A 115343-nucleotide genomic window follows, 5' to 3' on the forward strand; every position below is an offset into this window, starting at 1 on the left:
CCAGGCGCTCGACTTCGCGGCGCATGCGTGGGAACCGCCAATGCAGAAAATACATGCCGCGCAGGTAGTGCACGATGGCATTGCCATAGCGCCACATCCCGAGCGTGCCGATAACAAAGATGAACAGATGATGGCTCGGGTCCAGATAAGCCGGGGCGATCATCTCCGACGCCAGCGCGATCAGCCCGGCCAGGCACGCCCAGGCGCAGAAGCTGGCGGCCGCGCGCAGGTAACCTGGGGCCTCGAAAGGTCGCTGTTGCGTTCGTTCCATGTAGCGTGTGCTCCTGTCTGCGGCCGCACCCACGGCGAACTGCCGGGGTGCGACCTGCATCGATTACCAGCAGATGCCTTGGCGTTGCTCGTCGCTGACGCCGTCCATGAACCCGACCAGGTCGATGACCTGTTTGCCGTCGATGTTCTGCAGGGCACTGGCAAAGCGCTCGTCGTTGTTGCCCAGGACGATCACATCGGCTTCGGCGATCACTTGCTCAAGGTCGTTCTGCAGCAACGAAGACACATGCGGGATGACCGACTCGATGTAGTCGCGGTTGGCACCGAACACCCGTGCGTACTCGACGTTGGCGTCGAAGATGCGCAGGTCGTAGCCCTTGCCGATCAATTTCTCGGCCAGGGTTACCAGCGGGCTTTCGCGCAGGTCATCGCTGCCGGCCTTGAACGCCAGGCCGAGCAGGGCGACTTTGCGTTTGCCGGTGCGCTCGACCAGGTCAAAGGCGATATCGACCTGATTGCGGTTGCTGGCCATCAGCGAGGCGAGCAGGGGGTGCTCGACATCCAGCTGGCCGGCGCGGTAGGTGAGGGCGCGCACGTCCTTGGGCAGGCACGAGCCGCCGAACGCAAAGCCTGGGCGCAGGTAATAGCGCGACAGGTTGAGCTTGTAGTCCTGGCAGACCACGTCCATCACTTCGCGGCCATCGACGCCGGAGGCTTTGGCGATGTTGCCAATTTCGTTGGCGAAGCTGACCTTGGTCGCGTGCCAGACGTTGCAGGTGTACTTGATCAGCTCGGCGACTTCCACCGACTTGCGGATCACCGGCGCATCCAGGCCCTGGTACAACGAAGCCAGCAAGTCGCCCGACTGGGTGTCGAGCTCGCCGATCACGGTCATGGCAGGGAAGTCGTAGTCCTTGATCGCGGTGCTTTCACGCAGGAACTCAGGGTTGACGGCAACGCCGAAATCGGTGCCGGCCTTCTTGCCCGAGTACTGCTCAAGGATCGGAATGACCACATTCTTGACGGTGCCCGGCAACACGGTGCTGCGCACCACGACCGTGTGGCGGCTTTGCTTGTCGCGCAGGACCGTACCGATTTCACGGCAGACGACTTCCATATAGACCAGATCGAGGTCGCCGTTCTTCTTGCTCGGCGTACCGACGCACAGAAGCGACAGGTCGGTGGCGAGTACCGCGGCCTGAACGTCGGTAGTTCCGCGCAGGCGGCCCTGATTGACGCCGTCTTGCAGCAGTTGCTCGAGGCCTGGCTCAACGATTGGCGACTTGCCCTGGTTGATCAGATCGATTTTCGCCTGGGAGACGTCCACTCCCAACACATGATGACCGCGCGCCGACAAGCAGCCCGCGCAGACTGCGCCCACATAGCCAAGGCCAAAGATGCTGATGTTCATAGATCCCTCTCCCAGGACACGGCAAGGCCGGCCGAGATGCTCAGTTCAAGAAGTTTTCAATTAGGCAGACGCGCAGAAACAAGCCGCGAGGAAGTGGCAATACAGGCTGTTTTTTTTGGTCTTTTTTCATCCTAAAGGGGTTGCTGTTAGAACCGCAAGCGTTGATCTGCGGCTTTGTGAAAATACTTTAATCGTCGCCTGTTAAAGTTTAAAAACCGTTTGAAAACAACGACTTAAAGTTTGATGTAAGTTCGGCGTCAAAAATCCGATCACGCTTGATTGGCAATAAAATGGCGTCGGTAAACTGTCGTCGATGTATTATTTTTCATCTTGTGGACTGCGCCTGGTGCCGCCTTGCGTCGAGCGGCTGTGCTAGGCATAGTTGCACCTGGTTACACCTCGGGTGCTGGAAGTGCCCGATCGCCCTTTACTGCACAGGAAGCATCCTTATGAAAGGAATCGGACCTAGGCTGCGCGAAGAGCGTGAACGTCTGGCACTTACCCAGCGCAGATTTGGTGAGATCGGGGGCGTCGAGCCCAATGCCCAGGGCAAATACGAGAGCGGCGAGCGCACTCCGCGGGTTGACTACCTCGCCGCGGTGGTCGCTTGCGGCGTTGACGCCAGATACGTGCTCAGTGGTGTCCGCACGCCACCTCCCATAACCAATCTCAGTGAAGACGAGACCCGCTTGCTGGGTACGTTTCGCAGCCTGTCCGCCAGCGATCAGGCTGCGCTGTGGTACCTCGCCGAGCGCTTGCTGGGTGACGCCAGCTAAAGCCTGACCAGATAGTCAGTTCAGATCGAGCAAAAGGCCTGGAATCGTGATGCGAAGGGCTAGGTCGACCCTGTAATTTTTTGTTATGGTGGCGGGATCCAATCGCCCCACTGACGAGGTGTCTGCTTGATTAGGGTCCTAGTGGTCGATGATCACGATCTGGTGCGTACCGGCATCACCCGCATGCTTGCCGATATCGACGGCTTGCAGGTGGTGGGTGAGGCGGATTCCGGTGAGACAGCCCTCAAGCTGGCCCGTGAGCTGAAACCCGATGTTGTCCTCATGGACGTCAAGATGCCTGGCATCGGCGGCCTCGAGGCGACCCGCAAGCTGCTGCGTAGCCATCCGGACACCAAAGTGGTGGCGGTCACCGTATGTGAGGAAGACCCGTTCCCGACGCGTCTGCTGCAGGCCGGCGCCGCTGGCTATTTGACCAAGGGTGCGGCGCTGGATGAAATGGTCCAGGCCATTCGCCTGGCATTTGCCGGCCAGCGCTATATCAGCCCGCAGATCGCCCAGCAGCTGGCGCTGAAGTCATTCCAGCCGCAGGGCTCGCCGTTCGACTCGCTGTCCGAGCGAGAAATCCAGATCGCTTTGATGATCGTCGGCTGCCAGAAAGTGCAGATCATCTCCGATAAGTTGTGTCTGTCCCCCAAGACCGTCAATACTTACCGCTATCGAATTTTCGAAAAACTTTCGGTCACCAGCGATGTCGAATTGACGTTACTGGCCGTACGCCACGGTATGGTCGACGCAAGCCTCTGAGTTTCCATGTCCCCAATTTTTGATGCCAGCGCATTCCTGGCGACCTGCAGTGGTCGGCCGGGTGTGTACCGTATGTTCGACGCCGAGGCGCGGCTGCTCTATGTGGGCAAGGCCAAGAACCTCAAGAAGCGTCTGGCCAGCTATTTCCGCAAGACCGGGCTGGCGCCCAAGACTGCCGCCCTGGTGGCGCGCATCGCCCAGGTCGAAACCACCATCACCGCCAACGAGACCGAGGCGCTGCTGCTTGAGCAGAACCTGATCAAGGAGTGGCGGCCGCCGTACAACATCCTGTTGCGCGACGATAAGTCTTACCCATATGTATTCCTGTCTGACGGCCAGTTCCCACGCCTGGGTATTCATCGCGGGGCGAAAAAGGCCAAAGGTCGTTATTTCGGCCCGTACCCAAGTGCTGGTGCCATCCGCGAAAGCCTGAGCCTGTTGCAGAAGGGCTTCATGGTCCGCCAGTGCGAAGACAGCTATTACGCGAACCGGACCCGGCCGTGCCTGCAATATCAGATCAAGCGCTGCAAAGGCCCCTGCGTGGACTTGGTCAGTCCAGAGGAATATGCCGAGGACGTGCGTCACTCGGTGATGTTCCTCGAAGGCCGCAGCCAGCAGTTGGGCAATGAGCTCAATGCCGAGATGGAACAGGCGGCGATGACCTTGAATTTCGAGAAGGCAGCCCAGCTGCGCGATCAGATCGCCTTGTTGCGCCGGGTGCAGGACCAGCAGTACATGGAAGGCGGTTCCGGTGAGGTCGACGTGGTTGCGGCCTTCATCAACCCGGGCGGCGCCTGTGTGCACCTGATCAGCGTACGCGGCGGGCGGGTGCTTGGCAGCAAGAATTTCTTCCCGCAGGTGGGCATCGAGGAGGACGTCAGTGAAGTCATGGCAGCGTTCCTCGCTCAGTATTACCTGGGCAATGCCGAACGCGAGATGCCCGGCGAGCTGATCGTCAACGTCGTCCACGAAGACTTCGCCGCTATCAGCGAAGCCGTGCAGACCTTGCGCGGGCGCGAGTTAGCCATTACCCATCGCGTGCGTGGCACCCGTGCCCGCTGGCAACAACTGGCCGTGACCAATGCCGAGCAGGCGTTGAACGCCCGGCTGGCCAACCGGCAACACATGGCCGCACGCTTTGAAGCCCTGGCCAGCGTGCTCGGCCTTGATGAAGTACCGCAGCGCCTTGAGTGCTACGACATCAGCCATTCCAGCGGTGAGGCCACTGTAGCCAGTTGCGTGGTGTTCGGCCCGGAAGGCCCGATCAAGTCCGACTATCGCCGTTTTAACATCGAAGGCATTACCGGCGGTGACGACTATGCCGCCATGCACCAGGCACTGATGCGCCGCTATGGCCGGATCCAGGCCGGCGAGGGCAAGTTGCCCGATGTGTTGCTGGTCGACGGCGGCAAGGGTCAATTGAACATGGCCCGCGACGTCATGCAGGAACTGGGCATCAGCGACCTGACCTTGCTCGGCGTAGCCAAGGGCGTGACCCGCAAGGCCGGCTTCGAGACCCTCTACCTCAATGACGTAGCCCATGAGTTCACCCTTAAGGGCGACTCTGCCGCGCTGCACTTGATCCAGCAGATCCGCGACGAAGCGCACCGTTTTGCTATCACCGGCCACCGTGCCCGGCGCGGCAAGGCCCGACGCACCTCCAGCCTGGAAGACGTCGCCGGCGTTGGCCCGAAGCGCCGCCGCGAGCTGCTGAAACATTTCGGCGGACTGCAGGAGCTCAATCGCGCCAGTATCGACGAGATCGCCAAAGCACCCGGAATCAGTAAAAAGCTTGCCGAGTCGATTTATGCCAGCCTGCATAGCGAGTAGAATGCCCAGTTCAACTCGCAGCCAGTCGTACCGATGAATATTCCAAATCTGCTCACCGTTCTACGCGTCCTGCTCATCCCGATCTTCATTCTGCTGTTCTATGTGCCCTATCACTGGAGCTACATGGCTGCCAGCACGGTGTTTGCCATCGCCGCTGCCACCGACTGGCTGGACGGCTATCTGGCCCGTCGTCTGCAGCAGAGCACTGCGCTCGGTGCCTTTCTCGACCCGGTCGCAGACAAGCTGATGGTCGCGGTTGCTCTGGTGCTGCTGGTACAGGTACACGCGAACTTCTGGCTGACCTTGCCTGCGGCGGTGATCATTGGCCGCGAGATCGTTGTTTCGGCGCTGCGTGAGTGGATGGCCGAGTTGGGGGCGAGGGCACATGTTGCCGTGTCCAATCTGGGCAAGTGGAAGACTGCGGCGCAGATGCTCTCCCTGGTGATCCTGCTGGCTAACCCGCCGGTCTTTGGCTTCTGGGTTGTGCTGGGCTATGGTCTGCTGCTGGTGGCTGCAGCGCTGACGTTGATCTCCATGATCAATTACCTGGTCGCCGCCTGGCCGCATCTGCGTGAAGGTTCGGAGCCGAAATAAAACTTTTTTGAATCAAGGGGTTGACGGCGTTTGGCAGATCGCTAGAATAGCGCCATCACCAAGCGGGAATAGCTCAGTTGGTAGAGCACGACCTTGCCAAGGTCGGGGTCGCGAGTTCGAGTCTCGTTTCCCGCTCCAGTTATAGATCTACAGAGTTCCATGGAAGTCTGTAGATCATTGAAATTAGACGCTTCGGCGTCTTTTTTCGTTTCAGTCTAAGCCACTCCGCCCCATGGGCATCCGGACTTTTTTTAGTCCAGAAATTAGTCCATGAAATCCGGACTCCCACCGTGGCGGTTTGTTGCTGAAGCGGAGCGTCGAGCGTTACGAGCATCTAGCCCTGAGTTTCATGCTCAGGAGCTCGTACATGGCACTCTCAGATGCAGCTGTCCCCAAAACCTTGCAGAGCAGAACACCTTCCATGCGATGTACGCGATGCGGCTTGAGCACCGCGGTCGTGTGCTGAAGCGGGGTCGGCAGAGCACGCTGGAGCATCGAGCGTATCTTCAACAACGACGTGCTGCCGGAACTTGGCAAGTCTTCAATATACGCCATCAACCCGGCCTCGGACCTTGATGTGGTGGCGGCGCCCAAGCCGCCTGTAACCAACAATCCCTTCCTGCGGCTACCTGAGCTGGCTGACCTGCAGAACGCCATTAACGGGTATGGCGTCGCGCTGCAGACCCGTCTCGGGCCTTGTTCCTTTCTGCGGTTTTTGCCTATTAAACCCTTTGCGGGTGCGCGGCACACCTAGCATTTCTGTCAGTTTTCAAAGTTTCAACCTGAGTGTCCAATGATGACAACTGACCGGCAGCCTCTTCGTTGCCGGTTGCGTATTCATCCAGTCGAAGGGACGCTCATGAACGTTCATGCTCTCGCGCATGCCAGGTTGGCGAACGACTTCAACTATCGGCCTCCCGAAGTGCCAGCCATCGTGAAGGACGATGACGGGCAGGAAAACCCTGAGGGCATCCTGTTGCGTTCTGCGCTGGACGATGACCTTGAGGTGATCGTACCCGAATGGGACTTTTCGGAGAATCCCAGGTACGCCGACCTGCTCGAAGTGGGGTGGCGTGCGGAAGGTGCTGCTTTCGTTGCGGTGAATAGCCAGGAGTTCTCGCCGCCCATCGCGCCCGGTGAAAAAACCATCACCGTTCCGCGTGAACATCTGGTTCAGGGCAACTTCACGCTCTCATACAGGATTACCCGGACCAATAACTCCACTGAATCATTGCCCAAGCGGATTACCGTCGACAGGACACCGCCAAATGAAAACCAGCGCCCGTCGGCAGTGCAGTTTCCCGATGAACTGGTCGGTTCCATCACCGATGAATACCTGACCCAGCACGGCAAGGTGGAAGTCAGAGTGTCAAGTTATCTTGGCATGCGGGAGTTCGATAAGGCGGTGTTCTTTTGGTCCGAAGTCGACCCATTGCCCGATGGGCACCCTGAGGCCGGTGAGTACAGGTTTTCCAAGGAGGAAATCGACAACCGGCGGTTGTTCCTGGCAATGGGTGAGGCGGGTATCCGCGCCAGCGGGGGAGGGATTCGCTATTTCTACTACCGTCTGTACGACCTGGCGGGTAATGAGAGCGCTTTATCCTATGCGTCTCCCATCCAAGTCAGCCTGGTGCCGGCGCCGGCCAACCTGCCGCCACCGCGCATTCCACTGTCGGCCCGTGGGCTGATCGACCGCGAGCATGCGCGCGAGGGGGCTGCCGGGGAGCGCGGGGTAACCGTCGAAATCGATGCTTACGACAATGCCGAGCCGTCCCATTTCATCGAAATCGACTGGGGCGGGCAGACGCTCAATGAGTTGCCCGTCGACCCGGCTGCATTTCCCCTGCAGGCCTACGTGCCTTGGCCGGCCCTGGTTGCCAATGGCCTGGGGCCGGACACCCTGCCGGTGACCTACCGGGTACGTTATGGCGGCAGTTATTCGAACCCCTCGCCCGAGGCTACAGCGCCCTTCGACTTCACGATTGCCGGGCAGGACCACGCATTGGCACCGGCATTGCTCAACCCTGAGCTGGTGAAGCTGGAAGTGCGCGGGGCGGTTTCCGACCTGCCCAACGAACTGACCGCACAGGACGCAGGCCAGGATGCCCGGGTGCTGTTGGCGCTGTTCGAAAACCCCCAGGATGGCGAGTTCCTGGAGATATTCTGGGGCGCGGTGGCCGAACCCGCCGATCGTTACGACGTGAAGGTAGGTGACGTAGGCGGCCAAGCGCTCGAGCTGTCGGTGCCCTGGCGAATCATCGAGCAGGACCAGAACAACACGAACTTGCCGGTGTACTACGTCACCGACAATCGGGTGAATCAACAACTTGCCCCCACCACGACGGTGCGGGTTGTCGTCGAGCCCATCACCGGTCTGCCGGGCCCGGATATCCCCCAGGCCGATGCTTCAGGCTACCTGAATTGCGGGACCATGCCGCCGATCTGGGAAGGTGTGACGATTCGGGTCGAAGGGAATAGCAACTTCGCCGAGGGCGATATTGTCGATGTCGCCTGGCTTGGGTATGAGGACCAGGGTGGCTTGAAGCCAATCCCGTCTACGGCCTTCACTGAGCGTAAATACCTGAGCAAGGAGCAAGCGGAAAACGGTTTCGAGGTGACCGTGCTGCCCTACGACGTGCATATCGAACCCATGGAAAAAGCAGCGTCGGCCGTTATCAGGTATGAACTGACCAAATTGGCAGGTGGCTACGGCAAATCACAAAGGGTGCTGTTCTATATCGATAGAACCCTGCCCAGCGGTGAAGTCTGCAAGCCTTGATTCAGGTGTTGTCAGGAGTACCGAATGTTGTAACACGCGGCTTACCCAGCTCGCGTGGGGTTTAGTAACGGCTGTTGCCAGGCCATTCTAATATTGATCGAGGATATCGACCATGAGTGCTAAAGGTAAAATTACCGCTGCGGAGGCGCGCTTGGCTGCGCGTAATTTTCGCTTGAGGATAGCGGCCGATCTTGATATGCCCGCATTCAACAGCGACAACCCGCTGTTGCCAGATACAGCAGATGATGCCCAAAACCAGCTGCCCAAGGCTTTGCGCGGTACCAACTTGAAAATCGATATACCGCAATTCGATCAAGGTGAGGATGGCCGGCGGGGGATCGTCACGCTTTTCTGGAACGGTCTGGCAAAGGCCGTGACACCACAGTTCACGACGCCGATAACCTTTCCTGTGGAAATGACGCTGCCCGCCTCGGAGACCGGTTCGCAGGGGCAGTATGAGCTGTCATACGTCGTCAATATCGTCGGCAACGAAACATCATCATTGCCGTTGGTTGTCAATATCGATACGACTCCGCCAAATAACAATCGGCCTGGTGAACAAGTGGGTTTGCCAGCTGAAGTAGAAACTGACGGCATCACCAGAGAATACCTCGATGCCCATGGCAGGGTAGTTGTGACGGTTCCAAATACTTATTCGGATGCCAAGATCGATGACGAGGTCATCCTCAAGTTCGGGACGTCGATCCCTCTGGCGAAGGAAATCGGGCGTTTCCCGCGCCCGAATTTAATCGATACTATTCAATTTGATCTGTTAGAAGAGCATATCACGCAGGAAGGGGACCATTCACTGTTCTACGTGCTCGCCGACCGCAAGGGAAACGAAGGGCCGAATTCCGCGTACAGAACCGTTCCCGTGATGCTAACCCCCGCGCCCACCGATCTCCTGCCGCCCCTGGTACCGCTCGCCGATGATGACCTCATCGACTATGCCGATGCCGTGCAGGGGGTGAGGGTGGCTATCCGCGCCTACACCAACTGGTACTCCAGCGACCGTGTAGTGGTGACCTTCGACGGCAGTGACCATGCGCCACAACCAATAGGCCAGGACGGCACACAGGTTACATTGCCCTATGCCCTGATCTATAACGGCGACTATGGGAGCAAGGATTCGCGGATTACCTACCGCATCGAGCGCAACGGCAAGGCTTTTGCTGAGCCTGTCGGCAAGGACTTTGAAGTCGACCTGCGCATGCCGGGTCCAGACCCGGAAGACCCACCGGAGGAGGTCCATCCGCAGCTGAATATCCTGACCGTCAAAGGTGCGGCATCGCCCGACAACGTATTGACTGAGGCCGACGCCGACCAGGACGTCAGCGCAACGGCCGCCATCTACCCGAACGTCGGGGATGATCAATACGCGCAGCTGTACTGGAATGGCGTGGAGGCTACGGGCGTGCGGGTGCCGCTGGACAGCACCTCCACCGAGATTGCCTTCACCATCCCGTGGGAGGTGGTCAGGGACGGTGGCAATGGTGCAGCCATTCCTGTCAGTTATCTGGTCGGTCATTCCTTGAACGAAAACGTCTATCACTCGGGGCCGCGTGAAGTAGATGTCTCCGGCATCCGGATCGTGCTGCCGGAACCAGCCTTCCTGAACCTCGACCCCACATTCGATGTATTGAACTGCCCGTCGTTGCGGGTGCACAGCGGCGCACTGCATGCCGAGATCAAGGTCCCGGGAGGTGACTCGCGGCTCGCGGGCAAGGAACTGACCTTCATCTATCAAGGGTGGAGTGACTCGTCAGGTACTATTCCGATACCAAGCACTGACCATAGTTTTACTTATACCCCCAATGACGATGAGGCGCGTGATGGTTTCACCGTGCTGTTGCCTTATGAGAGTGCTCTGAGGGAGACTCGCCAAGCGTGGGGCAGTATCCACTTCACCGTGGATATCGATGGTGCGCCTGGAGCCTCTTCGGAACGTCATCTTGTCGATGTCGAGGTTGAACGTCCAGGCGGTCTGGCATGTCAGATCCCTGTACGCCGCGAGAGCTGAAGCGTGAAGGGAGGTGCACTTTTGTTTCAGGATGGATAGGCATGGGAAAGGGGAGCCAGTGGCTCCCCTTTCCATTTCATCTGTACGAAAAGTTTTGGGTGGCGGGCTTGACCCGCGATGGAGTGCGAAGCGCTCCTATATCCGATATCAAAGCGTGTCAAAAGCACCGCATATTGAGCCTTTGCTGCCGCTTTGCGGCAGATCGCGGGGCAAAGTGAACTGGCCTAATGATTTTGTACACCTTCTTCGGGCGCTATGATGGCGCCCAATTGGAGGCAAAATCAGTGCGCAAGTCTTATTCGAAAGAACACAAAATCCAAGCTGCTGAAATGGTGCTGGACGGTGGCCAGTCAGTTCCTGAGGTATGCGAAATCCTCGGGATTGGCCGCACCGCCCTTCGCCGTTGGGTTGAGCAGGTAAGGCAGGAGAGAGAAGGTAAGGTTCCGGCTGGAGCCAAAGCCATCACTCCGGAGCAGCAACGCATTGAAGAACTGGAAGCACTGGTTCGTCAAAAGGACCGGGATATCGAAATCCTAAAAAAGGCCAGTGCTCTCCTGCTTCGGGACTCCAAAGATCGTTCTCGCTGATCAACGAGCTGAGTGAGCAATACAGTGTTGTCGACTGCTGTCGCGTGCTTGGGGTCAAGCGCAGCAGTTTCTATGCATGGCGCAAACGCCAAGGGCGTGAAAATCCTGACAGGGATGCTCTACGCTCGCGCGTAATCAACCATTTCACGGCGTCACGAAGCTCCGCAGGCTCACGCACATTGATGCAGGAATTGCGGCGTGAAGGCCGTGAGGTCGGGCGTTACAAAGTGCGTGCGCTTATGCGTGAAGCTGGCCTGAAATGCCGGCAACGCAGGCCGCACCGGTATCGCTCATCAGGCACGGAAGCACTGATTGCGGAAAACCAACTGAAGCGCAACTTCAAAGTTTCAACGATCAACGAGGTTTGGTGTGGCGATGTGACTTACATCCAGGTTGGCAGACGTTGGCTGTACTTGGCCGCAGTGATCGACTTGTACGCACGTCGAGTTGTGGGCTGGGCGTTTTCAATGACTGCCGATGCCAGGTTAGCCTGTGACGCGCTGCGCATGGCGTCTGAGTCCAGAGGCAAGCCTAAGGGCGTGATGTTTCATTCAGATCAAGGTTGTCAGTACACCAGCCATAAATTCAGGGCTGCGCTTGAAGAGTGCGGTTTGAAACAGAGCATGAGCCACCGTGGTCAATGCTGGGACAATGCCGCCATGGAGCGATTCTTCGGGGCATTGAAATCAGAATGGATGCCAGCAGGAGGCTATGAATCCGAAGCTGAAGCTAAAGCCGACATCATGGCTTACTTGGTGCGCTACAACCTCAAGCGCCTCCACAGCTACAACGGCTACGAGACCCCTGTAGCTATGGAGGAAAAGCTCAGGGCAGCGGCATGAACCTAAACCGGTGTCCAAAATTACTTGACCAGATCAAAGCTGCTCCCACAACGATGGGTGACCCTATTTTTCGTACAGGGGCCAGACAATCCTTTTCAGAAATCGTAACGCACCCCCACGTTGGCCCCGTACGGCTGCTCGATATGCTTGCCATTGGCGTATTCCAGGTCCAGGTGAACCTGCAGCCCTCCGGCCAGTTGCAGCGCCACGCCGGCACCCAGCTCACCGCGTGAGCCGGACAGATCGTTATTGAAGCGATTGTTGTTCACGTGCACGTCGTTACCCTTAGCGAACTCATGGGCCAGGGCCGCGCGCAGGTATGGCTGCAGCTTGCCGCCGCCCTGCAGGTCGAAGGTTCGCCCGCCTGTGACGCCAGCCTTGCCAAGCAGCGAGCGGGTGCGGTCACCGTCGGCTTGCAGGTCATTGCTCAGGCTGAAGTCCTTGCCCTGGATGACCACGGCTGACCACTGGGTGAAGGGTTCGACGAAGTAACCGTCGTCCAGCGCCAGGTGGCGGCCGAATTCGGCGGACACGCCCAGGCCCAGGTTGTCGTAGTCGCCCTTGGCATGGCTGCCGTCGTTGACCGCCACCTTGGCTTTGTTTTGGAAACGGTTGAACTTGGCCACACCGTCGAAGTAGTAACCGGACTCGGCATCCAACCAGGTGGTGTAGGCACCCAGGTAGTAGCTGTCGACACTGCCGGAGGTGCCTTCATCGAGGTCCAGGTCCGACTTGCTGTAACCGAGCATGCCGCCGGCCAGCCATTGGCCGTCACCCCAGGGCAGGCGGCCATCGGCGCCGAATGAAACGCCATGTTGGTTCTGCTGGTATCCGGTACCGCTGCCATCGGCGACGTTGTAGCGGTTGCCGTAGGTGCGCATCCACACGCCGGGCTTGCCGCCATTGAAGCGCAGCTCGCCCATGCGGCTGCGCAGCGAGGTGAGTTCGCCGTACCACACGGTGGGTGCGGTGTTGAACAGCGCCATTACCGAGCGAGTGCCCGGGCTGACGGTCCTTTTCTCCGGGTCGAGATACCATTCGGTGCCACCGCTGCCATCCTGGCGCGACTCCAGTCCATAGGCCCAGGCGCCTACGGCCACGGGGCGGTCGTTGTACAGGCTGAAGCTTGCATCGCCCTGGCCGGTCTGTACCAGGGTAAGTTGTTCAGGTGATAGCGGATCCTTGCCGGAATCGGCCACCAGCAGTTGGTGGCTGCCGGTAGCGTTGCCCGAAACCACCAAGGTATCGTGGGCATTGGTGGCGAAGTCGACGTTCATCGCGAACACGCCGCTGCCTGCCAGGCTCTGCAGGTCGAGCGTGAAGAACTGACTGCCGCTGCCCATGTTCACCGTGCCATCGCTCAAGGTCAGGCTACCGACCTGAGTATCTTCGGTCAGGGTGTAGCTGGATTGCCCGCCGATGCTCAATTGCTCGACATTGGCCAGGCGACCGGTGAAGTGCGACTGGTTATTCAGGTTCAAGTTTCCGTTGCCGCCGGCCTCCACCTCGAATGCGCCATTCCAGCGCGTCTGTTGAAGCGTGACGTCTGCGCTGCTGCCGGCCTCGACCCGTACGGCGCCCTCCAGGTCGACATTGTTCAACTCGACCTGTGCGGTCGAAGCTTCTCGCACCTGGAGCAGCGTGCCATCGGCACCGATCAGTCGCGTCCCGTTGCGTACTGTGATGCTTGCCTGAGCACCATCCTCCACCAGCAATGCCGCGCCAGAACGGCCTTCTACCGTGGTGCCGTCAAGCACTGCACTGCTGTTGCCGATGCCTTCCCCGTCGGAGGCCAGGCGCACGCCGCTGGCATCGCCGCTGATCGTGCCGCCAGTGGCTTCCAGGGCGCCGCCCAGCAGATTGACGCCTGTGCTGCCGACACCGGTGCCGTGTACCTGAGTGTTGACCAGGGTCAGGCGGCTGGCCCCTGTTACCTGGGCGCCGATCTGGCCGCCAGAAATCCTGCTGTTGTTGATAAACGCCTGGGAGCCTGTAGTGGCGCTTGTTTGACGGTTGACGGAAACACCCAAGGTGTCACTTTCAATCAGCGAACTATCGACGGTGGCGGAAGCATTGGTCACGGACAGGCCCGGAAAAATGCCGCCCTGCACGGTGCCGCCACTGATTTGCACATTTGAAGCGGATTGGATGAACAAGGATCGGGTGGTCGCACCGTCGACGATCAGGGTGCTGGCATTGCGCACCGTATAACCGTCGATAGGCGTCGTGTCGTCGATGGTCAACGAATTGCCGTTATCGACGATGGCCGCATGAACCGCAGGTGCACCCAGCAAAAGTGGAATTATCGCGGTATACAAGGGCTTGAGGTTGAATGCGCGATCCGCAAATGCTTCTTTCATGGCGAGCTCCATTGGCTAATAGAATTGCGCGGCATTTCAGCAGGAAGATGCTGATGCGGTATGTAGGAAAATTCAGCAATCCACCCTCTTGGTTAAATCAATTTATGTCCCTTGCGAGCGTTGGATTTTTGCTCTTCATGGTAAAGCAGCATTGATCAGTGGCCACCTGACAGTTTTACCAGTAGACGGTCACGATTAAATGTGGAAGCGCGCCAATCCACTAGTAATTCTGTCAGTTGGAAAAGTTTCGCGGAGGAGTTAACTATTAAATGGCTCGCTCGCTAACAGTTGCTTACTGATCATCATTTCCGATGAGGTACCTTCATGAACCGTTTTTCCGCCAGGCTTTTTCCGCCACTCCCCGACGGTCCTGTTCCACTCACGTTGCGGCCATTGCTGATTGCCGGGATGACCACCCCCGTGGTGTCGGCTGATGGCGGTATCAACATCACTACGATCGAGGAAGATCCCGAAGGTGTGTTGTCTGCCATCGACCCCTATCTGGACATGGCCGAGGGCGACCTGCTGACGGTCTACATCGAAGGGATGGCGCTTGATCCCATCAAGGTTGGGGAGCGCGATGTCGGCAAACGGGTGTTCTTCTACCTGCCTGTCGACTGGCCCAAGGTCGAGTGGGTGGAGGACGTGCACTTCGAGCTATTGCGCAACGGCGCTACGGTACCCGAACCCTCCGCACCACTGACATTGCGAGTGAAGCTGTACCGCCCGGGTGGTGTCGACAAGGAGCCGCACTTGCCCGGGCATTCGGAGTTGCCGCGCCCCGGGGTACCGCAGGATGTCATCGACAATGGCGTCACAGCCGAGTGGGCGGCCAAGGGCGTGCCGGTCACTATCGACGTCTACCCTGACCGTGCTGCGCAGGATGTGGTGGTGTTGAGCTGGGGCAGCGAAAGAGTGTCGCGGGTGATCAGCGAAGCCGAAGCAGCAGGTAGCGACCCGGTGGAGATTCTGCTCGGGCAGGAGGTGATCCTTGCCGCAGGCGACTCCGACGAGTTGCAACTGAGCCATTGGCCCCACGATGAAGTCTGGAACTTTGCCAGCGACCGCTCCCGACCCACCACGATCAAGGTCGAGGCGGGCGCGTGGCGGCTGGAGGCACCGATCATCAAAGAAGCGATCAATGGGACGATCGACCTGGTCCAGCTCGAAGCCAGCGATGTAACGGTATACATCCGCACCGATCAGGCCCCGATCGCTGAGGGCGACAGCATCGAGTTCATTTGGGTCGGTACACCGGCCACCGGCGAGCCGCTGATTCATCGTCAGACACTGCCGGTCGACAGCGTGCCGTCGCTACTCGAAGCCACGGTTCCCAACCGCCTGATGCGTAGTACGGCTCAAGGCTCAGGCGATGCATCCTATGTGCTGCGGCCGGCGGATGGCACGCCGCCGCAGTCGTCCAAGCGGGCGTTTGCCAGGGTCGAAGGCAACATCTACGAGCTGCCGGCGCCGATCGTACTGGAGGCCGTCGAGGATATGATCGACAGCTCTGCCGAGTCGGCCTGGGTGCTGGCCGGGCCTTATCCGCGCATGGCCAGCGGCGACGTGGTCGCCTTGGTGTGGCGCGGCAGGCGCGCGGACGGCACGCCTTACGTTTATGAAGATGAGAGGGTTGTCACCCAGGACAAGGTGGACGAGGCCTTGGAATTCTTTATCGAAGGTGAGCATATCCAGGCGCTCGCCGACGGTACGCTGGCGCTGTACTACCGAGTCACCAATGACCGTTCGACGGTCTATGACCTGCGGGAGTCCGATCGCAGTTACTACCGGGTGACCACGTTGCGTCAGACGTTGCCGGCACCTGAAGTGTGCGAGTCGGATGGCGAGGTGCTGGACCCGGAATGGATCGTCCCCAATGGCGCTACCCTGCATGTTGGCTACACCGGCCTGGTTGCGGGTGATGTCCTGACCTACTACTGGCGCAGCGTGTACCCCGCCGGTACGTCCAGTGACTGGCTGGAAATCACCCTGGGGCAACAGGGTCGGCCGGTGGACTTTCGTATTAGCCCTGCCGTGGTGGAAGTTTCGCGTACCACCGTGATCTTCGCCTATTACACGGTCAAACGCGCAGGTACCGAGCAGGTCGACATCTCGAACCACCTCGAACTCTATATCGGCACGCCCATTCCCTTGGCCATCACCGCAGCCGTCGACAACTATGGTGCCGTCGCCAATGGCGGCATCAGCGTCGACACCGCAGTCACCTTGAGCGGCACTGCCCGGGCAAAGTTCGGCGTCGACATGCTCGATGGCAATGCTGAGGTGGGGGCGGCGGGGGCCGATGCCGATGGTGTATGGAACTTCCCGATGACCGGGCTGGTACCACGGCTGTACGGCATCAAAGCCAGGGCCCAGTACGGCAGGCGCCTGGAGTCGGAGCCGTGGGCATTCACCGTGGTGGAGTACGTTGTACCCAGCATCACCCGCATCGAGGATTCGCGCCGCGAGTTGACCGAAGGGGCGACGACGGTCGACACGACCGTGGCCGTCTCCGGGGTTGCGAGCCCCGGCCTGCAAATCGACCTGCTTGAGGGCGAGACCTATCTGCAGAGTGTGGATGTCGACTCTGCGGGGTCCTGGAACATGACGTTCAGTGGCTTGACCATCCGCGGCTATGAGCTCAGAGCCAGGGCCACCTACGGTAACAAGGATCTGTCTGCGCCCCGCGCCTTTGAGGTCGTCGCCGAGCGGGCGCCGACCCTGGACAGCGTGCAAGACTCGCGTGGTGAACTGGCCGACGGCAAGACCACGGTCGACACGGAGATCGTGCTGGCGGGCACGGCCAGTACCGGGCAGCCGCTGCAGGTCCTGGAGGGCACCGTGCCCGTCGATACCGTGCGGGCCGATAACGCCGGTGACTGGACCTTGACCTTGCGAAACCTGCAGGTGAAAGGCTATGCCATCAAGGCCAGGGCACTCTATGGCAGCGGCCAGGAATCAGGCGTGCGGCGATTCACGGTGGTCGATTATATCTTCCCGACCATCGACAGTGTTGTGGACTCCAACGGGGATGTGCCCGACGGTGGCGCCACGGTCGATACCACGCTCACCCTGTCGGGCGAAGGGAGCGCCAATGAACAGGTTGAAATCTTCGATGGCAATGCCAGCCTTGGCAAGCGGACGGTCAGCCCGGCAGGTGTTTGGACAATAGAACTCGAGAATCTGCCGATCAAGGTCTATGGCGTCAGGGCCAAGGCTCTGTATGGCGAGGGTGAAGAATCGGCTGTCAGGACCTTCACCGTCTATGAGGAAATCAAGCCGAGCATCACCAGTGTCAGGGACAGCGACGGCGAGGTGGCACATGGCGGCACCACCGTGGATGGTCAGGTCAGCCTGGCCGGTAAGGCCAGCATCAATCAGAAGATCGAGCTGTTCGAGGGTGTCAGGTCCCTGGGTGAGCTGCCCGTCGATGCAAGCGGCAACTGGCACCATGACTTGCCAGGGCTTGAACGTCGCGCTTACAGCCTGACGGCAAAGGCATTGTATGGCGCTGGCCTGGTATCGGATGCCCGTACGTTCACGGTAGTGGAAGAAGTGGCACCGACGATCGTCTCGGTGCGGGATAGCCTGGGGGATGTTGGCAACAACGGCTTTACCTTCGACTCCAGTGTAACGGTCACAGGCAAGGCGAGTATCGGGCAGCGCGTCGAGCTGTTTGACGACGTCACGTCCAAAGGGCCGGCGGCTGCCGATGGCAGCGGCACCTGGAGCGCTGTGGTTTCTGCCCTGGGCATTGGTCCGCACCGTATCAAGGCTGTCGCGTTGTATGGCAGCAAGCTGGAGTCGAGCGTCCATAGCTTCGAAGTTCGTCAGGGTGCCACGCCGGTCATCACCCGTGTGGTCGATAGCAAGGGCACGTCGATTGTCAATGGTGGTCGCACTTATGAAACGGGGCTCACACTCCATGGCACTGCGCAAACCGGGCTGCAAGTGCAGGTGCTGGACAATGGCACGCCTCGGCCACCCGTGGCTGCACCAGGAGGCAACTGGCAGTCGGGGTTGTCGGGGCTTGTTGTCGGGCGTCATGCGTTCACAGCAAAAGGCCTTTATGGTAACGAGCCGGTTTCTGGAGAGTGGGTCGTTACAATCGAAAACAGGCCGCCGTTGACGATCGATACGAGCGCCATGGTTCTCAACGGCAAACTCTACGTGCGTGCTGACAATGGTGCGGGGCCCAGCTCACCACCTGCCAATACTTACCGGCAACGACAGGCCAGTGGCGGGGTGCCACCGTACAGCTACACATCCAATAATCCCGCAGTTGCGAGCGTCGATAACAGCGGGACCGTCAGGTCGCGTGGCAATGGCAGTGCTGTCATCACAGTGAAGGATCAGGCCGGCCAATCGGCGAGTTATAACGTGACGGTGCAGAATGTCATCCGTATGCACTTGATGGGGTCCGCTCAGTACATCGTCGGGTGGCAACAGCGCATTCCCATGGGTGCGTTGCGCGAGGTGTTCAATCAGTACAGAGCAGGCGGTGGGCTTGGCCAGATCGGCTGGCCGGGTGGAACTTACTGGGCGCAGGATCAGAGGCTGATCTGGAATCCATTTCCGAGACAACAAGCGGCGCACAAGGATATGAACGGTGGAGGAGAGGGTTGGTCCATGCAAGCGGGGCCGTTGTATCCGGGGATTAGGCTAGGTTAGTGCGTGTTGAAATGCGCTGACAAGTGTTGCTTATTCTCATAATAGGAGTCCTTGTGCTTTCTACTGTAACGGCATTGCGGGTTCAGGCCCGCAATGCCGTTTTCTTGTTCGGACCAGGCAATAAGCGAAAACTTCGTACTGCCTTGCCTATCATTTTTGCCAGTAGCGAGTTCACCTCGCACGGCGCTCAATAGCCCTTACCGATCCATCACCCAGTAAGGAGCTGCGCAATGTTGGATAACGATCAACCAGCAGGTGGTACCACCGCTCATTCGTCAGGTGTCAAGCCTTTGCTGCTTGACGAACTTTCTATTCCCGGCAATACCGGCTCTGTGCCCCCCGATGGTCAACTGGGTATCAACCTCGCCGCCGCCCACGAGAACTTCCCCACAAAAGGCCTTCAGTTGTACGTGCCGGCGTGGCCGCAGATGGGCCGCGGTGACCGGGTTCGAATCTTGTTCAACGATAAAGAAGTCGATAGCAAGACCGTAACGGAGGAGCTTGTCGACCAGGTCCAGACGCTCTTTGTCCCGCCTGTGCAAATGCAGACTGGCAGCGCCCTCCTGAGCTACGCAGTCAAGCGCCTGGGCCAGGTCGAGGAGCCTTCGGCAAAGACTGCGGTCTACATCAAGCTCGAACGCCCCGGTGGCCAGGACGAGGATGGCTCCAACCCTGGGCATTCCGAGCTCAAGTTCAGCCTGCCAGACGATGTAGTCAAGGACGGGGTCGACAAGGATCGCGCCAAGCAGGGGGTGGTGGTGACCATCGAGCCCTATCCGGTCATGGCCGAGCACGACCGGATTCGCCTGAGCTGGGGTGGGCAGTTTGTCTTCCATGAGGTGACCCAGGCCGAGGTGGAAAACCCCGAAGAGCATCCTGTTGAGATCCTGGTCGAGGAAGCGGTCATCCTCGCGGCGGGCGACTCGGATGACAAAGGCCTGGCGCTGGCCTATGAAGTCTATGATCTGGTTGATAACCGCTCCGAAGACTGGAGCGCCGAGCAGCGAGTGGTGGTCGACACCGGCAATGCACGCCTTGACGCTGGCATCGTGAAGGAAGCCAAGAGCAACGTCCTCGATCTGGAGGTGCTGGGGGATGCCGATGTGACCTTCCAAGTGGTGGCGTTTAAAGAGCCGTTTGTGGTGGGCGACACGATCGAGGCCAACCTGTCCGGCGAGACCGAGGACGGCCGCCCGGTGAGCGTCACCTACCTGTCCGAGCCTATCTCGAGCGTGCCTGGGATAGTTGAAATCCCCATCGCCAATGCGGATGTGCGCCAACTGGCCCAGACCCAGGCGAAATTCAGCTATGAACTGGTCAAGTCGGTGGCGGCGCGCCAGGCCATGAGCGCGCAGGCATTCAAGCGTTATGAGCAGCTGCGGGCCGAAGGGACTTACCAGTCCCGAGGCCAGTTCGTCACCATCATCGGCGAAGCGGTGCGCCTCGCCGCACCGGACGCAGTGGATGCCCAGCAGGGGGTGCTGGATCCGGCGTTGCCGGCAACCACCGTCGAAGTGCCTTGGGACGACAGCATGCAGGCAGGCGATGTGATCACGCTGATCTGGGAGGGGGAGAAGCCAGACAAGGACCCTTACTTCCCGGCGATCGACCCGCATGACATCAGCAACGGCGAGGTCCAGCGCAAGGAGCCGATTCCGTTCACGGTCGAGGGCAGGCACCTGAAAGCGATCGAAGGTGGCAAGTTGGTGCTGCTCTACAGGCTGGAGCGGGACGGGCAGTCGCCGCGTATGTCCGAGCGTACGATCATCTTCAGTGTTGGTGAGTCACGGGCCGAGCTGTTCGCGCCGACGGTGAACTACGCCGAAGACGGTGTGCTCGATCCGGATAAGGTACCGGCCGCAGGTACCAAGCTGGTTGTGCTGAAGTATGCACGCATCAAGGTGGGAGACGTTTTGCACTTCAGCTGGAAAGGCAAGGGTGAAGCCGCGTCGCTGGAAGACTCCATCACAATCACCAACTCCAACATAGGCCGCGGACAGTTCGAGCTGACCATCAGCAAGGCGCTGGTCAACGCCAATGATGGAAATGAAGTAGTCGCTTCCTACCGTGTGCAAAGGGTAGATGGAGAGGTCAGTTCTTCTGCGAAACTTTATCTGCAAGTTGGGGCTGTTCTCCCGGAGCTTCCGGAGCTTCCGGAGTTGGTCATTGAAGAGGCCACCGAAGAGAGAGTCATTGATCCCGTTCTTGTCACGGAAGGTGCAACGGTGATCATCGACGCCAGCGCCGAGTTGCAACCGCAGGACCAGGTGCGTATCGAAGTGGCGGGCACGCATCCGGACGACAAGACGCACACAGTGACCCAGGCAGGCGAGCAGCGGTTCAAGATTGACGCTGAAGTGATCAGGGGGAATGAGGACAGCACAATCACCGTGACCTATCACGTCCTGCGGGGGGGCACTGAGCCAGAACAGTCCTCTGATTCTGTTGATTTCACCGTGCTTGAAGTTGGCATGCCAGCGCTGCCGGATCCGCAAATTGAAGAGGCCACCGATGAGGGGATCATTGACCCCGCTCTTGTCACGGGAGGTGCAACGGTGTTCATCGCCGCCAGCGCTGAGTTGCAGCCGCAGGACCAGGTGCGTATTGAAGTGACGGGCACGCATCCGGACGACCAGACGCACACAGTGACCCAGGCAGGCGAGCAGCGGTTCAAGATTAACGCTGAAGTGATCAGGGGGAATGAGAACAGTACAATCACCGTGACCTATCACGTCCTGCGTGGGGGCACTAAGCCAGAACAGTCCTCTGATTCTGTTGAGTTCACCGTGCTTAAAATTGTCATGCCAGCGCTGCCGGATCCGCATATTGAAGAGGCCATCCGTGATAGGACTCGTTGGGTCATTGACCACGTTTTTTACCCGGAAGGTGTAACGGTGTTCATCGCCGCCAGCGCCGAGTTGCAACCGCAGGACAAGGTGCGTATCGAAGTGACGGGCGCGCATCCGGACGTCCAGACGCACCCAGTGACCAGGGCGGGCGAGCAGCGGTTCAAGATTGACGGTGAAGTGATCCGGGGTAATGTGGGTGGCAACATCACCGTGACCTATCACGTCCTGCGGGGGGGCACTGGGCCAGGACAGTCCTCTCGTTCTGTTGAGTTCCGGATTGCTTGAAATTGTCCAGCTGCCGGATCCGCGAGTCAGTGAGCTGGTGGATATCCAGGCGCTTTACACCAATGCCAATGGCTTTGTCGCGTTGCGGCGGGATGGCCGGGTGATCAGTTGGGGGTCAGCTCAGCGGGGGGGGTAACTCCGCGGTTCGCAATCGGCTCGATACCTTTGTAACGTATCATGCGACAAGTTCCAGCCGTGGCCGTGCATAGATGGCTCAGCAGCGGCAGAGCGTGATCGCTGCACGTTGAGTCAACGCAACGACACGCCTTGATTCTGCCAGGCCGAGGCGTGTTGTTGTGGCTTGTTCCCAAATGGCATAGCTTCTGGCTTAGGTTTTGTACGAAAAATAGGGTCACCCATCGTTGTGGGAGCGGGCTTGCCCCGTGATCTGCCGCAAGGCGGAGATTGGGCGAGAGTGAACGCTGGCCTATGTCGCTAATGAAACACGGGATGAAGTATCTGCGTTTCTACAGGTCTGTGTGATGCTGAGTTGCGCGAATGTTCGCATAGCTGACATCGCAGGGCATAACAAGTACTGGATCCAGATCCTCCGAACTCGACACGCCTTAATAGTCCGCCGTGGACTTCGCGCCAATTGAAGGTAAAGAGTTTACTAAAGCGCTGGGAGTAGATCATCTTTGTCGAGCGATTCAGGTAGGTTGGAAAGCTTCTTGATGTACAGAATTCGATAAGCTAGAAAAGGCGCAAAGATAAATGGAGTGATCACATACATCGCCAAGAGAGTGTGCGTTCCTTCAAAAAGAATTGTCGGGGTCGAAAGTCCATGGGTACACAAAGACAGCCGTTGCGACTATCATTGCCGTGAATAGCTTGGCCATGAAGACCGAGTCAGCGAGCCAAGGGTTGCGCAGGGTCAGCAATTTACCATCCATGCCGGAAAGCTGGCTGCGTATTTTTGGCACATGCCCAGAACTGGTATTTGCGTTGAACAGCCAGAGCGTAGCCATTTTGAATTTCCTCTATTTTTATTAGCGTGCTCACCAGTTTGCACTCGATCTTTAAGATGAGTGTCATCTGTGTCGTGGCGTAGTTCGGGATTTGTCACTGACAATTTCCATAAGAGCTTTCATGTTTACTAGATCAGCCAGCCTGAATCACCCTCAATTAGAGTTCCGCCATGGCTAGTCGTATCTCCCTCTCGTGCGGCCGGTTGGCCATCAATTATCGTGCAGTCAGCGCCGGTTTCAATTACCGCGCCGCAGCTTATCTTGTCCCCGGCACGTGCTACCGGGCGGCCATCGACCAAAGTAGCATCTGAGCCAGTTGTCACAGTGCCTTCGCCGTGGATAGGACAGCTATGTCGATGGCCGACAAGTACGATAGGTTTCATTTGCGCGCTCTCTTAGCTGCTTTGACAGGGGCTTGTTCAAACGCCTCTGCGGGAGGTGGTGCTGTACGTATATCAAAAACTCGACACATCACGTACCAGCATATGGCGAGTGAAAGGTTGTAGGGGAATAGAACAGCCCATATAGGAAGCAGCCATGTTTTCTTCCCTTGCATCTCACCTGGTTCACCGGTACGCCATGGAGCGTAATGCTGCCACGCTTGAGCCGGAGTCAGGCAAATCTCATGCAGAGGTCGGTACAGCCAGTTGGGTTCGCCAAATGGAGGTAGTTTATCTGGGCCATGATTCATAAACTGACGAAGGTACTCCCAAGCTTCAGCAACGTGCTTCACATCTGATTCAGTTGGATCATTGCTGTCGATCCAGAGCGCGTCTCTTTGGTTAAAGCTCCCATCTGTGCGACGCTGGGCGAAGGCAAGTGCATAGTGTGTGCTAAATGAAGCGCCACCAAACTCGGTGCGTCTTGAGACTCCGCCGCCAATTTTGTGCCAGTCCAATTTTATCAGTTTTTTTATGCGTTTGTAATAGATGCTCTGCGTATTCCTGTTGAGATAAATGGCAGAAAGGTTGCGTATGTAATATATCCGGTATGCCAGAAACGGCATGAGGACAAGTGGGGATAATGCATATCTTGCAATGGAAAATGGATTTGTAAGAAGCTCTCTGTATTCGTCATTTAGGATGTCTGGATAGATTAGTGCTGCAAGGCACAGTGTGAGGGCCAGATACAGTTTCGCCATGAATACTGAGTCTGTCACCCATGGGTTTCGTAGAACGAGGACGTCTCCATTTAAACTGACTGCTTGGGAGGTCAGCCTCGGTGGATGTGTCGAAGATGTTTCGCTGTTAAAAATCCAGGTCGTTGCCACTTCTCAGTCCCCTAGTGTAAGCGTGGTTGAGGACTCAGCATGTTCATCCAGTCCGACCTTAGGTAGATAGCTGATATTTAATTTGGCCAGTTTATTTTGGTGAATTTGTGTTTTGAAATGGAGTACTAAACCTTCGGGCACAAGGTGGCATCGAGGAATGGTGTAAGTCATTAGAGGCTCGTTGTCAGGTGTAAATAGATAAAGCTCTGCGGTCCAGCTGCTAACGCCAAGAACAAAGCCGCGAAGCAACACAGTAAATTCGACGGTGGCTTTGCTTTGCTCAACTTCGTTGTAAACTATTGCTGTCCAGTTAGGCGATGCCCATGTGTTATTGTCTGAAATTCTACTGTCTAGACCCTTCAGGCCGAAGCGCTCGGCATCATGTGAGGATAATAAGGCTGGCGAGTAGGAGGCGAGATGCCAAGATCTTATTTCCTCGGCTAGATTGTTGTAAGTGGGTAATTTTTTTTCAACATCTAGCGTTACGCCTTTTCTTATCTCGCCGTCATTGCGTCTGTTTCCAAAAACGCATCTGGCTGCCCAAAGCTCAATGGGATTGTGGATTCGTTCGGCTGATTTTGCATGAAGGTAGAGGCCGCCAGCTAAAATTGCTGCTCCGAGCAGAACGACGCCAGCTGCCGCCACCCCGAAGAATGGAATTATTACGGTTGGTCCCGCGATTGCTAAACTACCTTCCAGCATAAGTATCGACCCGATTGCAGTGCCGGCTCCACCGAAAAAAGTATATGTTGATGCTGTATGGTCACCATTTGAATCTTGCCTGATGGACTTCTGGTAGTCGGAATAAAAGCTGGTGATTATGGCTGGATACCCAGAGGCTCGAGCAAACAAGTTGCTTCCTAAAAACCTTGCGAGACCATTACCAAAAAGTAGGCCAGGAGCTGTATATCCAAATTTAAGCATCAGCGATTTGTAAACTGCTCTTGCGGTTGTCAATGTCGCTGCTGTGGTCGCTATCAGCCCAAGAATAGAACTGGCGAGCGCTGCTGTGTATTCAGGTGCATCATTTTTTTGAACGCTTTTGTAAGCGGAGTTAAGGCTGATTATGTTGAACAATAACATTCCGGAATTTAAGCCCGTGCTTACGCCGTTCAGAGCCAGCCCGGAAAACGTCGGCTTCAACCTATTTTCTACTGTCATTTCCAATGTCACCACCCGGTTGCCCGTGATGCGCAAATTCTTTACTTCTTCTACCTCAGCCATCCCACTTTTAAGATATCGCTCTACTTCCTGGCTGAATGGACTTTCCTTAAGGAACTGGTCGGTAATTTGATACCGGGCTGCTAGCAGTCCCAACGCTTTCTCAGCGTTAGCCTCGGACGCCGCCAGGAGCACCTGTTTGCGAAGGTTGTTACTGGCGTCCCAGCGGGTCTTGCCGTCCATGCGCTTGAGTACTGTGGTCATGACCGACTGTGCAGTCAGGTCAGTAATACTGGCCATCGCCGGGAAACGCCCTGCCAGTCCTTGGATTACATTGTCACTGCCCCCTAACAAGCTCCCGACAGAGTCAGCTTTGTCCTTGAACGGATTAAACGGCGCCAGCGCCACATACAGCGGGCTGTCATGTTGGTCGAGCCACTGTTCCAATCGCTTGAAGCGCCGATCTTCGTCCTCCGTGCCGAGCGCGGGTTGGCCCATGGGGTGGATCAGCAGGGCGAGGGACATCTCCAGGCCACGGGCGGAGGTGAGGTTATCGCGGTCGTAACTGGCCAGTGCTGCGGCGAGGCTGGTGGGGTCTTCAATGTGCTGTTTTTCAGCTGTGCCGAGCCAGATGTCGTGGTCGTTGCTGGCTTGCAGGGCTTGTTTGCGCAGCACGGTAATACGCTTTTCCAGCTCATCGCGCTCGGCCAGAAATTTATGGTACTTGTCCGTATCAATCCGCAAGCCGAGCCGTGCGCCGTGCTCCGAATAGGACTTGTGGGTCAGCGCGCGGTAGCGTGCTTCAGCGGGAGTTGGCCAGGGGCGGCCATCTGGCATGCTCAGCGCGCGCGCTGCTGCATCTATTGAGCGTCGAGGTTTTGCTGGATACATGCTGACCAGCGTCTTGTCGAGCAGCATCGCCACCAGGTTGCGGTGGTGGAAGTCGCGGCTCTGTGGGCTCAGGCGTTCGGTATCCAACCGAAAGCACTTGGGCACGCAGGCCTGCTCGGAATTCGGCTCAGGCTCATGGGGGTACAGTTGCTCGGACGGAATCAGGTCGCGCATTTGGTGCTGATAGGCCGAAACCGACAGGCTCAGGTCCAGGGCCATGCCTTCTGCGTCATTGAGCGCAACCACCGCCGGAATCTTCGGCTGGGTATATGGGTACTGGCGGAGCATTGCGCCGAGGGTGCCCATCGGCAGGGTTTCCTTTATCGGGTGGCTGCTCCAGGTCAACGACATGCGCCGGTCTTCGGGCTTGAAGTCTTCTACCCATTCCTTCAGCGCGCTGACGGGCAGTACGTGCGGCTGAGTCGAGGGCTGCTTGCTGCCGGCGACCAGTTCAGCGGTGTCCAGCAAACGCATATGCCGCTGGCGCAGGGCCGCAGATTGGCAGATGCGGGCGGTCATGGCGTTGGTCCATAGGTGCGGGCTGTAAGCGATCCAGACTTCTTTGCCGGCTTCGGCACTGGTGTCGGCCCAAACCCAGCCCAAGGTACGGCTGCCCATATAGCGGTTACGACGGTGGTAGCAATCGAGGCCGCGATAGCGCAGTTCCTGATAGTGGCCGTCGCCGTCGTATTCGTGGATGACCAGCTTTTCGCGTTTCGTCCCCTTCATGAACACATACACATAGCCCGGGCGCAGAGCACGCAGGGTGTAGGCGGAGTGCTGCAGCGGGGTAAAGCCTTGTTCGAGGTTGAAACCGGACTCCGCATAGCGACATGCTGGCGCATCGGCGGGCCGCGGGACGATGGCGTAACGCACCGGCAGGATGGGCACGCGGCCGCTGCAGGTAGGGCCTGAGGACGCACGGGTGACAGCGGGGTCAGTCATGGTGGGGCTCCTTGTTCAGGACCAGCGCCTGCATCTGCCGAAGGCGGGCTTCGGGTGACTCTTCGAGGTTGGTGTAAATAGCGGTTGCCTGTTGATTGCTCATCAGCCACATGTGCGCAGCCACAAGCAGGACAAACTGGCCTGCCACCGTTTCGTTGGCGAAATTGAGGTCTCTGAGTTGCGGCAGCAGCGCCTCGATCCACGGCCTTATTTCACTGAGGCTGCGCGTGGTGTACTGCGGCATGGCGATGATCTTGTGGGCGAGGCTGAGGACAAAATGGTCGTGCAGGCCCCACGCCAGCTTGTGCACTTCAGCCTGTTCCAGCATCAACATCGGCTCGACTCTGAGCCGCGCAACTGTCGGGCTGCGTTCAAGCTGTCGCCATTCGAAGGCGGGGCCCCAGTTGATCCGCCAGCCCAAGCGAGCCATCGGCCCTAGCCAGGCCTCGCGGTTATCTGGCGCCAATGCATCCAGCCAGGCGTCGAGGTGGTTGGGATCAAGCGAGTGGTTGTTGATTTCCGCGCCGCGAATGCCGAACTGGATCATGCTGCTGAAGTGGTCAGCAAGTTCGACGAGGGGCAGGTCTGAGTCGATCGCGATGGCCGCGTCGACCGGCATCCATTCGGCAACGGCGTGCTCCAGCAACTCGGGTGCCTGGGAAATGTCGACCAGTAGCGGCCCAAACTCGTGCTCATCGTCCAGCGCCGTGCGCTTCCATATCCACGTGTGCGGGGGGCGATTGGTCACCTCGTCGACCAGCTCCAGCACCGACGGGGCGTAGGCGGGCAGAAACCGGGAATCCTGAGCAGCCGGGCGATAAGCCAGGTCCTCAAGTGTGTTGGTCATCAGCAGCAGGTAGCGAAAGTGCTCGCTGGTCGGTGGCCCTTCGGCTACGTATCGGGAGGGGAAGACAGTCATGAGCTTCTGCCCCCCAGGCACCTGCAGTCGGGCAGCGAACAGCTGCCGTCAGGTTGGCGTCCGCAGCTGTTATCCAGGGGTTCGCCGCTGAGGGGCGCGCTGGCGATCGAGAACGAGTTGCCTGCGCCTTGTGGCGTTTTCAGCAGTTGGCCATTGATGCGGATAGTCGGCGTGTCCAGAGTGATGCCGTTGTTGTCGATGCGGATCGATCCGCCCGGGCCCTTGATCACCACGGCATCAGCTGCCTGCAGGTCATACACAGCGGTGCGACGGCGAATCTCCGCTTTCGCCAACAGTTCTGCATGACCTTCGACCTGCACCTCCTGATTGCCGCCAATACGGGTGTGATGGTTGACGGTAATTTCATCATGGCGGTGGTTGCCGATTGACTCGACACGGTCTTTGCCGATCTTGATCGTCTGGTTGCGGCCGATGGTGACGAACGCGTCCTGGCCGATCGAGAGCTGTTCATCGTTGCCTACGGTTTCGCGGCGGTCGTGGCCGATACTGATGGTCTCGTCGTGTTCGACCTGCTCTTCACGGTCGTTGCCAACGAAGGTGGTTTCGTCGTGCTTGACGATGTTGTTCTGGTCTTTCTCGGCATGAATGAATACCTCCTGCCGGCCCAGTTCGTCCTCGAAGCGCAGCTCGTTGAAGCCCGGCCCTTTGTGGGTCTGACTCTTGATGGTCATGCGCGTCTTGTGTTGTGGCAGGTCATAGGGCGGCAGTTGGTTGCCGCAGTAGGTGCGGCCGGTGATCATCGGCTGGTCAGGGTCACCGTTGACGTACTGGATGATCACGTCCTGGCCGATCCGCGGGATGGCCATCGAGCCCCAGCTGCCACCGGCCCAGCCCTGCGACACACGCACCCAGCAGGAGCTGAACTCGTTGTCGCGGCTTTCTCGGTCCCAGGGGAAGCTGACCTTGACCCGGCCCCATTCATCGCAATAGATCTCTTCGCCCGGCGGGCCAACCACGGTGGCCATGTGCGGGCCGTCGACGCGGGGCCGCTGCAGGGGTTTGGGTCGCCACTCACTCATGCCTGGAACCAGCACCGCGCTCTGTTGGTAGTGAGTGCCGTGCTCGGCTTCGGCGGCTTCTTCCTGCAGGCAGGTGAACTGCTTGCCCTCGTGGTGAATGCTGATCACCCGCCAGTGAACGTTGAGGTCCTGGCGCTCGTGTTCGATCAGTTTGAAGCACAGGCCCGGCTGCAGGCGCACATCGTCGCCGTTGACCTCTGCCAGGCAGGCGTCGTGGCGCAGGCCGGTCATGCGGGTTTGCGTGAAGGGCTTGCCAGCCACATCGCGCTTGTAGCGGCCGGGGTAGTCGAAGCACTCGTAGTCGCTGGACTGATGCCCGGCTTTGCTGGCTGCCGAGTGCTGCTGGCGATAGGCCGGATTGGTGAAGGAGTAGTCACGCTGCACCTGGCGTGCAGTGCGTACTTGTTCGCTATAGCTGAACCGGCGCAAGCAGGGTATCGCCTGGTCGCCACCGCCGCTGGGTTGGTACAGCACAGTGTCGGCAGCGAGCGGTTCCGGCGCGGTGTAGCGAGCGTCAGCGTCTTCGTGCTTGATCGCACCACGGCTAATCAAACCGAGCGATAACAGGCGGTCCGTGAGCAGCAGTTTGTGCTGCTTGGCGCTGTGTTCGAAGCTGTAGACGAAGCCTTCTTCTGCGGCCAGGCGAGCGATGAAATCAAGGTCGCTCTCGCCGGCCTGAACACAGAATTCACGCACCTGATGATCAAAGCTGGTGCCGATGTCGAACTGGGTGATGCCTTGTCGCTGGAGCATCAGTTGCAGAATTTGCGGCACGGTTTTTTGCTGGAAGATGCGCCAGTTCGAGCGTAACCGCGCGCGGGCCAGTTGCGGTTCGACCAGGGCTCGATAGCGGGTCCGGTGAAAGCCACTTTCGTCCTGGCTGAAGCTGCTGACCAATCCGTGCACGTAGCGCACCGGCTGCTGGCCGCGCCAGACGGTGAACAACACGGGTTTGTCGAGCAATTTGCCGAAGTCGACGTCATGACTGAAGCTGATCAGTTCCAGGTGAAGAGCGAAGGGCGTGCTCAAGGCTTCGTCGAGGGTGAACGAGACCACTTCGAAGCTGGCGCCACCCGCGAGCAGTGGCTGGAAGCTGTAGCGCAGATCAGATTGGCTAGCCATATGAAATCCTTGTCTGCCGTCCGAGGGGGTGATGCCCCAGTCCAGGCGCGCTGGGCTGGGGCAATGCAGCTAGGTCAGACGATCGGCTTGCGCCAGTCGTCGGCACCTTCGGTGCCGGCAGTGGTATGGGTCCAGGTGATCTTGCGATACGCCATCGAGACCTCGATCAGCTGGGTGAAGTCGGCGTTCTCCTTGTCTTGGGCGTGAGGCATGACGGTGTTGATGTTGACGATCGTCGCGTCCTCGAGCTTGGTGGTGAAGAAGTGCTCCTGCTTGCCCTCGACCGAGGTGCGGTACCAGTTGACTTCGACGGTGGGCAGCATCTCGCCGCTGGCCAGTGCCTGGTACATCAGTGGCGTGGCCTTGTTCAGCGAACTGGTGAACATGAACGGTTTGTGCACACGCTGGCCGGACGGCTGGCCGCTTTGCGGGTCGGTCGGCACGGTCACCTGGTGCTTGATTTCCTGCACCAGGATTTCGTCTTCGTGGCCCTCGACGTAGACATTGCCGACCGAGTCGGAGGTAAAGGCACCGGCGGTGATGTTGCCTTGGGTCTGGCCTTCGATCTTGATGTAAGCGGGTGTTGGCATGGCAGAATCTCCTGCATCCATGTGGATAAAACACGTCTTCCTGAGGGGACGTGGCCATCGGAAGCGATGGGCTTGCTAACGAAACCGAGGCTTCGCTAAACGGATTGAGTCGGTTGGGTTCGATTGGCTTGGGCTATTGCTGCAGGATCCCGCCGAGCGAGTTGAGCACCTCGTTGGTGATCACGTGCAAGCGGTAGCTGTACAGCCCATAAACCGCAGCCATCACGGTCGAGCACAGCAGTAGCGGGCTCCACCATGGCCATTGCCGGTTCATGCGGTAATTGCGTGGGGCGACGTTGCTCAGCGGCTGGCAAAGCTGCTCAGGCACAGGCCCGCGCAGTTCGCGGATGGCGCTGTAGAGTTTGTTGATCAGCGTCTGCAGGGCGTCGTCGCCCTTGGGCGCGATGGCGTACTTGCCCTTGAGGCCAAGGCACAGGCACAGGTACATGAACTCGAGCACGTGTTGGTAGCGCTTGGGTTCCTGCATCATCCGCGACAGCACGGTGAAGAACTTCTCGCCGCCCCAGGTCTCGTGGTGGAAGATGCTCAGCAGTGGCTCGTGGCTCCAGCGGCACTTCTTGCCCCACGACCGGCTCATCACGGCTTCGTCCAGATGCAGGCACAGCGCGTAGGAGTAGGCCAGCAGATGGGCGGGCTCGTAGGCGTGCTGGCGCATCTCCTCGAGGATATTGCTGACTTGCGTCTGCACCTGGGTGTGGACTTCATCGATGTTGTCCATCTGGTCCACACTGCGCAGACGCATCACCAGGCCCAGCAGCGGCATCGCTGCGTCGACCATGGGATTGGCGAAGCCTCCACGCAGCTGAAATGCTGGATCGGCTGCGTAATGCTTGCTGACAGCGGCAGTGTCAGGCTGTTCTACAGGCACTGGGTTGGTGTGTTCAGCATCAGGTGCTGTACCGAGCTTCGCATCGCCAAAGGTCATCTCATTCGCTCCTGATCGCCCAAAATTGCATCTCCAGGCCCGGGAACTCACCGGCTATGTGAAAACCAAAGCCGTTGCTTTCCTGCATGGTCGCCCACGCTGCGTTACGCCGGTCCAGTTCGAAGTAGCAGAAACCGGCATGGAAGGGTAGGTCGCGAGGGGCCACCGGCAGCGGTAGCAGCGGGATACCCGGCAGTTGCAGCGGCACCAGGTCGTTGAGTGCTTCCAGCGAGGTGACCTTGGCTTTCTGGATGAACTGCTGGCGCAGGGTTTCTGGCGGCAGGCTGGCGCGGACCGCCAGAATGAACTCGGCCTGGTCGATCAGGCGCCGATCATCCAGGGTTGTTGTCAGCACACCATATTCATGGGCATGTAGCGGCAGGGAGATGGCGCGGGGTTGCAGCACCGTGCTCAGAACCCGACGCAGGGTATCTTCCAGCAGCTTGAACGATGGCCGCAGGGCGCTGTGCTGATACGCCGGGTAGTCTTGCGGCAGCCTGCTTTCGTCGGTAAAGGTCACCAGCTCGCCACAGGCCTGGCTCATGCTCAGGTAAAGCTGCTCGGGGTGGACATGCTGCTGGCGTGACAGATGCTGGAAGCACGGCCACCAGCGGTTCATGGCTTGCAGCAGATTGAAATCGCGAATGTCGGCGATACCCGACTGGCCGCCTGCGCCGATCCGTGCCGCGAGATTGCGGGCGCGTTCACGCAGGGTGTTGCTGATCTCGTCTAAATACCGTTGCAGTGCCGGCACCGCACGTACCGAAACGCAGATCGGATAGAAATTCTCGTCCAGTTTCAATGCGCCGTTCGGGCTTTTCTCGAGAATCCGCGCCAAGGCCAGGCGGCTATAGCCGTTGCGGTCCTCGCTGTTGCGCTTGATCTGCAGATTGGGCACTGCTAGCTCGACCTGGACCAGATCACCATCTGCGGTGTGGGTGTCTTTGATTTCCTCGGCGTGCGCGGTGTACCGAAAGTTGGCGGCATCGTCGGGCCAGCTCACTTCGCGGCCACCTTCGGTGCGCAGCGGCAGGCACAGGTAGATCTCGCCGTTTTGCGATGCGTCGTCGTCGATTTCCAGCGGTGGCGGCGGTGGCAGGTCAGCGGGGATATCGAACACTGTCCCGTCCGGCATGATGCCGCGGGCTCGGGTGATGGCCACCTTGCCCAGGCTCAGGTATTCATCGTTGAGCTGCAGTTCGCTGAAGCCAAAAAAACCGGGGTTCAGGCTGCTCAGGCGCTGATGAAACGCAGCCTCGCTGGCGCGTGCTGCCTGCTGGAAGTGCTGCGGTTTGACGAACAGCCCTTCGGGCCAGAGAACGGGATTACGTGAGCTCATGGGTGCTCCGGATCGAGAAGTTAAAAGGCAGGGCGCAGGTGCAGGAGAGACTAATCAGTCTTCCTCCTTGAGCACGATCTGCGTGTCATTGAGCAGCACCGAGAGCACGACCTGACGACCCCGTGGGGTGATGCGCAGTACCTGCCCCCAGGTCGCGTCGTTCTGCTCGCGGTAGTCGCCGATCACGGCGATAAAGCGGGTGTCGGCGTGAATCGGTTCGAAAGGTATGAACTTGAACTGCCCTGGCGCGAGCACGTAGTCGTCATCGCGTATATAGGTGCTGCGCAGCACCTTGGCCGGGTCTTCATCCAGCAGCTGATACACGCTGTTGCGCAGCAGCGAGTCATCGCGCAGCTGCAGAATCTTGATCGCAATAGGCGTGGCAATCGGTTCAGCCGTTACCTCGGTGGCTCTGGGCAAGGTCAGCACTACTGCCGGGTCGTCATAGCTGCCGAGAGTGCTGTCGTCAGCCGCAAAGGCCAGGCTGCCACTCTGGCTTTGCTCGCTTAGCGCTTGCGGATATTGCTGCTGAAGGTAGTCGAACAAGCTGCCGACTTTTTCCACCAGCGCCTGCGGATCCTGCGCGGTCAGGCTGATGGCATAGGGGCTTGGTGGAAGCGCGCTTTCCTGCTCGGCGTAAGTGGGTGCGCTGTTGGGGTTGCCGTTGAGGGTAGGGCTGGCGTTGATGCTGAAGGCGACCTGAGTGGGATGATCCTCAGGCGGTCCGATCGGCAATGAGTGATCCAGCGCCACCTGGCTCATTCTGCTCAATGAGGTGCATCCGGCCAGGCCAAGCAGTGCCAGCAACAGAATGGTGATGGGCGAATGGCGTTTCATGCTTGCTCTCCGGCGATAAGGCGCTGTAACGCGTCGGCGTTTGCTGGCGGTGTATCCAGCAACGCGTCCAGCGCGGCCAGGGGGTCATGGCCGAGCGGCCGGTCGAACGCGGTGTAGATATCGACGGTGCCTTGTTGCGCTGAAACTTCGATCTGCCAAGGATCCGCCGGAGCGTCGGCGATCAGGGCGTCGAGCAGTCGCTGGCCAGGTGCGAACAGCTCCTCGAGGGACTGCTCATCGGCTGGGTGCTGCTGGCAATACACATGGACGCGATAGCTGCCGATGTGCAGCCGGTCGCCTTGTTGCAGGCGCACGGGTGAGCGCTCGCCGAGGCTTCGCGGGGTCTCATTGAGGTAGGTCTGGTTGCACAGGTCGACGGCGCAGAAGCTGCCCTCGATCCAGCGAATTTCGCAGTGCAGCGGCTGGATACGCTGTGCGCGGTCCCATAGCAGCCAGTCGGCTGGTCCGCTGCCGATGCTGCCGCCGTTACGATCGAATCGATGGCGGGCGATTACGCCGTGTTCGAGCCGGTCGATATTGCCGATTACCAGGTCCAGGGTGTTCATGCGCGCCCCCTGATGCGGACCACTGGGCTGCTTTTGCCATGCTTGTCATCGACGAAACTGGTCCAGCCCAGGTGCGCACCCTGGCTGCGGTGTAGGCAGAACGGAGACAGCGCGTGCTGTTTCAGCCGCAGCTCAAGGTCGTAGGCCAGGCCGTCGCGCAGGAGAAAGTCGATCAAGGCGCGCAGGCGACCGAAATTGACTCCACTTGGCAGCAACTGGCGCAGCTGGGCCTGGTCGAGGTCGCTGATCAGGATGGTGAACTTGCTGCTGCGGGTGCGAGTACGGTTACCGACCATGAAGGTACTGCCCAGGCAACCGTTGGCCCGGCCAAGGCTGACCGTCTGCCTGATAGCGGTAGGCACCGACCGGCTCTCGAATTCACGGATCTGCACACTGCTCAAGTCGAAGCAGTGGGCGATGATGCCTGCTACGGTCCCGGGCGCACGGCTGCGGCTGGCGATTACGCCAGCAAAGCTGAGCAGGCGACTCCACGGCAGCTCGGTATCGCCACGCAACTGCTTGTTGTCCAGGCCAATCAAGGCGAAGACATACTGCGAAAAGCCGTCAGTGGCGCCCGCCTGGAAGCGAATGTAATAGCGGTACTTGCGCCAGATACGGTGCAGCAGGCTGAGCAGGTAATGATTGAAAAAGTCGAAGAAGGCCGGGCGCACGCCGATGTCGTGGGCATGGTCGTAGGCAATCTGCTCGAGGTAATAGGTTGGCAGTGGCGAGTCAGTACCGTGCAGGCCCATAAAGGTGGTACAGACGCTGTAGCGCTCGGCCTGATCGGAAAATCGCTCTGCCTTGAATACGTCTGACAGGGGAAAGGTCAACCGCGGATCGCAGCCAAGCCTCACCCGCAGCCGTGTCGCTTCGTCTGGCCAGCGCGGCTCGAGGTCGTCGCCGTGCAGGCCGTGCAAACGCTCCAGCAACTGGAAAAAGTTGTACTGGTGCGCCTGGGCGAGCAGAGCTTCGGCTAGATCAGCGGTTGTCTGCCGGTCAGCAGTGGCCATGTGTAGTGCTCATTGTTGGTGGTATTGATCACTTCCAACTGGTGGAAGGAATTGATGCTGGCGTACAGGGCGAAGAACTGAGAGAGCACACAACTGAACAGGTACAGGTCGCCCTCGCAGGAGAAGGCGTCCTGGTTCAGCTTGAGTTGGGTGCGCAGCCCGCGGATCGGCTGGCCTTTGATCAGCCAGTCCAGCGGCGCCGTCTGCACATCGCATATACCGTCCAGGCGCTTGCGCGTGGCGCGCGCTTGCTGGATGTCATGCAAGGCGGCGAAGTCGTAGGCGCCGATGACTGCCTTGAGCGGTTCGGCCGATAGCAACGACAGGTAGTTGAGCGAGAGGTTGGAGATCAATGCCCATTGCAGGTCGCCGTCCAGCACCGGTCGATAGGGGCGGGTAGGTCGGCAGATGTTGCGGTAGCTGGCCAGCGGTGGCGTGATCTCGGTGATCACATCAATGTCGCCGATCCCCAGTGCCAGCGGCAGGTCTCGATTGGTGCAGGTGAGATCGATCGAGGCGGTTTCGAGTTGTTCGATGTAGGCGGTGGCATCCCCGCGTACAAAAGCGATGCGCTGAATCACGCCATTGCCGCGCAGCGAGTTCTCGATTTCGCAGTGGTAATAGAGCGCCGTGCGCCCTTGCACGTGCTCGATCTCGTGGGCAAATGATTCGAAGGGCCGGAACGTGCGCAGCGTCTCACCCGGCGTACCTTCGCCCGTGGTGCGCGTGCTGACGACCCGGTCGACGCTGAAAATCTCGTAGGCGTCGGCGCGATTGCCGTTGGGTTGCAGTTCTACCTGGGCGTCGCGCCCCGACAAGTCGATAGGCTCGGCGCTGTGCTTGAACAGGTTGACTGCAGGGGTGCAGAACAGGCCGAAGTCGTCTTTGCCCACACGGATCGAGCTGGGCAGCTGGCGGGTAAAGTGAAACTCCAGCCGTACACGTTTGCTGCTGTGGCCAGGCCAGAGCTTGGCGAGCCCCGTCAGGCTGAAAAAGTGGAAGCGCTGCGGGCAGACGAAGTACTCCTGCAGGATGCGATAGCCGTCGAACACATTTTGCGGATAGGGCAGCAGCGCTTCATCAGGGCTGAAACCAGGGAACACGATGCTGCTGGCCGGCAGGCGGCGCACTTCGCCATCGATACTCACGCTGATATGTTTGAGGTACTGCGCCAACCACAGGTAAAGGGTCTGCGCGCAGCGATCCTCGCCGCTCAGATGAAAGTCCAGGCGTTCGCAGTCGAGCGTGTTCAGCGGGCGATCAACCAATGTCTGCAGGTCGATACGCACGCTGGAGTTGTCCAGGGTCTGGGTCGCGTCGACGTCGTTGATGGCGAAGGGGTGTAGTTGTACCTCGGTGCAGGTGCGAAATTCGCAGGCGACCCCATCTACCTCTCTGGAAAAAAGCCTCGCACCCTTGGCTACCCTTTGTGACTGGGTCAGCGATTGCGGCTGCGGGGTAAATTGCACAATGGTGGCGCTGGGCAATGGCCGCAGGTAGTTAGGCCACAACAGCTGCAGCATCGGGTGGGTCAGTTCCGGCATGTCGTCTTCGAGCTTGAGCCGCAGCTTGGCGGTCAGAAAGGCGAAGCCTTCCAGCAGGCGCTCGACATCCGGGTCACTGCTGTCCTTGCCGAGAAATCGGCTGAGCTGCGGGTTGTCTCGGGCGAAATCGGTGCCGAGTTCGCGCAGGTAGCGCAGCTCTTCGCTGAAACGGTCTTTTAACGACATGGTCACTTCACTCGGGTGTAACGGCTGTGCCCGCTCACCAGCAACTCGATCTGCAGTTGTTCCGCGTGGTTGTTGACCTGCACCTGGCAATCCAGATGAAAGTGCAGCTCCAGCGGGGCATGTGCATCGGGCACGGCCTGCAGCACATGCACTGCGATCCGTGGTTCGAAACGGTCAATGGTGTGGCGGATGTCGGCGCTGACCTGCTGCAGCAAGTCACCGCGGCTCAAGTCGTGGCCGTTGAAGTCGCGCAGGCCGAGTTCAGGGCTGCTTTGCGAGCAGCCCTCACGGCAATTGAGCAGGGTTTCGAGGTGTTGCTTGATCACCTCGAACTTGCGCCCACGCGCTTCACGCCGAGACGACTGGACGTTGGCTGTGGCCTTCACTCCCAGCCTGTCAAACAACCCGGTCACTGCGTGTCGAGCCGGCCAACCAGCGAGATCTCGAAGTTCGCGCCCATGTATTTGAAGTGCGGGCGCACGGCCACCGAGACCTGGTACCAGCCCGGATCACCGGCGACGTCGGAGACTACAATCGCTGCGGCGCGCAGTGGCCGGCGACTGCGAACATCAGCCGAGGGGTTTTCCTGATCGGCAACGTACTGCTTGATCCACTTGTTGAGTTGGTTCTCGAGGTCGCTGCGCTCCTTCCAGCTGCCAATCTGCTCGCGCTGCAGGACCTTGATGTAGTGCGCCAGGCGGTTGACGATGAACAGGTACGGCAGTTGCGTGCCGAGCTTGTAGTTTGTCTGCGCCTGCAGGCCCTCAGGGGTCTTGGCGAAGGTCTTTGGTTTTTGCACCGAATTAGCTGAGAAGAACGCGGCGTTGTCGCTGTCTTTGCGCATGGTCAGGGCGATGAAGCCTTCTTCCGCCAGCTCGAATTCCTTGCGATCGGAGATCAGCACTTCGGTAGGAATTTTCGCCTGCAACTGGCCAAGCGACTCATACAGGTGCACCGGCAGGTCCTCGACCGCACCACCCGACTGTGGGCCGATGATGTTCGGGCACCAGCGGTAGCGGGCAAAGCTGTCGTTGATGCAGCTGGCCAACAGGAATGCCGAGTTGCCCCACAGGTAGTTGTCGTGGCGGCCGTCGATGTTCTCGTCATAGTTGAAGCTGTCGGTCGGTTGCTCCAGGTGGTGGTAAGCGGATCTGAGCATGAAGCGCGGCCCAACCAGCGCGGTATGGCGGGAGTCTTCACTGTCGCGGAAGGCGCGCCACTTGGCATGGCGTGGGCCGGCGAAAATGTCTTTCACCTCTTTCAGATTGGGCAGGTCTTCAAAGCTGCTCAGGTTGAAAAACTCGGGGGCGGGTGCCGTCAGGAACGGCGCGTGAGACATGGCACCGACCGAGGCCATATAGCTCAGCAGCTTTATGTCCGGTGAGGAGGGGCCGAAGCTGTAGTTGCCGAGCATGGCGGCAATCGGCTCGCCGCCGAATTGGCCGTAACCGGCGGTGTAAACATGTTTGTAGATACCGCTGCAGGTAATATCGGCGGCATTCTCGAAGTCATCGAGCAAGTCGTCCTTGCTAACGTGCAGGACTTCAAGCTTGATGTTCTCGCGAAAGTCGGTACGGTCGACCAGAAGCTTCAGGCCACGCCAGGCGGACTCCAGTTGCTGAAACTCAGGCTGGTGCAGGATCGCATCCATCTGCTTGCTCAGCACTCGGTCAACTTCGGCGATCATTTGATCAACCCGGTGCTTGTTGATTAGTTGATCTGGCTCATTGCTTTTGAGGATTTCTGCAATAAAGGCCGCAACCCCCTGTTTGGCGACTTGATAGCCTTCCTGGGTTGGCGCCAGCATTGTTTCGGCCATGATCTGATCGAGTAATGTGACGGTGCCCAGGGTTTCAGTGGTGAGTTCGGCAGCAATTGCTGTGTCGGTCTTGCTTGGCATCGGCGGGCTCCGTCTTATTGGTCTTGTTTGGGCGCGTCGAGCACCAGGTTCAGCTCTTGTGCAAGTTGCTTGCGCGCCTGCTCGTCGGTCAGCAGTTGCTGCAGTTGTTTGCGGAACGCCGGGACATTGCCCAGTGGGCCTTTAAGTGCAACTAACGCTTCACGTAGTTCCAGCAGCTTGTTCAGCTCCGGCACCTGGCGGGCGACCTGGTCAGGTCCGAAGTCGTTGATCGAATTGAACTGCAGGTGCACCGCCAACTCGGTATCGGTGGCGGCGCTGAGCATCGACGGCACCGACAGGCACAGGCTGACATCGGCATCTCTTAGCACATGATTGAAGGTGTGCTTGTCGATGCCCATGACCTGGCGGTCTTCGACGGTGCGGTTGTCGTCCAGACCAAAGTCGCCTAGGACCAGCATTTTATGCGGCAGCTCTATTTCGGCCTGCTCGCCGCCGGTGGCGGGCACATATTTGATGTTGATGCGCTCTTTGGGAGCGACGGAACCGTTATTTTTCGCCATAGAAATGCGTAACTTCCTGTTATGTTTGTAGGAAATCTCTCATTTGGAGAGTTAACTTCTTTTATTTATGTAGGAAGCATCCTACATAAGTGTAATATTGCTTTTTAGTTGTCCGGTGAGCGACTGCCGGCTTATTAAAACCTTGCGCGCAACATGGCTTTTTGGTCGAGCTAAAAAGTGTAAGGAAATATTTGCCTGTATGTTTTGCTCTCGCTGGATTAGTGTTCTTTCCCTCAGTGATCCTCACATATAAATTCTGGAGCTAGGCTTGTTATTTAAGAAAATTCCTACGCTCTATTGGGCGTGCGTCCTATTGAATGGAGTTCAATTCGGTGTTAATTCGGAGTGCGTCTGGCATTGTCTTTTCACTGCTGATAAATGCAGGCAAGGTATTGGCCGATCCTGTGCGTGATTGCCCGAGCATTACGTCCAACCTGGAGCGTCTGGCCTGCTTTGACCAGGCTGCTGGAACTCCGGCGCGGGTTGCCAGGCAGAACTGGTCGGTGCCCGAGCAGGACTCCCCCAGCGTGCAGAGCGTCATGACCAACGAGGTCGAGCGGGCGGGTGATGACCTGACCTTCCGCCTTCGCGTCCATGATGATGGCGGGGCCGCGCACAAGCGGCTGGTAATCTCGGCTCCGGCAATCGCGGAAGGCGAACCACGGCCCTACCTGGCCATCAGCTGCGTGCAGAACATCTCAAGATTGCAGTTGATCAGCTCGCGCCCCATTGACGCTCGATGGGTCAGGGTCCAGCTGCAAGGCGAGCGCGGATCGACCCTTCCTACACCCTGGCAGGTGATGGAAAACGGCCAGGTGCTGGATGCCGGCCGAGGCTTGCCGGCTATCGAGCAGATCAAGCAGATCATTGGTGCCGAGCGCATCCATGTTGTCAGCGAACACGCAGACCTCAATGGCCTGAGCTTCGATGCCCAGGGCTTGGATCCATTGATCGAGGAGGCGCGCAGAGCATGTCGTTGGTAGCGCCAGTCTCGGCGGAAGAAATTGCGCGGCTGCTTGCGCCGATCGACCCCGCAGCGCCGGCAGGTCTGTTCGACGTGGAGGACGAGACTTATCAGGCGATTGACCAGGAAATGGTCAAACTGGGCGGCATGCAGGAGTCTTCGATCGACTGGTGCTACATCGAGGAAGCGTCGCGCCAGTACTTGAGTCAACAATGCAAACATTTGCGCATCGTTGGTCATCTGAGCGTCGTTTGGCTACGCAGCGCCTGCTGGGAGCGCTGGGGGTTCACCCTGGAGCTGCTTGCGGGGATGCTGGAGCGCTACTGGGAAACTGCGCACCCCAAGCCCGGACCCAAGGGCTTCCTGGGTAAACGCAAGTCAGTCGCTTTGATCATCAAACGACTCACCGATGCGATTTCGCAGTTGGATCGATTTACCTACACCCCGGCCAATGCAGCGGCTGCGCAACGAGCGCTCACCAGCTTGCAGCAACAGGTCAAGTCAGCGCAGCTTGACGCGGCTGCGGTCGATGATCTGCAGCGCTTGCTACTCAAGCAGGTGGACTTTGCCAGCGGTACCGGCGAGCCGACGCAGGTCAGCCCAGCGCCATCACCAAGGGAGGCCGCGCCATTGGCCGAAGCGTTCTTGCCGGCCAAGCTGGGCATCTCTCTTGGCAATGAGCGCGAGACCCGCCGCGCTCTGTTGAGCATGGCCGAATTCATCAATCAGCAGGATATCTATGACCCTACCGGCTTTCAGCTACGGCGCTTTGGCCTATGGGCTCATATTCAGCTGGCGCCTATTGCAAGGCAGGACCAGCGCACCGAGCTGATGGTAGTTCCGGCTGACATCGCCATCAGCTACGAAGAAGCGGTCGCCGGAACTGCAATTGACCCCGCGCTGCTACTTCGGGTGGAGAAAAGCGTAGCGGCTTCGCCCTACTGGATCCGCGGCAGTTTTCTCGCTGCCAGCATCGCCGGTCGGCTGGCAATGGGTGAGGTTGCAGAAGCTATTCGCAGCGCCACTGCGCGTTTCGTACTGCGCCTGCCCGCGTTGCAGTCGCTGTGCTTCAGCGACGGCACGGCTTTTATCGATGAGCAGTGCCTGGCGTGGCTCAAAGGCGGCCATGGCCCGACAGAGCAGACAACGGCTTCGCAAGAATTCAGCAGCCTGCGCGCCGAGCTGGTCAGCCAGCTGGAAGTGGCAGGGGTGGAGCCGGTGCTGCTGCAGCTGCAAGCGTTGCAAACAGACTATCGCTCGCCGCGTGAGCGTTGCCATACCACCGCTATTGCCGCCGACCTGCTCGCCACCAAAGGCGTCTCTTGGTTGGCTCAGGACCTGTGCGCAAGCGTGGTGCGAACCATGCAGCAAACCAGCGCCGCTGCCTGGGAACCAGAGGTGTTCAACCGGCTGCAGCAGGTAGCGGCAACCTCGGCGTTGCTCAACCAGAACAAGGATTAGGAGCCCTCATGAAACAACTCTGGACTGTATTCAAACGTTGGGGCGTGCCGTTGGCAAGACGAGTCGGCCTGGCCTTGCCGATCCTGTTGGGGCTTGGCGCCGTACTCGTGCTGATCGCCATCTGGTGGCTCGGCCCGCACTGGAGCTGGCGTGGCCAGCAACCGCTGGCAAGTGTGACGCAACGCAGCCTGGCCAGCCTGCTACTTGTACTGGTCCCGCTGCTGGCGTGGGCGCTGGTGCTGCGGGCAGGGTTCGCTCGGCTGCAAGCGCAGCGCACGCATGAACTGGCTGCTGAAGCAGACCCTTGCTTGCCGCTGGTGCAGGCACAGGATCGAGCGTTGCAGCGCAGCCTTGAACACTACCTCGGCAATGCTGGCGGGCGTCGAGCTTTGTATCGGCTGCCGTGGTACATGGCCGTGGGGGTGGCGGATGCCGGCAAGAGCAGTTTCATCGAACGTTCCAATCAGCGCTTCGCGCTTACCCGGATCGATCAGGCTCAGACCCGAGGGCATTCGCTGGATACTCTCGCTTATCCAATCGGCTGGTGGATCAGCGATGACGCCGTGATCATCGATCCGCCCGGGGCTTTGATCACCCAGGCAATGGCGAAGACTGAATCAGGCGATACCTCGTCCGAATCCAATGCTGCAATACCTGCCGGCAGCCAGGCGAAGCTGTGGAATCATCTGCTCGACTGGCTGGTCCGCAATCGAAGCCGCCGGGCTCTCAATGGCCTTTTACTGGTAGTGGATCTGCCAGCCCTGCTGCATGCTTCGCCAGAGCAACGCATCGAGCTAGCCAACACCTTGCGCACCCGGCTGTACGACGTTAGTACTCAGCTAGGTTCGCGCCTGCCGGTGTATGTGGTGATGAGTAAACTCGACTTGCTCGATGGCTTCGACCAGTTTTTCGCGCGCATGCCTGCAAAGGAGCGCGAGCAAATACTGGGTTTCACCTTCAGGCTGGACGCCGTCAATGACTTCGACGCCTGGTTGGATGAGTTCGCCAACCACTACGACAAACTGACCGCTCTGCTCTACGAACAAGTACTCGAGCAGCTGCGGCTATTGGCATGCCCATCCCAGCGGGAGCGCCTCATCTCGCTGCATGCCCAATTCATCGGTCTGCGACCCGTCAGTTTGAATTTTCTCAATGAAGTCCTGGCGAGTGATCGCTTCACCACCCCGGCCTTGGTGCGCGGTGTGTACTGGTCGTCAGTACTGCAGCAGGGGCAGATCACCAATGCGTTCGTTCGCGAGGCGGCCCAGCCTTACGTAATCAAACAGGTGCTTCGTGAAAGCAAGCCGCATGGTCAGCCAGTGGTTTACTTCATCCAGCAACTGTTCGAACGCGTCATCTACAAGGAGGCTGGCCTCGCTGGCGACAATGCCAAGGTAGCCCGCAACAAGCGCCAGTTGCTGTGGCTTGGCTCTGGTGTAGGAATTCTGGCGCTGGCAGTCGCGACCGCCAGCTGGCAACGCTACTTCGACGTCAACCAGCTGAAAGCCGCTGCTGTACTGGCAAAAAGTCAGGAGTACAGCCTTCACGAGGTCGACCAGCATATCGACCCCACCGGGCGTAACCTGCTAGGTCCGTTGGACCAGATCCGCGATGCAGTAGCTGTGTTCGGTGACTATCGCGGAGCATGGCCTGGTGTGGCAGATCTGGGCCTTTATCAGGGGCGCGCAATTGGGCCGAGGGTAGACGAAGCGTACCTGAGTCTGCTGTCCAGAGGCTTTCTGCCTTCGCTGGCGGCTGGTGTCATCAAGGCCATGGACGCTGCGCCTGCCGGCAGCGAGCAGCAGATGGCTGCGCTGCGGGTTTATCGCATGATCGAGGACCGTAGCAATCGGCGCCCGCAGTGGGTGGAGGAATGGATGGCCCAGCAGTGGCAAGCGGCCTTTCCTGGGCAAGGCCAAGTTCAGCGTAATCTGATGCGCCATCTGCATTACGCAATGGCATACGCCGATACCGATCTGCCGCAGTATCGTCTGCGGGTCAGCGAGATTCAGCGAACCCTGCGCGAATTGCCGCTCCCGCAACGGGTGTACAACGCGCTAAAGCAGCAGGCGCAGGAGCAGCTGCACGGCAACCTTGACCTGCGCAATCAGGTCGGGCCTGCGTTCGATGTGGTTTACCAGTCAAGCACTGCAGGCAAACCTGATCATCAGAGCTTGCTGCTGGCAAAGCTGCTCACGGCTGAAGGCTACAAAAGCTATTTTGAGCCTCACAGCGAGAAGATCACCGACATAGCCATGATTGACCAGTGGGTACTAGGAGAGCGCGATCAACTCGACTACTCGGACGCCGACCGTAAAGCCTTGACCGAGCGCGTTCGCAGCCTCTACAGCGCCGATTACGTCAATAGCTGGCGGCAGGCCCTGAACGCTGTTGCTATCACTGACTTCCAGGACCTGAAGCATGCTGTGACGGTACTGGAGCAACTGACCGGTCCTGCTGCGCCTATGCAGCGGTTGCTGGAAACGGTGTCGGAAAATACCTCGCTGAGTTCGTTGCCGGTGGTGCGTACCGGGCAGGAGCAGCCCAATGGTGTCCACCCTGCAGCGAGCATGCCTGAGTCGCCGCAGACCGTGAGCATCCGCCGTGCCTTTGCCGGCCTTAATTCCATGTTGGAAGCCAAAGGCGAGAAGCCTAGCTACTACGATGAAACCCTGACCGCGATCACTGCCGTGCACGACTACGCCAGACTGGTCCACGACAGTCCCGATCGTGGCCGGGCCGCACTGAATGCGGTACTCCAGCGCTTCTCGATGACCGGGCACGATCCGATTGGCACGTTGCAACGCGTTGCCAGCGGCTTGCCAGAGCCGTTCAATCAGCAGGTCAAAAAGGTTGCAGACCAGACCACTCGCGTGCTCAACATCGAAGCGCTGCGTGAACTGGAGCGGCGATGGGATGCCGACGTTTACAGCTTTTTCCAGCAGCGGTTGGCCGGTCGCTATCCGTTTGCAGCGGCCGCTGTCGATGCCTCGCTGGATGATTTTGAGGCCTTCTTTGGACCGAAGGGGCGCTTGCAGCAGTTTCAGGATCAGTACCTGACAGTCTTCCTGAAAGACAACATCGAGGCTTTGCAGGCCGACCAACACGGCAAGTCGCTGATCCGCCCTGATGTGATCGCGCAGTTACAAGCGGCAGAGCGCATCCGCGACACCTTCTTTGATCAGCGCGGCAACCTCAGTGTGCAATTCAGCATCGAGCCACTTGGCCTCAGCGCCAACCAACGCACCAGCCTGCTGGACCTCGACGGCCAGCTGATTTCCTACACCCATGGCCCGAGCCAGATCACAGGCGTGGTCTGGCCCAACACGCTTGGCCAGCAGGTGCGCAGCAACCTGACGTTGCTCAGGCTCAATGGCAACAGCAGCCGCCTCGAGTACCGCGGCCCATGGTCGATGTTCCGTCTGCTCAGCCGAGGCGCGCTCAACGGTCGCACTGCAACCAGTGTCGACTTGAGCTTCACAACAGGGGAGGGCGTGATGCGCTACCGACTGAATTCCGAGAAGGCCTTCAACCCAATTACCCAGCAGCCGTTCAAGGGCTTCCAGCTGCCCCGCGGGTTATTACAACAGTCTTCGAATCTACTCCAGGCGAGCGTGTTGGAAAAAGGCAGGCGTAGCGCGTTTTAGAGCTGGGACAACCCGGCGAGTGATGCAGTCGGGGTCAATAACAATAAGAAAGAGAGAACTGATATGGATGTATCAATGGGCCTGTTGGCTGCGGTTTTCTGGGGCGTGACTGATTTTCTGGTGGGTATCAATGCGCGGCTGTTCGGTGTCAGGCGATCTGTTTTTTTCGGGCAGCTCATTGGCTTGATGGTGATGAGCTTGATATTACTGATGTCGAGTCGACACCTTATCCGTCTGATCGAGGCGCCACTGTTAGCCATCATGCTTGGCCTGCTAGCAGCCGGTTGTGCAGTAACAGGCGCTCTCGCGTTGGCAAATGCGTTCGCAATAGGCAAAACCGCCCTGGTCGCGCCGCTGGTCACAAGCTATGGAGTTGTCACTACTCTGATCGCATGGGTAGCGGGTGAGACGTTGACCAACTGGCAATTCACAGGTGTCTTTATTTGTGTCTGCGGGGTGCTGTTGGTAAGCCGCAGGCCATCTGCCCGCAACCACACTCCAGTGCGACGGGGGAGGGCATCCATCATCTATGCGCTTGCGGCTGCCCTCTGTTACGGCACGAGCTTATGGTTGCAAGGCACCTATGCACTTCCCGCACTCGGGCCCATAAATATGCTGTGGCTCATCTATATCATTGGCGTGGCCGTGCTGTGGCGAGAACTGATCCCGGTATTGTCAGGGCAGAGCGCTATTCAGCTCAGGGCCTATGGAACACTCTGCGCCGCGAGCCTGTGCAATTTGAGCGGCTTTGCCGCCTTCTCCTGGGGTGCAATGAGCGGCTCTGTTTCGATCGTTACGGTAATCAGCACGCTGTCCGGTGGTATTGCGTCAGTGCTCGGTTACATTTTTCACAGCGAGCGCCTCACAGCTTTGCAGGTCTCGGGCATTACCTTTGTGCTGATCGGCGCTGGCCTCATCCACCTGTATGGCTAAGAGGGTTCCTGGCCATGACAGCCGCGGCTGAACGGCGCTGCTCAACCAGCGCCGTCCCCTTGTCACTCCACCGTCTTAGGCGCAAACCGCAATATCAAACAAGCAATCACCGCCGACAGTAGCGACCCCAGCAAAATCCCGATCTTGGCTTTATCAATCAGCTCAGTCTGCCCCGCAAACGCCAACTCACCGATAAACAGGCTCATGGTGAAACCAATCCCACAGAGCATCGCCACCCCATAAATCTGCAACCAGCTAGCCCCTTGCGGCTTGGAAGCCAGGCCAGTCTTGACCGCCAGCAACACCCCGGCAAACACCCCAAGCTGCTTGCCCAGCAGCAGTCCCAAGGCAATCGCCAGCGGCAACGGCGCAAACACGTCGCTCCAGCTCAAATGGGTAAACGCCACGCCGGCATTGGCAAAGCCGAACGCGGGTACGATCAGGAAACCTACCCACGGCGCAATGGCATGCTCCAGCGTCAGCAGCGGGCTCTTGGCATCGCCGGCGGTGTAGGGGATCAGCAGTGCGCCGACCACGCCAGCGATGGTCGCGTGCACGCCGGATAGCAGGGTGAAGTACCACAGGGCGGCGACGCCGATCATGTATGGCCACAGGCTGACCACGCGCAGGCGGTTCAGGCCCAGCAGAAGTGCGACGATAGCGCCGGCGCCGGCGAGGGCGATGAGGTTGATCGAAGAGGTATAGAACAGCGCAATGATCGCTACTGCGCCCATGTCGTCGATGATCGCCACCGATACCAGCATCACTTTCAGCGACAGCGGTGCGTGCTTGCCGAGCAGCGCCAGGGCGCCGACGGCAAAGGCGATGTCGGTGGCGGCGGGGATTGCCCAGCCACTGGCCAGGCCGGGCTCTACGGCGGACACCTTGAGGTAGATCAGCGCTGGCACTGCCATGCCCATCAGCGCTGGCAGCGCTGGCAGGCGGCGTTGTTCCCAAGTGGCCAGGCGGCCGTCGACCATCTCGCGCTTGATCTCCAGGCCGACCATCAGGAAGAAGATCGCCATCAGGCCGTCGTTGATCCACAGGTGCACGGTCATCGGCCCGAGCTTTTCTGTGAAGGTGGGGCCGAGGGGCAGGTGCAGCAGGTGTTGATAGGCTGCGGCCCATGGGCTGTTGGCGATGATGATGGCCACTGCTGCGGCGAGCATCAACACCACGCCGCCAGCGGCTTCGCTGGCGAGCAGGCGCTGCAGCAATGGGCGCCGCTCGGCGCTGTTCAGAGAAACGGTCATGCGAGGTCCTCGTTCATGGATTCGCCCTGGATGTTGCAGGCATTGGCCGAACGACGGCCACGGCAAAGCGCTGGCACCGAATGGGCCACTGCAACAATAGGCGAGAAGAAGGGAAGGGGATGCAGCGAGCACGTACCCGGCAAAAAACGCGGGAACGGCATACGCCAAAGGAATAGCAAGGCTGCGTGCAACATGGATGGACTCTCGGAAAACAAATGAATGTTCTCCGTATTCGGGATAGCTCCCGGGCGCACGCAGCACACGCCAGGCGGCGAATTATACAGAGTTGGCAGTCAAGGTGGGCGAGGGTCTGCATCGAAATGTTGCAATGGGGCTCCGCGCTCGAGCCTCAGCCCATTGCGGGCGTCTGCTCGAGCGCGGTCAGGGGTCAGCCGCCGATGGCCGCAGCCGACCCTTGCAGCTGCCAGCGGCTGCGCAGCGACTGCAGTGCATCATCAAGGATCGAGATGCCGCTCTGCTCGCGCGCCATGCGCTCCTGACGGAAGCTGTCGTCCAGTACCGTCAGCAGGCTCTGGCTGCGGCTGCTCGAGCTTGGCGTGGTCACGTCATCGGTCAGGTCGCCATTCACATAAGTACGCACCCGCTCGCTCTGACTGGCGGATTGCGAGGCACTGGCTTCGACCAGGCGGCCTTTGTCGAAGGCCAGGCGCGTGCTGCTGCTGGCCTGGTCGTTGATCTCGTGATAGCGGTAGTTCTGCGATTCGCGGTCCAGCCCTAGCTGCATGTCCGTCAGCGGGTTGAGGCCCAGGTGATAACCCGCTTTCAGTGCGCTCTGCTGATCCTGCTGTACCGAGCGGGTCAGCTGGCCGCCGCCTGTAATGCTGGTCGATTGCGAAGCGCGGTAATCGAAGCGGTCGGATTCTTCCAGGCGCATCGGGTTGCTCTGCTGCGAGGTCTGGCTGATCGAGGCATTGAAGTCGGCCAGGCCGCTGAGCAGGGCGCGGTCGCTGGCGCTCTGCAACGAGCCACGCTCGGTCACCGCCTGCTTGCCGTCATCGACGGCGTTGAGCTGGGTGAAGGCGTCCTTGAACAGGTTCATCAGGTTCTCATCGCCTTTACCGCGCTTTTGCGCGGCGTCGAACTGGCTCAGGTAATTGCTGATGGCGGCCTGGCGCTGGCTGCTGCTGCCCAGCTTGGCAGCGTCCGGCGTGTCGAGGTTCATCTGTACGCGCCCGGAGGGGCCGTCCAGTGTCAGGTTGCGCGACTGCTCGTTGACGTTGAGGTCAAAGGTCTGTGGTTCGCCGTTGACGTCGAGCTTGGCGTTCAGTTGCAGGCCGCTGAACAGCGTCGTGTCAAACTTGACCAGGTTACCGAGCTGCAAGCGGGGCGGCACCTGGGTCAGGCCATTGATGGCAGACTGGAAGTCGTCGGCCATTGCCGCCAGGCCTTTGAGTTCATCGTCGCTGAGTTCACCGCCGAGCACTTCGGCGCTCACTGCCAGGCCTTGTGCGTTGCTCGCCAGAGACAGGTTGACCGTCGCTCCGGAGGCCGTGGTCAGGCTGAACGTGACGCCATTGGTGGGGTGCGAGCGCAGGTTGGCCAGTTGCAGTTGCAGCGCGGCCGCATCGGGCTGCTCGCCGCCGGCAATGGTCATGATGGACTGCGATACAGCCTTGCCACCGTTGCCCGCCAATTGCTCCAGCAGCGCGGCGCCGATGTTCTGGAAGCGAGCGCCGTTGGGCAATGACTGAATGCTGTTCATCATCGCCATGCCCAGCTTGTCCGAGCTTTCCTGCTCCCAGGCATAGCGCACCTGCGGGCCCGTCAGGGCACCGTTGGCGGTGTAGGTCTGATTGGGCGTGGCGTCCACCGCCTGGCCGAGGTTGACCGAGGTGCTGGGCGAGGTCAGGGGCGGGGTGGTCTGATCAACCGCCCGCACTTGAACAGGTGCTGGGGCTGTGTAGATCGGGGTAAGGCGCTGCGCAGCAGTTATCGCATTCATGGTCGGCTTCCGTGCAGATCTTGGGTCTAACCCAGGGTATCGGCGCGGTCAGGCAAAACCTTAGCGTTCATGCAGGTATTGGCGGCGCTGCGCCAGCCAGAAACAAATCAGCCCGCCAAAGGGCGGGCTGATTGCTCAAGCACAGACGATCAGCGGCGGCGGAACAGCGGCAGCGGTTCGTCGGCCGCGGCCTGGTAGGTCACCGAAAAATCTTTCAGGCCTTCCAGGGCATCGACAGGGTCTTTGTCGGCGCGAATGGCAAACGCATCGAAGCCGCAACGCGCCAGGTAGAACAGCTGGTCACGCAGGATATCGCCGATTGCGCGCAGCTCACCTTTGAACTGATAGCGATCACGCAGCAGGCGCGCATTGGAGTAGTTGCGCCCGTCGGTGAAGGCCGGGAAGTTCAGGGCAATTACCTGGAAATGCGCAACGTCGTCACCGATTTCTTCGGCTTCTTCGTCGCTGTCCAGCCATACGCCAAGGCCGCCATCGCGGGCCTTGAGCGCATGGGCGTGATCACGCCAGAGTTGCAGCGGCACGATGTAGTCGTCGCAGTTGGTCAGTTCGTCGAACGAGGCATCCTTGGGCAGCAAGTGCCAGGTTTCGTCGACCAGCTGGTTGTTCTTAATGATTCGCTGCATAGACGCGCTCCTTGAAGGGGTCGATGCCAATACGTTGGTAGGTGTCGATGAAGCGCTCTTCTTCGGTACGTTGTTCAACGTAGACGTCGATCAGCTTCTCGATCACATCGGCCATCTGGTCCTGAGCGAACGATGGGCCGAGGATCTTGCCCAGGCTCGCGTCACGGGCGGCGTTGCCACCCAGCGAGACCTGGTAGAACTCCTCGCCCTTCTTGTCGACACCAAGGATGCCGATGTGGCCGACGTGGTGGTGACCGCAGGCGTTCATGCAACCAGAGATGTTCAGGTCCAGCTCACCGATGTCGAACAGGTAGTCGAGGTCGTCGAAGCGACGCTGGATCGACTCGGCAATCGGGATCGACTTGGCGTTCGCCAGCGAGCAGTAGTCACCCCCCGGGCAGCAGATGATGTCGGTCAGCAGACCGATGTTCGGCGTGGCGAAGCCGCTTTCGCGCAGCTCTTGCCAGAGCGTGTGCAACTGACGCTGCTCGACATCGGCAAGGATGATGTTCTGCTCGTGCGAGGTGCGCAGGAAGCCGAAGCTGTAGCGCTCGGCCAGATCGGCAACGGCGTCCAGCTGCTTGTCGGTGAGGTCGCCCGGGGCAACTCCGGTCGGCTTCAGCGACAGGGTCACGGCCACATAGCCTGGGCGCTTGTGCGCACGGGTATTGCGCGAACGCCAGCGGGCGAAGCCTGGGAACTCCTGGTCGAGCTCGGCGTAGTCGACGTTGTCCAGCGCCTGGTAGGCGGGGTCGACGAAGTGGCGCGAAACGCGCTCGATCTCGGCTTCGGTCAGGGTCGTGTTGCCACCGCGCAGGTGGGCCATTTCGGCTTCGACCTTTTCCGCGAACACTTGCGGGGTCAGGGCCTTGACCAGGATCTTGATCCGCGCCTTGTACTTGTTGTCACGGCGACCGTAACGGTTGTACACGCGCAGGATCGCGTCGAGGTAGCTGATCAGGTCCTGCCACGGCAGGAACTCGTTGATGAACGAGCCGACCACCGGTGTACGCCCCAGGCCGCCGCCGACCAACACGCGGAAGCCCAGTTCGCCGGCTTCGTTGTGCACCGGCTCCAGGCCGATATCGTGCACTTCGATGGCCGCGCGGTCGTCCTTCGAACCGTTCACGGCAATCTTGAACTTGCGCGGCAGGTAGGCGAATTCGGGGTGGAAGGTGGTCCACTGACGGATGATCTCGCACCATGGGCGCGGATCGATCAGCTCGTCGGCGGCGACGCCGGCAAACTGGTCGGTGGTGGTGTTGCGCAGGCAGTTGCCGCTGGTCTGGATCGCGTGCATCTGCACGGTGGCCAGCTCGGCAAGGATGTCCGGGATGTCTTCCAGCGCCGGCCAGTTGTACTGGACGTTCTGCCGGGTGCTGATGTGCGCATAGCCCTTGTCGTAGTCGCGGGCGATCTTCGCCAGCACCCGCACTTGCGTCGAGTTGAGTTGGCCGTAAGGCACGGCCACCCGCAACATCGGGGCGAAACGTTGGACATACAGGCCGTTCTGCAGGCGCAGAGGGCGGAATTCTTCTTCGCTCAGTTCACCGGCCAGATAGCGGCGGGTCTGATCACGGAACTGCTTGACGCGGTCCTCGATGATCCGCTGATCGTACTCGTCGTATACGTACATAAAAGTCCTGTCTCAGGCTGCATGCAGCTAATCGCGCGCACGGCCGCGCACTCCGGTTCGGAGCCGGGGAACGATATCAGGTTGCATTTATGCGCTAAAGTGATGTTTTTGCATATGAAAAGAACTAAACGGACTAAGTGAGACTGACTGGCATTTATTCTAGGCGTCGGCGCTGGGTATAATCCGCGCTTTGCTCCACAGAGATGCACCCATGTTCAAAGCGCTGTGCCAGAGTCTGTGCCTGTTTCTGCCGTTATCGGCCGGTGCCCAGGCGGCGTCCGTGGTGTTTCTCAATCCGGGTCATGCCAACGAGAACTTCTGGGTGGGATACACGCGCTTCATGCAGGCCGCGGCTGACGATCTCGGCATGCAGCTGCGGGTGGAATACAGCGAGCGCCGCGCCGATCTGGTGTTGAGCCAGGCGCGGGCTATCTTGAGCGGGCCGCAGCGCCCCGACTATCTGGTGCTGGTCAACGAGCTGTATGTCGCTCCGGAGATCATTCGCCTGTCCCGCGACAGCGGCGTGCAGCTGTTTCTGGTCAACAACGGCCTGACCGATAACCAGCTCGAGAGCGTCCGGGCGCAACCGGACAAATACCCGCCAGTGCTGGGCACGCTGACCAGTAACGATGAGCAGGCCGGTTATCAGATGCTGCGCGAGATGGTCGCGAAGTTGCCGCCATCTGACGAGCCGATCGACCTGCTGGCGTTTGCCGGCGTCAAGACCACCCCGGCCTCGCAGCGCCGCGAGCAAGGCATGCGCCGGGCCTTGGCCGATCACCCGCAGGTACGCTTGCGCCAGGTGGTATACGGCGGCTGGAACCGCGAGCGCGCCTTCGAGCAAGCGCAGCTGCTGCTCGAGCGCTATCCGCAAGCGCAGTTGGTGTGGTCGGCCAATGACGAAATGGCTTTTGGAGCGATGCAGGCGTTCGAGGCAGCGGGGCGCAAACCTGGCGTCGATGTGCTGTTCGGTGCGGTCAACGGCTCGCCTGAAGCGCTGCGCGCGCGTATCGACGGGCGCCTCAGCGTATTGATGGGCGGCCATGTCACTGTCGGCGGCTGGGCCATGGTTATGCTGCATGACCACGCTCAGGGCATCGCCATCAATCGCGACGGTAGCGACGAATACAGCTTGCCGGTGCTGCAGTCAATCGATCAGGCCAAGGCGCGGCGCTGGCTGGCCCTGCAGGAGGCCGACGATTATGGTCTGGACTTCCACCGTTTCAGCGCCGAAGGGCGACCAGCCGATTATCGTTACCCGTTTCTGACGTCACCGGTCGACTATTGAAAGACCCTGCTTGAATCAAGGGCATTGCTCGACTTAACTGCTGGTGGTGTATGTGCATTCCCATAACCACTACAAGAGGCAATGCAATGGGTAACTCCACCAAGCTGCGCAAAAGCGACAGCAGTGTCGATGCCTGGGCGATCCTGTGTCTGATCGTGCTGGTCGTAGTCACTGCGGTGTACTGGGTCAGTCATCAGTAGCGCATCACCGCTGTCGACCGTGATTGCAACCTGAACCGCCCGTGGCAGGCACCGCCACGGGCGGCTTGCCTTTCAACGGGCTGTCAGGTGCATGGCCAGTTGCACCAGGCCAATCAGCACCAGTACGAATACCAGCGTGAACAGCACGCCCAGGGCGATGAAATGGCTGGCCTTGCCGTGAGTGAAGTCGCGGGCGCGGTTCTTACCGCTCTGCACGCCGAGGGCAGCGGCAAGCACGCTGTGCAGCATCTGCCAGAAGGTCGGCGGTTTGCCTTGGCTGGGGTCGTCCATGCTGGCCTCCTGTAGGTAGCGCAGGCGATCAATGCACAGTGTAGACCTTCAGCAGGCAGGGGCCGCGCTGCAGCCCCTGGCAGGCTCTAGCCCTGGCAGGCTTTAGTTGTCGTAACCCAGATTAGGTGCCAACCAGCGCTCGGTGACATTCAGCGCCTGGCCTTTGCGCTCGCTGTAGCGCTCGACCTGGTCCTTGTCGATCTTGCCGACGGCAAAGTACTGCGCTTTTGGATGGGCAAAGTACCAGCCGCTGACCGCTGCCGCCGGGAACATCGCGAAGTGCTCGGTAAGGAACACACCACTCTGGCCGGTCTCGCCAATGGCCGTGCCGTCGAGCAGGCGGAACAGGGTTTCCTTCTCGGTGTGGTCCGGGCACGCAGGGTAGCCTGGGGCAGGGCGGATACCGCTGTACTGCTCCTTGATCAGCGCATCGTTGTCCAGGTGTTCATCACGGGCATAACCCCAGTAGTCCTTGCGCACTTGCTCGTGCAGCCACTCGGCGCAGGCTTCGGCGAGGCGGTCGGCGAGCGCTTTGACCATGATCGAGCTGTAGTCGTCGCCTTTGTCCTGATAAGCCTTGGCCACTTCCTCGGCGCCGATGCCGGCGGTAGTGATGAAGCCGCCGACATAGTCGCTGACGCCGCTGTCCTTCGGTGCGACAAAGTCGGCCAGCGACAGGTTTGGCTTGCCGTCGGGCTTGATCGTCTGCTGGCGCAGGTGGTGCAGTTTGGCCAGAGGTTGGCCGTCGGCGCCGTACACTTCGATGTCGTCGTCGGCAACCTGATTGGCCGGCCAGAAGCCGAACACCGCACGCGCGCTGATCAGCTTCTCGTCCATCAGTTTGTCGAGCATCTCGCGGGCATCTTGATACAGCGCGGTAGCCGCTTCGCCGACCACTTCGTCGGTGAGGATGCGCGGGAACTTGCCGGCCAGGTCCCAGGAGATGAAGAACGGGGTCCAGTCGATGTACTCGGCCAGGGTCCGCAGGTCGATGTCTTCCAGCACCTTGACGCCGGTGAAGGAGGGCACTGCCGGGGTGTACTCGGCCCAGTCGTATTTGGGCTTGGCAGCAATCGCCTGGGCGTAGCTGAGGCGTTCGGTGCGGGCACTGCGGTTGGCGGTGCGTTCACGGACTTCGATGTAGTCCAGGCGAGTGCGCTCGACGAACTCCGGTTTGAGCTCCTTGGACAGCAACTGGGTGGCCACGCCGACCGCACGCGAGGCGTCGGTCACGTAGATCACCGCGTCGTTGGAGTACTTGGGCTCGATCTTCACAGCGGTGTGCGCCTTGGAGGTGGTCGCGCCACCGATCATCAGCGGCAGGTGGAAGTCCTGGCGCTGCATTTCGCGGGCGACGTGGACCATTTCGTCCAGCGACGGCGTGATCAGCCCGGACAGGCCAATGATGTCGCACTTCTGCTCGCGGGCGGTCTGCAGGATTTTCTCGGCCGGGACCATCACGCCCATGTCGACGATGTCATAGCCGTTGCAACCGAGCACCACGCCGACGATGTTCTTGCCGATGTCGTGCACGTCGCCCTTGACCGTGGCCATGAGGATCTTGCCCTTGGCTTCGGGCTTGTCGCCTTTTTCCGCTTCGATGAACGGGATCAGGTGGGCCACCGCCTGCTTCATGACGCGGGCCGACTTGACCACCTGCGGCAGGAACATCTTGCCCGCGCCGAACAGGTCGCCGACCACATTCATGCCGCTCATCAACGGCCCTTCGATGACCTCGATCGGGCGCGTCGCCAGCTGCCGGCATTCTTCGGTGTCTTCGACGATGAATGCAGTGATGCCTTTGACCAGTGCGTGTTCGAGGCGCTTGCCGACCGGCAGCGAGCGCCACTCTTCGTTCTCGACCTCTTTGGTGGCGCCGCCGCCCTTGTAGTCGTCGGCAATCGCCAGCAGCGCGTCGGTGCCCTCGGAGGTGCGGTTGAGCACCACGTCCTCGACCTTTTCACGCAGCGCAGGCGGGATCTCGTCGTAGATCTCCAGCTGGCCGGCGTTGACGATACCCATGGTCAGGCCATTCTGGATCGCGTGGTAGAGGAACACCGAGTGAATCGCCTCACGCACCGGGTTGTTGCCACGGAACGAGAACGATACGTTGGAGACGCCGCCACTGGTCAGTGCGTGGGGCAGGTGATCGCGAATGAAGGCACAGGCCTCGATGAAGTCGACGGCATAGTTGTTGTGCTCTTCGATGCCGGTGGCAACGGCGAAGATGTTCGGGTCGAAGATGATGTCTTCAGCTGGGAAGCCCACTTCGTTGACCAGAATGTCGTAGCTGCGCTGGCAGATTTCGCGCTTGCGCGCCGCTGTGTCGGCCTGGCCCAGTTCGTCGAAGGCCATTACCACTACCGCTGCGCCGTAGCGCTTGCAGAGGCGGGCGTGATGTTTGAAGGCATCTACACCTTCTTTCATCGAGATCGAGTTGACGATGCCCTTGCCCTGGATGCACTTGAGGCCGGCTTCGATCACTTCCCACTTGGACGAGTCGATCATGATCGGCACGCGCGAGATGTCCGGTTCACCGGCAATCAGGTTGAGGAAGCGGACCATGGCAGCCTGGGAGTCGAGCATCCCTTCGTCCATGTTGATATCGATCACTTGCGCGCCGGCTTCAACCTGCTGCAGGGCGACTTCCAGCGCCTCGGTGTAGTTCTCTTCGCGGATCAGTCGGGCGAACTTGGCCGAACCGGTAATGTTGGTGCGCTCGCCGACGTTGACGAACAACGACTGGCGGTCGATGGTGAACGGTTCCAGGCCCGACAGGCGGCAGGCCTTGGCGATCTCCGGGATGACCCGCGGCGGGTACTTGGCCACCGCCTCGGCAATCGCCTGAATGTGCCCTGGGGTGGTGCCGCAGCAACCGCCGATGATATTGAGGAAGCCGCTGGCGGCAAATTCTTCGACCACTTCGGCCATTTCTGCCGGGGTTTCGTCGTATTCGCCAAAGGCATTCGGCAAGCCGGCGTTGGGGTGCGCAGAAACGTGGGTGTCGGCTTTGGTCGACAGCTCTTCCAGGTACGGGCGCAGGTCTTTGGCGCCGAGGGCGCAGTTGAGGCCGACCGAAATGGGCTTGGCGTGACGCACCGAGTTCCAGAAGGCTTCGGTGGTCTGCCCGGACAAGGTCCGCCCGGAGGCGTCGGTGATGGTTCCGGAGATCATGATCGGCAGCTCGATGCCGTCGTCTTCGAACACCTGCTGCACGGCGAAGATGGCCGCCTTGGCGTTGAGGGTGTCGAAAATGGTTTCGATCAGGATCAGGTCGGCGCCCCCGGCAATCAGCCCGCGGGTCGACTCGATGTAGTTTTCTACCAGCTCATCGAAGGTGACGTTGCGATAGCCCGGGTCGTTGACGTCGGGCGAAATCGAGCAGGTGCGGCTGGTCGGGCCGAGCACGCCGGCGACGAAGCGCGGCTTGTCTGGCGTCTCCAGGGTTTTTGCGTCGGCCACCTGGCGGGCAATACGCGCGCCTTCCAGGTTCATCTCATAGGCCAGCGCTTCCATGCCGTAATCGGCCTGGGAAATCTGCGTGGCGTTGAAGGTGTTGGTTTCGAGGATATCGGCACCTGCGTCGAGGTAGGCTTTCTCGATCGCGGCAATGATATCGGGCTGGGTCAGCAGCAAAAGATCGTTATTGCCCTTGATGTCACTTGGCCAATCGGCAAAGCGCGTGCCACGATAGTCGTGTTCCTCGAGACGATAGCTTTGGATCATAGTGCCCATGCCTCCGTCGAGGATCAGTATGCGCTCCTTGAGTGCGTGCTGGAGTGCTTGGAGACGAGCGCTACGGTCGGACATAGGACTACCTGGTCGGGCGAAAAACAGAAGGTGCGGAATGATAGCAAAGCTGCGCGGTTTTTAGGTGCGCAGGACTTTTGCATGAATTTCTCTCATGTTTACGCATCCCGCCGGCCCGTTAGATACATCGTGATGGCTTTATTCGAAACCAGGACATTCGGTACATGGTGCACCGCTGTTTACTTGCCTTAGCTGGCACGCTGGCCCTGTCGGTCAGCGGCATGGCGCTGGGGCAGGCCCCGCAATCGAGCCCGGCAATCTCCTACACCCGGGACATTCAGCCGATCTTTACCAACAAGTGTGTGGCCTGCCACGCCTGCAACGACGCTGCCTGCCAGCTCAACCTGGGCAGTGCGGACGGCGCTCAGCGCGGCGCCTCCAAGGTGCCGGTGTATCAAGGTGACCGCAGCCAGGCGGTGCCGACCACACGTTTGTTCTATGACGCCCACAGCGAGCAGGCCTGGCGCAAGCAGGGCTTCTATTCTGTGCTCGACGGCCAGGGTAGCCAGGCGGCATTGATGGCGCGCATGCTCGAATTGGCCCACAAGACGCCGCTGACGCCCAACGCCAAACTGCCCGAGAGCATTGTGCTAGGCCTCAATCGCAACAATATGTGCCCGTTGCCCCATGAATTCGATGCCTACGCCGGTGTTCATCCTGGCGAAGGTATGCCCCTGGCCGTCACCGGCCTGACCGATCAGGAATACCAGACCTTGCAGCGCTGGCTGGCAGCCGGCGCGCCGGTCGATGCCCAGGCGCTACAGCCGAACGCTGCGGAAGCCAGCCAGATCGCCGAGTGGGAAGCGCTGCTCAACCGCCCAGGCTCATCCGAGGCGTTGATCGGTCGCTGGCTGTACGAACACCTGTTTCTTGCCCATATCGACTTCGTCGGTGGCCAGCCTGGGCACTTCTTCCAGTGGGTGCGTTCGCGCACGCCCAGCGGTCAGCCGGCCGATATCATCGCCACTCGCCGACCCAACGACCCGCCCGGTACTGACTTCTATTACCGGTTGGTCCCGGTGCAAGGCGTGATCGTTCACAAAACGCACATCAGCTACCCGCTCGGGCCGCAGAAACTCAAACGGGTCAAGCAGCTGTTCTATAGTGGCGACTGGCATGCCACCTCACTGCCAGGCTATGGCCCAAGACACCGGGCAAACCCGTTCGAGACCTTCGAAGCGATTCCGGCGGTGGCGCGCTACCAGTTCATGCTGGATAACGCCGAGTACTTCGTGCGCACATTCATCCGCGGGCCGGTCTGCCGTGGGCAGATTGCCACCGATGTGATTCGCGACAACTTCTGGGCATTGTTCCAGGAGCCTGCACATGACCTGTACATCACCGACGCACGTTATCGCGGTGAGGCGACGCCGTTGTTGGCCATGCCCGGCCAGATCGACGACGTTGGCAGCGTGATCAGCCTCTGGCATTCCTACCGCGACAAGCGTAACGAATACGAAAAGCTGCGCCGCGAAGCCTATGCTGAGGCCCCCGCGCCGAGTTGGTCGACCTTGTGGGCCGGTAATGACAACGCGCTGCTGAGCATCTTCCGCCACTTCGACAGCGCCTCGGTGAGCAAAGGCTTGATCGGCGACGTGCCACTGACTACCTGGCTGTTCGACTACCCGCTGCTTGAGCGCACCTATTACCAACTGGCGGTCAACTTCGATGTGTTCGGCAACGTCTCGCACCAGTTGCAGACCCGGCTCTACTTCGACCTGATCCGTAACGGCGCGGAGGTCAATTTCCTGCGGTTGATGCCCGCTGACCAGCGCGGCGCGATCCTCAGCGATTGGTACCAGACCACCGGCAAGGTCAAGATGTGGCTGGATTACGAAGACATCGACACCGATACGGCAAGCGCTTTCAAGCTCGACGAACGTGACCCCAAGCGCGACTTCGGCCTGCAATTGCTGCAGCGCACCAAGAGCCTCAATGTCACGCCCGACCCGATCAACCGCTGCCAGGGCGCGTACTGCTCGCGGCCGCAGATGAGCGCCGAGTTTCGCGATGTCGAGCAGAGCCTCAGCCGCTTGGTATCACGTCCTGCCGCTGGCCTGAAGGTAATCAATCAGCTGCCTGAAGCGAGCATGCTGCGTATCGAAGGGCAGGGTGGGCAACGCCAGGTCTACAGCTTGCTGCGCAACCGTGCGCACAGCAACGTGGCGTTCCTGCTGGGGGAGGAATCGCGCTATCAGCCGGGTCTGGACACCCTGACCCTGGTGCCGGGCGTGCTCAGCAGCTACCCCAATTTCATCTTCAACATCCCGGCCAGCGATGTCCCGGAGTGGGTCGAAGACATGGAAGCTGCGCGCGACGATCCGGCCAAGTTCGAGCGCATCGTCATGCGTTGGGGCGTGCGCCGCAGTCACCCGCAGTTCTGGCAGTACTTCCATGATCTGAATACCTTTATCGAGGAGACCGAGCCGCTGGAAGCAGGCGTGCTGGACATGAACCGCTATGAAAACCTGTGAGTTGACCGCCCGGCAGGAGGGCTGATCTTTTCATCGATGTCGTGGTCCCAATAGCAAGTGGTCTGTGGTTCGGCTCGCCGCTCTCGGTGGCGCGTCTGCGCCGAACCCCAGGCTTGAATGCACCAGGACCACAGGGCATTGCATGTTGTACTCGCTTCAGGCACTTCGGGCGTTCGCCGCCTGGGTGGTGGTTTGCCACCATTTCATGCAGGTATTCTTCGACTTCCACGCCAGCGGCCCCGTTGGCGCCCTGCTCGCCGAGCGCGGCGCAGTTGGGGTGGATATCTTTTTTGTGATCAGCGGGTTGGTGATCTACCTGTCGACCCGTGACAAGGACATCGTCCCCAGTCAGTTTCTGCTCAACCGCGCGTTGCGCATCATTCCCGCCTACTGGTTTTACACCGCGCTGATGGCCCTGCTGCTGTTCGGCGCCAGCCGCTGGATGCCGCATCAGGTGTTCGACTGGCAGCATTTGCTACTGTCGTTGCTGTTCATCCCGGCAGAAAACCCCGGCGGCTACGGCATGTATCCAACGCTCAATGTGGGCTGGACACTGAATTTCGAGATGTTCTTCTATCTGCTGTTCGGCCTCGCCTTCATGGTACGTCGGCGTCTGCACCTGCTGCTGGTAACGGCCGCGCTGTTGCTGGTCAGCGAAGTTCTGGGGCGGCTGGGGGTGCTCAGTCACTTCTACAACAACGGCATCATCTACGAATTTCTGTTGGGTATCGGCCTGGGCGTGCTCTACCGCCGAGGCCTGATCCGCGAGGGCTTGTGGTTGCCGTTGGCATTGCTGGCGCTGGCCGGGTTTGCCCTATACCGACTGGATGCGTCGCTGCGCCTGCTGCACTGGGGCCTGCCGAGCGCGCTGGTGGTGCTGGCGTTCATCTCGCTTGAGCCGTATTTCCGTGGCAACCAGCTGCTCAAGATGCTCGGTGACTGCTCCTACTCGGTATACCTGATCCATGTGCTGGTGCTGCATGCCGGCTGGTTCGTCAGCGAGCGTTTTGCACTCAACCCTTATCTGGTCTTCGCCTTCTGTGTGCCGTCCATTGGACTAATGTCGTGGCTGAGCTACCAATGGCTGGAACGCGGCCTGTATCAACGGATGAAGGCCTGGATCGACGCACGTTCGGCGCAGCAGCCAGCCTGGGAGCTATCCCGAGTCAAATGCTAGGACTTTGTTCGGGGCCTGGGTTGGCGTACACTTGCCAACAAGTCTGTGAGGAACTTCCATGAGCGCTATAACCATTACCGACGCCGCCCATGATTACCTGGCCGATCTGCTCTCCAAGCAGAACACCCCGGGTATCGGCATTCGCGTATTCATTACCCAGCCAGGCACCCAGTACGCAGAGACGTGCATTGCCTACTGCAAGCCGGGCGAAGAGAAGCCAGAGGACACTGCCCTCGGCCTGAAAAGCTTCACGGCCTACATCGACGCCGTCAGCGAACCGTTTCTGGATGACGCGCTGGTCGACTACGCCACCGATCGTATGGGCGGCCAGCTGACCATCAAGGCGCCAAACGCCAAAGTGCCGATGGTCAATGAAGACAGCCCGATCAACGAGCGCATCAACTACTACCTGCAAACCGAGATCAACCCAGGGCTGGCCAGCCACGGTGGCGCGGTGAGCCTGATCGACGTGGTCGATGACGGCATTGCCGTCCTCCAGTTCGGTGGTGGTTGCCAGGGCTGCGGCCAGGCCGACGTGACCCTCAAGGACGGCATCGAGCGCACCTTGCTCGAACGCATCCCCGAGCTCAAGGGCGTGCGCGATGTGACTGACCACACCCAGAAAGAAAACGCCTACTACTGATAGCGGTGGTGGTGTGCGAGCAGACCCGGGCAGCACCGCGCGGGTCGCGCTTCTAGCAACAATCTGTTACTGATTCAACCCCCGCGACAACAGGTCGCAGCCGCGTATTACAAGGGCTGCAGGCCGATCACCGGCTTTGTTGGGTAGATAGCCAACAGAGGTCATGCCAGAATGCCGCGGCTTTTTGACCGGCCCTGCCCAGGGGCTGGCACCTTCCCTGTAAAGGATGGTTCCATGACTGATCTGTTGAGCCGGCGTGCCGTTGTCGCCGGCATGGGCGTACTCGGGCTTGGCCTGTTGGCCGGTTGCAACCCGGCGCGCGGCCTTGATTTCAAGTACGGCAAGAACATGAGCAACGAAATCCTCGGCCGTTCGTTCCGCCTGACCGATAGCCAGGGCAATGTGCGGACCTTGTCGAGCTTCTACGGCACCATGCCGATGATCTTCTTCGGCTTCACCCAGTGCCCGGCCGTATGCCCGACTGCGCTGGCGCGTGCCGCCCAGATCAAGAAGCTGATGGGCCGCGATGCTGGCTTCTTGCAGGTGGTATTCATCACCCTCGACCCCGAACGTGATACACCCGAAGTGCTTGACGCCTATGTCAAGGCGTTCGACCCATCGTTCACGGCCCTGACCGGTACGCCGGAAGAGATCGCCGCGGTTGCGCGGGAGTTCAAGGTGTTCTACGAAAAGGTCCCCACCGGCGACACGTACACCATCTCCCATTCGTCCACCAGCTACGTCTACGATTCGCGCAGCACACTGCGCCTGAGCCTGGGGCATTCCCTGAATGCCAAGGAATGCACAGAAGACCTGCTTACCCTGATGGAGATCTGCTAAATGGCAATTTCGCTGCAACCGATCAAGCGCGGCCTGGCCGCTCTGGCGCTGATGGGCATGGCGCTGCCGGCCCTGGCCGAGACCAGCGTCAGCGATGCCTGGGTGCGGGCCACCGTGCCGCAGCAGCACGCTACCGGCGCCTTCATGGTGCTGACTGCCACCACCGACAGCAAATTGGTCGGGGTCGCTTCGCCAGTAGCCAAGGACGTGCAAGTGCATGAGATGACCATGAACGGTGAAGTCATGGGCATGCGCCAGGTCAAGTCGATCGAGCTGCCTGCTGGCAAAGCCGTGAGCCTGGATCCGAACGGCTACCATGTGATGCTGATGGGCTTGCATGAGCAGGTCAAGGAAGGCACCCAAGTGCCGCTGACGCTGACCATCGAAGACGCCAAGGGCGCCAAGCAGGCCTTGCAGGTCCAGGCGCCTGTGCGTGGCCTGACAGCCGATGGCAGCACTGGTGGCCACGAGCACGCGCACCAGCACTGACAGCTGCCGGAGCTATTCGCTCAGCAAAGAAGGCCGCTCCCTGGAGAGCGGCTTTTTTTTGCCGAGAATCAACCGCGAAAACGTGGCAGCGGGCGGTCGGTCTTCAGCGAGGTCAGCGTTTTGCGCACCTGTGCTTCTTCAGCCTCCAGTGCCCGCAAGCTGTCGCGGATCTTGCCGGCTGCGGGCACATCACCCTGCCGGTCGATCCAAGCGGCAATTTCCTTGCACGCGCTGGTCAAGTGGGTTTGGCGCTGATTCATCAACGTCAGCAGGGTGTTGAGCTCTTTTGCAGACATGGCAGGTTCCTCCGTTCAGCGCTTGAAGTGTAGCAGCGCTGGCAGAATTTGCCGGGCGCCTCAGCGGCTCAGGCAGGCGCTGCGGTAGGCGCCAGGGGTGACGCCGTAGGCTTGCTTGAACTGGCGGTTGAGGTGGCTTTGATCGGCAAAGCCCAAGGCGAACGCGGCATCGGCAGCGGCCATGCCACCCTTGAGCAACTCCCGCGCGCGGGCCAGGCGCCGTTGTTTCAGCCAGCTGTGCGGTGGCAGCCCGGTAGCGCGGCAGAATACCCGGGCAAAGTGAAACGCAGACAGGTTCACCGCCGCCGCCAACGCCTCTAACGAAGGCGGGTCGGCGAGCTGGCTCTCCAGCAGCTCGCGGGCGCGGGCGACAGCCAGCGGCTCACAGCCTGGATCGCGTGGCGCGCTGCACTGGCCGTGGCGCTGGGCCAGGGCCAGCACCGCTTGGCGCCAGGCAGTCTGCTGTTGCAAGGCGCTAGCCCCGGCTTCCGAGAGCTGGTGCAACTGACTGAACGCCGCCGCCAGGGCGGGATCATTGATCACGCTCTGCTGAAAGTACGGCATGCCCTGGCCGCTCAGTTCCAGCTCGTCGAGCACGCCCGTAACCCGCGCATGCTCGGGATAAAAGCCACGATAGCGCCAGCCACTCTCGTGCGCGGTAGCTCCGGTATGCAGTTCGTCGGGGTTGATCAGGACCATGCTGCCCACCGGCGCCAGGTGCTCGCTGCCACGGTGCCAGAAGCGCTGCGCGCCCGATTCGATCACGGTGAACACATAGCCCTCGTGCACATGCGGGGCAAACCGTTGCTGCACATAACGCGCGTGCAGCATCTCGACGTCACCAAGTGCCGGCGCCTGCCAGAGGTGGGTTTGTTCACGCAGGGGTGTGCTCATGCCAGCCAGCTGCGCAGCAGGAAGAAGATCAACATGCTCACCAGCATGCTCAGCAGCACACTGCGGGTCAACAGCACCAGCGCCACAGCCACCACCGAACCGAGCAGGTACGGATTGGTCAGGCTCAGGTCAAGCTGGTGCTCAGGCAGAAAGATGATTGGCCCGCAGATGGCCGTGAGCATGCCGGGTACGGCAAAACCGAGAAACTGCCGTGCGTTGGAGCTCAGGCGCAGCGGTAGACGCGGTTCGAGAAACGCGTAGCGGTTGAGAAATACCAGCAGGCCCATGCCCAGAATCAATAGCCAGATCATGCCCGTGCGTCAGCCAGTTTTTGACAGACAAAGCCTGCACCCATGCCTAGCAACCCTGCAGCAATCAGTGCGGTCTCCCAGTGCCAGTAGGTGAACAGCACCGAGCTGAACAGCGATACCAGTACGCACACCAATGCCGGCACGTTGCGCACGGTGGGCGCTATCAGGGCAACGAAGGTGGCGACGATGGAGAAATCCAGGCCCAGTTGGTCCAGGTGCGGGATGTTCTGGCCGAGCACAATGCCGGCCAGGGTAAACAGGTTCCACGCCACGTAGAAGGTCAGGCCAACGCCCAAGGCATACCAGCGGTTGAACCGCTGTTGGTCGTAGTGGCTGGTCAGCGCAAAAAATTCATCGGTGAGCAGGAAGCCCAGGCCCAGCCGCCAGCGCAATGGCTGGCCCGAAAGCAGCGGGCGCATCGACAGCCCGTAGAGCAAATGCTGGGAGGTCAGCAGCAAGGTCGTGAGCAGGATCGCCAGCAGGCTGGCGCCACCCTTGAGCATCCCGATCGCCACCAACTGCGCTGCACCGGCAAACACGATCGCCGACAGGCCTTGGCCTTACCATGGGGTGAGGTTGGCCTCGATGGCCATCGAGCCTGCGAGCAGGCCCCAGGGAGCCACCGCCAGCGACAGCGGCAGGCTGGCAACGGCACCGTGGAGAAAGGCGTGGCGAGTGATTGGCTGACTGCTGGGCATGATGACGGCTGCAAACAACAAGGCAGCGCAGCATGGCAGAACAGCTCAAGGCTGGCTTGAACGATCTTGCTCGTCTACGGCCAGCCTGTGCTTCAGCGATTGCTGGTCAGGCGTTGCTGCGCAGCGGCGCAGCCGTTGATCTCTACTGCCTTCTGCAGCAGGGTCTGCCGATGCTGCGGGTCCAGATCACCCAGCAACCGGTAGACCTCGGCCTGATAATCGCGCTGCCGCCCCCATTGCATCTGCAACCCTTGTGGCTGGCTGCGGTTACAGGCCAGGCGCACAGCAGGTTGCGGGTAGTACTGCGCGTACAGCGTGGCCATGTTGGGGATGGCTTCCATCGCGTCGCGATACGCCGGGCTGGCGTTGTACGGTGGGCACCAGGTCGAAATGGCCGGCGCGGGCGGGGCAAAGCCTTGCTGCAGGCTGGCTTCAAGCAAAGGGCAGGCAGCGTCGGGAATCTGCGCGGCCGGCAGGTAGGTCATGTAATACAGTGCCAGCCGGTATTGCGCCACTGGATGCCCCAGCGCCACCGACTTTTTCAGCAACGCCACCGCGGTCGGCAGGGTCTGCGCCAGCGCCTGGCCCTGGCGGCTCAGCTCAGGGTCGCTGTCGGCAACCGAGCGTAGCGGCGAGGGGCTGTCGCTGACGCTGTCGGCTTGCTCGAGCAGCGGCAAGGCCTGCCGGTAGAGCAGATCAGCGTGCGGGTCGATCTGGCTCTCAAGCGCGTATGCCATGGGCGCAGCCAGGGCGATGAGCAGGGGCGAGAACAGCACAGCACGCGTGACGATTGAACGTGGCGTGCCGCTGTTGGCAGCGTTGGAGCTTCGATGTTCTTTGCAGATGCGCATATGCCTCGGTAAATCACAGCGATGACCGGCTATTCTAGCCATCCCAATGCCCATGCCGATAGACCATGGCTGCGTTTATCAGACGAGCTTGATCGGCGTCAGCTTGCGCAAGCGTTGTTTATCCTGCGCCAGACCCAGCTTGGCAGTGATAACCTTGGCCAAGGTATTGTTCCCCAAGTCATTGAAATGCAAGCGATCTACGAACAGTGACTGGGCGAATACCGGTGAGCTGTCGAGCATGCAGTTCATGTCATAACAGGCGACAGAATCGGCTTCGTTCTTGATCCGGCGAAAGAATGCCGAGTGCCGTTCGGCATCGAAAACGCCCGCCAGCAACTGATCGAACGGTACCGGCTGCTGTTGCAAAGCATCGAGCCTGGCCTGCTCAGCCGCAGGCACCGTTTCGCGGCACCAGGGCAGCAGCGGCTGCAAGATGAAGGTGAGGGTGGCATGGCTGTCGGCCAGCAAGCGGTCCCACTGGCGCAAGGTGCGCCCAATACAGTCGGCAGCGCGCATCAGGCGCTTGTCCGCAGGCGGCAGTGACCAGCTCAAGGCAGGCTGCTCGCGGCGTGGCACCAGCGCCTGGCGCAAGCGTTGCCAGAGCGACTCGACGCCTTTGCAGGGCGGTGCCTGCAAGGTCTCATTGAAGCTGTTCAGGTATGCCTGACGCGGGTCGGAACCCGTGGCCAGCAACTCGCTGAGGGCCTCTTGGGCCAACGTGTTGAGCCCGCTGAGGATCACCACATGGCCGATCTTGCCCAGCCGATGCTGATGTGTAAGGAACAGCAGCAGCTCTTGCGTAGCGCTCAGCCCGCAGCCAGCCAGGCTCAGCCAGACCTCACCGGTGAGCGCCGACAGGTGCGAGGCAACCGTAGCGTCATCACCGCTCGCGCCTATGCCAAAAGCGGTCGAGCCGCCCACCAGCAAGTTGACTCGCGCCGTATTGCCACGTTCGGCGGGCGAGTAGCGTTTGCCCGCCCAGTGGCTATAGCGCAAGCCCAATGCATCGGTATTGATGGTATCCGAGCGATAACCCCGTTCGTGCATGTACAGGGTTTGCGGCAAACGCCGGCTGCCCAGCTGCATAAAGCGCTGGTAGTCCAGTTGCAAGGGAAGCAGTTGGCCGTCCGTGGCGCTATCGATCAGGCTCATCAAACCTCCTCACTCGGTCAGCAGGCGTGTGCGGCTCAGGCCGTCAGTTCCTTCAGGTTGTAAAGCAGGCCGACCGCTGCAATCAGCAGCAGCGCTACGCCGGAGGCAAGGCTGATCATGCGGCTGCTGCGCTGCGAAGCGATCCTGCCGATGGCGAAGATATACAGACTGAGTACGGCGAAATCGATGGCGATCCACAGCAGCGACAACACCACCATGCTCTTGCCGAACGACTCGGTGATCTGGATGAACTGCGGGAAGAACGAGATGAAGAAGATAATGTCCTTGGGGTTGGAAATGCCCACCATGAACCCCTGCAGCAAGCCGCCGCGGGCCGGTTGCGGCGTTTCTGCCACGGCTGCCGCTGTAGCCGTAGGCGGTTGCAGTGCCTCGCGCAGAGTCGCCACGGCGATGTAGCCGATGAACAGGCAACCGAGCAGGCTCATGCCGTTGAGCCAGGCCTTGTCGATGGCGGCGCTGGTCATGATGATCCAGGCCGCAGCGCCGATCAGGACCAGTGATGCCCAGTTGGTACCGATGGCCGTAAACAGCGCTTTACGTGAGCCGGACGCTGCAGCAGTGTTGACGATCAGGGCGACGACTGGGCCGGGGGTGGCGATCAGCAGCAGCACGGTCAGGGCATAGGTGGCAGTCAGGGCGGTATTCACGATTCAGTTCTCGATCAGTGTGTCGGGTGCCTTGTGGGCATGGAAAGGGCAGCGCGACGGGTTCAGCGACCCCTGCTCCTGCAACTGGTACTGCTTCCATTCAAAATTGTCGTCTTCGCCGAAGTACCCCAGCGAGTCAGGCACGACACCGTCGTTGTAGTGGCTGACCCGTTCACGAATGCGCGCGCGAATGCGCTGACCGCTCTCGGTCTGGGCACTCGCGACTTCTTCGAAGCTCTCGCGGGGGTTGATCACGAAGACCATGCTGTCGCCCAGGTTGCGGCTCTTCATCAGCCGGTGCGCGGGGAAGTTCATGTTGATGAACAGCGGCATGCCGGCGAAGCAGAACGACCATTGATTGTCGTGCGGGTCGCCCGGCACGTCCTGAGGCCAGGGCTGCGGGTCGCGGGCATGCACGCCTTGCAGCACTTTCCAGGCCAGCGCCTGCTGCTCGTCGAGGCTGCCGCCAGGGGCGGTTTCGATGAACACCAGCAGCGGCGTGCCGATGCGTTGCTTGCGAGGTATCGGTTCAATGGTGCGCACGTAGTCGGTCAAGCCCCTGGCCATGTCATCAGCCATGTGCTCAGCACGGGCGAAGACAATGTGACAAGTCTTGGCCCCGACCGCCTTGCGGCCAAACAAACAAGGAAATTCAGGATTGGCGAGAATTGCGCGAAAGTGTTCTATGGTTTTGAAGGTCCAGTGACTCGTATTCTGGACATGTTCGGCGGCCAGCTCTAGCGCATCCAGGCGATAGCAGTTTCCATATCCCGTAAACATGGTTTCCCCAAACGTTCTAATGATCATTTCTGCCTAGCTAAGGCTGATTAGCTCTATATATTTATGGTTTACAGGCATTTTCTGAGAAGCTACCAGCGTTGTAAAACGCCTGGATTTATGACCTACTATTAGTCTCACTCATGCTGCGGACGGCCACCGATGTCAGAACGGATTCAAGCACTGCATGCCCTGCGCGCTTTTGAAGTGGCTTCGCGCTACGGCTCATTCACTCGTGCAGCCGAAGAGCTGGCCCTGACCCAGGGCGCCGTCAGTCATCACATCAAGACCCTTGAGTCGATGTTTGGCTGCAGCCTGTTCGAACGACGCGGGCCCAAGCTGCGCTTGACCGAACATGGCCGTTTGCTGGCGCAGGAGCTCAAGGTCGGCTTCAAGATCATCGAAAACGCGTGCGCCTTACTGCGCCAGGATCGCTATGGCTTGCGCCTGAAAGCACCGTCGACGCTCACCGTACGTTGGCTATTGCGCGCGCTGGATGGCTTCAAGAAGGTGGAAAACAGCTGCAGCGTGCAGCTGTCGAGCGTGTGGATGGACATCGATAGCGTCGATTTTTATTCAGAACCGTACGACTGCGCGATTCTTCTGGCCAACGGTCGTTTCCCTGCCGACGTCGAGGGCTTCAAGCTGTTCGACGAGTGGCTGATTCCGGTTTGCCACCCCGATTACCTGCAAGACCCCAACCCGGATCTGGCCATACTCAGCCAGTGCGACTTCCTGCACCCCTCGACCGACCGGCGTGACTGGCGGCGCTGGCTGGCGCGGATGGACGCATTGCACATCAGCATCGACCAGGGGCAGGTGTTCGACACCCTTGATCAAGGCATTTCCGCCGCCCAGCAAGGCTTGGGCATCTCGGTGGTGGACCTGGTGCTGGCCAGCGCCGACGTCGCTGCCGGGCGCCTGGTGATGCCGTTCAAGCACGCCGTGGCAACCGGCGACGGCTATTACATGACCTGGCTAAAGGCCAGCCCCAAGGCTCGGCAGATGCTGCGGCTGCGCGATTTTCTGCTGGCCCAGGTGCCGCCGCTGGTGTCCAAGGAGATCAACTACCTCTACGGCTGACGCAACAGGGTAGAATCCTTGCTCAGCACGCCGTATCACAGAGGTCATCGCAGTGGAGTTGCAGCAGGGCTTTGTCCTCACCCGACAGTGGCACGATACGCCCGAAGGCACCTGCGTGGAGTTCTGGCTGGCAACCGATCAGGGTCCGCGCCAGCTGCGTCTGGCGCCGCAGGAGTCGGTGGCGTTCATCCCCGAGCGCTTTGCCGCCCACGCCCGTGCAGTGCTCAAGGACGAGCAGGGCGCTGAACTCAAACCACTGCGCTTGCGTGATTTCGAGCAACGTCCGGTGCTGGGCCTGTACTGCCGGCAACATCGCCAGCTGATCCAGCTTGAGCACCGTCTGCGCAGCGCTGGTATCGATGTATACGAGGCGGATATCCGTCCACCGGAACGCTACCTGATGGAGCGCTTCATTACCGCGCCGGTGCTCTTCAGCGGCCAGCCGGATGCCCACGGCGTGCTCTGCAACGGTCAGCTCAAGCCGCATCCCGATTACCGCCCGCCGTTGCGCCTGGCCTCGCTGGACATCGAAACCACCGAGCGTGGCGAGTTGTACAGCATTGCCATCGAGGGCTGCGGCCAGCGTCAGGTGTACATGCTCGGGCCGGCCAATGGCGACCACAGCATCGTCGACTTCGATCTGCACTACTGCGCCGACCGCGCGCAACTGCTGCACTGCCTCAATCAATGGATGGCCAGCCACGACCCCGATGCGATCATCGGCTGGAACGTGCTGCAGTTCGATCTGCGCTTGCTCCACGAGCATGCCGCGCGCTTGCAGGTGCCGTTGCTGCTTGGCCGTAACGGCGCAACACTGACCCTGCGCGCACATCCCGAGCGCAACCATGTGTTCGTCGAAGCGCCGGGCCGCTTGTTGATCGACGGCATCGAGGCGCTACGTTCGGCGACCTGGAGCTTCCCTTCATTCAGCCTGGAAAACGTCGCCCAGACCCTGCTCGGCGAAGGCAAGGCGATCGATACGCCGTACCAGCGCATGGACGAAATCAATCGTATGTTCGCCGAGGACAAGCCGGCCCTGGCCCGCTACAACCTCAAGGACTGCGAACTGGTCACGCGGATTTTCGCCCATACCCGCCTGCTCGAATTCCTTCTGGAGCGCGCCAGCGTCACCGGCCTGCCGGTGGACCGCAGCGGTGGCTCGGTCGCGGCGTTCTGCCATTTGTACATTCCGCATATGCACCGGATGGGGTTTGTCGCGCCGAACATGGGCAGCCAGCCGGACACCGCCAGCCCTGGCGGTTTTGTCATGGACTCGCGCCCTGGCCTGTATGACTCGGTGCTGGTGCTCGACTACAAGAGCCTGTACCCGTCGATTATCCGCACCTTTCTGATCGACCCGGTCGGGTTGGTCGAAGGGCTCAGCCAGCCAGATGACGAGCACTCGGTCGAGGGTTTTCGCGGCGCGCGGTTTTCCCGCACCCGGCATTGCCTGCCAGCCATCGTCGAGCGCGTCTGGCAAGGCCGGGAAGCGGCCAAGCGCGACGGTAACGCGGCACTCTCGCAAGCCTTGAAGATCATCATGAACGCCTTTTATGGCGTGCTCGGCTCCAACGGTTGCCGCTTCTTCGACACGCGCCTGGCCTCGTCGATCACCCTGCGTGGCCACGAAATCATGCGCCAGACCCGCGCCCTGATCGAAGCCGAGGGTTACGACGTGATTTATGGCGACACCGACTCGACCTTCGTCTGGCTCAAGCACGCCCACGACGAGCAGGCGGCGGCGCGCATCGGCAAGGCGCTGGTTGTCAAGGTCAACCAGTGGTGGCGCGAGCACCTGCGCCAGAGCCTGAATCTCGACTGTGCACTGGAGCTGCAATACGAAACCCATTACCAGCGTTTTCTGATGCCGACCATCCGCGGCGCCGAGGAGGGCAGCAAGAAGCGCTACGCCGGCCTGGCGCAGGGTGCCGACGGCGAGCTGCAGATGATCTACAAGGGCCTGGAGTCGGTGCGCACTGACTGGTCGCCACTGGCCCGGCAGTTTCAGCAAGGGCTGTATGAGCGGATCTTTCGCAACCAACCTTATCGTGACTATCTACGCGATTACGTACAGCGCACCCTCGCTGGCGCGCAGGACGAGCTGCTGATCTACCGCAAGCGTCTGCGCCGGCCGCTGGCCGATTACCAGCGCAACGTGCCGCCGCACGTGCGCGCGGCGCGGCTGGCCGATGACTTCAATGCGCGGCTGGGCCGTCCCAAGCAGTACCAGCGCGGCGGCTGGATCAGCTATGTGATCACCACCGCAGGCCCCGAGCCGCTGGAAAACCTGCAGTCGCCGATCGACTACGAGCACTACCTGAGCCGCCAACTGCAACCGGTGGCGGACGCGATCCTGCCGTTCGTTGGGGATGACTTCAATGCCCTGACCGGTCGCCAATTGATGCTGTTCTGAGGCCGCGCAGGCGCTAATTTTTCCTCGTTGCATTCGTTCTATAGGGATGGTTCGCCACCGCCCCACGCCTATAGATTCGGATGCCCACACAATGAATGCTGAAGACGCACTGAAACTCGCTCGTCGCTTTATTGGCCTGTCGGTGGAGAAACGTCAGCTGTTTCTCGCTGCATTGGCCCGCGAAGGGGTGGATTTTGCCCAGTTTCCGATCCCGGCCGACGTGCCCGCCGAGGATCGCCAGGCGTTGTCCTATGCCCAGCGGCGCATGTGGGTGTTGTGGCAACTGGACCCGCACAGCGGCGCCTACAACCTGCCCGGTGCAGTGCGGCTCAAAGGTGCGCTGGATATCAGCGCGCTGGAGCGCGCCTTCGCCAACCTGATCGAGCGGCATCAGACCCTGCGCACCGTGTTCCGTCGTCTTGATGACGACAGCGTGCAGCAGGTGCCCGCCGAGCAGCCGCTGCACATCGTTCATCAGGACTTTTCGGCGCTGGCTATTGATGCGCGCGAGCAGGGGGTACGAGAGGCAGCCGAAGCCCAGGCCGTGCAGCCCTTCGACCTTGAGCAAGGCCCACTGCTGCGGGTCAGCCTGCTGCGTCTGGCCAGCGACGAGCACGTGTTGCTGCTGACCCTGCACCACATCGTCTCCGATGGCTGGTCGATGAACGTGTTGATCGAAGAATTCACTCGTTGCTACGACGCTTTCGCGTTGGGCAAGAACCCTGCGCTGGCGCCGTTGCCGGTACAGTACGCCGACTATGCCCTGTGGCAACGACGCTGGCTCGAGGCGGGTGAGCAGGCGCGTCAGTTGAGCTACTGGCAGGATGTGCTCGGCAATGAGCACGATCCGCTTGAACTGCCCACCGATCATCCACGCCCGGCGCTGCCAAGCCAGCGCGGCCGGCGCCTGGAATTCGCCATCGACACAGCGTTGGCCGACGGCCTGCGCGAACTGGCCCGCCAGCACAACGTGACCTTGTTCATGCTACTGCTCGGCGCCTTCAACGTGCTGCTGCTGCGTTACAGCGGGCAAACCGACCTGCGTGTCGGCGTGCCGATCGCCAACCGCAACCGCAGCGAGATCGAAGGCCTGATCGGCTTCTTCGTCAATACCCTGGTGCTGCGCACTCAAGTCGACGCCCTGCAGCCATTCGCCAGCTTGCTGCAAACGGTCAAGGAGCGCGTGCTCGGGGCCCAGGCGCATCAGGATTTGCCCTTCGAACAGTTGGTCGAAGCGCTGCAGCTGGAGCGCAGCCTGAGCCACACGCCGCTGTTTCAGGTGATGTACAACCACCAGCCGCACGTAGCCGACATGGCCAGCCTGCAAACGGCCGCGGGCCTGAGCCTGAATGCGGTGCAGTGGCAGAGCCGCACCACTCAGTTCGACCTGACTCTGGATACCTATGAGCAGGGCGGGCAACTGCGCGGCGCCCTCACGTACGCGGATGAACTGTTCGATGCCGCCACTATTGCGCGCATGGCCAAACACTTCACCGGCCTGCTGGCAGCTCTGGTGGCCGACCCAAATCAGCGCGTTGGCGAGCTGGCGCTGCTGGCGGATGAAGAACGCGACACCCTGATCAGCGGCTGGAACCAGACCGCCCAGGCCTATCCGCTGGATCAGTGCCTGCACAGCCTGATCGGCGAGCAGGTGCAGCGCACACCCGATGCGCCGGCCGTGCGTTTCGCCGAACAGACCCTGAGCTACGCGGCCCTTGAACGCCGCGCCAACCAGCTGGCCAACCTGCTGCGGGAGCGCGGAGTTGGCCCGGATGTGCTGGTCGGCGTATGCCTGGAGCGCTCGCTGGAAATGGTCGTGGCCCTGCTGGCCATCCACAAGGCCGGCGGTGCCTACGTGCCGCTTGACCCGGAATACCCGCAGGAACGCCTGCACTACATGATCGACGACAGTGCCGTGCGCCTGTTGCTGACTCAGCGTGCGCTGCGACCGTTGCTAGAAGGGCAGGCCGGCCTGCAGATGATCGATCTGGATCAGCCGCAAGGCTGGCTCGACATCTACTCCGAGCAGGTACCACTGTCGCAGACCTTGCCCCAGCATCTGGCCTACGTGATCTACACCTCAGGCTCTACCGGCAAACCCAAAGGCGCGGGCAACAGCCATGCGGCGCTGGTCAACCGGCTGTGCTGGATGCAGCAGGCCTATGCACTGACCAGCAGCGATGTGGTCCTGCAGAAAACCCCGTTCAGTTTCGACGTGTCGGTGTGGGAGTTCTTCTGGCCGCTGCTGACCGGCGCTTGCCTGGTGGTCGCTACACCGGGTGCGCATCGCGACCCCGAGCGGCTGATCGAAACCATCGTCGACAACGGCGTGACCACCCTGCATTTCGTGCCTTCGATGCTGCAGGCATTTATCCATGAAAACGGCGTTGAGGCCTGCCAGAGCCTGCAGCGCATCATCTGCAGCGGCGAGGCACTGCCGCTGGAAGCGCAGCAGCAGGTTTTTGCCCGCTTGCCGCAGGCTGCGCTGTACAACCTCTACGGGCCGACCGAAGCAGCCATCGATGTCACGCACTGGACCTGCATCGACGAAGGCGCGCTGGCCGTGCCGATTGGTCAGCCGATTGCCAACCTGCGCACCCTGGTGCTGGATGCCCAGCTGCAACCGGTGCCGGCAGGTGTTGCCGGCGAGCTGTACCTTGGCGGGATCGGCCTGGCGCGCAGCTATCATCGCCGCCCCGGGCTGACCGCCGAGCGCTTCGTCGCCTGTCCGTTCGTTGCCGGTGAGCGGCTGTATCGCACTGGCGACCGGGGCCGCCAGCGCCGCGACGGGGTGATCGAATATCTGGGCCGCTTCGACCATCAGGTCAAGCTGCGTGGCCTGCGCATCGAGCTGGGCGAGATCGAGACGCGCCTGATGCAGCAGCCGCAGGTCGATGAGGCGGTCGTGCTGGTGCAGGAAGGCAAGCACCTGGTGGCGTATCTGGTACTTGCTCAGGAGCCACAGGAGGGCTGGCAGGCCCAGCTCAAGAATGCGCTGCTCGAATGCCTGCCCGAGTACATGGTGCCGACCTACTGGCTGGCATTGGACCAGCTGCCCGTGACTGCCAACGGCAAGCTCGACCGCAAAGCCTTGCCGCTGCCGGAGGCGGCGCCGCAGCAAACCTACATGGCCCCGCAGGACGAACTGCAACGGCTGCTGGCCGGGATCTGGCAGGACGTGCTCGGCGTGGCCCAGGTGGGCCTGGAAGACAATTTCTTCGAGCTTGGCGGCGACTCCATCGTCTCCATTCAGGTGGTCAGTCGCGCGCGTCAGGCCGGCGTGCGGCTCAAGCCGCGTGACCTGTTCCAGCATCAGACGGTGCGTAGCCTGGCCCAGGTCGCGGTGCGCGACAGCCACGGCCAGCAAGAGCAAGGGCCGGTAACCGGCGACGTACAGCTGACGCCGATCCAGCACGCGTTCTTCGCGCTGGACATGCCGCAGCGCAGTCACTGGAACCAGTCGCTGCTGTTGAGCCCGCGTGAACCGGTGCAAACCGAAGTGCTCGCGCAAGCCTTGCAGCTGTTGCTGGCCCAGCACGATGCGCTGCGCCTGCGTTACATCGCGCAGACGCAAGGCTGGCAGCAGGCGTATGCGCCCGTCAGCAACGCTCGAGTACTGGAATCCGCGCAGGCAACCGACACCGCCCAACTGGCAGCACTCTGCGACGGGTTGCAGCGCAGCCTCGATCTGCAGGCAGGGCCACTGCTGCGTGCGTTGTTGGTAGAGCTGCCTGATGGCGAGCAACGCTTGCTGCTGGTCATTCACCACCTGGTGGTCGATGGAGTGTCCTGGCGGGTGCTCCTCGAAGACCTGCAACTGGCTTATCAGCAATTGGCCGCCGGCCAACCGGCCAGGCTGCCGGCCAAGACCAGCAGCTATCAAGCCTGGGCCGCGCGCCTGCAGCAGCACGTACCGGCTGTGCTCGATCAGCTGCCGTACTGGCTTGCCCAGCATCAAGACATCGCCGAGCTACCGTGCGACCACCCCCACGGCGCACTGACCAATCAACTGCAGCGCAAGGTCGAAGCGCGCCTGTCGCGAGAGGGCACCCGGCAACTCTTGCAAGTCGCCCCGGCGGCCTACCGCACCCAGGTCAACGACCTCCTGCTGACCGCTCTGGCGCGCCTGCTGCAACGCTGGACGGCGCAACCAGGCTGCCTGATCCAGCTCGAAGGCCATGGCCGCGAAGACCTGGGCGACGACCTCGACCTGACCCGCAGCGTCGGCTGGTTCACCAGCCTGTTCCCGGTACGCCTGCAAGCCACGGCCGACTGGCCGGGTTCGATCAAGGCGGTCAAGGAGCAGTTGCGCCGGGTGCCCGGCAAGGGTCTCGGTTATGGCCTGCTGCGTTACCTCGCCGAGCCTGCCGTCGGCGCACAACTGGCCGCGCTGCCGGCGCCGCGGGTGACCTTCAACTACCTGGGCCAATTCGATGGCCAATTCGACCAGGCGGCGCTGTTCGCCCCGGCCAGCGAACGCAGCGGCCAGGCGCAGGACCCTCAAGCGCCGCTGGCCAACTGGCTGACCGTTGAAGGCCAGGTGTATGCCGGGGAGCTGACCTTGCAGTGGGGCTACAGCAGCGCCATGTATGACGATGCCAGCGTCCAGCAACTGGCCGACGGTTATCTGCAGGAGCTGCACGCCCTGATTGCCCACTGCCTGCAAGTGCCGGCCGGACAGGTGACGCCCTCGGACTTCCCGCTCGCCAGCATCAGCCAGGCGCAGCTCGATCAGCTGCCGGCCAGCGCCGATCAGATCGAAGACCTGTACCCGCTGGCGCCGATGCAGCAGGGCATGCTCTTTCACAGCTTGTACCAGCCGGCAGATGGCGCGTACGTCAACCGGATGCGCCTGGACATCGCCGGCCTCGACGTCGAGCGCTTCCGTCAGGCCTGGCAAGCGGCGCTGGATCATCACCCGATCCTGCGCAGCAGCATCCATTGGCAGGGCCTTGAGCACGCGCATCAGTTGGTCCATCGCCAGCTGCAACTGCCGCTGACGTTGCTCGAAGCGGGTGAACATGATCTTGACCAGTTGGCCGCCGCCGAGCGCGCGCTGGGCTTCGATCTGGCTCGCGCGCCATTGCTGCGCCTGAGCCTGGTGCCGACCGGTAGCGGCGACTGGCACCTGATCTACACCAGCCACCATATTCTGCTCGACGGCTGGAGCAACGCCAGCCTGCTGGCTGAGGTGCTCGGCCGTTATGCAGGCATACAGCCGAGCGCTGCACCAGGGCGTTACCGCGACTATCTGGCCTGGTTGCAGGGGCGCTCTGCTGAAGCCTCCAAGGCCTACTGGCAAGTCAACCTGGCAGCGCTGGAGCAGCCGACCCTGCTCGCCGAAAGCCTGCGCCGACCGGCGCACGGCAGCGGCTACGGGCAGCTGCTGGCCGAGCTCGAGCCCGTGCAGACCGAGGCGCTGAAGGCGTTCGCCCGCGCACATAAAGTCACCCTCAACACCTTGCTGCAGGGGGCCTGGGCGGTGTTGTTGCAGCGTTACAGTGGGCAAGCGTGCGTAGCCTTCGGCGCCACCGTGGCTGGGCGCCCGGCCGAGTTGCCGGGCATCGACGCGCAGCTTGGGCTGTTCATCAACACCTTGCCGATCGTCTGCCAGCCGCACCCGCAGCACAGTGTGGCGCAGTGGCTGCAGGCCTTGCAGTCGCACAACCTGGCGCTGCGCGAGTTTGAGCATGTGCCGCTGTACGAGATCCAGGCCTGGGCTGGGCAGCAGGGCAACGCGCTGTTCGACAGCCTGCTGGTATTCGAAAACTTCCCGGTGGCCGAGGCCTTGAGCCAGGCTGACAGCAGCGGGTTGCGCATGCGCAACCTGAGCAACCACGAGCAGACCAGCTATCCGCTGACCCTCGGCATCGAACTGGGCGCGACCCTGCGCCTGGACTTCAGCTACGATCTGGCGCGGTTCAGCAGCGAGCAAGTAGCCGGGTTGTGCAGCCAATTGCGCCACCTGCTTGAGCAGTTTGTCGCCGCCCCGCAAGGCATGCTCGGCAACCTGACCCTGCTTGATCACACCGGCCAGCACAACCTGCTGCAACGCCAGGGCGACAGCTGCATGGCGCTGCGTGATCAAGCGCTGGTGCATCAGCGTATCGCTGCCCAGGCCGCCAGCACGCCTGGAGCATTGGCGGTGTGGACCTCGGCGGCAAGCCTTGACTATGCCAGCCTTAACCAACAGGCCAACCGCCTTGCCCATTGCCTGATCGAATCCGGCGTCGGCCCCGGCCAACGCGTCGGCTTGGCACTGCGGCGTACCCCGCAGTTGATCGTCAGCCTGCTGGCGGTGCTCAAGAGTGGCGCCGCGTATGTGCCACTCGACCCCAGCTACCCGGACGAGCGTTTGCTGTTCATGGTCGAAGACAGCCGCCTCGACCTGTTGCTCAGTGAGGGTGAGCTGCTTGCTCAGCTGGCACTGCCGGCTGGCTTGACGCGGCTGCAACTCGACGCGCTGGGCGATCAGCTGGCCAACGCATCAACGCTGGACCCGGCGAACCGCGCTTGTCCTGAAGACCTCGCTTACGTCATCTACACCTCAGGCTCCACCGGCAAACCCAAGGGCGTGGCGATTGCCCATGCGGCCCTGCGCGAGTTCTGCGAAAGCGCCGCTGACTATTCCCGACTTGCCGCCAGCGACCGCGTCCTGCAGTTCGCCACGTTCAGCTTCGACGGCTTTGTCGAGCAGTGCTACCCACCCTTGAGCGTCGGCGCGGCGCTGATCATGCGCGATGACCAGCCGTGGTCGGTCGAGCAGTTGGCCGAGGTGCTGGTCGAGCAGGGCGTGACCCTGGCCGACTTGCCCGCTGCCTACTGGCATCTGTTGGCCAAGCTGTGTGCTAGCGAAGACCGCAGCCTGGGGCGGTTGCGCCAGGTGCACGTCGGCGGTGAGGCGATGTCGGTCGAGGGCTTGCGCCTGTGGCATGCGGCCGGGCTGGGCGCAGTGCGCCTGGTCAATACCTACGGCCCGACCGAGGCGACGGTGGTGTCCAGCGTGCATGACTGCCAGTTGGCCGACGCCAGTGCCGTATATGGCGTGCCCATCGGCCAGGCGATTGCCGGGCGCAGTTTGCGCATTCTTGATGCTGGCGCCGAGCTGCTGCCGGCCGGCGCAACCGGAGAGCTGTGGATTGGTGCGGCGGCAAGCCTTGCACAGTGTTATTTCGACCGCCCGGCGCTCACCGCCGAGCGCTTCTTGCCCGACCCGTTTGCCAGCGAGCCCGGCGCGCGGCTGTACCGCAGCGGCGACCTGGTGCGCTACAACCCGGCAGGTGCTATCGAGTACGTCGGCCGCATCGATCATCAGGTGAAGATCCGTGGTTTTCGCATCGAGCTTGGCGAAATCGAAGCGCGCCTCGCGGCTCAGCCCGCCGTGCGCGAGGCAGTGGTCTTAGCGCTGCCAGCCCGCCATGGCCTGCAACTGGTGGCCTATGTGGTGCCAGTCGATGGCCTGGAGGCGCTGGCCGTGCCAGCGCAGGATGACCTGCGCGGCGTTATTCAAGCCGCGTTGAAAGCCGATTTGCCGGACTACATGCAGCCCAACCAGCTGATCCTGCTGGCGCGCCTGCCGCTCAACCCCAACGGCAAGCTCGACCGCAAGGCGCTGCCCGCTCCGCAGGCCGTCAGCCACAGCCAGGCGCTGCCACAAACCGATCTGCAGCGCCGTGTTGCCGCCATCTGGCAGTCGGTGCTGGACGTGCCGCAGGTCGGCCTCGGCGATAACTTCTTTGCCCTCGGCGGCCACTCGCTGCTGGCCACGCAGGTGATCAGCCGGGTGCGTCAGGAGCTGGGCGTACAGCTGGCCCTGCGCAGCCTGTTCGAGGCGGCCACTCTGCAAGACTTTGTCGCCAGCATCGAACACAGCGAGCGCGCCGCGAGCATGCCGGTGCTGCGCCGGGTCGATGAGCGCCAGCCGCAGCTGCAGTCGTTTGCCCAGCAGCGGCTGTGGTTCCTCTGGCAACTCGAGCCGCACAGCTCGATGTACAACATTGCCCGCGCGCTTGAGCTGACCGGCGTGCTGGACCCAGGCGCGGTGCGCCAGGCCTTTGACATGCTCGTACAGCGCCATGCAGTGCTGCGTACCACCTATTTCGAAGCCGATGGCGAGCATTGGCAGCAAGTGCATCAGCAGCTGGCGCCGGAATTTGCCTTCACTGATCTCCGTGGCTCAGCCCAAGGGCAGGCTGCGCTCGAGCAGCACCTGCAGAGCGAAGCCCGCCAGCCGTTCGACCTGAACGACGGCTCGCCGATGCGCGTGCGCCTGCTGCGTCTGAGCGAGCAGCGCCATGTGCTGCTGATCACCCTGCACCATATCGTCGCCGACCACTGGTCGTTTGGTCTGCTGCCGGCGGAGTTCGTCAGCCTGTACCAAGCGGCCCGCAGCGGCAGCCCATCGGCGTTGCCGGAGCCACGCCTGCAATACGTCGACTTCGCCGTCTGGCAGCGCGAATGGCTGGCAACCGGTGAACTCGAGCGGCAGTTGGCCTACTGGCGCGCCCAGTTGGGCGATGACCATCGCCTGACCAGCCTGCCGGCATCGCCCGCGCGGGTGGCAGCCTCGGCCAATGCCGCCTATTGCGAGGTGCACGAGTTCCACTTCAGCCCGGCCCTGAGCGAGGCCCTGCGCGAATTCGCCACGGCGCGGGGCGTGACTTTGTACATGCTCCTGCTGGCCGGCTTCAGCGTGGTAGTGGCCCAGCGCAGCGCCAGCAGCCGGGTGCGCCTGGGTACCGATGTGGCCAACCGCAACCACGCCGGGGTTGAAGATCTGGTGGGCTTCTTCGTTAACCAGTTGGTACTGCAATTGACGGTCGAGCCACAGGCCAGCGTCAGCCAGTTGCTGGAGGCTGCGCGCAGGACCGTGATCGGCGCTGCCGACCACCAGGACCTGCCGTTCGAGCGCTTGGTGGAAGCCCTGCGAGTTCCGCGCAGGGCAGGGCGTTCACCGCTGTTTGCGATCAAGTTCATCTATCAGGACAGCAGCGATGTGCCTCTGTCGATCGACGGCCTTGAGATCCAGCCATTGCCGGCCGGTAAAGCCGCCGCCGAGCTGGACCTGATCGCCGAGTTCGTCAACGCGCCCGCCGGCATATACCTGGGGCTCAAGTGCGATGCCGGGCTCTACGCCAGTGCCGACATGGCCTGCCTGTTTGGCCAGTTGCAAGGGGTGTTCGAGCACATGCTTGGCGACCCGCAGGCGGCCCTGGCGCAGTTGCTCGAAGGTGCAGCGCAGGTGCAACAGGCGGCCGAGCAACAGGCCCTGGCCGAGCGCCAGGCGCAATTGCAGCAACAGCCGATCCAGCGTCGTCGGCCAGGCCGGGTGGCGGTCGAGTAACGGCGGCAAGGATAGTCAGGCAGGTGCGCGCCAGGGGGCGCCACCTGATACACGAATGGGAGAGGTGCAATGTCGAATTTCGAGTCGCAAGTGATACCGGCGCTGGGCAAGGGGCGGCGCAAGAGCCTCAGCCTGGACCAGTCCAGCCTGGTCACCTTCAGCCCGATGTTCGCCGACCGCCCGCTGCCGCTGCTGTGCACGCCAAGCATGCCCGGGGTCAACCTGATCGAGTGGGCCGGGCAGAACCGCGCCCTGATCGAAAGCAAGCTCGACCAGCATGCGACCCTGCTGTTTCGTGGCTTCAACGTGCCGGATATCCACGCCTTCAATCAGTGCGTCGATGCGATTTCCGGCGGCGCGCTGGAGTACCTGTTCCGCGCCTCGCCGCGCACCCAGATCACCAAGAAGCTCAACGTCTACAGCTCCACCGACTACCCGTCGGCAGAGAAGATTTTCCCGCACAACGAGCACTCCTATTCGCCGGTGTTTCCGCTGCACCTGTACTTCTATTGCGACCAGCCCTCGGCCACCGGCGGCGAGACGCCGTTCGGTGATACCCGGCTGCTGCTCGAACGCATCGACCCGCAGGTGCGCGATGAATTCATCCGCAAGCGCGTGCTCTACGTGCGCAATTACGGCGACGGCATGGGCCTGCCCTGGCAGACGGTGTTCCAGACCGAAGACCGCGCCGAAGTCGAGGCTTACTGCGCCAGGATTGGTATCACACCTGAGTGGAAGCCCGGCAATCGCTTGCGCACCCGCCAACAAGGCCCCGCAGTGGTGCGCCACCCGCGTACGGGCGACACGGTGTGGTTCAACCACGCCACCTTCTTCAACGCGCTGACCCTGCCCGAGAGCATTCGCGACAGTCTGCTGGCCGAATTCGAACCGCAGGACCTGCCGCAAAACACCTACTTCGGTGACGGCTCGCCGATCCCCGAAGACTACATCCGCCACCTGCAGCAGCTGTACCGCGAGGTGATGGTCGAGTTCCCGTGGCAGCGGGGCGACGTGGTGGTGCTGGACAACATCTTCACCATCCATGCCCGCAACGGTTACAGCGGCCCGCGCAAAATTCTCACCGCAATGGCAATCCCGCTGAAAAGCACCGACGTGGCCATTGGTTAAGGACATCAGCATGACGTACAGCACTCCAGCAGAAATCTTCCAGACCTCCGCCCAGCAAGCTGCACTGCTGCGCGCCGAACGCAATGCCGGGCGCCCGCTGCTGGCCACCCTGCAGCTGCCTGCCAGCGTTGTCGGTGACGACGCGCAGTGGCACGCCGCGCTGCTGCAACTGGCCGAGCGCCACGAAATCCTGCGCACCCGCTACACCCAGGTGCCTGGCCTGCAGTTGCCCGCCCAGGCGATCAGCGCGCAGGCCGAGGTACGCCTGATGCACGCGGCTGACCTTGAGCAAGCCCGCGAGCTGGCTCGCGCAGTGTTGGCAGAGACGCCGCTGGTGGCAGTGCGTTGGGCTGAGCAAGTGCTGCTCGCCGCGCCGCTGGCCAGCCTTGACCGGACCAGTCTGCGCCTGTTGGCTGATGAACTGGCGGCGCTTGGCCAGGGCCAGACATTGCCTGAATTCGATGCCTTGCAATATGCCGACTACGCCGCCTGGCAGGAGGAGCTTGCCGAGCAGCAACTGGGCCAAGAGGGCCTGGCCCATTGGCGCGGTCTGCTGGCGCAATTTACTCAAGCCCCGCAGCTGCCATTCGAGCGTCGGGTTGGCCTGGGCGGCGAGCGGGAGTCGAGCCGTCTGGAGTTGCCATTGGCGACCGTGGCAGGCCTGGCGGCGCAGCTTGGGCTGCCGGCGCAGGTAGCGCTTGGCGGGCTATGGGCAGGTTTTCTGGGCGGCCTGGTGGGCGAACAACGAGTTTTGCTGAGCCTGCTGGTGGACGGTCGCAACGAACAATTACTCGCCACCTTGGGCCACTTCGCTCGGCGTCTGCCGGTTGCCGCAGAGGTGCCGGCGCAGCAGTCTGTGCGCGAGCACCTGCAGGGCTTTGCCCAGCAGTTGGCGCAGAGCCGCTCCTGGCTTGAATGTTTCAATGAAGTGGAACTGTTCGAGAGCACTCTGGACCATCCCGGCCCGTTGCTGCTTGGCGGTGACATCGAGCTGGAGACTGAGCACGATCTGGCGCTGGTGCAAGATCCGGCTCAAGCCGAAAAACTCCACCTGCAGGCGCGCCGCTGCGGTCAGCAACTGATTCTGCAACTACTGGCCCCGGTCGGCCTGCTCGCACCGGGCTTGCTGGATGCCTGGCTGGCCCAGTTTGCTGTGTTCATCGCCGGAGCTGCGGCCGCGCCTGAGCACTCCGTCAGCGACATCGCCACGCTCGATGCCGGCCAGTCGCGGCAGGTGCTGGTGGCGCTGGACCACAGTGCCAGCCTGCAGACGCCGCAGGCGCAACTGCTGCACCAACTGTTTGAACGCCGCGCCGCGCTGCATCCGCAGCATATCGCCTTGCAGGTCGAAGGCCGCCAGCTGAGCTACGCCGAACTCGACCGCCAGGCCAACCGCCTGGCGCGGCGCCTGCAAGCCGAAGGTGTCGGCCGTGATGCCCTAGTAGGCGTCTACGGCGGCCGCTCAGTGGAAATCGTGGTGACCCTGCTGGCCATCCTCAAAGCTGGCGGCGCGTATCTGCCGCTGGATCCGTCCTATCCGCACGAACGGCTGAGCTTCATGCTTGAAGACGCTGGCGTCCGCTGCCTGGTGCGCTTGCAGGCGCTGCCTGAGGAACTGACGCTGCCCGCTGCAACCGTGCAGCTGGAAGTAACCGCGCAGACGTTGAAGGAGGGCGACGCCAGCCCGCTGCCGGCAAGCAATCACTGCGACGATCTGGCCTATGTGATCTACACCTCCGGCTCCACCGGCCTGCCCAAAGGCGTGATGATCAGCCATGCCAACGCCTGTGCCTCGACCCAGGCGCGCTTGCAGTTCTACCGCGAACCGATCCAACGCTTCCTGATGCTGTCATCGTTCTCCTTCGACAGCTCGGTGGCCGGCATTTTCTGGACCCTCGCTCAAGGCGGCAGCTTGTGCCTGCCGGCCGAGCAGGCACACAAAGACCCGTTGCAGATCGCGCAGCAGGTTGCCGACCAGCAAATCTCGCACTTCCTCGCGCTGCCATCGTTCTATGCGCAGATCCTCGAAGCACTGCCTACGGACGCCGGCCTGGCCTGCGTGATCGTGGCTGGCGAGGCCTGCCCGGTCGAGCTCAGCGAACGCCACCAGCAACGCTTGCCGCAGACACTCTTGGTCAACGAGTACGGGCCGTCCGAGAGCGCCGTCTGGTGCACTGCCCAGGCAGTTGCCGAGCCCGTGCTGGCCGAGCGCGTGGCGATCGGCACGGCGATTGCCGGCACCCGCTTGCAGGTGCTCGACGAGCAGGGCGAACTGGTCGGCTTCGGTCGCCCGGGTGAGCTGTATATCGCCGGCGCCGGCCTGGCCCGCGGCTACCTGGCAAGGCCGAGCCTGACCGCCAGCCGCTTCTTGCCGGACCCGCACGGGGCAGTGCCCGGGGCGCGCCTGTACCGCACCGGCGACCGCGTGGCCTGCCGCCCGGACGGCGTGCTCGACTACCTTGGGCGCCTCGATTTCCAGCTGAAGATTCGCGGCTTCCGTATTGAGCTGGGCGAGATCGAAGCGCGTCTTGGCGCTGACAGCCGCGTACGCGAAGCGGCGGTGGTTGCCCGTGATACCGCGGCCGGCAAGCAGTTGGCGGCCTATGTGGTATTGCACGCCGACGCGCCTGCCGAGGCCAGTGAAGCGGCGCTGCTGGAGCTGCTGCGCGAGCAATTGCCCGAGCATATGGTGCCAGCCTTCATCAACGCGCTCGAGCGCATGCCGTTGACCCCCAACGGCAAGCTAGACCGCAACGCGCTGAGTGCCCGCGAGCAACGCGGTCAGGCCTATGTCGCACCGCGCAATGAGCTGGAGCAGACGCTGGCGCGCATCTGGCAGGAGGCGCTGGAGCTGCCGCAAGTCGGTATCCACGACAACTTCTTCGCCCTCGGCGGGCACTCGTTGCTGGCCACGCGGATTCGCTCGCGGGTACACAGCGAGCTCAATATCAACCTGCCGCTGCGCGCATTTTTCGAAGGTGAAACCGTCGAGTTGCTGGCCCAGCAGGTCGAGCTGCACCGCGATAACGAAGTCAACGAAGACAAGCTCGATGCCCTCGAAGCCCTGTTCGCCGAGGCTGAGCAGCAATGAGTCAGCTACCCGATCGGATGTTGGCCCTGGCCAAACGCTTTGCCGGCTTCAGCCCAGCGGAACGCAGCGCCCTGCAGGCGAAGATGATCGCCCAGGGGCTGTCGCTGGATATTCTGCCGATTCCGCCGCGCGAGGCGGGCATCAGCGAGTTGCCGGCCTCGTATGCGCAACAGCGGCTGTGGTTGGTATGGCAACTGGACCCGCAGTCCAGCGCCTATAACCAACCCGCGCTGCTGCGCTTGCGTGGACAGCTGAACAGCACCGCGCTGGAGCAGGCGATCGGGCATTTGATCGAGCGGCACGAAGTGCTGCGCACCAGCTTCCGCTGGCACGAGCAGCAGGTGTTGCAGGTGATCCACCCGCAGCGTCGGTTTGCCCTGACCCGGCTCGACCTCAGTGCCGCGGGTGAGGGCGCCGAAGCGCTATTGGCCGAACAGATGACGGCGCTGGCCGAGCAGCCCTTCGATCTGGAGCGTGACTTGCTGCTGCGGGCAACGCTGATCAAGCTCGATGCCGAGCAGCATGTGCTGTTGTTCTGCAGCCACCATATTGTCTGCGATGCCTGGTCGTTGCCGATCCTGGTTGGCGAAGTCAGCGAAGGTTATCGCCAGGCCTTGCAGGGGCAGCGCGCTGCGTTGCCGCCTCTGGCCGTACACTACGCCGACTACGCCCACTGGCAGCGGCTGTGGCTGGAGGCCGGTGAGGGCGAGCGGCAGCTGGGCTACTGGCGCGAGCGACTCGGTAGCGAGCACGTGCAGCTGGCTTTGCCACTGGACCGGCCACGCACGGCCAGCCGCAGCAACCACGGTGCGCGCCATGAAATCGAATTCGATGCAGCCTTTGGCGCGCGCCTGCGCGCTATGTCGGCGGCGACCGGCAGCACGCTGTTCATGCTGCTGCTGGCCAGCTTCCAGGCCGTACTGCACCGTTACAGTGGCGCCGCTCAGGTCCGCGTCGGCACGCCCGTGGCCAACCGTACTCGCGCTGAAGTCGAGGGGTTGATCGGCTTTTTCGTCAACACGCAGGTGCTACAGGCTGATATCACGCCCCAGCAGACTTTTGCCGCGCTGCTGGCCCAGGTCAAAAGCCGGGTCCTCGAGGCCCAGTCGCATCAGGACACGCCGTTCGAACAACTGGTCGATGCCCTGCAACCCGAGCGCAATCTGGACAGTAGCCCGCTGTTTCAAGTGCTCTACAACCATCTGGTCGACGCAGCCGACGCCGGCCGCCTGGAATTGCCGGGCCTGACCGTCGAGGTGCAGGGCAGCGGGCATGAAGCGGTGCGCTTCGACCTGACCCTGAGCACCCGCGAAGCCGATGGCCGCTTGTATGCAGCCTTGGTGTACGCCACTGATCTGTTCGACCCCAGCACCATTGCCCGCCTAGCCAAGCACTGGCGCAATCTGCTCGCTGATGCACTGCGCGATCCGCAGCAGGCGATTGGCGACCTTGCGCTGTACAGCCCGGCAGAACACCAGCAGTTAGCGCAATGGGCCGAAGGCGGCCCGTTGCAGCAGCGCGCCCTCGATGTGCCGGCGCGGATCAGTGCCCATGCGCAAACCACACCTGAGGCCATCGCTGTGGTGCAAGGCGCACGGCGCCTCAGCTATGCCCAACTCGACGCCCAGGCCGAAGCCTTGGCCGGGCGCTTGCGCGAGCAGGGCGTGGGCGCCGATGTACTGGTCGGTATCGCTGCCGAGCGTTCGCTGGAGATGGTCGTCGGCCTGCTGGCGGTGCTCAAGGCCGGCGGCGCCTATGTGCCGCTGGCGCCCGAGTACCCGCAGCAACGTCTCAACCAGATGATCGCCGACAGCGCCCTCGAGCACCTGCTGGTGCAGGCGCCGCTGGCTGAGCGCTTTGCCGACCTGACCGGCGTGCACCAGCAACTGCTGCCCGACCCGACCCAGGCGTTGTCCGGCGCAGGCTGGGCGCTGGCGCCGATCAGCGACCCGCAGCAATTGGCCTACGTCATCTTTACTTCCGGCTCCACCGGTCGCGCCAAGGGCGTCACCGTCAGCCACGGCGCGCTGGCCAACTACGTTGCAGCCATCGGCGAACGCCTGCCGATCACTCAGGCGCGGAGCATGGCGCTGGTCTCGACCATGGCTGCTGACCTTGGTCATACCGTGCTGTTTGGCGCGCTGTGCCACGGCCAGGCCTTGCATCTGATCGACAACGACATGGCGGTCGATGGCAGCGCCCTGGGTGCTTATCTGCACAACGAACAGATCGATGTGCTGAAGATCGTCCCGTCGCACCTGGCGGCGCTGCTTGGCGAAGACAACGCCGCAGTCATCCCCCGGCAGTGCCTGGTGCTGGGCGGCGAAGCCTGCCCGCCGAGCCTGCTGCAGCGCATCCAGCAGCTGGCCCCGGCCTGCCGCGTGGTCAACCATTACGGCCCGACCGAGACCACCGTCGGCGCCATCACCCAGCGCCTGGATGGCGACTGGGCGCACGCCGCACGCCTGCCGCTGGGGCGGCCGCTGGCCAATCTGCGCGCCTATGTGCTCGACAGTGACGCCGGCGCGTTGCCGGTGAACTGTGCCGGTGAGCTGTATCTGGGCGGTGCCGGCGTCGCCCGTGGCTATCACCTGCGCCCAGGCATGACCGCCGAGCGCTTCGTGCCCAACCCGTTCAACACCGACGGCGCACGGCTGTACCGCACCGGTGACCAGGCGCGCTACCGCGCCGATGGCCTGCTGGAGTTCATTGGCCGGGTCGATCACCAGGTCAAGATTCGCGGCTACCGGGTCGAACCTGGCGAGGTGCAGGCCTGCCTGCAGAGCCACCCACAGGTGCGTGAATGCGCCGTGGTTGCTCAGGACGGCCCGACCGGCAAACAGCTGGTGGCTTATCTGGTCGCCGCCGAGGCCGATCTGCCCGGCATCCGTGAGTGGCTGGGCGAGCAGTTGGCAGCGCATCAGGTGCCGAGCCATCTGCTGCTGTTGCCCGCGCTGCCGCTGACCGCCAACGGCAAGCTCGATCACAAGGCACTGCCGCAACCCGACGTCAGCAGCCAGGCCGACTATCGCGCTGCCGCCAACGACGTCCAAGGCGAGTTGGTAGAGATCTGGCAAGCGCTGCTCGGTGTCGAGCGGGTGGGCATCAGCGACAACTTCTTCGAACTTGGCGGTGACTCGATCATCGCCATCCAGATGGTCGGCAGGGCGCGTCAGGCGGGCATTCATATTGCCTCCAAAGATGTCTTCCGCTGCCAGACCATCCTTGAGCTGGCAGCCGTTGCCAGTAGTATCCAGGTGCTGCAGATCGACCAGGGCCCAGTGCGCGGCGAGATGCCGCTGACGCCGATCCAGCAGGTGTTTTTCGCCAGCGACATCCCGCAGTTGCAGCACTGGAACCAGTCCGTGCTGTTGACGCCACGCTGCCCGCTGCAAGCGGCACTGCTGGCCCAGGCACTGAACAGCCTGCAACAGCACCATGACGCCTTGCGCCTGCGCTATCAGCAGGTTGCCGGGCAATGGCAGGCCAGCCACGTCAACAGCATCGAGGCTTGCCTGTGGCACGAAGCCGTGGCCGACGAAGCCGCTGTCCGCGATCTCGGCCAGCGTGCACAAGCCAGTCTGGATCTGAGCAACGGCCCAGTGCTGCGCGCGGTGCTGATGGACCTTGCCGATGGCAGCCAGCGGCTATTGCTGGTGATCCACCATCTGGTGGTCGATGGCGTGTCCTGGCGGGTGTTGCTGGAAGACTTGCAGCAGCTGTACCGGGATCTGCAACAAGGCACACTGGCGCGTCTGCCGGCCAAGACCAGCGCGTTCCAGAGCTGGGCCCTGCGCCTGCGCGAGCACGCCCGCGGTCCGCTGACCGCGGCTGAACTGGCCTACTGGCAACGCTTGCGTGACGCTGATGCCAGCCTGCCACTGGACCGCCCACACGGCGCCAACCTGGCCTGCCATGGCCGCGCTATCAACACCCGTCTGCCACGTGAGGCCACCACCCGCCTGCTGCAGGACGCTGCACGAGCCTACCGCACGCAGATCAACGACCTGCTGTTGCTGGCCCTGGCCGAAGCGGTATGCCGCTGGACCGGTCGCCCTGAGGTGGTGGTGCAGTTGGAAGGGCACGGCCGCGAAGAGCTGTTCCCTGAAATCGACCTGTCACGCACGGTTGGCTGGTTCACCAGCCTGTACCCCGTGCGTCTGGCCCCAGTCGACGATATCGCCAGTTCGATCAAGGCAATCAAGGAGCAACTGCGCCAGGTACCGGGCAATGGTCTGGGCTTCGGTGTGCTGCGTCATCTCGGTGACGATGCCTGCCGCGCCGCGTTGGCGGCAGTGCCGAAACCGGCGATCACCTTCAACTACCTGGGTCAGTTCGACCAGAGCTTCGACGAGGATTCGCTGTTTGCGCCGGCAGCGGAAAACGCCGGGGACGAGCGCGACAGCCGTGCCCCGCTGGGCAATTGGCTGACCCTCAACAGCCAGGTCTACGGCGGCGAGTTGGCGCTGAGCTGGAGCTTCAGCAGCGAAGTGTTCGACGATGCCACGGTGCAGCGGCTGGCCGACGACTATCAGGCGACCCTGCTGGCGCTGATCGAGCACTGCTGCCAGGTGGCAAACGGCGGAGTTACGCCGTCCGACTTCCCGCTGGCAGCGCTCGAGCAATCTCAGCTGGATGCCTTGCCGGTAGCACCGCGGGCCATCGCCGACCTGTATCCACTGGCGCCGATGCAGCAGGGCATGCTCTTTCACACCCTCTACCAACACGCCTCGGACGACTACGTCAATCAACTGCAGGTGCCGGTGCAAGGCCTCGACGCCGAGCGTTTCGGCAAGGCGTGGGCGGATGCAATTGCAGCCCACGACATCCTGCGTACGTCCTTCCACTGGCAGGGCGAGCTGAGTGAGCCGGTGCAGATTGTCCATCGTCAGGTTGAGCTGCCGTTGCAGGTGCTCGATGGCCAAGACGTGGATCTGGAGGCACTGGCCGCTGCCGAGCGGCAGGCCTGTTCGCGCTTTGATCAGGCGCCATTGCTGCGTCTGCTCCTGCTGGAGCTGGGCGGCGGCAAGCAACACCTGATCTACACCAACCATCACATCCTGATGGACGGCTGGAGCAGCTCGCAGCTGATGAGCGAAGTGATGCAGCGCTATCACGGCCTGCAGCCGGCCCGTCAGCCTGGTCGTTATCGCGACTACATCGGCTGGCTGCAGCGCCAGGACGGCGCCGCCTGCGAAAGCTTCTGGCGCCAGCGCCTGACGGCCCTGGACGAGCCTACCCGGTTGGCCGGTAGCCTGGCCCGGGGTACGGGTGCGAGCGGTCATGGCGAGTTCCACCATGACTGGGACGAAGCCAACAGCCAGCGCCTGCAGGCGTTTGCCCGGCAGCAGAAAGTCACCGTCAACACCCTGGTGCAAGCGGCCTGGCTGCTGCTGTTGCAGCGCTATACCGGCCAAGCCAGCGTAGCCTTTGGCGCCACGGTGGCCGGGCGGCCGGCAGAGCTGCCGGGGATCGAGCAACAGGTCGGGCTGTTTATCAACACCTTGCCGGTCATTGCCACCCCGCAGGCAGGCCAGCGCGTCGGCGACTGGCTGCACAGCGTCCAGGCCGAAAACCTCGCCCTGCGTGAGTTCGAGCACACGCCGCTCAACGATATCCAGCGCTGGGCCGGCACCGGCGGCGAGGCACTGTTCGACAGCCTGCTGGTGTTCGACAACTATCCCGTGGCCGAGGCACTGGGCCAACAAGCCGAGAGTAGCGTGCGCTTTGGCGACGTCTCCAGCCGCGAACGGACCAACTACCCGCTGGCCGTGGCAGTTGCAGCCGAACGCCGCCTGAGTATCAGCTACGGCTACGACCGCGCAGCGTTTACCCGCGTCACCATCGAGCGTCTCAATGGCCATCTGTTGCAGCTGTTAGCCGCCTTCATGGTCGACGCCGAGCGCCCCTTGGCCAGCATCGAACTGCTGACCGAAGCGGAGCGCGCTGCGCTGTGCCATAACTGGCCACGCTTCGCCGAACCGCCGGTACACCTGGGCATCGGCTCCATGGCCAGGGCCTGGCCAGAGCGTCAGGCGCTGATTTTCAACGGCCAGCGCTTTAGCTATGGCGAGCTCGACCAGCGTGCCAACCGCCTGGCCCATGAGCTGATCGCCCGCGGCGTCGGCCAGGAGCTGCGGGTGGGCGTGGCGTTGCCGCGCAGTGACGGCTTGCTGGTGGCCTTGCTCGCCGTGCTCAAGGCCGGTGGCGCCTACGTGCCGCTGGACCTCAGCTACCCACGCGAGCGTCTGGCGTACTTGATGGAAGATTCCGCCATCAGCCTGCTGCTGACCGTGGCGCCGCAGCGCGCGCAACTGCCGATCCCGCCGGGGCTGGCGGTGCTTGAGCTGAACAACCTTGACCTCAGCCAGCACGCGAGCAGCACACCTGTCGTCGAGGTTGCACCCGAAAGCCTGGCCTACATCATCTACACCTCAGGCTCCACCGGCCGCCCCAAAGGCGTCGCTGTCGCCCACGGCCCGCTGGCGATGCACTGTCGCAGCACCGGCGAGGCCTATCGCATGACGCCGGCCGATTGCGAACTGCACTTTCTCTCGTTCGCCTTCGACGGCGCTCATGAACGCTGGCTGACCGGCTTGCTGCATGGCAGCAGCATCCTCTTGCGCGACGACAGCCTGTGGACCCCGGAGCAGACCTGCGAGGCGCTGCGCGAGTACGGCGCGACCATGGCTGGGTTCCCGCCGGCCTATCTGCATCAGCTTGCCGAGCACGTGCAGCGGGTCGGCAATCCACCGCCGATGCGCCTGTACAGCTTTGGTGGCGATGCCATGCCGCAGGCCAGCTTCGAGCTGGTGCAGCAGGTGCTCAAGCCGAAGATGATGATCAACGGCTACGGCCCGACCGAAACCGTGGTCACGCCGATGGTCTGGCGCACTGATTTGAATGACGTCTGCAGCGCGGCCTATGCACCGATTGGCAGTTGCGTGGGCGAGCGCAGCGCGTACGTGCTCGACGCCGACCTCAACCTGTTGCCGGTCGGTGTGGCGGGTGAGTTGTACATCGGCGGCACCGGCCTTGCTCGCGGCTACCTCAACCGCCCTGGACAAAGTGCCGAGCGCTTCGTGCCCGATCCTTATGGCGAAGCCGGTGCGCGGTTGTACCGCACCGGCGATGTGGTGCGCCAGGACGAGGCGGGGGTATTCGAGTACCTCGGCCGCATCGACAACCAGGTCAAGATTCGCGGCTTCCGTATCGAACTAGGCGAGATCGAAGCGCGCCTGATGGGCTTTGCCGCCATCAGCGAAGCCGTGGTGCTGGCGCAGGAAACTGCCCAAGGGCGCAGGCTGGTGGCTTATCTGGTGGCCGCCGCTGGCCAACGCCAGGCGCATACCGATGCAGCCTTGCTCGAGCCGATCAAGGCCGAACTCAAGGCCGCGTTGCCCGATTACATGCTGCCCGCGCATTGGCTGCTGCTCGAGCAACTGCCGCTGACACCCAATGGAAAGCTCGACCGCAAGGCCTTGCCGCTGCCGACGGTTGACCACGCTGCGCGCAGCTACGTAGCGCCGCGCAATGACGTCGAAAGCACGCTGGCTGCGTTGTGGCAGGACGTGCTCAAGGTCGAGCAGGTTGGCGTCACCGACAACTTCTTCGAACTCGGTGGCGACTCGATCATCTCGCTGCAGCTGGTGGGCCGTGCGCGGCAGGCGTCGATTCGCTTTACGCCTAAAGACCTGTTCGAGCAGCAGACCATTCAGGCCTTGGCTGCCGTCGCTGAAGTGGGTGATGGCGAGCAGATCGACCAAGGCCAGGTAACCGGTGCGCAGGTACTGCTGCCGGTGCAGCAATGGTTCTTCGAGGAGCCGATCCCGAGCCGGCATCACTGGAACCAGTCGGTACTGCTCAAGGGCCGTGAGCCATTGCAGGCCGCCGCGCTGGAGCAGGCGCTGCAGGCCTTGGTCGCCCACCACGATGCGCTGCGCCTGGCGTTTGTCGAGCAAGCCGATGGCTGGCAGGCGCACTACCGTGACGTAGACGTTGCTCAGAGTCTGCTGTGGCAGGTCGAGGTGGCCGATACCGCTGAACTGGAAGCACGCTGCGAAGCTGCCCAGCGCAGTTTTGATCTGGCTACCGGGCCGTTGTTGCGGGCAGTGCTGGCGACCTTGGCTGATGGCAGCCAGCGCTTGTTGCTGGTGGTGCATCATCTGGTGGTCGACGGCGTGTCCTGGCGGCTGCTGTTCGAAGACCTGCAACAGGCCTATCAGCAAGCGCTGCAAAACCAGCCAGTGCACCTGCCGGCAAAATCCAGCGCCTATCAACGCTGGGCCGAGCGCTTGCAGACTCATGCGCAGCGCGCCGACGCGCTGGCCGAACTGGATTACTGGTGCAGCCAGCTCAGCGGCGCGGTTACCGGTCTGCCCGGTGTTGCAGCCAACGCGATCGCCAGCGGCCTCGATGCCACCAGCGTGCACGCCCAGCTCGACACCGAACAGACCCGTCGCCTGTTGCAGGTGGCGCCGGCAGCCTATCGGACCCAGGTCAATGACCTGCTGCTCACCGCGCTCGCCCAGGTGGTGGGCCAGTGGACCGGCGCCGGCTCGACCTTGATCCAGCTCGAAGGCCATGGCCGCGAGGCGCTGTTTGACGACATCGACCTCAGCCGCACAGTCGGCTGGTTCACCTCGGTGTTTCCGCTGAAGCTGACACCGGCTAACGATCCTGCAAGCTCTATCAAAGCCATCAAAGAACAACTGCGCGCCATCCCCGACAAAGGCTTGGGCTACGGCGTGCTGCGTTACCTCGGTTCGGCGGATACTCGTCGGCAACTGGCTGCGCTGCCGGTACCGCGCATCACCTTCAACTACCTCGGCCAGTTCGACGGCAGCTTCAGCCAGGATGATGCCTTGTTCAGCCCGGCCAGCGAAGCCCATGGCAGCGATTCCAGCGCTGAGGCGCCGCTGGGCAATTGGCTGTCGATCAGCGGCAAGGTGTATGACGGCCGTCTACGCCTGGACTGGAGTTTCAGCCAGGCGATGTTCGACCCTGCGCCGATGCAGGCGTTGGCGGATGCCTATGTGCAGGCGCTGGCCGAGCTGATCGAACATTGCTGGGACGAGCGCCACGCCGGCGTCACCCCATCCGACTTCCCTTTGGCCGGGCTTGCGCAGCCCCAGCTGGACGCACTTGGCGTCGCGCCTGCGGCCATCGAAGACATCTATCCGCTGGCGCCGATGCAACAGTACCTGTTGCAACATGAGCTGCATGACGCGGTGGCGGGCGACTTCGTCAACCAGATGTGCATGGACCTCGATGGCGTCGACCCGGAGCGGCTGCGCCAGGCCTGGCAGGCGGCGATGGATCATCATCCGATCCTGCGTACCCGGTTTGCCTGGGCGGCGCCGTTGGCTGCTCCGGTGCAGGTGGTGCATCGCCAGGTGCGGTTGCCGTTGCGGCAGGTGGAGGGTTGCGAACTAAGCACTGCTCAGCTTGAACAGTTGGCCAATGATGAGCGCATGCGTGGGTTTGAACTGGATGCTGAGCCGTTGTTGCGGTTGGTGTTGATTCACCGCGGTGGCGCGCGCTATCGGCTGCTGTGTACCAATCACCATATTCTGCTGGATGGCTGGAGTGGTTTTCAGCTGTTCAACGATGTCCTGGCTGCCTATACCGGGCAGGCGCTGGTGCGCAGTGGTGGTGGCTATCGCGATTACATTGCTTGGCTGCAAAGCCGTGACCGTTCTGCCGATCAGCACTTCTGGCAAGGGCAACTGGCCTTGTTGCACACGCCGACCTTGCTGCAGCGCTGCGCCATCGGCCGCACTGCGGCAGCGGCAGGAGGGCATGGCGAGTTGGCCTACCGCTTTGACACACTGCAGACCGAACAGGTTGCCAGTTTTGCCCGCCGGCAGAAAATCACCGTCAACACGCTAATGCAGGCCGCCTGGTTGTTGCTGCTGCACCATCACACGGGTGAATCGACAGTCGCCTGCGGCGTGACCTTGTCTGGACGACCGCCGCACTTGCGCGATATCGAGCGGCAGTTGGGCCTGTATATCAACGATGTGCCGCTGGTGGCCGAAATAGATCGCCTACAAGGGCTGGGCGACTGGCTGCAGGATTTGCAGGCGCGCAACCTGCAAGTGCGCGAGCATGGCTATAACGCACCGGCTGAGATCGAAGGTTGGGCGGGTCTGGGCGGTGCTCTGGCGGATACCGTGATTGTCTTTGAGAACTATCCGGTCAGCGCCGCACAAGCGAGCGGTGACAGCCGCGGCTTGCGCTTGCAGGCCATGAACAGTGTCGAACAGGCCAATACCCCGCTGACGCTGTATGTGGAGCTGAAAGGCCAATTGCAGCTGCGCTTTGACTACCGACTGGATGCATTCGCTGAGGATGCGGTGGGTCTGCTGAACGAGCAATTGTTGAAGGTGCTGTGGCAGTTAGTTGATGGGCGGATTGATCGCGATCTGGGGGAGGTGCTGGGCGACCGGGCGTTGGAGGGGTGATAGCTTGCTGTGAAAAATGTTGAAAAAAAGGCACCGACAGGTGCCCTTTTTTTGCGAAAATGCATCTGTATGCGTCAATGTGACGAGCTGTAGCTTTGCTGGTCGTGCAGTAGTGCATTCAAGGTTAAATAGCCCCTAGTCTAAGTCGTAGGGAATACCAGTATGGACAAGAAGTATTATTTGCGTCAGTGTCGGCTTGCATTGTTATATGCGGCCATATGTTTAATAGGTTGGCATTGGGGGCAACATCACTCGACGAATGCTAATTTGCTTCATACCTCCCTGGTGTGTGTTAGCGCTTTATTGTTTCCCTACACGACAAAACTCTTTGAGCGGCTGGCTCATTTAACGCGAACACATAAAGTTTTTTCGAAATTATTTGGCACTTTAACGCCCAGGAATGACGGCTTTATTATGCTTTATCACTTTGGTTGTTTTGCATTTTCGCTGCCGCTCGGGGGAGTGTATCTTATTCTTACATTAATGGGGCGGTGGATAGGGAGAGCAAGTGCTAGCGAGTCGGAACATAGGTCAAAATGAAGTCGTTTAAACTTTTCATCAGCTTTTCGTCAATTTGGGCGCTAACGACGGCCATTATTAACGCAAATGCTAGAATTCCGGCGGCTCCTGCCGGTAGGCCGACGGTAAGGCTGAATGCTGCGGCAACCAGCAAGCCAGCCATTTCACCTGCTACGATAGATTCGGCTTTGAGGAAAAACGGCTGCCAGTTGTTTGTCTCGAAGCCTTTTGCCGCCTCTGCGCGTAGGTCCAGGCCATCCATAACCCAGCCAGCATAGCCAAAGCCCTTTGCGAATCGTGCGAGGTTTTCAGCCATCTGCTTCTTGTCCATAGCACTCAGCGCAGTGGCGACGGCTGCTCGGTCTTTCGCACTGAATTTGGTCCGAATGCCATCGCCATACTTCTCAAACGCTTTGATTGCCTGATCTGCCGATCGCAGTCGATTTCCTCGAGCCGATTGCTCGAGGGCTGCAGCCTGGGTAGCCAACTGCTGTCCGAATTGAGCGGTCGCCTCTTTATAGAAATCGGTCACGAATTTTAGGGCGTCTTTATGATCTGCCTCTGCGGTCGCCTTGGCTTTTTCCTCGGCGAGACGCTTGGCTTCAGCCTCGCGTTGCTGTTGCGCTTTGACACGTTCTTGAGCGAGACGCTTACTCATGGATTCTATTGCGGCGTCCAGCCAAAGAACCCTGTACGCTTCCGCGTAGGACAAGCCGTATTCTGTCTGGATGCGCAGTGCCATGGCCATGTAGCCACGAGCTAGTCCGCTTACCCTGAGTTTGCTTTGCTTGACCTTCATCGAAATTGTAAGGGGGTTGCTGCCAAAAAAAGCATTAGCTTTTTCTAGTGCAACTGCTCGCTCTTTTCCCAAGCTTGTAATGAGTGTTTCCATTTTTGCAGCGTTACTAGCGGCATCTGCTGTCGTGGCCCCTAATGTGGCTAGTTGATTGCTCAGGTGGGTGTCGAGATTCTTGGAAGTCTCGGCAAACGTTGCTTTTACCTCCCCTTCAATACGACCGATTTCCTTCGCTAAGCCATTGTTTGCATATTGAATTTCATATTTTACATATGCCATATGCGTGGACGCTATGCCGGGCGCGAAATGGTAGGACTGTACATTGAAACCGATGCCGTAAGGATCATTGCCAGCGGGAGGCTGTGCACCGACAAAGGTGGCTGGGAGATTCATTTGCATAGGGCGATATTCCTCGCGGTACTAGATGGCGGAGCAGTTTTGCTCCGGCCTGCTATTCGAGCAGGTGAAGTCACTTTATATGCATAAATGCATTTGATCAACCATAAAATGCATAAACGCATTCTGGGCGCTGGCGTAACCCCTTGGAAGGTTGTGGGAGAGGGGGCAGTTGCTTGCTCGCTGGCTTAGGTGTGCATGCATCTCGCTGCCCTGCAAAATGCAGGGCAACAAAAAGCCCCCGCCGGAATCCCGGTGGGGGCTTTGAACTCGCGAGACTGCGAGTCAGATCAGAAGCTGTATTTCACATTGAACATCACGTTGCGTGGTGCCCCCCAGTACACGGAGTCATAGTTGCCTAGGCCACTGTAGTAGTGCTTGTCGAACAGGTTGTTGACATTAACCGTGCCCTTGAGGTCGCGAGTAAAGTCATAACCCGCATTGAGACCGACCAGCGTAAAGGCCTTCTGCTTGAATTTGGCGTTCGGGTCATCGGTGGTGTACCACTCACCCGGTTGATAGAACGTCTCGCTCTGCCATTTGAGATTGCCGCCTACCGTGATCTTGCTCCAGTCGCCCGGCAGCCGGTAGTTGGTCGCGAGTTTCAGCAGATGCTGCGGTTGGTTGGTCGCAACGCGCTCGTCGTCGCTATCATGCGACTCCGCGAAGGTGTAACCACCCATCACATTCAAGTCCTTGAGGACCTCGCCCGAGACCTCCAGCTCGACGCCGCGTGTTCTTACACCTTCTCTGGCTTCGTAGATGGACCGGAAGTTTTGCGCGTCGTAACCGACTTCTACTGCGAAGTTGTCCTGAGACAGCTGGAACACTGCCAGGCTGGCGTTGACCCGATCCTCAAGGTAAGCGCCCTTGATACCAATCTCGTAGCTCTTGCCCGTCATCGGATCAAGCGGTTTGCCCGTCGCATCGCGGTTGTATGCCTGAGGCTTGAAAACGTCGGTGTAGCTGAAGTAGACAGTGTGGTACTGATCCAGATCGTAGGTGACGCCGGCATAAGGTACGACCTCGCCAGACACCTTAGAGTCTGCTGGCAGCTTGCGATTCACGGCGTTGATCGTATCGATTTCCCAGGTGTAGTTGACCACGCGGGCGCCAACGATCAATGACAGTTCGTCAGTCGGCTTGAAGATCGATGCAGCGAAGGCAACGCTCTGGCGTGCCTTGATATCGAAGGTTGACCACCACTGGAAATTGGTCGGGTAGTCGCCGTATCCATCCCATTGGAAGACGTCCTCGACAATCGGGTTGGTTTGGCCGTCCTGGCGAACTGATTGAGATTTGGTTTCAGAATAGTTGTAGCCAACAACTGCCTCGTGGATGCGTCCACCCAGGGTGAACGGGCCTCGCGCATAAAGGTCGAGACCTTTTTCCTTGCTGGTGGTATTGAACTTCGAAGCTGTACCGAATGCCGTGTTCACCGTACCGTCAGGGTTGATGTTGCCACCGATAAAGCCGTGGGAGATTCTGCCGTCATCGCGGATGCCCTCAGCGCTGACGCCGGACATCAACTCACGCGAGCGATAATGGCGTCCGCTGGCCACACCTTTGAGAATCCAGTCGTTATCGAAGGTATGCGAGAGTTCGACAAACGCCCGCTGAGTTTCCTGATTACGCCAGGACCAACGGTCGGCGGCGTTGAAATCGCGATCAAACTTGGCGATGCGACCGTCTTGGTAGAACCCAGGCATCGCGTTGACTGTACTGCCGTTATTGTTGTTTTTCTGAATGTCATAGCCGACCGACAGCATCGTGCTTTCGTTAAGGTCGGCCTCCAACACACCATAGAAAGTGTTTTGCTCGCCGGTCAGGTAGTTCACATAGCTGTGCTGCTTCTGGGTACCCACCACGGTGCGACCGCGAATGTTACCGCTGTCGGTAAGAGGGCCGGACAAGTCGATGTCGGCGGTGTACTTGTCCCAAGAACCGGCACCCAGGCCGACCTTGCCCTGAAACTTGTCGGTCGGGCGCTTGCGCACTAGATTGACAACGCCCGACGGATAGCCGGTGCCGTTGACCAAGCCGGTTGCGCCCTTTAGCACTTCCACCCTGTCGTAGATCAAGCTGTCGCCGATGCTGTAGTTATCACGCAGAGAGCCGCCTTCCGAGGAGAGGCTGGGCACGCCGTCGAACTGGAAATTCTCCAGTTTGAAACCGCGCGAATAGAAGCTGTAAGCCTCTGAGCTTTCTTGGTCAACAGTAATCCCCGGCGTCTGCTTGAGCACATCGGAAACACTCTGCAGGTTCTGATCATCCATCTGCTGGCGGGTCACCACACTGACCGACTGCGGCGTCTTGCGCAGGCTCAGGGGCAAGCGCGTAGCTGCTGCGGTTTCACCGGTGGTGTACGAACCTGTTCCTTCGGTGGTGATCCCCAACGCCGCCCCGGAAATGTTCGTTGCACCCAACTGCATCGCCGCATCATCCGCCGCCCGCGGAGCGCCAAGGGTGACGACGTTGCCCTGCACGCTGTAGCTGACGCCAGTGCCCTGCAGCAGTCGCGCCAGTGCTTGCTCAGGCGACAGGCGACCGGCTACTGCTGCGCTGCGTCGGCCCTGCACGGTGTCCTGGCTGAACAGGATCTGCATGTCGGTCTGCTTGCCGAAGCTGAGCAGCGCGCTGCTCAGCGGCTGCGCCGGAATGTCGAAAGCCAGGTCCTGCGCCTGAGCAACCGTTGCGTAGGGCAGGGCCAGGGCCAGGCCAAGGGCGCTCATGCTCAACGATGGGCGCAAGGCATGGCGCAGAAGCAGTGCTTTTCCTAGTGGGGTGAGGCGGTGTGGTGCTGGCATTGTGTCGGCTCTTATATATGGCGTAAGTGTTAATGCGATTGCGTCTCAACTTACAATGGAACGCATGACCCGCTGAAAACCGGAAAAGTTTTTTTCAGGCCGGCTCCAGATCGCTGCGCACCTTGCCCGAATCCATCCGTACCAGCTGGTCGGCCACATCGAAATAACGGTCGTCGTGGGAGATGACGATGATGGTTTTGCCCAGCCGTTTCAGGTCCGGAAGCAGCTCGGTGTAGAAGATGCGGCGGAAGGTCGGGTCCTGGTCGGCGGCCCATTCGTCGAATACCAGCACCGGCCGCTCTTCGATCCAGGCATTGACCAGCGCCAGGCGCTTGCGCTGGCCGGTGGAGAGGTCGGTGGTGGTGAAGGCGCCGTCGCGGATGCTGACCTTGTGGGCGATTTCCAGGCGTTCCAGATAACGGGCAGCGTCTGCCGGCAGGTCGCCGTCGCCTTGGACTAGGTCGTCGAACAGGTAATAGTCGGCGAAGATGGTGGTGAACAACTGGCGATAGTCATCGCGGTTTTGTGCCGTTACCGCCTGGCTGTTCAGGCGTATTTCGCCTTGCTGCGGCTCATACAGGCCCAGCAGCAGTTTGATCAGGGTGGTCTTGCCGCAGCCGTTTTCGCCAACGATGAAGACGATGTCGCCCTGGCGGATCTTCAGGTTGACCGGCCCGAGGGCAAACGGCGTAGCGCCGTCAACTACCGGGAAGGCATAGCGCACGTCGCGCAGTTCCAGCTCGTGCACCGCTTGCGCGGGCTTGGCCGGGGCGTCGAGCAGCAGATGTGGCTCCGGCGAGGAAAACGTCTCGGACAGCTCGGCAATGCGCCGAAAGGCAATTTGCGCGCGGCTGACGATCGGCAGGTTGGCAATCAACTGCTCGAGCGGGCCTTTCATGTACAGCAGCACCAACACAAAGCCGCTCATCACCGCCTTGTTGCTGTCTGGCCAGTAGGCCTGCATGGCCAAGGCCAGGCCGATCACCACGAAGAACAGCATCGAGCCAAAGGTCTTGGCGACGATGAAGATGTTCACCGACTCGATTTGCTTGCGGCAGATCAGCGAAGCGCTTTCACGGATGCGCTGGGTGAACATGCGCTGGCGGCGCGGGCGGTGAATGCGCAGTTCCTTGGCGCCATCGGCAATCGCGCGGTAGTGCTTTTGCAGGTTGTCTTCTTCATCACGTGCTTCGAGAAAGCCTTTCAGGCCTTTGTTCTGGGCGACGAACTGCGCGGTGCAGCCGATGGCAATGGCCACCAGCATCATCAGGAACATCGGCCACGACAGCATGGCCAGATAGCCCAGGCAGCCGAGGGTGACGGTCAGCGAGATGGCCAGCGGGGCAAACACGAAAGCGAAGTCGCTGATGGTGTCGATATCGTGGGTCAGCACCGGGATCAGGCGGTGGCTGCGGTAGCGTTCGATCTGCGCAATCGGTGCGCTGAGGACCTTTTCGCCCAACTCCAGGCGCAGGCGGCGGATGATGTACTGGCCGACGCGGTTGCTGCTCATGTCCGACAGGATCGAGCAGCACAGCGCCAGCAGACACAGGCCGGCGAAGGCGGCGACGACGTTGCCGGTCAAGCCAGCCTCGCTGTTGAGGGCGTTGTTGATGGTGGCCAGCAACACCGTAATCGACAACCCACCGACCATGCCCAGCACGATGGACACAGTCACGAGGGGCCAGAACGGCTTGAGCAGGCGCAGCAGGTCGGCGAAGGCGCTGCGGCTGCGTGGAGGGCTGATCATGGAAACTCCTGAGTCGAACGGCGAGAGAAGGACGGGTAGCCGGGCGCATGAGGCCGGTAAACCCCTGCAGAGAGGACGAAACGCACGGGGGCGGATTTAGCGGGGGAGGTGGCCGGGCAGACGGCGGGTTTGGCCCGGCAGCAAGCGGAAGCTTGAAGGTGCGCGCGTAGAGGGAGCGCTTGGAGAACTACTCGCGTTCCAGGCGCAGCTGGGCGGCCTTCCTGGGGACGAGCTGAGCCCCCTTCAACTACGGGCGTGGGCGTCTTCTTGAGCGGGCAGTGCACTAAAACTAGGCGCCGGCGCTCTCGATCAGCGCCGAGGTGGAGTCGGCTAATGCCAGTTGGAAAGCTTCCAGTGCAGAGGGCAGTGCGTCCTGGCGGGCAGTCGCGTGGGCGTTGATCACCTCAAGTGCCTGTCTGAGCTCAGGGTTGCTGTTGAGCACGATTTCTCTGGCGGCCAACTTCTTCAGCAGGTTCAGGCACAGGTGTCTGCCTTGCGCAGTAATTCCGATGTATATCGAAATGATGTGCTCGTTGGTTTGCACCCGGATGAAACGCACGTGTTCGGCGAAACGGTGGAACCGGGGATGATACATCTCGGTGAACTCTGCCGGGCGTGGATACAGCTCCACATTCCGTTTGTCTTCGTTTGCCCAGACAGCCGCGCGCTTGAGCTGGTTGCAGTCGTGGCACGCGACCGCCAGATTCCAGAAATGGAAGGTGTACTGAATGAAATCCACTCGAGGCAGCACATGTTCGATTGGTTTGGCGTGGGCGATATTGACCAGCGGGCGCTGACAGTAGCAGCACATGCCGTTCTGCAGTTCTTCCAGAAAGTCGCGTAGGGCTTGCTTGACCAGCCTTCCGGTTACGCCTGAAGTTTGCTTCTTGCGGTAGTTACTCCACGCTGTCCAGAGATCATTGTGCGCTTTGGTCGGATCTCTCTGGCGTCGCCTGAACTCCTTCAGCGCCATTGCTTCGCGCTTCGATAAATGTTCGCAGGTTTCCTCCAGATAGCGCTTGCGCTGATGGCACGCTTGTCGATATCGCGCGAGGATTTGGGTCATGCTCTGCTCATCGAGTACGCGGTAATCAGTCATGGCTCAGCGTCTCCGCGAGCAACATCGAAATCGCTGCCTGTGCCTTGGCAATCAGATCAAGGTCACTGCGTTCGCGGCGGTCTTGATTGCCACGGCCGGTGTCCTCGATGGTCTTCTCCAGCTTGCTGAGCTCGCCCAGCGCGTTATCAGCCTTGTCACCAATGCCGCCGGTATTTACCGCAGAGATGATCGATGCGACCAGTTGCGCGCACTTCTCCTGGATCGCCCGGTTGTGAGGTGTGTAGGTGAGGAAACCTTCCATGAGGATGGTTTCGACCGAATGCCGCTCCGGGCCAGTAATCTCGCTCAGTCTTCTGTCTCTGGACCGCAAGCAGACATCGGTATCGCTGGTGTTGGCAATGAGGATCGGCGAATGGGTGGCGACCACGAACGACACTTGCAGTTTGTCTGCCAGCAGGTTGAGGATTCTGGGCAGCACTTGTTGCCAGCTGACGTGCAGGCTGATTTCGGGTTCATCGATGAGGAACGTAGCACCGGGTCGTGCGGCGGCAAGGACCTTGAGCATCAAGCTGACGATGTTCTGTTCCCCGGAGCTGAGTGTCGAGAAGGCCCGGGGCCGATGTTCGCCCTCTCGGAGGACGCTGAGTTCGTAGCCGCTGATCCTCCGTAGATTGGAGCGCAACGTGTCGAGGTCCGCAATGTCTTGCAGGTCGAGGGTGTGCTTGCTGGGAAGATTGGGATCGCCGGGGTTGAGCGCGGTTCTCAGCGTCAGAAAAAACCTGGACTTGAACCCAAGCATGCCTAGACATTCGCTGAGCTGGTCGATTTTCCCCTCATCGCCGGCGATCTGTTTCATCTTGCGGGACATATGCTTGATGCGCGTATCGAGCGAGAGCTTATTTACCCCGGTGCGCAGCCCTTCGTAGTAGAAGTACCCGGAGAGGCCCGGATCGGCGAACGGGAAACGATCTGAATGTGACAGCGGCACGCCGATACTGCGCATGCCATGCCCGGCAAGGCGATACGCAAGGTCGCGAAGCAATTGGCTCTTGCCCTCGCCGTTGTTGCCAATGACGTATAGACAGGCCGGGGAAGGTTGACGCCTTAGGCGATCGGCGATGTCGCCACTGCTGACGCTGAGCGTTTGCGGTGGCATTCCGATCTCGCCGGCTAGCACGAACTTGCGGGTTACCAGAGTCTTGAGCGGCATGAGTGAGGGCCGCTTGTTGACGCTGGCGCACAACCCGTTGATCGGTCGGAAGTAGGGCAAATAGCTGTTGAGAAAACGCACCACCTCGGAGGACAGGTTGTTGCTGTCGCGATGGTAGGGGCGCTCTTGCCACAGATTGTAGATGGCGCCTGCCAGAAGCATACGCTCGATACCATCGAGTGCCGCGAGGTCTTTGTTCGTTCGGGAAACGTCGATGTAGAGCGTCTTCTGGTTGGCAGGGCGAGTGTTGAGAATGGTCGCTGTGTACTGCTCGTCGGTATCAGGAAGGCTGCTGAAGTTGATCATGCATTCGATATGGGCCCTGCCTTTGATCAGGGTGCGCAGCTGGGGCCAGGTTCCTGCTTGTTCCTCGCTGGACCAGTTATGAATGATGATCATCCTGCCCTGGACGTCTCCCTCCAGTAACTCTCCCAGGATTTGCTTCAGACCGTTGCTGTCAGCGGCGGCCCAAGATGGATCTGGCGCATCTAGCAAGATTGTCTGATCAGCCGGGGTGTGTGGGAAAAGCGATGACCTGAAGTTGGCCTGCATGCCATGAACCGCCAGGCGCAAGCTTATCAGCTCCTTGTGCCGCATCGACAAACGCCCGGAAAGGCTGAACGACGGGCTGGGGATGGGGCCTTGCAGTCCTAGGAACAACTCAGCCGTACTCGGTAGGGCGTCGAAATACAGGGTGTTCAAGGTCGACTGAATAGTCCCCACCAAAGCCGCGACTAGCTTGGAATGACGAGGGTCCACATCCAGTTCAAGACCGATCAGGCGGGCCGTGAGCTCGGTGAGCAAATAGCGCAATGCCTCTTCGCTCAAGTTCAAACGGTTGACCTCACTGCTTACCGCTTCGCACTGTTCCGGCGTGAGGGCGTCGATCAGTACATCCTCCGTTGAGGACAGGGCGATAGTCGCCACGTCCACGTTTTGCCCTGTACTCAGACAAATAATCAGCAGGCTGGTGTGCAGTAACTCGTAATCGGACAAATGGACGAATTCGCCGATCTTCGACGTAATACGTGCAAGCGCCTTCTCGGCATCGATCTCACGTTCATCCTGATACATGGCGGGGCTGTCGGTCCTTTGCTTGCCGGCGATCTAACTGTCGCAAAGTTTCGCCAATGGCATATGGCTATGAGCTGGCTATTTGAAGCAATCTGCATAGCGATTTCAACTCTGCATGCCATTTATCGCTTTACCCGATCAAAAATGCCCCTGCCGGAGACCGGCAGGGGCATTGAACATCATGTTGCTTCGTCGGCTACGGCGAATTGGTAGAACCCTGTCCCTGGCTGCACCGATTGTCGTACACGGGCGTACAGCGCATTCCCCGCCGGTTCAGCTAGCAGCTAGTCCTCTACGTGCTCTTTTTTCCTCGTATGCTTGGGTGCAGATTTGGTTTCCTGAACGACGATGTAAAACTCCTCGCCATGCTTCACCGCGCCGTACAGCACTGCCTTTTCGATCAGTTCGCTGGCACGCACGTGACGCAGCATCATCGGATCCCTGCGCAGGTCGCGATACAGCGCCACGCACAGCAATACCATCACGATCACGAAGGGCAGGGCCACGACGATAGTCAGGTTCTGCAGGCCGGTAAGGGCCGCGCCGGGATTCGCCGGGTCGCCAATTGCGAGCATGATCGCCGCAACGGTGCCGGTCAGGCCGCCCCAGAAAATCACCGTGGACCGCGACGGTGTCGTCGTCCCGCGCTCCGATAGCGTGCCCATTACCAGCGAAGCAGCGTCCGCCCCGGACACGAAGAAAATCGCCACCAGCACCATAACCAACACCGACGTCAGGCTTGCCAGCGGGTATCCGTCCAGAAGCTGGTAAAGCGCGGTGTTGCTGTTGACCACGCCGTCCACCAGCAGCAGGCTGCCCTCGCGCACTGCATCGATGCTTGCACCGCCGAACAAGGTGAACCAGATCAGGCTGACCAGGCTTGGCACCAGCAGCACGCCGCTGACGAACTGGCGGATGGTCCGGCCGCGACTGATGCGGGCGATGAACATGCCGACAAAAGGCGTCCAGGAAATCCACCATGCCCAGTAAAACACGGTCCAGCTGGCCAGCCAGCTGTCCATCTGCGGGCCGCCACTGGCGCTGGTACGCGCCATCATTTCCGGTAGCAACTTGATGTAGACACCGATAGAGGTCGGCAGCAGGTTCAACATCAATAACGTCGGGCCGACCAGGAATACGAACACGGCCAAGGCAAGTGCCAGGATCATGTTGACGTTGGACAGCCACTTGATGCCTTTGCCAATCCCGGACACCGCAGAGGCAACAAAGGCGATGGTCAGCACGGTCACGATGGCGAGGTAAAAGATTTTGCCAGGGTGTTCGATCCAGCCGTTGTATTCCAGGCCGCCGGCGATCTGCAGCGCCCCAAGCCCCAGTGAAGCGGCAGAGCCAAACAAGGTGGCGAAAATGGCCATCATGTCGATTACCCGCCCCAGCGGCCCGTTGGCATGCTTGCCGATCAGGGGACGAAATGCATTCGAAACCAGCTGCGAGCGGCCACGCCGAAACGTACCGTAAGCAATCGCCAGGCCTACAATCGCGTACATCGCCCACGGGTGCAGCGTCCAGTGGAACAGGGTGGTAGCCATCGCCACCTGCATCGCTTCGTTGGACTGGGGAGCCGCAGCGCCGGGAGGTGGCGTCATGTAGTGAGACAGCGGCTCAGCGACGCCGAAAAACATCAGGCCGATGCCCATGCCGGCACTGAACATCATCGCGACCCACGACACGGTCCGAAACTCGGGCACCTCGCCGTCACGTCCGAGTGGGATCCTGCCGTACCGGCTCGCCGCCAGCCAGAGCACGAAAATCACGAACAGCGTCGAGGTCAGCACGAAGAACCAGCCGAAATTGATGATGACCCAGGATTGCGCCGCAGATGCGCTGGCGGCAAGAGTCAACTGGCTGAGGAAGCCCCAGAGGATGAAGGCGATTGCGGTGATGCTGGTAATGCCGAACACGATCCAGTCGATCTTGCCTTCTAGATGCCGATCTTGCCGCGCTTCTTCCGTTTTGGAGGGGTCGGTTACGCCGAGTGCGAGGGTTTCAGCGTTGTTTTCCATTGCCATAAATTCACTACCCACCTTGAAATTTTGCAGGTCTTTGTTCTTGTTTTCTCGGTAACGCTGCAAACAGTCCGACGTCAGTGCGCACTGGAGGCCCGCCGATTATCCATTTCCTGTTCACGGCGCCTGTTCTGAGAGCGTCCATGCGCAATCCTTTTGACGACTTGCGACAACTGCGCAGGGGGAATTTGGTGCAGGGCAAAGGCGGGAGAAGGACGGTCAGGCGGGCGCTTGCCCAGAGGGGAGGCGGGGATACAACGGGGGAGGTGGCGGGCAGCCGGTTGCTTAGCGGGTTCGGCCTGATGGCAGGCCAAACCCTCTAACGACGCAGATCAGAGGCTGCGTTCGAAGAAGTATTCACGCTCAAGACGCAGCAAGGCGGCCTTCTTGTGCACGAACTGGATGTCTTTCAAGTGGCCGAAGCCCTGCGACTTGAGAAATTCGATCTGGCGCGTGTGATCGATGCGCGGCTCGCCAAGAATGCGCTGAGTACGCGGGTCATCCAGGTACATGTAATGCATCAGCGAGTTGAACCAGGCCTTGAGCTTGCCCACCCCCTGGTGCTTGCTCTCGCCGACCACCACATGCCAGCCGCGGTCGTAGTCGGCCACGTCATAGAACGGCGCGATGCGGTCTTCCTTGCACCAGTACACCTCGAAGTAGGCGAACGGCTCATCGTCGAAGCAGCCGATCAGCGGGTGCACGCGCGGGTCGTCGAGCATCTCGCGCAGGTAGGCGGCGTGCTCTTCGAGGCTGCCGGTCTGCTCCCAGAAGTACGCCACCTGTTCCAGGTTCATCCAGCGGTTGAAGGCTTCGAGGTCGCGGTCGGGGTCGATGGTGCGCAGGCTGAAGGTGCTGTTCAGGCCCGGCAGATGGCGCCGGTAGACCTCGCCGGCAGGGATGGGCGGGCGCTGCGGGTGGCGCTTTTCGCCGCTGAAGCAGTAATGCGGGGCGGTGTGCACGCTGGCGGGCGCGGTCAGCCACGGCAGCGGGTTCTGCCAGAAGGTGGCGCGGCGGCATTGCAGCTCCAGGCTGCCATCTGCACTGGGTAACTGCGTGTCGAACACGCCCTGACGGATTGCCGCAACGGCGAATGCCTGCGGGGCTTTGAGGTTGATGCTGAGCACTGCGGATTTTTTGCGATAGGTAAAGTGGCTGCCGAGCACTGCCAGCAAGGCGGTGGCGGGGTAGTGCGGGGGCAGCGGGCTGTCGATCAGCACGCGCTCGCCGTCGAAACGGTAGCTGAGCGCGGGCAGGTCGCCGACCTGCAGCACGCCCTCGGCGGCGTCGCCGTGGGTGCTGGCGCGGCGGCCATCAGGCAAGGTCAGGCTGAACAGTGGTGCGGGCATGGCAGGGCTCCCTCGGGGCACGGGTGGGGTGGCGGTCACAGTTCGCGGGCAACGCGAAAGCTCAGCCAGTCGCCGCGGTCGGACGGGATGGTGGCGTTGCGGTTGCCGGAGCGGGAGAAGATCGGCGGCTCGATCCAGTCGTTGCCGCGCATCGACAGCACCTTGCAGCCAGGTTCGGTCCAGGCGCTGCCGTCGTTGGGTGCGCCTTCATAGCTGTCGCGGTAGCAGTCAGGGGTGAATTCGGAAACGTTGCCGTGCATGTCATAGACGCCAAAGGCGTTGGGCTTGAAACTGCCGGCCGGGGCGATATTGGCAAAGCCGTCGGCTGGGCCGTAGGTGTTGGCATTGAGGGCGATGCTGTATTCCTTGTCCGGGTCCAGCGGGAACGGGAACGGGCCTTTGCTGCCGCCGCGGGCGGCGTATTCACGCAGGGCTTCGCTGGGCATGAAGTACTGCTTGCCGGTCTTTTTCGACAGCCATTGGATGTACGCCTGGGCTTCGTTGAAGTCCAGGCACACCGCCGGGTTGCGCGCTTCGTACTTGTAGCGCGGGATACCGGCGATGCACTGGCGGCCTTCGCGGTCATCACCGCTGGGCATGCGATAGCCGCTGGCGCGCAGGTAAACATCCCACTCGCCTTTGAGTACCTGGAAGCGGCTGATGGCGATCGGGCGCTTGAAGGTCACCTCATGCTGCGGGCCTTCATCGGGCTGGCGGCCGACTTCACCCTCGGCGGTGCCCATGCTGAAGCTGCCTGCGGGCAGTACCACCAGCTCTGGGCAGTCCTTGCAGTCACGGATCACCGTGCCGGGCGCTGCGGCCTGGGCGCCGCTGCTGAGCAGCATGCCGGCGGCGAGCGCCAGGGTCAGTCCGTGCAGGCGGGCGAGGGTAGGGCGCGAGGTGGGCTGGGACATGGCAATTCTCGTTGGCGAATACATGGGTTACACCGTTTTGCGCAGCAGGGCGACAAAGCGCTCGAGCTGGGCTTCGTCGTTGAGCAGGCCCGGCGCGGTGCGGATCACCGGGCCGACGTCGCGGTACACCGCATCGACCATGGCTTTGTTTTTCTGCAGGTAGGCGGCGACCTCGTCGCAGTCGCGATCCTTGACCCGGAAGAAGCAGAAACCGGCGGAAAGCGTCGGGCTGCGGGGGGTTACCAGCTCGACCCCTCGCACCGTCGACAGCTGCTGCTTGAGGTAGCTGTTGAGTTGATGGATGCGCGCCTGGATGTCGGCCTTGCCCAATTGCAGGTGCAACTTGAAGGCTTCATCCAGCGCCCAGCGGTGCTCGAATGCGTGGTAGCCACCGGGAGTAAAGGTGGTGGCAAAGTCGGTGTCTTCGGAGAAGGTTGGCACCATTGGCGTCAGGTGTTCGACCTTGGCGCTGCGGGCGCAGACGATGCCGGTGCCACGTGGGCCGAACAACCATTTGTGAGTGCCGGCGATGAAGAAGTCGCAGTCCATGCTCGGCACGTCGATGTCTTCCACGCCAAGGCCATGCACGCCGTCGATCACATACAGGATGCGGTCCTGTTCGGCGCGGTCGCGGTTGGCCTCGCGCACCAAGGCGCCGATACGCGCAACCGGCAGTTTGACGCCGCTGCCCGACTGCACCCAGGTCATGCCCAGCACGCGTGTCTTCGGGCGGATGGCCTGGCGGATATTGCCGAGAATTTCGTCTTCGCTGACCAACGCCGGGTCTTTGAACAGGGTGATGCGGCGCACCTGGGTGCCTTGCTTGCGGGTGCGCAGGTCGAGGCTGGTCTCGGCTGAATAGTGCTCGTGCACGGTGGTCAGGATCTCTTGATCCGGGCGTACCTGGATGCCGCCGTAGACCATCGCCAGGCCTTCGGTGGTGCTGCCGGTGAGGGCGATCTGGGCCGGGCTCACCTTCAGGTATTCAGCGGCGGCGCGGCGGACCTGGCCCTCGCGCTTCCAGGTTTCCTGCAGGTCCCAGTCCATTGCCAGGGCCGGATTGCGGTCGATCTGTGCGCGGTAACGGGCGATTGCCTCGCGGACTGGGCGCGGCTGCGAGGTGACGAGGAAGTTGGACAGGTGCAGGTAGCTTGGGTCCTGTTCGAACAGCTGTTGCAGGTCACGCCATTTGTCGCCGCTGGCGCTGGTCGCAGGATTTTCCGTAGCCGTAGCCAGCGCGTATTGGCCCAGCGGCAACGTGGCGGCGAGCACCCCGGCCTGCTTGAGAAAGGTGCGCCGCGGGTTCATGGCTGTGCCTCCACGACAGAGCTGGCCGATTGCAGGCTGGCGACCGGTTGCGCCGCTTTTTGCACCTGCGCCCAGACGCGCATGAAGTTGCCGCCCCAGAGCTTGGCGATATCGGCCTCTGAGTAACCGCGGGCGATCAGCTCGGCAGTGACGTTGCGGACCTCGCCGACGTTGTCCCAGCCTTGCACACCGCCGCCTTCATTGAAGTCCGAGCTGATGCCGACGTGATCGATGCCGATCTTGGCCACCGTGTAGTCGATGGCCGCGACAAAATCCTGCAACGTGGCCTTGGGCTCGTCTTCAAGGATGCCGTACAGCGCGCCTGCGTACTCGCCGAAGCGCTGCTCGGGCCAGCCGGCAATGATCGGGTCGCCAGGCATAAGGGCCATGGCCAGGTCTTGCAGGGGCGGCAGGTCGAAGCGCTGGCGCAGCGCGTTGAGTTTGTCGCGGGTGCCCTGGGTCAGCGGTTTCAGGTATTGCGAAAACGCCACTACCTGGACCACGCCGCCACTGTCCTTGATCAGCTGCAGCTCGCGGTCGCTGAGGTTGCGCGGGATGTCCACCAACGCCCGCGGCGCCGAATGAGAAGCTACCAGCGGTGCGCGGCTGAGCTGGGCGACCTGCTCCAGCGCTGGAGTCGACATCTGCGACACATCGATGATCACGCCCAGGTCATTGAGCCGCTGCACGGCCTGCTTGCCGATCGCCGACAGGCCGCCGAGTGCATCCGGGGTGTCGTTGAAAAACGGCATCGGCCGCGAAGAGTCGGCCCAGGCATTGTTGCCGATATAGCTGAAGCCGAACATGCGCATGCCGCGCGCAGCCCAGGTGTCGAGCAGATCGATGTCATTACCCAGTGGGTAGGCATTGAGCATGCTCAGAAAGATCACGAACTTGCCTTCGCCGTGCAGACGGCGGAAGTCGTCGGGGCTGTAGGCGATGGCGACCTGATTGGGGAAGTCGCGGACCAGGCCGGTGATGATCCGGTACCGCACTTCCTGCTGGTGGCGCGCTTCATCGACAAAGGCGGCGGTTGGCTTGTGCGGCGCGTTGTCGCCGTTCCACATTTCTGGCCAGCCGAACAGGTTCAGCGCGGCACCGGACAGCCGACCGCGGTTGAGCTTGACCAGATCGAACTGGCCCGCGCCGTCCTTATCGAACTCGTTGCCGGCGCTGGCGTAGTCCAGCGGCAGGCTGATATGACTGTCAAAGGTGAGCATGTATTCATGCAGCGCGTCCGCCTGCTGGGTCACCTCGGCGGGGTAGCCGCGGTTGCTCCAGTGGTCCCAGGCCAGGTAGCCGCCGCCACCCAGCGCCAGCAGCAGGGGCAGGCCCAGGTATAGCGCCTTGTTGCGCAATCGTATGTTCATTGCCATCTCGGATCAGGGTGGTAACCGGGCGTGGCTCAAGCCACACGCTATGAGGGGAAGGACGTGTGGCCACGGGGAAAAATTAATCGCCTGGCGGCAATCGGCTATGCTCAAACAGGGCGTAGGCATTTTCCGTAGGTGCTGTCGTCCTGATCTGCGAAGGTATTGGAAATCGGCAGTTACGCTTGAGCCAAGCAGGTGTTGGATGACTTGGTTTAGGCTCGCCGGCAGGATCTTTCTCCCCGATCTGTAGTCTTCGGTTCATCGAGAGAATAAGGAGATGTGCATGCTTGTCCGGTCATTGACCCTCGCCACGTTGCTAGCCGTAGCTGGCCCTTTGCTTGCCGCCGACAGCGATGCGCCGTTGGCCAAGGAGCTGGGCAAGGCCAGGCCGTTGGTGGTGATTGCCCCCAGCCCAGCTGATCCGACCTTGCGTGGCCTTAACGAGGCACTGAATGAATCGGCGACCAAAAAGGCCTTTGAAGAGCGCCAGTTGGTGCTCTACAGCGTTGCTGGCCTAGCGGGTACGCGCGAGGGGAAAAACCTCGAGCAGCAGACCACCATGGCCCTGATTCGCGAACTGAAACTGGGTGCGAGCAAAGGCACCAAGGTCATTCTGGTGGGCAAAGACGGCGAGTTTCATGTGTTGAAGGATGACGACAGCGGCGAAAAGCTTGATCCGCAGGTGATCTTCAAGGCGGTGGACGAGTTGCCTGCCAGCGAGAAGGCTGCTGCGGTTGCGGCACCGGTTGCGGCAGCTGCTCCGGAGCCCAAGGGTAAGGAGGCCAAGAACGTCAAGCCAGCCAAGCCAGCCAAGCCAGCGGCGCCACCCAAGCCGCTGGAGGATTGAGCGCAAAGAAGGTATACACGCGGTACCAAGCTGTCTCACCGGACGCCAGCCGGCCGGAAAGGGTTGCGTAGCGGTCCATCTGCCCGCGTGTATCACTCTGTATCCACACCTATTCCTGATCCACTCCCATACAAAAGCACCGCAGTGCCGATACATCACCGACACACCACTGCGGCTCAATAGCTCCACTACCAACCGCAAGTGGAGCACCACCATGAAACAGTCGAAAAACACCCTTGGCCTGCTTGGCGCAGCTGTCGTCGGCAGCCTGTTGCTGGGCAATAGCGCCTTCGCCGTCGAACCGATGAGCCAGGGTTATCAACTGGCCGCCGCCAAGACCGACGCGGAAGGCAAATGCGGCGAAGGCAAGTGCGGCGGCAGTGAGAAGGCTGGCAAAGCCGAAGGCAAATGCGGCGGTGATGCCAAAGCCGGCAAGGCCGAAGGCAAGTGCGGTGAGGGCAAATGCGGTGCCAGCGAGAAACAGGCAGGCAAAGCCAAGTCCTGACCGCCAACGTCCGCAGGCCTCGACCCTCGGTATGGATCAGGCCTGCGGCACTTGCCCGGAGTGCCAAGCATGAACAACCCGCATCTGCGCACCGGTCTCGGCCTGCGTCGCGGCCTGCTAGCCGAATTGCTGACGATGCCCCAGGGGGCGGTAGACTTTCTCGAATGCGCCCCGGAAAACTGGATCGGTGTCGGTGGCAGCCATGGCCGCAGCCTGGCCCAGCTGGCTGAACGCTTTGCCATCAGTTGCCATGGGCTATCGCTGTCACTTGGCGGCATCGCGCCGCTGGACCGAACCTTGCTGACCAGCACCCGGCAGTTTCTGGATCGCTTTGAGGTCCGGCACTATAGCGAACACCTCAGCTATTGCAGCGATGACGGTCACCTCTACGACCTGTTACCGATACCCTTCACCGATGAAGCCGTGCGCCACGTCGCCGCGCGCATTGGCCAGGCTCAGGACCACTTGGGCAGGCGAATCGCGGTCGAAAACATCAGCTACTACGCCGCGCCTTACCAGGCCATGAGCGAACTGGCGTTTATCCGCGCGGTGCTGGACGAGGCTGACTGCGATCTGCTGCTGGATATCAACAATGTCTACGTCAATGCCTGCAATCATCGCTATGACCCCGTCGACTTTCTTCACGGTTTGCCCCGCGAGCGGGTCACTGCCATGCACGTGGCGGGTCACTATGACGAAGCCCCCGACCTCAAGGTCGACACTCACGGCGCGCCGGTGAAAGAGCCCGTCTGGGGCTTGTACGCAG

At 61.1% G+C, this 115343-nt stretch carries 72 protein-coding genes, 1 tRNA gene and 1 pseudogene (2 of these 74 only partly in view); 31 read left to right on the forward strand and 43 right to left on the reverse strand.

From position 1 onward, the window contains the following. Together HU736_RS01950 and HU736_RS01955 are read right to left on the reverse strand one after the other, a co-directional pair. Positions 1–271, reverse strand: partial view of a glycosyltransferase gene (locus tag HU736_RS01950; protein WP_186701589.1) — the 5' end (the start) only. 1262 nt of this gene lie to the left of the window's left edge; 271 of the gene's 1533 nt are visible here — the first part of the coding sequence; it begins with the start codon at positions 269–271; the stop codon falls past the left edge of the window. Positions 272–334: 63 nt separating this feature from the next. Then, the gene (locus tag HU736_RS01955; protein WP_186701590.1) at positions 335–1642 is read right to left on the reverse strand and encodes a nucleotide sugar dehydrogenase; all 1308 of its coding nucleotides are present in this window, start codon (positions 1640–1642) and stop codon (positions 335–337) included. 449 nt (positions 1643–2091) lie between these two features. On the opposite strand from HU736_RS01955, the gene HU736_RS01960 reads away from it, so the two are divergent. The 9 genes from HU736_RS01960 (at position 2092) to HU736_RS01995 (ending at position 11835) form a co-directional block, all read left to right on the forward strand. Further along, the gene (locus HU736_RS01960) at positions 2092–2418 is read left to right on the forward strand and encodes a helix-turn-helix domain-containing protein (protein ID WP_103436847.1); all 327 of its coding nucleotides are present in this window, start codon (positions 2092–2094) and stop codon (positions 2416–2418) included. A 126-nt stretch (positions 2419–2544) separates the two neighbouring features. Further along, complete coding sequence (gene gacA / locus HU736_RS01965) at positions 2545–3183, forward strand: response regulator transcription factor GacA (protein WP_101318436.1); 639 nt, start codon at positions 2545–2547, stop codon at positions 3181–3183. Between the two features lie 6 nt (positions 3184–3189). Next, positions 3190–5013 carry an excinuclease ABC subunit UvrC gene (uvrC, locus tag HU736_RS01970; RefSeq protein WP_186701591.1) on the forward strand — a complete coding sequence of 608 codons (1824 nt, stop codon included), beginning with the start codon at positions 3190–3192 and terminating at the stop codon, positions 5011–5013. 33 nt (positions 5014–5046) lie between these two features. Then, positions 5047–5607, forward strand: coding sequence for a CDP-diacylglycerol--glycerol-3-phosphate 3-phosphatidyltransferase (gene pgsA, locus HU736_RS01975; RefSeq protein ID WP_101318441.1), 561 nt, complete (start codon positions 5047–5049; stop codon positions 5605–5607). A gap of 62 nt (positions 5608–5669) precedes the next feature. Continuing rightward, positions 5670–5745 (forward strand) — tRNA-Gly (locus HU736_RS01980). Between the two features lie 721 nt (positions 5746–6466). Then, positions 6467–8386 carry a hypothetical protein gene (locus HU736_RS01985; protein ID WP_186701592.1) on the forward strand — a complete coding sequence of 640 codons (1920 nt, stop codon included), beginning with the start codon at positions 6467–6469 and terminating at the stop codon, positions 8384–8386. Between the two features lie 112 nt (positions 8387–8498). After that, on the forward strand, positions 8499–10406 hold the full coding sequence (locus HU736_RS01990; protein ID WP_186701593.1) for a hypothetical protein: 1908 nt from the start codon (positions 8499–8501) through the stop codon (positions 10404–10406). Between the two features lie 227 nt (positions 10407–10633). Next, the gene (locus tag HU736_RS22095) at positions 10634–10993 is read left to right on the forward strand and encodes a transposase (RefSeq protein WP_411561899.1); all 360 of its coding nucleotides are present in this window, start codon (positions 10634–10636) and stop codon (positions 10991–10993) included. A gap of 8 nt (positions 10994–11001) precedes the next feature. Continuing rightward, complete coding sequence (locus HU736_RS01995; RefSeq protein ID WP_427118622.1) at positions 11002–11835, forward strand: IS3 family transposase; 834 nt, start codon at positions 11002–11004, stop codon at positions 11833–11835. 95 nt (positions 11836–11930) lie between these two features. Here the strand turns inward: HU736_RS01995 and HU736_RS02000 are convergent, their stop codons facing one another. Next, on the reverse strand, positions 11931–14195 hold the full coding sequence (locus HU736_RS02000) for an autotransporter outer membrane beta-barrel domain-containing protein (protein WP_186699643.1): 2265 nt from the start codon (positions 14193–14195) through the stop codon (positions 11931–11933). A gap of 324 nt (positions 14196–14519) precedes the next feature. Between HU736_RS02000 and HU736_RS02005 the strand changes: the two genes are divergently transcribed. After that, positions 14520–18866 carry an immunoglobulin-like domain-containing protein gene (locus tag HU736_RS02005; RefSeq protein WP_186699645.1) on the forward strand — a complete coding sequence of 1449 codons (4347 nt, stop codon included), beginning with the start codon at positions 14520–14522 and terminating at the stop codon, positions 18864–18866. Positions 18867–19096: 230 nt separating this feature from the next. Continuing rightward, complete coding sequence (locus HU736_RS02010; protein WP_186699647.1) at positions 19097–22000, forward strand: hypothetical protein; 2904 nt, start codon at positions 19097–19099, stop codon at positions 21998–22000. Positions 22001–22755: 755 nt separating this feature from the next. Here the strand turns inward: HU736_RS02010 and HU736_RS02015 are convergent. The 16 genes from HU736_RS02015 to tssB form a co-directional block, all read right to left on the reverse strand. Next, a complete protein-coding gene (locus tag HU736_RS02015) occupies positions 22756–22968 on the reverse strand; it encodes a hypothetical protein (protein WP_186699649.1) in 213 nt (70 codons plus the stop codon). A 128-nt stretch (positions 22969–23096) separates the two neighbouring features. Beyond that, a complete protein-coding gene (locus HU736_RS02020; RefSeq protein ID WP_186699651.1) occupies positions 23097–23351 on the reverse strand; it encodes a PAAR domain-containing protein in 255 nt (84 codons plus the stop codon). Then, entirely contained in the window at positions 23348–24238 is an 891-nt protein-coding gene (locus HU736_RS02025; protein ID WP_186699653.1) for a DUF6708 domain-containing protein, read from the reverse strand. The genes HU736_RS02020 and HU736_RS02025 overlap by 4 nt, the downstream gene beginning before the upstream one ends. Positions 24239–24241: 3 nt before the next feature. Next, positions 24242–27235 carry a T6SS effector BTH_I2691 family protein gene (locus HU736_RS02030; RefSeq protein WP_186699655.1) on the reverse strand — a complete coding sequence of 998 codons (2994 nt, stop codon included), beginning with the start codon at positions 27233–27235 and terminating at the stop codon, positions 24242–24244. After that, complete coding sequence (locus HU736_RS02035; protein WP_225912959.1) at positions 27228–28154, reverse strand: DUF4123 domain-containing protein; 927 nt, start codon at positions 28152–28154, stop codon at positions 27228–27230. The genes HU736_RS02030 and HU736_RS02035 overlap by 8 nt, the downstream gene beginning before the upstream one ends. Further along, positions 28151–30316 carry a type VI secretion system Vgr family protein gene (locus HU736_RS02040; protein WP_186699658.1) on the reverse strand — a complete coding sequence of 722 codons (2166 nt, stop codon included), beginning with the start codon at positions 30314–30316 and terminating at the stop codon, positions 28151–28153. Before HU736_RS02040 ends, HU736_RS02035 begins: the two co-directional genes overlap by 4 nt. A 74-nt stretch (positions 30317–30390) precedes the next feature. Beyond that, positions 30391–30906: an Hcp family type VI secretion system effector gene (locus tag HU736_RS02045; protein WP_103436934.1), complete on the reverse strand. Its 516-nt coding sequence runs from the start codon at positions 30904–30906 to the stop codon at positions 30391–30393. A 133-nt stretch (positions 30907–31039) separates the two neighbouring features. Continuing rightward, positions 31040–31852 carry a type IVB secretion system protein IcmH/DotU gene (gene icmH / locus HU736_RS02050; RefSeq protein WP_186699660.1) on the reverse strand — a complete coding sequence of 271 codons (813 nt, stop codon included), beginning with the start codon at positions 31850–31852 and terminating at the stop codon, positions 31040–31042. Position 31853: 1 nt separating this feature from the next. Continuing rightward, positions 31854–33191, reverse strand: a complete 1338-nt coding sequence (gene tssK, locus HU736_RS02055) for a type VI secretion system baseplate subunit TssK (RefSeq protein ID WP_186699662.1) — start codon at positions 33189–33191, stop codon at positions 31854–31856. Positions 33192–33245: 54 nt separating this feature from the next. Continuing rightward, entirely contained in the window at positions 33246–34028 is a 783-nt protein-coding gene (gene tssJ / locus HU736_RS02060; RefSeq protein WP_186699664.1) for a type VI secretion system lipoprotein TssJ, read from the reverse strand. Continuing rightward, positions 34025–34594 carry an FHA domain-containing protein gene (locus HU736_RS02065; RefSeq protein ID WP_186699666.1) on the reverse strand — a complete coding sequence of 190 codons (570 nt, stop codon included), beginning with the start codon at positions 34592–34594 and terminating at the stop codon, positions 34025–34027. The genes tssJ and HU736_RS02065 overlap by 4 nt, the downstream gene beginning before the upstream one ends. Beyond that, positions 34591–35607, reverse strand: a complete 1017-nt coding sequence (gene tssG, locus HU736_RS02070; protein WP_186699668.1) for a type VI secretion system baseplate subunit TssG — start codon at positions 35605–35607, stop codon at positions 34591–34593. The genes HU736_RS02065 and tssG overlap by 4 nt, the downstream gene beginning before the upstream one ends. Next, on the reverse strand, positions 35571–37337 hold the full coding sequence (gene tssF, locus HU736_RS02075) for a type VI secretion system baseplate subunit TssF (protein WP_186699670.1): 1767 nt from the start codon (positions 37335–37337) through the stop codon (positions 35571–35573). Before tssF ends, tssG begins: the two co-directional genes overlap by 37 nt. Positions 37338–37339: 2 nt before the next feature. Further along, positions 37340–37750: a type VI secretion system baseplate subunit TssE gene (gene tssE, locus HU736_RS02080; RefSeq protein ID WP_186699672.1), complete on the reverse strand. Its 411-nt coding sequence runs from the start codon at positions 37748–37750 to the stop codon at positions 37340–37342. Further along, positions 37747–39237 (reverse strand): type VI secretion system contractile sheath large subunit, encoded by a 1491-nt coding sequence (gene tssC, locus HU736_RS02085; protein ID WP_186699674.1) that lies wholly within the window; start codon positions 39235–39237, stop codon positions 37747–37749. The genes tssE and tssC overlap by 4 nt, the downstream gene beginning before the upstream one ends. 14 nt (positions 39238–39251) lie before the next feature. After that, positions 39252–39758, reverse strand: coding sequence for a type VI secretion system contractile sheath small subunit (gene tssB, locus HU736_RS02090; protein WP_103436942.1), 507 nt, complete (start codon positions 39756–39758; stop codon positions 39252–39254). A gap of 392 nt (positions 39759–40150) precedes the next feature. On the opposite strand from tssB, the gene vasI reads away from it, so the two are divergent. The 4 genes from vasI to HU736_RS02110 all read left to right on the forward strand — a co-directional run bounded on the left by vasI (position 40151) and on the right by HU736_RS02110 (position 46763). After that, positions 40151–40741, forward strand: a complete 591-nt coding sequence (vasI, locus tag HU736_RS02095; protein ID WP_225912960.1) for a type VI secretion system-associated protein VasI — start codon at positions 40151–40153, stop codon at positions 40739–40741. Continuing rightward, a complete protein-coding gene (gene tssA, locus HU736_RS02100; protein WP_186699678.1) occupies positions 40729–42183 on the forward strand; it encodes a type VI secretion system protein TssA in 1455 nt (484 codons plus the stop codon). The genes vasI and tssA overlap by 13 nt, the downstream gene beginning before the upstream one ends. A gap of 8 nt (positions 42184–42191) precedes the next feature. Continuing rightward, complete coding sequence (gene tssM, locus HU736_RS02105) at positions 42192–45830, forward strand: type VI secretion system membrane subunit TssM (RefSeq protein WP_186699680.1); 3639 nt, start codon at positions 42192–42194, stop codon at positions 45828–45830. A 63-nt stretch (positions 45831–45893) separates the two neighbouring features. After that, positions 45894–46763 carry a DMT family transporter gene (locus HU736_RS02110; RefSeq protein WP_186699682.1) on the forward strand — a complete coding sequence of 290 codons (870 nt, stop codon included), beginning with the start codon at positions 45894–45896 and terminating at the stop codon, positions 46761–46763. Between the two features lie 62 nt (positions 46764–46825). Here the strand turns inward: HU736_RS02110 and nhaA are convergent, their stop codons facing one another. From nhaA to HU736_RS02130, 4 genes are all read right to left on the reverse strand, one after another. Next, positions 46826–48016, reverse strand: a complete 1191-nt coding sequence (gene nhaA / locus HU736_RS02115; RefSeq protein WP_186699684.1) for a Na+/H+ antiporter NhaA — start codon at positions 48014–48016, stop codon at positions 46826–46828. Positions 48017–48404: 388 nt separating this feature from the next. Then, on the reverse strand, positions 48405–49979 hold the full coding sequence (locus tag HU736_RS02120) for a hypothetical protein (RefSeq protein WP_186699687.1): 1575 nt from the start codon (positions 49977–49979) through the stop codon (positions 48405–48407). Positions 49980–50128: 149 nt separating this feature from the next. Then, complete coding sequence (locus tag HU736_RS02125; protein ID WP_103436948.1) at positions 50129–50623, reverse strand: DUF934 domain-containing protein; 495 nt, start codon at positions 50621–50623, stop codon at positions 50129–50131. Further along, the gene (locus HU736_RS02130) at positions 50607–52259 is read right to left on the reverse strand and encodes a nitrite/sulfite reductase (protein WP_101318475.1); all 1653 of its coding nucleotides are present in this window, start codon (positions 52257–52259) and stop codon (positions 50607–50609) included. The genes HU736_RS02125 and HU736_RS02130 overlap by 17 nt, the downstream gene beginning before the upstream one ends. Positions 52260–52470: 211 nt before the next feature. On the opposite strand from HU736_RS02130, the gene HU736_RS02135 reads away from it, so the two are divergent. Next, the gene (locus tag HU736_RS02135) at positions 52471–53547 is read left to right on the forward strand and encodes an ABC transporter substrate-binding protein (RefSeq protein ID WP_186699689.1); all 1077 of its coding nucleotides are present in this window, start codon (positions 52471–52473) and stop codon (positions 53545–53547) included. Between the two features lie 272 nt (positions 53548–53819). Here the strand turns inward: HU736_RS02135 and HU736_RS02140 are convergent, their stop codons facing one another. Then, positions 53820–54038, reverse strand: a complete 219-nt coding sequence (locus HU736_RS02140; RefSeq protein ID WP_101318479.1) for a DUF2970 domain-containing protein — start codon at positions 54036–54038, stop codon at positions 53820–53822. A gap of 102 nt (positions 54039–54140) precedes the next feature. Continuing rightward, positions 54141–57848: a methionine synthase gene (gene metH, locus HU736_RS02145; RefSeq protein WP_103436950.1), complete on the reverse strand. Its 3708-nt coding sequence runs from the start codon at positions 57846–57848 to the stop codon at positions 54141–54143. A gap of 164 nt (positions 57849–58012) precedes the next feature. Here metH and HU736_RS02150 point away from each other — a divergent pair, with 164 nt between their 5' ends. The 5 genes from HU736_RS02150 to HU736_RS02170 all read left to right on the forward strand — a co-directional run bounded on the left by HU736_RS02150 (position 58013) and on the right by HU736_RS02170 (position 63471). Continuing rightward, positions 58013–60322, forward strand: a complete 2310-nt coding sequence (locus HU736_RS02150; protein WP_186699691.1) for a fatty acid cis/trans isomerase — start codon at positions 58013–58015, stop codon at positions 60320–60322. A gap of 142 nt (positions 60323–60464) precedes the next feature. Further along, positions 60465–61499, forward strand: a complete 1035-nt coding sequence (locus tag HU736_RS02155; protein WP_186699693.1) for an acyltransferase family protein — start codon at positions 60465–60467, stop codon at positions 61497–61499. A 58-nt stretch (positions 61500–61557) separates the two neighbouring features. Beyond that, on the forward strand, positions 61558–62142 hold the full coding sequence (gene nfuA, locus HU736_RS02160) for a Fe-S biogenesis protein NfuA (protein ID WP_101318487.1): 585 nt from the start codon (positions 61558–61560) through the stop codon (positions 62140–62142). 234 nt (positions 62143–62376) lie between these two features. Beyond that, positions 62377–62982: an SCO family protein gene (locus tag HU736_RS02165; protein WP_101318489.1), complete on the forward strand. Its 606-nt coding sequence runs from the start codon at positions 62377–62379 to the stop codon at positions 62980–62982. A gap of 6 nt (positions 62983–62988) precedes the next feature. Then, positions 62989–63471, forward strand: coding sequence for a copper chaperone PCu(A)C (locus tag HU736_RS02170; RefSeq protein ID WP_186699922.1), 483 nt, complete (start codon positions 62989–62991; stop codon positions 63469–63471). 68 nt (positions 63472–63539) lie between these two features. On the opposite strand, the gene HU736_RS02175 is transcribed toward HU736_RS02170, so the two are convergent. The 8 genes and pseudogenes from HU736_RS02175 to HU736_RS02210 form a co-directional block, all read right to left on the reverse strand. Further along, on the reverse strand, positions 63540–63767 hold the full coding sequence (locus HU736_RS02175; protein ID WP_101318491.1) for a hypothetical protein: 228 nt from the start codon (positions 63765–63767) through the stop codon (positions 63540–63542). 60 nt (positions 63768–63827) lie between these two features. Beyond that, positions 63828–64661: an AraC family transcriptional regulator gene (locus HU736_RS02180; RefSeq protein ID WP_186699696.1), complete on the reverse strand. Its 834-nt coding sequence runs from the start codon at positions 64659–64661 to the stop codon at positions 63828–63830. Continuing rightward, on the reverse strand, positions 64658–64972 hold the full coding sequence (locus HU736_RS02185; protein ID WP_101318495.1) for an AzlD domain-containing protein: 315 nt from the start codon (positions 64970–64972) through the stop codon (positions 64658–64660). Before HU736_RS02185 ends, HU736_RS02180 begins: the two co-directional genes overlap by 4 nt. Then, a pseudogene (locus HU736_RS02190) lies at positions 64969–65670 on the reverse strand (AzlC family ABC transporter permease). The gene HU736_RS02185 and the pseudogene HU736_RS02190 overlap by 4 nt, the downstream one beginning before the upstream one ends. A 92-nt stretch (positions 65671–65762) precedes the next feature. Beyond that, positions 65763–66407 carry a hypothetical protein gene (locus HU736_RS02195; RefSeq protein ID WP_103438744.1) on the reverse strand — a complete coding sequence of 215 codons (645 nt, stop codon included), beginning with the start codon at positions 66405–66407 and terminating at the stop codon, positions 65763–65765. A gap of 192 nt (positions 66408–66599) precedes the next feature. Continuing rightward, positions 66600–67673: a hypothetical protein gene (locus HU736_RS02200; protein WP_186699698.1), complete on the reverse strand. Its 1074-nt coding sequence runs from the start codon at positions 67671–67673 to the stop codon at positions 66600–66602. Between the two features lie 35 nt (positions 67674–67708). Further along, complete coding sequence (locus tag HU736_RS02205) at positions 67709–68341, reverse strand: LysE family translocator (protein WP_103436955.1); 633 nt, start codon at positions 68339–68341, stop codon at positions 67709–67711. Between the two features lie 3 nt (positions 68342–68344). After that, positions 68345–69121: a YqcI/YcgG family protein gene (locus HU736_RS02210; RefSeq protein ID WP_103436956.1), complete on the reverse strand. Its 777-nt coding sequence runs from the start codon at positions 69119–69121 to the stop codon at positions 68345–68347. A 159-nt stretch (positions 69122–69280) separates the two neighbouring features. On the opposite strand from HU736_RS02210, the gene HU736_RS02215 reads away from it, so the two are divergent. The 7 genes from HU736_RS02215 (at position 69281) to HU736_RS22315 (ending at position 97182) form a co-directional block, all read left to right on the forward strand. Then, positions 69281–70201, forward strand: coding sequence for a LysR substrate-binding domain-containing protein (locus HU736_RS02215; protein WP_101318503.1), 921 nt, complete (start codon positions 69281–69283; stop codon positions 70199–70201). Positions 70202–70253: 52 nt separating this feature from the next. Next, positions 70254–72614 (forward strand): DNA polymerase II, encoded by a 2361-nt coding sequence (locus HU736_RS02220; protein WP_186699700.1) that lies wholly within the window; start codon positions 70254–70256, stop codon positions 72612–72614. Positions 72615–72705: 91 nt separating this feature from the next. Next, a complete protein-coding gene (locus HU736_RS02225; protein WP_186699702.1) occupies positions 72706–81957 on the forward strand; it encodes a non-ribosomal peptide synthetase in 9252 nt (3083 codons plus the stop codon). A gap of 69 nt (positions 81958–82026) precedes the next feature. Next, entirely contained in the window at positions 82027–83085 is a 1059-nt protein-coding gene (locus HU736_RS02230) for a TauD/TfdA family dioxygenase (protein ID WP_186699704.1), read from the forward strand. Between the two features lie 10 nt (positions 83086–83095). After that, positions 83096–86176: a non-ribosomal peptide synthetase gene (locus HU736_RS02235; protein WP_186699707.1), complete on the forward strand. Its 3081-nt coding sequence runs from the start codon at positions 83096–83098 to the stop codon at positions 86174–86176. Continuing rightward, complete coding sequence (locus tag HU736_RS02240) at positions 86173–96642, forward strand: non-ribosomal peptide synthetase (RefSeq protein WP_186699709.1); 10470 nt, start codon at positions 86173–86175, stop codon at positions 96640–96642. The genes HU736_RS02235 and HU736_RS02240 overlap by 4 nt, the downstream gene beginning before the upstream one ends. A 162-nt stretch (positions 96643–96804) precedes the next feature. Further along, entirely contained in the window at positions 96805–97182 is a 378-nt protein-coding gene (locus HU736_RS22315; protein ID WP_496197755.1) for a colicin E1 family microcin immunity protein, read from the forward strand. On the opposite strand, the gene HU736_RS02245 is transcribed toward HU736_RS22315, so the two are convergent. The 10 genes from HU736_RS02245 to pvdM form a co-directional block, all read right to left on the reverse strand. Further along, a complete protein-coding gene (locus tag HU736_RS02245; RefSeq protein ID WP_186699711.1) occupies positions 97154–98356 on the reverse strand; it encodes a colicin-like pore-forming protein in 1203 nt (400 codons plus the stop codon). The genes HU736_RS22315 and HU736_RS02245 overlap by 29 nt on opposite strands. 287 nt (positions 98357–98643) lie before the next feature. Then, positions 98644–101160: a TonB-dependent siderophore receptor gene (locus HU736_RS02250; protein ID WP_186699713.1), complete on the reverse strand. Its 2517-nt coding sequence runs from the start codon at positions 101158–101160 to the stop codon at positions 98644–98646. Between the two features lie 94 nt (positions 101161–101254). Beyond that, positions 101255–102910, reverse strand: a complete 1656-nt coding sequence (locus tag HU736_RS02255; RefSeq protein WP_186699715.1) for a cyclic peptide export ABC transporter — start codon at positions 102908–102910, stop codon at positions 101255–101257. A gap of 289 nt (positions 102911–103199) precedes the next feature. After that, complete coding sequence (locus HU736_RS02260; protein WP_225912961.1) at positions 103200–104009, reverse strand: HNH endonuclease; 810 nt, start codon at positions 104007–104009, stop codon at positions 103200–103202. Then, the gene (locus HU736_RS02265; RefSeq protein WP_186699717.1) at positions 104002–106254 is read right to left on the reverse strand and encodes an AAA family ATPase; all 2253 of its coding nucleotides are present in this window, start codon (positions 106252–106254) and stop codon (positions 104002–104004) included. Before HU736_RS02265 ends, HU736_RS02260 begins: the two co-directional genes overlap by 8 nt. Positions 106255–106538: 284 nt before the next feature. Continuing rightward, positions 106539–108284, reverse strand: coding sequence for a BCCT family transporter (locus HU736_RS02270; RefSeq protein WP_186699926.1), 1746 nt, complete (start codon positions 108282–108284; stop codon positions 106539–106541). Between the two features lie 329 nt (positions 108285–108613). Further along, positions 108614–109630, reverse strand: a complete 1017-nt coding sequence (locus tag HU736_RS02275; protein WP_186699719.1) for a GNAT family N-acetyltransferase — start codon at positions 109628–109630, stop codon at positions 108614–108616. Between the two features lie 35 nt (positions 109631–109665). Continuing rightward, on the reverse strand, positions 109666–110475 hold the full coding sequence (locus HU736_RS02280) for a formylglycine-generating enzyme family protein (RefSeq protein WP_225913006.1): 810 nt from the start codon (positions 110473–110475) through the stop codon (positions 109666–109668). 96 nt (positions 110476–110571) lie between these two features. Further along, positions 110572–111852 carry a pyoverdine-tailoring periplasmic protein PvdN gene (pvdN, locus tag HU736_RS02285; RefSeq protein WP_186699723.1) on the reverse strand — a complete coding sequence of 427 codons (1281 nt, stop codon included), beginning with the start codon at positions 111850–111852 and terminating at the stop codon, positions 110572–110574. Continuing rightward, positions 111849–113222, reverse strand: a complete 1374-nt coding sequence (gene pvdM, locus HU736_RS02290; protein ID WP_186699725.1) for a pyoverdine-tailoring dipeptidase-like protein PvdM — start codon at positions 113220–113222, stop codon at positions 111849–111851. Before pvdM ends, pvdN begins: the two co-directional genes overlap by 4 nt. A 286-nt stretch (positions 113223–113508) precedes the next feature. Here pvdM and HU736_RS02295 point away from each other — a divergent pair, with 286 nt between their 5' ends. The 3 genes from HU736_RS02295 to HU736_RS02305 all read left to right on the forward strand — a co-directional run. Beyond that, positions 113509–114072 (forward strand): DUF4174 domain-containing protein, encoded by a 564-nt coding sequence (locus HU736_RS02295; protein ID WP_186699727.1) that lies wholly within the window; start codon positions 113509–113511, stop codon positions 114070–114072. 214 nt (positions 114073–114286) lie between these two features. Continuing rightward, on the forward strand, positions 114287–114577 hold the full coding sequence (locus HU736_RS02300) for an HvfA family oxazolone/thioamide-modified RiPP metallophore (protein ID WP_437180445.1): 291 nt from the start codon (positions 114287–114289) through the stop codon (positions 114575–114577). Between the two features lie 69 nt (positions 114578–114646). Continuing rightward, on the forward strand, positions 114647–115343 hold the 5' portion of the coding sequence (locus tag HU736_RS02305) for an HvfB family MNIO-type RiPP peptide maturase (protein ID WP_186699729.1). The gene runs 134 nt beyond the window's last position; 697 of the gene's 831 nt are visible here — the first part of the coding sequence; the start codon lies at positions 114647–114649; its stop codon lies off the right edge, out of view.

Source organism: Pseudomonas shirazensis (assembly GCF_014268785.2).
Classification (GTDB): domain Bacteria; phylum Pseudomonadota; class Gammaproteobacteria; order Pseudomonadales; family Pseudomonadaceae; genus Aquipseudomonas; species Aquipseudomonas shirazensis.

Coding starts and splice junctions, on each gene's coding strand:
- HU736_RS02200 (WP_186699698.1), bottom strand. CDS start 67,673: ATGAGCCTGATCGATAGCGCCACGGACGGCCAACTGCTTCCCTTGCAA.
- tssA (WP_186699678.1), top strand. CDS start 40,729: ATGTCGTTGGTAGCGCCAGTCTCGGCGGAAGAAATTGCGCGGCTGCTT.
- pvdN (WP_186699723.1), bottom strand. CDS start 111,852: ATGAACCCGCGGCGCACCTTTCTCAAGCAGGCCGGGGTGCTCGCCGCC.
- HU736_RS02280 (WP_225913006.1), bottom strand. CDS start 110,475: ATGCTGCTCAGCAGCGGCGCCCAGGCCGCAGCGCCCGGCACGGTGATC.
- HU736_RS02295 (WP_186699727.1), top strand. CDS start 113,509: ATGCTTGTCCGGTCATTGACCCTCGCCACGTTGCTAGCCGTAGCTGGC.
- HU736_RS02175 (WP_101318491.1), bottom strand. CDS start 63,767: ATGTCTGCAAAAGAGCTCAACACCCTGCTGACGTTGATGAATCAGCGC.
- HU736_RS22315 (WP_496197755.1), top strand. CDS start 96,805: ATGGACAAGAAGTATTATTTGCGTCAGTGTCGGCTTGCATTGTTATAT.
- HU736_RS02225 (WP_186699702.1), top strand. CDS start 72,706: ATGAATGCTGAAGACGCACTGAAACTCGCTCGTCGCTTTATTGGCCTG.
- HU736_RS02040 (WP_186699658.1), bottom strand. CDS start 30,316: ATGGCTAGCCAATCTGATCTGCGCTACAGCTTCCAGCCACTGCTCGCG.
- HU736_RS02005 (WP_186699645.1), top strand. CDS start 14,520: ATGAACCGTTTTTCCGCCAGGCTTTTTCCGCCACTCCCCGACGGTCCT.
- HU736_RS02015 (WP_186699649.1), bottom strand. CDS start 22,968: ATGGCTACGCTCTGGCTGTTCAACGCAAATACCAGTTCTGGGCATGTG.
- tssF (WP_186699670.1), bottom strand. CDS start 37,337: ATGTCGTTAAAAGACCGTTTCAGCGAAGAGCTGCGCTACCTGCGCGAA.
- HU736_RS02020 (WP_186699651.1), bottom strand. CDS start 23,351: ATGAAACCTATCGTACTTGTCGGCCATCGACATAGCTGTCCTATCCAC.
- HU736_RS02245 (WP_186699711.1), bottom strand. CDS start 98,356: ATGCAAATGAATCTCCCAGCCACCTTTGTCGGTGCACAGCCTCCCGCT.
- HU736_RS02045 (WP_103436934.1), bottom strand. CDS start 30,906: ATGCCAACACCCGCTTACATCAAGATCGAAGGCCAGACCCAAGGCAAC.
- HU736_RS02110 (WP_186699682.1), top strand. CDS start 45,894: ATGGATGTATCAATGGGCCTGTTGGCTGCGGTTTTCTGGGGCGTGACT.
- tssB (WP_103436942.1), bottom strand. CDS start 39,758: ATGGCGAAAAATAACGGTTCCGTCGCTCCCAAAGAGCGCATCAACATC.
- HU736_RS02130 (WP_101318475.1), bottom strand. CDS start 52,259: ATGTACGTATACGACGAGTACGATCAGCGGATCATCGAGGACCGCGTC.
- HU736_RS02300 (WP_437180445.1), top strand. CDS start 114,287: ATGAAACAGTCGAAAAACACCCTTGGCCTGCTTGGCGCAGCTGTCGTC.
- HU736_RS02275 (WP_186699719.1), bottom strand. CDS start 109,630: ATGCCCGCACCACTGTTCAGCCTGACCTTGCCTGATGGCCGCCGCGCC.
- HU736_RS02270 (WP_186699926.1), bottom strand. CDS start 108,284: ATGGCAATGGAAAACAACGCTGAAACCCTCGCACTCGGCGTAACCGAC.
- HU736_RS02125 (WP_103436948.1), bottom strand. CDS start 50,623: ATGCAGCGAATCATTAAGAACAACCAGCTGGTCGACGAAACCTGGCAC.
- tssM (WP_186699680.1), top strand. CDS start 42,192: ATGAAACAACTCTGGACTGTATTCAAACGTTGGGGCGTGCCGTTGGCA.
- HU736_RS02230 (WP_186699704.1), top strand. CDS start 82,027: ATGTCGAATTTCGAGTCGCAAGTGATACCGGCGCTGGGCAAGGGGCGG.
- HU736_RS01990 (WP_186701593.1), top strand. CDS start 8,499: ATGAGTGCTAAAGGTAAAATTACCGCTGCGGAGGCGCGCTTGGCTGCG.
- icmH (WP_186699660.1), bottom strand. CDS start 31,852: ATGACCTTTGGCGATGCGAAGCTCGGTACAGCACCTGATGCTGAACAC.
- HU736_RS02140 (WP_101318479.1), bottom strand. CDS start 54,038: ATGGACGACCCCAGCCAAGGCAAACCGCCGACCTTCTGGCAGATGCTG.
- HU736_RS02035 (WP_225912959.1), bottom strand. CDS start 28,154: ATGACTGTCTTCCCCTCCCGATACGTAGCCGAAGGGCCACCGACCAGC.
- tssK (WP_186699662.1), bottom strand. CDS start 33,191: ATGAGCTCACGTAATCCCGTTCTCTGGCCCGAAGGGCTGTTCGTCAAA.
- HU736_RS02135 (WP_186699689.1), top strand. CDS start 52,471: ATGTTCAAAGCGCTGTGCCAGAGTCTGTGCCTGTTTCTGCCGTTATCG.
- HU736_RS02030 (WP_186699655.1), bottom strand. CDS start 27,235: ATGACTGACCCCGCTGTCACCCGTGCGTCCTCAGGCCCTACCTGCAGC.
- HU736_RS02000 (WP_186699643.1), bottom strand. CDS start 14,195: ATGAAAGAAGCATTTGCGGATCGCGCATTCAACCTCAAGCCCTTGTAT.
- pvdM (WP_186699725.1), bottom strand. CDS start 113,222: ATGAACATACGATTGCGCAACAAGGCGCTATACCTGGGCCTGCCCCTG.
- HU736_RS02235 (WP_186699707.1), top strand. CDS start 83,096: ATGACGTACAGCACTCCAGCAGAAATCTTCCAGACCTCCGCCCAGCAA.
- metH (WP_103436950.1), bottom strand. CDS start 57,848: ATGTCCGACCGTAGCGCTCGTCTCCAAGCACTCCAGCACGCACTCAAG.
- pgsA (WP_101318441.1), top strand. CDS start 5,047: ATGAATATTCCAAATCTGCTCACCGTTCTACGCGTCCTGCTCATCCCG.
- HU736_RS02265 (WP_186699717.1), bottom strand. CDS start 106,254: ATGTATCAGGATGAACGTGAGATCGATGCCGAGAAGGCGCTTGCACGT.
- HU736_RS01960 (WP_103436847.1), top strand. CDS start 2,092: ATGAAAGGAATCGGACCTAGGCTGCGCGAAGAGCGTGAACGTCTGGCA.
- HU736_RS02010 (WP_186699647.1), top strand. CDS start 19,097: ATGTTGGATAACGATCAACCAGCAGGTGGTACCACCGCTCATTCGTCA.
- nfuA (WP_101318487.1), top strand. CDS start 61,558: ATGAGCGCTATAACCATTACCGACGCCGCCCATGATTACCTGGCCGAT.
- uvrC (WP_186701591.1), top strand. CDS start 3,190: ATGTCCCCAATTTTTGATGCCAGCGCATTCCTGGCGACCTGCAGTGGT.
- HU736_RS02165 (WP_101318489.1), top strand. CDS start 62,377: ATGACTGATCTGTTGAGCCGGCGTGCCGTTGTCGCCGGCATGGGCGTA.
- tssC (WP_186699674.1), bottom strand. CDS start 39,237: ATGCCAAGCAAGACCGACACAGCAATTGCTGCCGAACTCACCACTGAA.
- HU736_RS02120 (WP_186699687.1), bottom strand. CDS start 49,979: ATGAATGCGATAACTGCTGCGCAGCGCCTTACCCCGATCTACACAGCC.
- HU736_RS02215 (WP_101318503.1), top strand. CDS start 69,281: ATGTCAGAACGGATTCAAGCACTGCATGCCCTGCGCGCTTTTGAAGTG.
- HU736_RS22095 (WP_411561899.1), top strand. CDS start 10,634: ATGATTTTGTACACCTTCTTCGGGCGCTATGATGGCGCCCAATTGGAG.
- HU736_RS02195 (WP_103438744.1), bottom strand. CDS start 66,407: ATGGCATACGCGCTTGAGAGCCAGATCGACCCGCACGCTGATCTGCTC.
- tssG (WP_186699668.1), bottom strand. CDS start 35,607: ATGGCCACTGCTGACCGGCAGACAACCGCTGATCTAGCCGAAGCTCTG.
- HU736_RS02180 (WP_186699696.1), bottom strand. CDS start 64,661: ATGAGCACACCCCTGCGTGAACAAACCCACCTCTGGCAGGCGCCGGCA.
- HU736_RS02185 (WP_101318495.1), bottom strand. CDS start 64,972: ATGATCTGGCTATTGATTCTGGGCATGGGCCTGCTGGTATTTCTCAAC.
- HU736_RS02255 (WP_186699715.1), bottom strand. CDS start 102,910: ATGATCAGCCCTCCACGCAGCCGCAGCGCCTTCGCCGACCTGCTGCGC.
- HU736_RS02065 (WP_186699666.1), bottom strand. CDS start 34,594: ATGAACACCCTGGACCTGGTAATCGGCAATATCGACCGGCTCGAACAC.
- HU736_RS02240 (WP_186699709.1), top strand. CDS start 86,173: ATGAGTCAGCTACCCGATCGGATGTTGGCCCTGGCCAAACGCTTTGCC.
- HU736_RS02210 (WP_103436956.1), bottom strand. CDS start 69,121: ATGTTTACGGGATATGGAAACTGCTATCGCCTGGATGCGCTAGAGCTG.
- HU736_RS02250 (WP_186699713.1), bottom strand. CDS start 101,160: ATGCCAGCACCACACCGCCTCACCCCACTAGGAAAAGCACTGCTTCTG.
- nhaA (WP_186699684.1), bottom strand. CDS start 48,016: ATGACCGTTTCTCTGAACAGCGCCGAGCGGCGCCCATTGCTGCAGCGC.
- HU736_RS01955 (WP_186701590.1), bottom strand. CDS start 1,642: ATGAACATCAGCATCTTTGGCCTTGGCTATGTGGGCGCAGTCTGCGCG.
- tssJ (WP_186699664.1), bottom strand. CDS start 34,028: ATGAAACGCCATTCGCCCATCACCATTCTGTTGCTGGCACTGCTTGGC.
- HU736_RS01985 (WP_186701592.1), top strand. CDS start 6,467: ATGAACGTTCATGCTCTCGCGCATGCCAGGTTGGCGAACGACTTCAAC.
- HU736_RS02155 (WP_186699693.1), top strand. CDS start 60,465: ATGTTGTACTCGCTTCAGGCACTTCGGGCGTTCGCCGCCTGGGTGGTG.
- HU736_RS02150 (WP_186699691.1), top strand. CDS start 58,013: ATGGTGCACCGCTGTTTACTTGCCTTAGCTGGCACGCTGGCCCTGTCG.
- HU736_RS02260 (WP_225912961.1), bottom strand. CDS start 104,009: ATGACTGATTACCGCGTACTCGATGAGCAGAGCATGACCCAAATCCTC.